Source organism: Novosphingobium sp. ZW T3_23 (assembly GCF_044987305.1).
GTDB lineage: Bacteria > Pseudomonadota > Alphaproteobacteria > Sphingomonadales > Sphingomonadaceae > Novosphingobium.
In genome coordinates this window covers 55,439-167,944 of record NZ_JBJDRF010000004.1, presented here as the reverse complement: position 1 = coordinate 167,944, position 112,506 = coordinate 55,439, and the positions used below count along the sequence as shown (strand labels likewise).

General features: G+C 64.4%; 103 protein-coding genes and 1 tRNA gene (2 of these 104 only partly in view). 57 read left to right on the top strand and 47 right to left on the bottom strand.

Features of this window, described 5'->3' with window-relative positions; translation table 11 throughout:
* A protein-coding gene (locus ACI3K3_RS04195; RefSeq protein WP_404912289.1) for a transporter crosses the window boundary here: on the top strand, positions 1-692 show its 3' portion. 319 nt of this gene lie to the left of the window's left edge; the window shows 692 of its 1,011 coding nt (coding positions 320-1,011); the start codon falls outside the window, past its left edge; it ends in the stop codon at positions 690-692.
* A 24-nt stretch (positions 693-716) separates the two neighbouring features.
* Here ACI3K3_RS04195 and ACI3K3_RS04190 read toward each other — a convergent pair.
* Positions 717-806: transfer RNA gene (locus tag ACI3K3_RS04190), tRNA-Ser, on the bottom strand.
* 183 nt (positions 807-989) lie between these two features.
* On the opposite strand from ACI3K3_RS04190, the gene ACI3K3_RS04185 reads away from it, so the two are divergent.
* The 10 genes from ACI3K3_RS04185 (at position 990) to mazG (ending at position 9,958) form a co-directional block, all read left to right on the top strand.
* Positions 990-2,066, top strand: coding sequence for a lytic transglycosylase domain-containing protein (locus tag ACI3K3_RS04185; protein WP_404912287.1), 1,077 nt, complete (start codon positions 990-992; stop codon positions 2,064-2,066).
* A complete protein-coding gene (locus ACI3K3_RS04180; RefSeq protein WP_404912285.1) occupies positions 2,050-2,931 on the top strand; it encodes an SPOR domain-containing protein in 882 nt (293 codons plus the stop codon). Before ACI3K3_RS04185 ends, ACI3K3_RS04180 begins: the two co-directional genes overlap by 17 nt.
* Before the next feature lie 61 nt (positions 2,932-2,992).
* The gene (locus ACI3K3_RS04175; protein ID WP_404912283.1) at positions 2,993-4,165 is read left to right on the top strand and encodes a D-alanyl-D-alanine carboxypeptidase family protein; all 1,173 of its coding nucleotides are present in this window, start codon (positions 2,993-2,995) and stop codon (positions 4,163-4,165) included.
* Complete coding sequence (tmk, locus tag ACI3K3_RS04170; RefSeq protein WP_404912282.1) at positions 4,162-4,809, top strand: dTMP kinase; 648 nt, start codon at positions 4,162-4,164, stop codon at positions 4,807-4,809. The genes ACI3K3_RS04175 and tmk overlap by 4 nt, the downstream gene beginning before the upstream one ends.
* The gene (locus tag ACI3K3_RS04165; protein ID WP_404912281.1) at positions 4,806-5,780 is read left to right on the top strand and encodes an AAA family ATPase; all 975 of its coding nucleotides are present in this window, start codon (positions 4,806-4,808) and stop codon (positions 5,778-5,780) included. Before tmk ends, ACI3K3_RS04165 begins: the two co-directional genes overlap by 4 nt.
* 29 nt (positions 5,781-5,809) lie before the next feature.
* On the top strand, positions 5,810-7,369 hold the full coding sequence (gene metG, locus ACI3K3_RS04160; RefSeq protein ID WP_404912279.1) for a methionine--tRNA ligase: 1,560 nt from the start codon (positions 5,810-5,812) through the stop codon (positions 7,367-7,369).
* Positions 7,369-8,145 carry a TatD family hydrolase gene (locus ACI3K3_RS04155; protein WP_404912277.1) on the top strand — a complete coding sequence of 259 codons (777 nt, stop codon included), beginning with the start codon at positions 7,369-7,371 and terminating at the stop codon, positions 8,143-8,145. Before metG ends, ACI3K3_RS04155 begins: the two co-directional genes overlap by 1 nt.
* Complete coding sequence (locus tag ACI3K3_RS04150; protein WP_404912275.1) at positions 8,142-8,921, top strand: MBL fold metallo-hydrolase; 780 nt, start codon at positions 8,142-8,144, stop codon at positions 8,919-8,921. The genes ACI3K3_RS04155 and ACI3K3_RS04150 overlap by 4 nt, the downstream gene beginning before the upstream one ends.
* Positions 8,918-9,103, top strand: coding sequence for a hypothetical protein (locus ACI3K3_RS04145; RefSeq protein ID WP_404912274.1), 186 nt, complete (start codon positions 8,918-8,920; stop codon positions 9,101-9,103). Before ACI3K3_RS04150 ends, ACI3K3_RS04145 begins: the two co-directional genes overlap by 4 nt.
* A 66-nt stretch (positions 9,104-9,169) precedes the next feature.
* On the top strand, positions 9,170-9,958 hold the full coding sequence (mazG, locus tag ACI3K3_RS04140) for a nucleoside triphosphate pyrophosphohydrolase (protein ID WP_404912273.1): 789 nt from the start codon (positions 9,170-9,172) through the stop codon (positions 9,956-9,958).
* Here mazG and hflX read toward each other — a convergent pair.
* The 7 genes from hflX to dusB all read right to left on the bottom strand — a co-directional run bounded on the left by hflX (position 9,935) and on the right by dusB (position 19,533).
* Positions 9,935-11,302 carry a GTPase HflX gene (gene hflX / locus ACI3K3_RS04135; protein ID WP_404912271.1) on the bottom strand — a complete coding sequence of 456 codons (1,368 nt, stop codon included), beginning with the start codon at positions 11,300-11,302 and terminating at the stop codon, positions 9,935-9,937. The genes mazG and hflX overlap by 24 nt on opposite strands.
* A gap of 22 nt (positions 11,303-11,324) precedes the next feature.
* Positions 11,325-11,924: an RNA chaperone Hfq gene (hfq, locus tag ACI3K3_RS04130; protein ID WP_404912269.1), complete on the bottom strand. Its 600-nt coding sequence runs from the start codon at positions 11,922-11,924 to the stop codon at positions 11,325-11,327.
* 218 nt (positions 11,925-12,142) lie between these two features.
* Positions 12,143-13,540, bottom strand: a complete 1,398-nt coding sequence (locus ACI3K3_RS04125) for a sigma-54-dependent transcriptional regulator (protein WP_404912267.1) — start codon at positions 13,538-13,540, stop codon at positions 12,143-12,145.
* A 58-nt stretch (positions 13,541-13,598) separates the two neighbouring features.
* Positions 13,599-15,803, bottom strand: coding sequence for an ATP-binding protein (locus tag ACI3K3_RS04120; RefSeq protein WP_404912374.1), 2,205 nt, complete (start codon positions 15,801-15,803; stop codon positions 13,599-13,601).
* A 114-nt stretch (positions 15,804-15,917) separates the two neighbouring features.
* A complete protein-coding gene (locus ACI3K3_RS04115; RefSeq protein ID WP_404912266.1) occupies positions 15,918-17,336 on the bottom strand; it encodes a sigma-54-dependent transcriptional regulator in 1,419 nt (472 codons plus the stop codon).
* The gene (locus ACI3K3_RS04110) at positions 17,333-18,493 is read right to left on the bottom strand and encodes a nitrogen regulation protein NR(II) (RefSeq protein ID WP_404912264.1); all 1,161 of its coding nucleotides are present in this window, start codon (positions 18,491-18,493) and stop codon (positions 17,333-17,335) included. The genes ACI3K3_RS04115 and ACI3K3_RS04110 overlap by 4 nt, the downstream gene beginning before the upstream one ends.
* Complete coding sequence (gene dusB, locus ACI3K3_RS04105; RefSeq protein WP_404912262.1) at positions 18,490-19,533, bottom strand: tRNA dihydrouridine synthase DusB; 1,044 nt, start codon at positions 19,531-19,533, stop codon at positions 18,490-18,492. The genes ACI3K3_RS04110 and dusB overlap by 4 nt, the downstream gene beginning before the upstream one ends.
* A gap of 101 nt (positions 19,534-19,634) precedes the next feature.
* On the opposite strand from dusB, the gene ACI3K3_RS04100 reads away from it, so the two are divergent.
* From ACI3K3_RS04100 to ACI3K3_RS04090, 3 genes are read left to right on the top strand one after another with little or no spacing between them, the layout of a single operon-like run.
* Positions 19,635-20,831: a bifunctional 2-C-methyl-D-erythritol 4-phosphate cytidylyltransferase/2-C-methyl-D-erythritol 2,4-cyclodiphosphate synthase gene (locus ACI3K3_RS04100; protein ID WP_404912261.1), complete on the top strand. Its 1,197-nt coding sequence runs from the start codon at positions 19,635-19,637 to the stop codon at positions 20,829-20,831.
* A gap of 10 nt (positions 20,832-20,841) precedes the next feature.
* Positions 20,842-21,387, top strand: coding sequence for a hypothetical protein (locus tag ACI3K3_RS04095; RefSeq protein WP_404912260.1), 546 nt, complete (start codon positions 20,842-20,844; stop codon positions 21,385-21,387).
* Between the two features lie 2 nt (positions 21,388-21,389).
* Positions 21,390-21,917 (top strand): CinA family protein, encoded by a 528-nt coding sequence (locus ACI3K3_RS04090; RefSeq protein WP_404912258.1) that lies wholly within the window; start codon positions 21,390-21,392, stop codon positions 21,915-21,917.
* Positions 21,918-22,054: 137 nt separating this feature from the next.
* On the opposite strand, the gene ACI3K3_RS04085 is transcribed toward ACI3K3_RS04090, so the two are convergent.
* Both ACI3K3_RS04085 and lipA read right to left on the bottom strand, forming a co-directional pair.
* Positions 22,055-22,495: a type II toxin-antitoxin system RatA family toxin gene (locus tag ACI3K3_RS04085; protein WP_313440225.1), complete on the bottom strand. Its 441-nt coding sequence runs from the start codon at positions 22,493-22,495 to the stop codon at positions 22,055-22,057.
* A gap of 3 nt (positions 22,496-22,498) precedes the next feature.
* Positions 22,499-23,455, bottom strand: coding sequence for a lipoyl synthase (lipA, locus tag ACI3K3_RS04080; RefSeq protein WP_404912256.1), 957 nt, complete (start codon positions 23,453-23,455; stop codon positions 22,499-22,501).
* Positions 23,456-23,540: 85 nt separating this feature from the next.
* Here lipA and ACI3K3_RS04075 point away from each other — a divergent pair, with 85 nt between their 5' ends.
* Positions 23,541-24,209, top strand: coding sequence for a carbonic anhydrase (locus ACI3K3_RS04075; RefSeq protein WP_404912254.1), 669 nt, complete (start codon positions 23,541-23,543; stop codon positions 24,207-24,209).
* Positions 24,210-24,294: 85 nt separating this feature from the next.
* Here the strand turns inward: ACI3K3_RS04075 and ACI3K3_RS04070 are convergent, their stop codons facing one another.
* The gene (locus ACI3K3_RS04070; RefSeq protein WP_404912253.1) at positions 24,295-25,647 is read right to left on the bottom strand and encodes a hypothetical protein; all 1,353 of its coding nucleotides are present in this window, start codon (positions 25,645-25,647) and stop codon (positions 24,295-24,297) included.
* A 346-nt stretch (positions 25,648-25,993) separates the two neighbouring features.
* Between ACI3K3_RS04070 and gyrA the strand changes: the two genes are divergently transcribed.
* The 3 genes from gyrA to trmFO are packed head-to-tail and all read left to right on the top strand — an operon-like array spanning position 25,994 to position 30,498.
* Entirely contained in the window at positions 25,994-28,756 is a 2,763-nt protein-coding gene (gene gyrA / locus ACI3K3_RS04065) for a DNA gyrase subunit A (RefSeq protein WP_404912372.1), read from the top strand.
* Complete coding sequence (locus tag ACI3K3_RS04060; RefSeq protein ID WP_404912252.1) at positions 28,753-29,097, top strand: DUF952 domain-containing protein; 345 nt, start codon at positions 28,753-28,755, stop codon at positions 29,095-29,097. Before gyrA ends, ACI3K3_RS04060 begins: the two co-directional genes overlap by 4 nt.
* Positions 29,098-29,148: 51 nt before the next feature.
* On the top strand, positions 29,149-30,498 hold the full coding sequence (gene trmFO / locus ACI3K3_RS04055; RefSeq protein ID WP_404912250.1) for a methylenetetrahydrofolate--tRNA-(uracil(54)-C(5))-methyltransferase (FADH(2)-oxidizing) TrmFO: 1,350 nt from the start codon (positions 29,149-29,151) through the stop codon (positions 30,496-30,498).
* Positions 30,499-30,666: 168 nt separating this feature from the next.
* Here trmFO and ACI3K3_RS04050 read toward each other — a convergent pair whose 3' ends face one another.
* The 5 genes from ACI3K3_RS04050 to ACI3K3_RS04030 form a co-directional block, all read right to left on the bottom strand.
* Positions 30,667-31,140, bottom strand: coding sequence for a hypothetical protein (locus ACI3K3_RS04050; protein WP_404912249.1), 474 nt, complete (start codon positions 31,138-31,140; stop codon positions 30,667-30,669).
* A gap of 81 nt (positions 31,141-31,221) precedes the next feature.
* Positions 31,222-31,914 (bottom strand): hypothetical protein, encoded by a 693-nt coding sequence (locus tag ACI3K3_RS04045; protein ID WP_404912248.1) that lies wholly within the window; start codon positions 31,912-31,914, stop codon positions 31,222-31,224.
* Positions 31,915-32,029: 115 nt separating this feature from the next.
* The gene (locus tag ACI3K3_RS04040; protein WP_404912247.1) at positions 32,030-33,409 is read right to left on the bottom strand and encodes a pyruvate dehydrogenase complex E1 component subunit beta; all 1,380 of its coding nucleotides are present in this window, start codon (positions 33,407-33,409) and stop codon (positions 32,030-32,032) included.
* Positions 33,409-34,494: a pyruvate dehydrogenase (acetyl-transferring) E1 component subunit alpha gene (gene pdhA, locus ACI3K3_RS04035; RefSeq protein ID WP_313440242.1), complete on the bottom strand. Its 1,086-nt coding sequence runs from the start codon at positions 34,492-34,494 to the stop codon at positions 33,409-33,411. Before pdhA ends, ACI3K3_RS04040 begins: the two co-directional genes overlap by 1 nt.
* Positions 34,495-34,678: 184 nt before the next feature.
* The gene (locus tag ACI3K3_RS04030; RefSeq protein ID WP_404912246.1) at positions 34,679-35,005 is read right to left on the bottom strand and encodes a septum formation initiator family protein; all 327 of its coding nucleotides are present in this window, start codon (positions 35,003-35,005) and stop codon (positions 34,679-34,681) included.
* 241 nt (positions 35,006-35,246) lie between these two features.
* Here ACI3K3_RS04030 and ACI3K3_RS04025 point away from each other — a divergent pair, with 241 nt between their 5' ends.
* Entirely contained in the window at positions 35,247-37,124 is a 1,878-nt protein-coding gene (locus ACI3K3_RS04025; protein WP_404912244.1) for an ABC-F family ATP-binding cassette domain-containing protein, read from the top strand.
* Positions 37,121-37,579 carry a GreA/GreB family elongation factor gene (locus ACI3K3_RS04020; protein WP_404912242.1) on the top strand — a complete coding sequence of 153 codons (459 nt, stop codon included), beginning with the start codon at positions 37,121-37,123 and terminating at the stop codon, positions 37,577-37,579. The genes ACI3K3_RS04025 and ACI3K3_RS04020 overlap by 4 nt, the downstream gene beginning before the upstream one ends.
* A gap of 104 nt (positions 37,580-37,683) precedes the next feature.
* On the opposite strand, the gene ACI3K3_RS04015 is transcribed toward ACI3K3_RS04020, so the two are convergent.
* A complete protein-coding gene (locus tag ACI3K3_RS04015) occupies positions 37,684-39,465 on the bottom strand; it encodes a DEAD/DEAH box helicase (RefSeq protein ID WP_404912240.1) in 1,782 nt (593 codons plus the stop codon).
* Positions 39,466-39,721: 256 nt separating this feature from the next.
* Between ACI3K3_RS04015 and ACI3K3_RS04010 the strand changes: the two genes are divergently transcribed.
* From ACI3K3_RS04010 to ACI3K3_RS03990, 5 genes are all read left to right on the top strand, one after another.
* Positions 39,722-40,501, top strand: coding sequence for a DUF2334 domain-containing protein (locus ACI3K3_RS04010; RefSeq protein WP_404912239.1), 780 nt, complete (start codon positions 39,722-39,724; stop codon positions 40,499-40,501).
* A 128-nt stretch (positions 40,502-40,629) separates the two neighbouring features.
* The gene (locus ACI3K3_RS04005; RefSeq protein ID WP_404912237.1) at positions 40,630-41,820 is read left to right on the top strand and encodes a glycosyltransferase; all 1,191 of its coding nucleotides are present in this window, start codon (positions 40,630-40,632) and stop codon (positions 41,818-41,820) included.
* A 23-nt stretch (positions 41,821-41,843) separates the two neighbouring features.
* Positions 41,844-42,785 (top strand): hypothetical protein, encoded by a 942-nt coding sequence (locus ACI3K3_RS04000; protein WP_404912235.1) that lies wholly within the window; start codon positions 41,844-41,846, stop codon positions 42,783-42,785.
* On the top strand, positions 42,782-43,297 hold the full coding sequence (locus ACI3K3_RS03995) for a DUF2141 domain-containing protein (RefSeq protein WP_404912234.1): 516 nt from the start codon (positions 42,782-42,784) through the stop codon (positions 43,295-43,297). The genes ACI3K3_RS04000 and ACI3K3_RS03995 overlap by 4 nt, the downstream gene beginning before the upstream one ends.
* A 5-nt stretch (positions 43,298-43,302) precedes the next feature.
* A complete protein-coding gene (locus tag ACI3K3_RS03990) occupies positions 43,303-44,454 on the top strand; it encodes a glycosyltransferase (RefSeq protein ID WP_404912232.1) in 1,152 nt (383 codons plus the stop codon).
* A 3-nt stretch (positions 44,455-44,457) separates the two neighbouring features.
* Here the strand turns inward: ACI3K3_RS03990 and ACI3K3_RS03985 are convergent, their stop codons facing one another.
* The 5 genes from ACI3K3_RS03985 to ACI3K3_RS03965 are packed head-to-tail and all read right to left on the bottom strand — an operon-like array spanning position 44,458 to position 49,562.
* Positions 44,458-45,873: an efflux transporter outer membrane subunit gene (locus ACI3K3_RS03985; protein WP_404912370.1), complete on the bottom strand. Its 1,416-nt coding sequence runs from the start codon at positions 45,871-45,873 to the stop codon at positions 44,458-44,460.
* 23 nt (positions 45,874-45,896) lie between these two features.
* Positions 45,897-46,841, bottom strand: a complete 945-nt coding sequence (locus tag ACI3K3_RS03980) for an efflux RND transporter periplasmic adaptor subunit (RefSeq protein ID WP_404912231.1) — start codon at positions 46,839-46,841, stop codon at positions 45,897-45,899.
* Positions 46,838-47,053: a DUF1656 domain-containing protein gene (locus ACI3K3_RS03975; RefSeq protein ID WP_404912230.1), complete on the bottom strand. Its 216-nt coding sequence runs from the start codon at positions 47,051-47,053 to the stop codon at positions 46,838-46,840. The genes ACI3K3_RS03980 and ACI3K3_RS03975 overlap by 4 nt, the downstream gene beginning before the upstream one ends.
* Positions 47,050-49,113: an FUSC family protein gene (locus tag ACI3K3_RS03970; RefSeq protein ID WP_404912229.1), complete on the bottom strand. Its 2,064-nt coding sequence runs from the start codon at positions 49,111-49,113 to the stop codon at positions 47,050-47,052. Before ACI3K3_RS03970 ends, ACI3K3_RS03975 begins: the two co-directional genes overlap by 4 nt.
* Positions 49,110-49,562 carry a MarR family winged helix-turn-helix transcriptional regulator gene (locus ACI3K3_RS03965; protein ID WP_404912228.1) on the bottom strand — a complete coding sequence of 151 codons (453 nt, stop codon included), beginning with the start codon at positions 49,560-49,562 and terminating at the stop codon, positions 49,110-49,112. Before ACI3K3_RS03965 ends, ACI3K3_RS03970 begins: the two co-directional genes overlap by 4 nt.
* A 162-nt stretch (positions 49,563-49,724) precedes the next feature.
* Between ACI3K3_RS03965 and ACI3K3_RS03960 the strand changes: the two genes are divergently transcribed.
* The 4 genes from ACI3K3_RS03960 to ACI3K3_RS03945 all read left to right on the top strand — a co-directional run bounded on the left by ACI3K3_RS03960 (position 49,725) and on the right by ACI3K3_RS03945 (position 55,782).
* Positions 49,725-51,458: a gamma-glutamyltransferase family protein gene (locus ACI3K3_RS03960; protein ID WP_404912227.1), complete on the top strand. Its 1,734-nt coding sequence runs from the start codon at positions 49,725-49,727 to the stop codon at positions 51,456-51,458.
* Positions 51,459-51,552: 94 nt separating this feature from the next.
* Positions 51,553-52,863, top strand: a complete 1,311-nt coding sequence (locus ACI3K3_RS03955) for an amino acid permease (RefSeq protein WP_404912226.1) — start codon at positions 51,553-51,555, stop codon at positions 52,861-52,863.
* Positions 52,864-52,886: 23 nt separating this feature from the next.
* Complete coding sequence (locus ACI3K3_RS03950) at positions 52,887-54,512, top strand: phytoene desaturase family protein (protein WP_404912225.1); 1,626 nt, start codon at positions 52,887-52,889, stop codon at positions 54,510-54,512.
* Positions 54,513-54,645: 133 nt separating this feature from the next.
* A complete protein-coding gene (locus ACI3K3_RS03945) occupies positions 54,646-55,782 on the top strand; it encodes an acyltransferase (protein ID WP_404912223.1) in 1,137 nt (378 codons plus the stop codon).
* Between the two features lie 24 nt (positions 55,783-55,806).
* Here ACI3K3_RS03945 and ACI3K3_RS03940 read toward each other — a convergent pair whose 3' ends face one another.
* From ACI3K3_RS03940 to ACI3K3_RS03905, 8 genes are all read right to left on the bottom strand, one after another.
* Complete coding sequence (locus tag ACI3K3_RS03940; protein ID WP_404912222.1) at positions 55,807-57,216, bottom strand: M20/M25/M40 family metallo-hydrolase; 1,410 nt, start codon at positions 57,214-57,216, stop codon at positions 55,807-55,809.
* Positions 57,217-57,334: 118 nt separating this feature from the next.
* Positions 57,335-59,017 carry an acid phosphatase gene (acpA, locus tag ACI3K3_RS03935; RefSeq protein WP_404912221.1) on the bottom strand — a complete coding sequence of 561 codons (1,683 nt, stop codon included), beginning with the start codon at positions 59,015-59,017 and terminating at the stop codon, positions 57,335-57,337.
* Positions 59,018-59,181: 164 nt separating this feature from the next.
* On the bottom strand, positions 59,182-60,816 hold the full coding sequence (locus ACI3K3_RS03930) for an alkaline phosphatase D family protein (RefSeq protein ID WP_404912220.1): 1,635 nt from the start codon (positions 60,814-60,816) through the stop codon (positions 59,182-59,184).
* Positions 60,817-60,839: 23 nt separating this feature from the next.
* Positions 60,840-63,059 carry a TonB-dependent receptor gene (locus ACI3K3_RS03925; protein ID WP_404912218.1) on the bottom strand — a complete coding sequence of 740 codons (2,220 nt, stop codon included), beginning with the start codon at positions 63,057-63,059 and terminating at the stop codon, positions 60,840-60,842.
* Between the two features lie 147 nt (positions 63,060-63,206).
* Entirely contained in the window at positions 63,207-64,313 is a 1,107-nt protein-coding gene (locus ACI3K3_RS03920) for an ABC transporter permease (RefSeq protein ID WP_404912217.1), read from the bottom strand.
* Positions 64,310-65,455 carry an ABC transporter permease gene (locus ACI3K3_RS03915; RefSeq protein WP_404912215.1) on the bottom strand — a complete coding sequence of 382 codons (1,146 nt, stop codon included), beginning with the start codon at positions 65,453-65,455 and terminating at the stop codon, positions 64,310-64,312. Before ACI3K3_RS03915 ends, ACI3K3_RS03920 begins: the two co-directional genes overlap by 4 nt.
* A gap of 275 nt (positions 65,456-65,730) precedes the next feature.
* Positions 65,731-66,777: an HlyD family secretion protein gene (locus tag ACI3K3_RS03910; RefSeq protein ID WP_404912213.1), complete on the bottom strand. Its 1,047-nt coding sequence runs from the start codon at positions 66,775-66,777 to the stop codon at positions 65,731-65,733.
* On the bottom strand, positions 66,774-68,276 hold the full coding sequence (locus ACI3K3_RS03905) for a TolC family protein (RefSeq protein ID WP_404912211.1): 1,503 nt from the start codon (positions 68,274-68,276) through the stop codon (positions 66,774-66,776). Before ACI3K3_RS03905 ends, ACI3K3_RS03910 begins: the two co-directional genes overlap by 4 nt.
* A 200-nt stretch (positions 68,277-68,476) precedes the next feature.
* Here ACI3K3_RS03905 and ACI3K3_RS03900 point away from each other — a divergent pair, with 200 nt between their 5' ends.
* The 3 genes from ACI3K3_RS03900 to ACI3K3_RS03890 all read left to right on the top strand — a co-directional run bounded on the left by ACI3K3_RS03900 (position 68,477) and on the right by ACI3K3_RS03890 (position 70,321).
* Entirely contained in the window at positions 68,477-68,950 is a 474-nt protein-coding gene (locus ACI3K3_RS03900) for a GNAT family N-acetyltransferase (protein ID WP_404912210.1), read from the top strand.
* A 452-nt stretch (positions 68,951-69,402) separates the two neighbouring features.
* Positions 69,403-69,549, top strand: a complete 147-nt coding sequence (locus ACI3K3_RS03895) for a hypothetical protein (RefSeq protein ID WP_313439282.1) — start codon at positions 69,403-69,405, stop codon at positions 69,547-69,549.
* 205 nt (positions 69,550-69,754) lie between these two features.
* On the top strand, positions 69,755-70,321 hold the full coding sequence (locus ACI3K3_RS03890) for a MarR family transcriptional regulator (RefSeq protein ID WP_404912209.1): 567 nt from the start codon (positions 69,755-69,757) through the stop codon (positions 70,319-70,321).
* Between the two features lie 269 nt (positions 70,322-70,590).
* Here the strand turns inward: ACI3K3_RS03890 and eno are convergent, their stop codons facing one another.
* On the bottom strand, positions 70,591-71,877 hold the full coding sequence (eno, locus tag ACI3K3_RS03885; RefSeq protein WP_404912208.1) for a phosphopyruvate hydratase: 1,287 nt from the start codon (positions 71,875-71,877) through the stop codon (positions 70,591-70,593).
* Between the two features lie 184 nt (positions 71,878-72,061).
* On the opposite strand from eno, the gene ACI3K3_RS03880 reads away from it, so the two are divergent.
* The 5 genes from ACI3K3_RS03880 (at position 72,062) to ACI3K3_RS03860 (ending at position 74,216) form a co-directional block, all read left to right on the top strand.
* Positions 72,062-72,574 (top strand): hypothetical protein, encoded by a 513-nt coding sequence (locus tag ACI3K3_RS03880; RefSeq protein WP_404912206.1) that lies wholly within the window; start codon positions 72,062-72,064, stop codon positions 72,572-72,574.
* Between the two features lie 19 nt (positions 72,575-72,593).
* Positions 72,594-72,980 carry a phage holin family protein gene (locus ACI3K3_RS03875; RefSeq protein WP_404912205.1) on the top strand — a complete coding sequence of 129 codons (387 nt, stop codon included), beginning with the start codon at positions 72,594-72,596 and terminating at the stop codon, positions 72,978-72,980.
* Positions 72,977-73,270: a hypothetical protein gene (locus ACI3K3_RS03870; RefSeq protein ID WP_404912203.1), complete on the top strand. Its 294-nt coding sequence runs from the start codon at positions 72,977-72,979 to the stop codon at positions 73,268-73,270. The genes ACI3K3_RS03875 and ACI3K3_RS03870 overlap by 4 nt, the downstream gene beginning before the upstream one ends.
* Positions 73,271-73,282: 12 nt before the next feature.
* Positions 73,283-73,864 carry a hypothetical protein gene (locus ACI3K3_RS03865; protein ID WP_404912202.1) on the top strand — a complete coding sequence of 194 codons (582 nt, stop codon included), beginning with the start codon at positions 73,283-73,285 and terminating at the stop codon, positions 73,862-73,864.
* Between the two features lie 130 nt (positions 73,865-73,994).
* Positions 73,995-74,216 (top strand): DUF4170 domain-containing protein, encoded by a 222-nt coding sequence (locus tag ACI3K3_RS03860; RefSeq protein WP_313439302.1) that lies wholly within the window; start codon positions 73,995-73,997, stop codon positions 74,214-74,216.
* Positions 74,217-74,300: 84 nt separating this feature from the next.
* On the opposite strand, the gene greA is transcribed toward ACI3K3_RS03860, so the two are convergent.
* From greA to carA, 4 genes are all read right to left on the bottom strand, one after another.
* A complete protein-coding gene (greA, locus tag ACI3K3_RS03855) occupies positions 74,301-74,777 on the bottom strand; it encodes a transcription elongation factor GreA (protein ID WP_404912200.1) in 477 nt (158 codons plus the stop codon).
* 129 nt (positions 74,778-74,906) lie between these two features.
* Positions 74,907-78,230, bottom strand: a complete 3,324-nt coding sequence (gene carB, locus ACI3K3_RS03850) for a carbamoyl-phosphate synthase large subunit (protein WP_404912198.1) — start codon at positions 78,228-78,230, stop codon at positions 74,907-74,909.
* A 47-nt stretch (positions 78,231-78,277) separates the two neighbouring features.
* The gene (locus tag ACI3K3_RS03845; protein ID WP_404912197.1) at positions 78,278-78,655 is read right to left on the bottom strand and encodes a hypothetical protein; all 378 of its coding nucleotides are present in this window, start codon (positions 78,653-78,655) and stop codon (positions 78,278-78,280) included.
* A 166-nt stretch (positions 78,656-78,821) separates the two neighbouring features.
* Positions 78,822-79,988, bottom strand: a complete 1,167-nt coding sequence (carA, locus tag ACI3K3_RS03840; RefSeq protein WP_404912195.1) for a glutamine-hydrolyzing carbamoyl-phosphate synthase small subunit — start codon at positions 79,986-79,988, stop codon at positions 78,822-78,824.
* Between the two features lie 163 nt (positions 79,989-80,151).
* Here carA and ACI3K3_RS03835 point away from each other — a divergent pair, with 163 nt between their 5' ends.
* Genes ACI3K3_RS03835 through rpoD form a run of 3 tightly spaced genes read left to right on the top strand, consistent with a single transcriptional unit; the run spans position 80,152 to position 84,583 of the window.
* Positions 80,152-80,604 carry a GatB/YqeY domain-containing protein gene (locus ACI3K3_RS03835; RefSeq protein ID WP_404912193.1) on the top strand — a complete coding sequence of 151 codons (453 nt, stop codon included), beginning with the start codon at positions 80,152-80,154 and terminating at the stop codon, positions 80,602-80,604.
* A 27-nt stretch (positions 80,605-80,631) separates the two neighbouring features.
* Positions 80,632-82,518, top strand: coding sequence for a DNA primase (gene dnaG, locus ACI3K3_RS03830; RefSeq protein WP_404912191.1), 1,887 nt, complete (start codon positions 80,632-80,634; stop codon positions 82,516-82,518).
* Between the two features lie 40 nt (positions 82,519-82,558).
* Positions 82,559-84,583, top strand: coding sequence for an RNA polymerase sigma factor RpoD (rpoD, locus tag ACI3K3_RS03825; protein ID WP_404912189.1), 2,025 nt, complete (start codon positions 82,559-82,561; stop codon positions 84,581-84,583).
* Between the two features lie 372 nt (positions 84,584-84,955).
* Here rpoD and ACI3K3_RS03820 read toward each other — a convergent pair whose 3' ends face one another.
* Positions 84,956-86,659, bottom strand: a complete 1,704-nt coding sequence (locus tag ACI3K3_RS03820; RefSeq protein ID WP_404912187.1) for a M20/M25/M40 family metallo-hydrolase — start codon at positions 86,657-86,659, stop codon at positions 84,956-84,958.
* Positions 86,660-86,936: 277 nt separating this feature from the next.
* Here ACI3K3_RS03820 and rpiB point away from each other — a divergent pair, with 277 nt between their 5' ends.
* The 7 genes from rpiB (at position 86,937) to ACI3K3_RS03785 (ending at position 91,469) form a co-directional block, all read left to right on the top strand.
* Positions 86,937-87,374 carry a ribose 5-phosphate isomerase B gene (gene rpiB, locus ACI3K3_RS03815; protein ID WP_404912186.1) on the top strand — a complete coding sequence of 146 codons (438 nt, stop codon included), beginning with the start codon at positions 86,937-86,939 and terminating at the stop codon, positions 87,372-87,374.
* 17 nt (positions 87,375-87,391) lie between these two features.
* Entirely contained in the window at positions 87,392-88,690 is a 1,299-nt protein-coding gene (glyA, locus tag ACI3K3_RS03810; protein WP_404912184.1) for a serine hydroxymethyltransferase, read from the top strand.
* Positions 88,691-88,709: 19 nt separating this feature from the next.
* Positions 88,710-88,934, top strand: coding sequence for a hypothetical protein (locus tag ACI3K3_RS03805; RefSeq protein ID WP_404912183.1), 225 nt, complete (start codon positions 88,710-88,712; stop codon positions 88,932-88,934).
* 132 nt (positions 88,935-89,066) lie between these two features.
* Positions 89,067-89,555: a transcriptional regulator NrdR gene (gene nrdR / locus ACI3K3_RS03800; protein WP_313443136.1), complete on the top strand. Its 489-nt coding sequence runs from the start codon at positions 89,067-89,069 to the stop codon at positions 89,553-89,555.
* A complete protein-coding gene (locus ACI3K3_RS03795; protein ID WP_404912181.1) occupies positions 89,548-90,300 on the top strand; it encodes an RNA methyltransferase in 753 nt (250 codons plus the stop codon). The genes nrdR and ACI3K3_RS03795 overlap by 8 nt, the downstream gene beginning before the upstream one ends.
* A 211-nt stretch (positions 90,301-90,511) precedes the next feature.
* A complete protein-coding gene (gene rpsD, locus ACI3K3_RS03790; RefSeq protein WP_313443140.1) occupies positions 90,512-91,126 on the top strand; it encodes a 30S ribosomal protein S4 in 615 nt (204 codons plus the stop codon).
* Between the two features lie 145 nt (positions 91,127-91,271).
* Positions 91,272-91,469 (top strand): hypothetical protein, encoded by a 198-nt coding sequence (locus ACI3K3_RS03785; protein WP_134092953.1) that lies wholly within the window; start codon positions 91,272-91,274, stop codon positions 91,467-91,469.
* An 87-nt stretch (positions 91,470-91,556) separates the two neighbouring features.
* On the opposite strand, the gene tgt is transcribed toward ACI3K3_RS03785, so the two are convergent.
* The 9 genes from tgt to ACI3K3_RS03740 form a co-directional block, all read right to left on the bottom strand.
* Positions 91,557-92,693, bottom strand: a complete 1,137-nt coding sequence (tgt, locus tag ACI3K3_RS03780) for a tRNA guanosine(34) transglycosylase Tgt (RefSeq protein WP_404912179.1) — start codon at positions 92,691-92,693, stop codon at positions 91,557-91,559.
* Between the two features lie 19 nt (positions 92,694-92,712).
* Entirely contained in the window at positions 92,713-93,756 is a 1,044-nt protein-coding gene (locus ACI3K3_RS03775) for a YdiY family protein (RefSeq protein WP_404912177.1), read from the bottom strand.
* Between the two features lie 47 nt (positions 93,757-93,803).
* Entirely contained in the window at positions 93,804-94,577 is a 774-nt protein-coding gene (locus ACI3K3_RS03770) for an ABC transporter permease (protein ID WP_313441200.1), read from the bottom strand.
* Positions 94,574-95,509 (bottom strand): ABC transporter ATP-binding protein, encoded by a 936-nt coding sequence (locus ACI3K3_RS03765; protein ID WP_404912176.1) that lies wholly within the window; start codon positions 95,507-95,509, stop codon positions 94,574-94,576. The genes ACI3K3_RS03770 and ACI3K3_RS03765 overlap by 4 nt, the downstream gene beginning before the upstream one ends.
* Positions 95,510-95,551: 42 nt before the next feature.
* The gene (gene queA, locus ACI3K3_RS03760) at positions 95,552-96,586 is read right to left on the bottom strand and encodes a tRNA preQ1(34) S-adenosylmethionine ribosyltransferase-isomerase QueA (RefSeq protein WP_404912174.1); all 1,035 of its coding nucleotides are present in this window, start codon (positions 96,584-96,586) and stop codon (positions 95,552-95,554) included.
* Between the two features lie 52 nt (positions 96,587-96,638).
* The gene (locus ACI3K3_RS03755) at positions 96,639-97,325 is read right to left on the bottom strand and encodes a peptidylprolyl isomerase (protein ID WP_404912172.1); all 687 of its coding nucleotides are present in this window, start codon (positions 97,323-97,325) and stop codon (positions 96,639-96,641) included.
* A gap of 100 nt (positions 97,326-97,425) precedes the next feature.
* Positions 97,426-97,938: a pantetheine-phosphate adenylyltransferase gene (gene coaD / locus ACI3K3_RS03750; RefSeq protein WP_404912170.1), complete on the bottom strand. Its 513-nt coding sequence runs from the start codon at positions 97,936-97,938 to the stop codon at positions 97,426-97,428.
* 100 nt (positions 97,939-98,038) lie between these two features.
* The gene (locus ACI3K3_RS03745; protein WP_404912168.1) at positions 98,039-98,947 is read right to left on the bottom strand and encodes a polyprenyl synthetase family protein; all 909 of its coding nucleotides are present in this window, start codon (positions 98,945-98,947) and stop codon (positions 98,039-98,041) included.
* Positions 98,948-98,950: 3 nt separating this feature from the next.
* The gene (locus tag ACI3K3_RS03740) at positions 98,951-99,220 is read right to left on the bottom strand and encodes an exodeoxyribonuclease VII small subunit (protein WP_313441188.1); all 270 of its coding nucleotides are present in this window, start codon (positions 99,218-99,220) and stop codon (positions 98,951-98,953) included.
* 138 nt (positions 99,221-99,358) lie between these two features.
* On the opposite strand from ACI3K3_RS03740, the gene purL reads away from it, so the two are divergent.
* A complete protein-coding gene (gene purL / locus ACI3K3_RS03735; RefSeq protein ID WP_404912167.1) occupies positions 99,359-101,518 on the top strand; it encodes a phosphoribosylformylglycinamidine synthase subunit PurL in 2,160 nt (719 codons plus the stop codon).
* 79 nt (positions 101,519-101,597) lie between these two features.
* Here purL and ACI3K3_RS03730 read toward each other — a convergent pair whose 3' ends face one another.
* Both ACI3K3_RS03730 and serB read right to left on the bottom strand, forming a co-directional pair.
* A complete protein-coding gene (locus tag ACI3K3_RS03730; protein ID WP_404912166.1) occupies positions 101,598-102,257 on the bottom strand; it encodes a DUF1345 domain-containing protein in 660 nt (219 codons plus the stop codon).
* 15 nt (positions 102,258-102,272) lie between these two features.
* A complete protein-coding gene (gene serB, locus ACI3K3_RS03725; protein WP_404912165.1) occupies positions 102,273-103,169 on the bottom strand; it encodes a phosphoserine phosphatase SerB in 897 nt (298 codons plus the stop codon).
* Here serB and miaA point away from each other — a divergent pair.
* From miaA to ACI3K3_RS03680, 9 genes are all read left to right on the top strand, one after another.
* Entirely contained in the window at positions 103,162-104,154 is a 993-nt protein-coding gene (gene miaA, locus ACI3K3_RS03720; RefSeq protein WP_404912164.1) for a tRNA (adenosine(37)-N6)-dimethylallyltransferase MiaA, read from the top strand. The two genes, serB and miaA, sit on opposite strands and share 8 nt — an antisense overlap.
* A gap of 218 nt (positions 104,155-104,372) precedes the next feature.
* Positions 104,373-106,115, top strand: coding sequence for a biosynthetic-type acetolactate synthase large subunit (gene ilvB / locus ACI3K3_RS03715; protein ID WP_404912162.1), 1,743 nt, complete (start codon positions 104,373-104,375; stop codon positions 106,113-106,115).
* Between the two features lie 29 nt (positions 106,116-106,144).
* A complete protein-coding gene (gene ilvN / locus ACI3K3_RS03710; protein ID WP_054441698.1) occupies positions 106,145-106,663 on the top strand; it encodes an acetolactate synthase small subunit in 519 nt (172 codons plus the stop codon).
* A 129-nt stretch (positions 106,664-106,792) separates the two neighbouring features.
* A complete protein-coding gene (gene ilvC, locus ACI3K3_RS03705; RefSeq protein WP_404912161.1) occupies positions 106,793-107,812 on the top strand; it encodes a ketol-acid reductoisomerase in 1,020 nt (339 codons plus the stop codon).
* 94 nt (positions 107,813-107,906) lie between these two features.
* On the top strand, positions 107,907-108,566 hold the full coding sequence (locus tag ACI3K3_RS03700; protein WP_404912159.1) for a YceI family protein: 660 nt from the start codon (positions 107,907-107,909) through the stop codon (positions 108,564-108,566).
* Between the two features lie 69 nt (positions 108,567-108,635).
* Entirely contained in the window at positions 108,636-108,968 is a 333-nt protein-coding gene (locus ACI3K3_RS03695) for an I78 family peptidase inhibitor (RefSeq protein ID WP_404912158.1), read from the top strand.
* 76 nt (positions 108,969-109,044) lie between these two features.
* Positions 109,045-109,674: a TMEM175 family protein gene (locus tag ACI3K3_RS03690; RefSeq protein WP_404912157.1), complete on the top strand. Its 630-nt coding sequence runs from the start codon at positions 109,045-109,047 to the stop codon at positions 109,672-109,674.
* A 259-nt stretch (positions 109,675-109,933) separates the two neighbouring features.
* Positions 109,934-111,610, top strand: coding sequence for a 2-isopropylmalate synthase (leuA, locus tag ACI3K3_RS03685; RefSeq protein WP_404912156.1), 1,677 nt, complete (start codon positions 109,934-109,936; stop codon positions 111,608-111,610).
* Positions 111,611-111,825: 215 nt separating this feature from the next.
* On the top strand, positions 111,826-112,506 hold the 5' portion of the coding sequence (locus tag ACI3K3_RS03680) for a GGDEF domain-containing protein (protein WP_404912368.1). It continues 183 nt past the right edge of the window; only the first 681 of its 864 coding nucleotides appear in the window; the start codon lies at positions 111,826-111,828; its stop codon lies off the right edge, out of view.

The following is a 112,506-nucleotide window of genomic DNA, read 5'->3' as shown; positions in this document are numbered from 1 at the left end:
CCGACACCGCGCGCATCGGCGGCCTGCGCATGGCTCTCATGCCCGGACTGATGATCACCGCGCGGCTTCACCCCGTCCGCTCCGCCGACATAGTTCGCAATCGCCTGTCTCGCTGGACGGGCGCATTTGCCGCGGCTCAGGCGCTGGAATTGCTGGTTGGCGCAATCAACGAGAACATGGCCGATATCTGCCGATCGCTGAGCGCCGAGGTGCAGCATGTCGAGGATGCCTTCCTGGATGCGCGCAACCCTCCCAAGGCGCGCGATCTCATCGGCATCCGCCGCCGCCTGGCCCAGATCCAACGCATCATTTCCGGAATGCGCGGCGTTTTTCAGCGCCTGGAAAAGGACGAGGATCTTCCCGAACCCCTGCTTCCCAGCGTCGAGAAGATCGCCCAGCGCATACAGTCGCTGGACGGCGACGTGGCGGGCGTGCAATCGCAACTCCGGCTTCTGCGCGAAGAACTGGACATTCAGGAATCGCAGCGGACCAACCAGAACCTCTACATCCTGTCCATCGTCACCGCCCTGATGCTCCCCGCGACCCTTGTCACCGGCATCTTCGGCATGAATACGGGCGGGCTGCCGTTCGCCCAGGGGCCCTTCGGCACGATCCACGCCACCCTCATGGCCGGCGGGGCCGCTATCGCGACTTACCTGCTGCTGCGCTGGATGGGGTTCATGCGCCGCTGATCGAGCGACGCCCACGAAAGCGGGTGGCGGACAGGGTGGGATTCGAACCCACGGTGAGCTTCCACCCACGGCGGTTTTCAAGACCGCTGCCTTAAACCACTCGGCCACCTGTCCGTTCGAGAGAGCGAATAGAGAAATCGGAGCCGCTTGCAAGCCTCCACTGCAAGCGGTTGTGCATGGAATACTGTCGCAAGCGCGTGTCGAACGGGACGGAAGGTCGTTGGCTTGCGGCAACTGTCCCCGTCAGATGTGGATCGGGCATTTGCAAGACCGCCGCATTGTGCAAGGTTTGCAGGGATGACTCTATCCTCGAAGCTCCGTTCCCTGCGCCGTCCCCTCCTTGCAGCTGCTCTCACCCTCGTGCCTACCGCGTCGATCGATGCGCAGCCGGTCGTGCAAAGCATCGCGCAAAGCTCAGCCCCACAGACCGTCGCGGGGCAGACTTTCGAAGGCTATCTGCAAACCGTGGGAGCAAGGGCCCGCCGCGAGGGTGTCAGCAGCGCCACGATATCGCGCGTGTTGACGGGGCTCGTGCCGAACCAGCGGGTTGTCGAACTCGACTCCGCGCAGCCGAGCCGCTCCACTACGCCGCCGCCGGTGGCGCCCTATATCGCCCAGCACGTCGGCCCCAGCATCATTGCGCGGGGGCGGTCCCGCTATTCCGAGCTTTCCGGCATCCTGCCCTCGATCGAACGACGCTATGGCGTTCCGGCACCGATGCTTTTCGCCATCTGGGGCCATGAGACGAACTACGGCAGCTACCTGGGAGACTTCGACCTGGCCCGCTCGCTCGCGACGCTGGCCTGGGAGGGGCGCCGTCGCGCCCTGTTCGAGGGCGAGTTGATCGCCTTGCTCAAGATGGTGGACCAGGGCGTTCCCACCTATCGCCTCAAGGGCAGTTGGGCGGGGGCCTTCGGCTATCCGCAGTTCCTGCCGAGCGTCTACCTGAAGCTGGCCGTAGATGGCGACGGCAACGGCACGCGGGACATCTTCACGAGCCCGGCGGATACGATTGCATCCATCGCCAACTACTTCCGCGATGCCGGATGGCGTCCCGGCCAACCCTGGGGCGTTCCTGTCTCGCTGCCCCCCGGCTTCAGCGCGAATGCCTATTCGAGCAAGCTTTCCGCGCCCAGTTGCGACCGCGTCCATGCGCGCCACGGCCAGTGGAAGACCGTATCCGAATGGCGCGCGCTGGGTCTATCCCCGCAGCGGGCTCTTGCCGGGGACGTGCTCACATCGCTGTTTCAGCCGGATGGGCCCGGCACGCCCGCCTATCTGTTAACCGGTAATTATCGCGTCATCCTTCAGTACAACTGCTCCAATTATTATGCGTTGTCCGTAGGATTGCTTGCAGATGAGATTGCCCGCTAACCGTTCCTGGCTGCTCGCCGTATCGGTTCTGACAATGGCAGCGTCAGGCCCGGCAGGGGACTATCCGATAGTGGTGGGCGAGCCCTTCGTCATCGGCACCACGACCTGGACGCCGACCGACAAGCTCAACTACGATGCCGTGGGCTATGGCGCGGTCGGTGCCGGACCCGGCTTGAGCGCCGCGCACAAGACGCTCCCTCTGCCCAGCTACGTGGAAGTGACCGCACTCGATAGTGGCCGTACCATTCTCGTCCGCCTCGAAAGACGCGGGCCCATGGCCAATGACACTTTGCTGGAACTCTCGCCCGACGCGGCTTCGCAGCTTGGCTTCGCGCCGGGCGTTCGCGCGCCGATCCGGGTGCGGCGCGTCAATCCGCCGGAAGTCGAGCGTGCCGCGCTCCGAAGCGGCGGCACGGTTCCCGAGCGCATGGAAACGCCGGAAGGGCTCCTGAAGGTTCTGCGCCGGAAACTGGCGGAGCAGGCGCCGCTCAAGCAACCTCCATCCACACCGCCGATGATGCCGAAGGAGCCTTTCGCAAACGTGCGTCTTTCCGCCCCGAAGCCAGTTCCGGTCGCGCCGGTCCTGAGCGCTCTGCCAGCTCCCGCCAGCGCAACGGCAGTCCGCGCACCTTCGGCCCGCATGGCCGAAACGACGAAAGACCCGCATATCGTGCAAGTCGGCGCCTTTGCAGTGGAGGAAAATGCGCGCAGGACCGCCGCGAAGCTGAAGGCCACGACAACCCTAAGCGGCAAATTCTGGCGCGTGAGCATGGGCCCCTTCGCAAATCGTGCACAAGCTGCCGCAGCGCTGGAGAAGGCCAGGGCGGCAGGGTATAGCGACGCACGAATCCAGCGCGCGGATTGATAAAGGGTCGTTTCGCGCGCCGCCACCGCGCCTGTCCTGGGCGTGCGGGAGAAGTTGCGTCTTGAAATCCTTCCTGAAGTCCGCCCTCCTGTTCGCCGCCCCGGCAAGCCTTGTCGTCGCGGGCATCTCCGGCCCGGCAGGCGCAGCGATCCCCACGCCGCCGCCAGAACTGGCACCGATCCCGGTGAGCATCCTCGTCGATATCGGCTCGGGTCAGGTGCTCGTGCAGAGGCGGCCGGACGTGCCGTTTCTTCCCGCGTCGGTCACCAAGGTGATGACGGCCTTCGTCGCCTTCGAAGAGATCGACGCAGGCCGTCTCAGCCTGGACAGGCAGTTTTCCGTCCGGCCCGAAACGGCAAAGGAATGGTTCGCAAAAGGTACTTCCATGTACCTGACGGAAAAAGATAAACCCACCGCCCGCGATTTGCTTCATGGCGTCATGACGGCCTCGTCCAACGACGGGGCCGTAGTCCTGGCGGAAGGTTACGCGGGTAGCGTCGGGGCATGGACGGACATGATGAACGCCGCCGCCCGCCGTATCGGCATGACGGGCAGCCATTATCACACGCCGAACGGCTGGATGGACGACGGCCATACCTACATCACCGCCAGCGACATGGTGAAACTGGCCGACGCCATGATCACGCGGCATCCGCAGCTTTATCACGAGTTCTCGGGCGTAAAGCGCTACCTTTGGCGCGACGTCGCCATGCGCAGCCACGACCCCACCGTTGGCGTCGTTCCCGGCGCGGACGGCATCAAGACCGGCTACACGCGCGAGGCAGGCTACAATTTCCTCGGCACGGCAGAGCGCGGCGGCCGCCGTCTCGTCATGATGCTGGCCGCCTCGCCGTTGCCGAAGGTGAGGGACGATGCTGCCAAGGCCTTGCTGGAATGGGGCTTCTCCGCCTGGGACGCGCGCCACCTCTTCGACCAGGGGCAGCCGGTCGGCCAGGCCAAAGTGCAGGGCGGCGATGCGCGATCGGTCCCGCTCGTCGCCAACCGCGAAGTCCACGCGACCTTGCCGAAGGGCGGTCACGAGAAGATTTCGGTGGCGATACATTACAAGGGGCCGCTGGTGGCCCCGATCCGCAAGGGCGATCAGGTCGGCGAGCTCGAAATCAAGGTCGAAGGCCTCGCTCCCGGTCACGTCCCGCTCTACGCCGGCAAGGACGTGGGCGTCGCCGGACCGCTGGACAGAATGATGAACGGGCTTATCAGCTTCTTCTCATGATCCGAGGACGATTCATTGCGCTGGAAGGCGGGGAAGGGGCGGGCAAGTCCACCCAGTCGCGCCTCTTGGCAGAGGCCTTGCGCGCGAAGGGCATCGAAGTCGTAACGACCCGCGAACCGGGCGGCACGGCCGGAGCCGAAGCGATCCGCTCGCTGCTTCTCCATGGCGTCGGCGGCGACGATGCGGACGAGCAGGACGGCTGGGGCCCGCGCGCGGAGGCGCTGTTGTTCGCCGCCGCTCGTTCGGACCATGTCGAAAAGCTGATTCGGCCGGCCATCGATCGCGGCGCCTGGGTGATCTGCGACCGGTTCCTCGATTCGAGCCGGGCATACCAGGGCGGCGGCGGCGGCCTGTCGGACGCCGATATCCGCACCCTGCACGGGATCGGCAGCGAAGGCCTCCTGCCGGATGTCACGGTGCTCATAGAAGTCTCGCCTGAAGTCGCGGCCGCGCGGCTGGCCTTGCGCGACGTCGACGGCACCGACCGTATCGGCGGCCGCGAAGCCGCCTATCACAGCCGCGTTGCGCAGGCCTTCTCCGGCTTTGCGAATGCAGAACCGGCGCGTTTCGCCCGCATCGACGGCGACGGTACGCCCGAAGAGACCTGCGCCCGCATTCTCGCGGCTCTGGACCTGCACCCATGAGCGCGGACCTGCCGTTCATCGGGCAGCGGGCGGCGTGGCAGGAGTGGCTCGCGGCCCTGGCTTCCGAACGCATGCATCATGCCTGGCTGTTCTCGGGAGGCAAAGGGCTCGGCAAGGCAGCCTTCGCCCGCACCGCTGCGGCGGAGCTGGTTCGAACGCCCTGCGATGCCCGTCCGGATCCTGAAAAGCACCCGGACATCCATGTTCTGGAACATCTGCCCGCCAACGACGACGAGGCCAAGAAAAAGGCCGAAGGAAAGCCCTACCAGACCAAGCGCAACATCTCGGTCGATCAGGTTCGCGAGATGATCCGACGCCTGGCCACGAAACCGACCATGGGCGATCGCCGCGCGATCATCATCGATCCCGCCGACGACATGGAGAAAAGCGCCGTCAACGCCTTGCTCAAGGCCCTGGAGGAGCCTCCCGCCGGAACGTACTTCCTCCTGCTGGCGCATCAACCTGGCCGATTGCTGCCGACGATACGTTCGCGCTGCCGCGTCCTGCGCTTTGCCGCGCTCGACGAGCACGAACTCGACGAGGCGATCCGCCGCGACCTGCCGCACGCCGATGGCGAGACCAGACGGGCAGCGATCGCGGCATCGCATGGCGCCCCCGGCGTGGCCCTGAGCTTTGTGGAGCACGATCTCGGCCAGATCCACGACTTGATGATGCGAATTCTCGATCAAGGCGATGCCGAGTACCACTTGCGCGGCCGCCTGGCCGAGGAAATGGGCACGCGACCGGCGCGGGAGCGGCAACTGGCAACCCTGGAACTTGCGCGGACCGCTCTTGCCAATGCGCTGGCCGCTGCATCGCCCGCGCGCCAGAAACGCCTCATTGAGGCGCACGGCACTTTGACGCGGCTTTCCACCCAGGCGCCTACGTATAATTTCGAGGCAGGCCTGCTCATTATGGAAATTGGCGGGTTGCTGGCTTCGACAGCGATGCCTAGAGAGGCGGTTCGCTAGAAACTCCTGCAAAGAAAGCGCGACGCCGCATGGGCGAGCCCTATTACATCACGACCGCGATCAGCTATCCCAACGGCAAGCCGCATATCGGCCATGCTTATGAAGCCATCGCCGCTGACGTCATCTCCCGCTTCAAGAAAGCGGAAGGCTTCGATGTCCGGTTCCAGACCGGCACCGACGAGCATGGCCTGAAGATGGCGCAGAAAGCGCGCGACCTGGGAATTACGCCTGCGGAACTGGCTACCGAAATGTCCGGTCATTTCAGGGATATGTGCGATGCTTTGAACATCGATTACGATGTATTCATCCGCACGACCGAACCGCGTCACCATGCGGCGACCCAGGAACTGTGGCGCCGCATGGAAGCCAACGGCGACTTGTACCTGGACCGCTACGAGGGCTGGTACTCGGTACGCGACGAAGCCTACTACGACGAAAGCGAACTTGTCCTCGGCGAGAGCGGCGCGAAGCTTTCCCCACAAGGCACGCCGGTCGAATGGACCGTCGAAGAGTCGTGGTTTTTCCGGCTTTCCCGCTATCAGGACAAACTGATCGAGCTTTATACCTCGACCGACTTCATTCGTCCCGAAACGCGCAAAAACGAGATCCTGCGTTTCGTCGAAGGCGGCCTGCGCGATCTTTCGGTATCGCGCACAAGCTTCGACTGGGGGATCAAGGTTCCGGGCAGCGAAAACCATGTGATGTACGTCTGGGTCGATGCCCTGACCAATTACCTCACCGGCCTTGGCTTCCCTGAGGAAGGCGGCGATTTCGCCAAGTTCTGGCCGGCCGACGTCCACCTCATCGGCAAGGACATCGTTCGCTTCCACACCGTCTATTGGCCCGCGTTCCTGATGAGCGCCGGCCTGGCCCTGCCGAAGCAGGTGTTCGGCCATGGCTTCCTGCTCAATCGCGGGCAGAAGGAATCGAAGTCACTCGGCAATGTAACCGATCCCATCGGCCTTGCAGAAACCTTCGGCGTCGACACCTTGCGCTATTTCTTCCTGCGCGAAGTCGCGTTCGGGCAGGATGGCTCCTGGTCCGCCGAAGCGATCGTGACCCGTGCCAATGCAGAATTGGCAAACAGTTTCGGCAACCTCGCGCAGCGAAGCCTTTCCATGATTTTCAAGAACATGGACGGCGATGTTAAGGCTGGTCTTCCCGAAACGGATGCCGACGTCGCACTGCTCGCCGCCGTCGCTGAAGGCATCGCTGGCCTGCGCAAGAGCTTCGAGGAATTCGCGTTCAGTGAAGGCCTGGAAGCCTGGATGCGCGCCGTTTTTGCCTGCAACCAGTACGTTGATGAGCAGGCCCCCTGGGCGCTGCGGAAATCCGATCCCGAGCGCATGGAAGCCGTGCTGATGATGCTGTTCCGCGTCGTCCGGGATCTGGCTCTTGCCGTTCGCCCCGTCGTGCCGACCTCCATCGACAAGCTGCTGGACCAGATGGGCATCGCCTCGGATGCAAGGGATTATGCCGCCCTTGCTGATGGAGACTGGTTCGCGACGCTCGTCGCTTCGGGCTTCAAGGTAGACAAGCCGGTCGGCGTATTTCCCCGCCTTGAGCTGCCGGAGGAAACAGACGCGTGATGCTCATCGATTCGCATTGCCATCTCGAATACGAAGGGCTCGTCGAGGATCAGGAGGGGGTTCTCGACCGTGCGCGCTCGGCCGGCATTCGCGGATTTCTGAACATCTCGACCCGGCGCAGCGAGTGGGAGAGGGTGGTCGCCACGGCCGCCCGGCATCCCGATGTCTGGGCCTCGGTCGGCATTCACCCGCATGAAGCGGACCAGCACGCGGATCTGGGTGAGGGGGCGCTTCTCGAAGCCACCCGTCACCCCAAGGTTATCGGCATCGGGGAAACCGGGCTGGACTACTACTACGACAAGTCCGACCGCGATGTTCAGCAAGCGCTGTTCCGCACGCATATCGTGGTTGCTCGGGAGACAGGACTTCCGGTGATCATCCACACCCGCGATGCCGAGGCGGACACGCTTCGGATCCTGGAAGAGGAAATGGAGAAGGGGGCTTTTCCGGCCCTGATCCACTGTTTCACCGCCAGCGCGGAATTCGGCCGCAATGTTCTGGATCTGGGACTGTCGATCTCGATATCGGGCATAGTCACCTTCAAGAATGCCAAAGACTTGCAGGACGTTGTTGCGACGATTCCTGAAGATCGCATCCTGGTGGAAACGGATTCGCCGTTCCTCGCTCCGGTGCCGCATCGCGGGAAGCCTTGTCAGCCTGCCTACACTGCCGACACCGCGAGGTTCGTTGCCAATCTGCGCGGCATCCCCGTAGAGCAGTTGAGCGAGGCGACCACCCGAAACTTCTTCAATCTGTTCACGAAAGCGGCCGCGTGAAAGTCACGATCCTTGGGAGCGGGACGTCTACCGGGGTTCCACGCCTCGGCGGCGAATTCGGTGCAGATTGGGGACTCTGCGACCCCAACGAACCGAAAAACCGCCGCACACGCGTCGCCATCCTGCTGGAAAGCGATGCGGGAAGCCGCATCCTCGTAGACACGCCGACCGACTTGCGCGCCCAACTGCTAGCGAACGATATCCATCGGATCGACGCGGTTTTCTGGACCCACGATCATGCCGATCATTGCCATGGCATCGATGACCTTCGTCCGCTCCGTTACGGCCGCGCCGGACCTATTCCGGGCTTTTCCAATTCCGAAACGGTCCGCCGCCTTCGCCAGCGCTTTGGATATGTTTTCGCGGGTCAATTCGGTTATCCAACTTTGATTTCCCTGGATAATCTCGACACCATGCGACTTTGCGAGGGTTTCCGGGTAGACCACGTCCAGATGCCTCATGGACCGGCGGAATCCACTGGTTTCCGGTTCGACTGCGATGGCAAGTCGATCTGCTACATGACGGACTTCAGCGAGATCACGCGAGGCATGATCGACTTGTGCTACGGCGCGGATCTGTTGATAGTGGATTGCCTGCGCCGCGAACCGCATCCGACGCATGCGCATCTGGGCATGGCACTGGAAGTGGCAGAGGTCTGCCGCGTAGGTCAGGCTGTGCTGACGCATCTCGACAAGAGCATGGATTATGCCACACTCTGCGCCGAAGTACCCGAAAACGTTCGGGTGGCATTCGATGGGATGGTTATCGAACCATGAGCCAGGCAGGACTGATCGTCGGCATCATATCCGTGATCGGCGCGCTCGTCCTTGTCACAAGCCATTCGCGATTCCGCTCCATGCCCAGAGCAACCACGATCAAGCTGGCGCTGATCTGGGCAGCGATCATCATCGGCGTCGTGCTCATCATCCAGGTCAGCGGTTTCCAGATCCGACAATAGCCGTCGGATCACCAGATCATCAGCCTTTCCGCCCATGATTTAACATAAGATGTATTATCGATCCTCATGACCGAACCTCGCCATCAACAGCTCGATCGCCTCTTGTCCATTATGGCGCGTCTGCGCGATCCGGTGTCTGGTTGCGAATGGGATCTTGCGCAGAATTTCGCGACGATCGCCCCCTATACGATCGAGGAAGCCTACGAGGTCGCCGATGCCATTGCGCGCGAGGATCTTGCCGGCTTGCGCGACGAGCTTGGCGACCTGCTGCTCCAGGTCGTGTTTCATGCTCGCATGGCCGAGGAAGACGGCCATTTCGCGTTCGGCGATGTCGCGGACGCCATCTCGACCAAACTGGAAGTACGCCACCCTCACATATTCGGTGATGACGCCAGCGGAGATGCCCAGACGGAGCGTTGGGAAAAGGTCAAGGCCAAGGAACGCCACGCCAAAGGCGAAACAAGTGCGGTCGATGGCGTAGCGATCTCCCTGCCCGCTCTCATGCGCGCGGAAAAGCTCCAGAAACGAGCGGCGCGCGTTGGTTTCGATTGGCCCGACCCAAGCGGTGCGGCCGAGAAAGTGCACGAGGAAATGGCGGAACTCGCCGAAGCTTCCGAAGCCGAAAAGCTGGAAGAAGCTGGTGACCTGTTGTTTGCAGCCGTCAACCTTGTGCGGTTGAACGGCATCGCACCGGAAGACGCCTTGCGCGCCGCCAATGCCAAGTTCGAACGCCGTTTTCGAGCCATGGAAGCCTTCGCCAACCGCGATGGCAAGTCGTTCGAAGGCCTCCCACTGGATGAGCAGGAGGCCTACTGGCAGGCGGTGAAGACGTCAGAGCGCGCTGAAACGCCCTAGTTCTCGCTCGGCCAGACGAACCTGCAGGCGCAGCATCGGCCCCTCCTCACTCTCGCCCGCGTCCTCTTCCGACAGGACTTCGCCGCGCGCATGCAGGAAAGCGATGCGCTGGCCGTCGCTGGCAGGAAGCACGAAGGTGTAGACCTTGGCTCCCGATGTCAGCGTGGCGCCTACCGTTTCCAGCAGGAATTCGCACCCCATGCCCGTGCGCGCGGAGGCGGGCACGATGATCTCATCAGGCCGCTGCGCCATGGCTTCGCGCATGTCGGCAGCTTGGGTGGGGGTGAGCAGATCCCACTTGTTCCAGACTTCGATGATCGGGATCGATGCAGCGACCTCTTCATCGCCCGCATCCTCGCCCTGCCCGTCCGCCACGCCAAGGTCCGCCAGCACTTCCAGAACCTGGCGCTTTTGCGATTCGGTATCGGGGTTGGCGATGTCGCGAACGTGGAGAATGACGTCTGCGGCGTTCACTTCCTCCAGAGTGGCGCGGAAGGCCGCGACAAGCTGGGTCGGAAGGTCGGAAATGAACCCAACGGTGTCCGAAAGAATCGCCTTTTCGACCGCCGGAAGACGGATTGCGCGCATCGTGGGGTCGAGCGTGGCGAAGAGCAAGTCTTCCGCCATGACATCGGCCCCAGTCAAGCGATTGAACAGCGTGGATTTTCCAGCGTTGGTATAGCCCACCAGCGCAACGATCGGCCAAGGCGCCTTTTCACGGCGATCACGGTGCAGGCCGCGCGTCCGGCGGACTTGCTCCAGTTCGCGCCGGATCTTCGCCATGCGGTCGCGGATCATGCGGCGATCGGCCTCGATCTGCGTTTCGCCCGGACCACCCAGGAAGCCGAAACCACCGCGCTGGCGTTCCAGGTGCGTCCAGCTACGAACAAGGCGGCCAGCCTGGTAGTCCAGATGCGCAAGCTCGACCTGGAGCCGACCTTCGGCGGTTGCCGCGCGCTCGCCAAAGATTTCGAGGATCAGCCCGGTGCGATCGATGACCTTGCGCTTGAGCTTTTCCTCAAGGTTGCGTTGCTGGATCGCGGACAGCGAGCCATCGACAATGATCAGCTCCGCCTCGTTGAGTTCGCAGGCGACCGAGATGTTCTGTATCTGGCCCTCGCCGAAAAGCGTGCCGGCGCGCGGTTCGCGAATGGGGATCGCCATGGCTTCCACCACGACCAGGCCGATTGCCGCGGCAAGGCCCTTGGCCTCTTCGAGACGCGCCTCGGGATCGAGATCCCAGCCTGACCGAGAGCCCGATCGAGACTGGGGACCACGCATCTGCGGATAGACGACGAGGGCACGCGCACCGCGCGTGACCTCGCCCTTGAGTTCGTCGTTCAAATCAGTTCAGCTTCCGGTGTTGTCAGTCTTCGGCTTCTTCATTCGCCTGAAGATCGACCGGAGTCACGGGCTGAATCGTCGAAACGGCATGCTTGTAGGCAAGCTGCACGTAGCCTTCGCGCTCCAGCAGCATGCAGAACAGGTCATAGGCGGCGACACGGCCCTGCAGCATCACGCCATTGATCAAAAACATGGTGACCTGAACGCCGGCATTGCGAATGCTGGAAAGGAACACGTCCTGAAGGACGCGCGTCTTCTTGCCATTGTCGGCGCCGCTGGAAAACTGGCGCGCATCGACCGGGGTCGAGGGCATGATCGTCGAGATCGCGTGCTTGTAGACAAGCTGCGACTGGCCATCGCGGCGCAGAAGAATGGAGAAATTGTCGAACCAGGTGACGATGCCCTGCAACTTCACACCCTTGACCAGGAACATGGTCACCGGCGTCTTGTTCTTGCGCAGGAGGTTGAGGAACTGGTCCTGAAGGTTCTGCCCCTTCCCTGCCGATGTACCGGCCGAGATCGGCGGAGGAGCCACTGCCGCACCGGATTCGGCGGTTTCAGCTTCGGTTTCGGCCTCGGAGGACGAGGTTCGCGGACGAGCGGTCAGCGTACGGCCGGCCATATCATTTCTCCTTCTTTTTGGCGGCCGCTTTGCGGTCCGCGATCTGGTCATCGGAAATTCCCGGGACCGTTCTCGAATCGGAATCTACTCAGTTGCTGCAGTGCAGTAAACGCAGAAAATGTAGCATTCTTGTGACACGTTCGCAAAAAGCGCCCGCGACGGGTTCCGGATCATCGGAAATCCAGCCCCGAAAAGCCTGGATTTCCGATGATGTAAGGTTAGATCGGCTCCTCGCCGTCCAGTTCGCCCTCGCGCCGGTCAGCCATGCCGAGCAGCTTGAGCTTGCGATGGAGTGCAGAGCGCTCCATCCCGATGAATGAGGCCGTCTTCGAGATATTTCCAGAGAAACGACGTATCTGCACCCGCAGATATTCACGCTCGAAGCTCTCCCTCGCCTCGCGAAGGGGCGCGCTCATCATCACGGAAACGCCTGCATCCCCATTGCCACGACTGTTGAAGATTTCCGGCGGCAGCATGTCCGCCTCGATCCTCGACAGCTTCTCGCGCGGGGCCATGATCACCGTGCGCTCCACCACGTTGCGAAGCTGGCGCACGTTGCCCGGCCATTCGTAGGCCTGGAGAGCGGTCATGGCCTCTGGGCTTACCTGCGGCGGGGAAACGCCCTGTTCGTTGGCATAGCGCGCGAAAAAGTGGTCGATCAGGGCTGGAATGTCGTCCCGGCGCTCGCGCAGAGCGGGGATCGTCACCGGGACCACGTTGAGACGGTAGAACAGGTCTTCACGGAAGCGGCGCTCGGCGATTTCCTTTTCAAGATCGCGCGAAGTGGACGAAACCACCCGCACGTCGACGCGGATCTGGCGCGTACCGCCTACGCGAACGAAAGCCTGGTCCGTCAGCACCCGCAAGATGCGCGCCTGGGTCGAGAGCGGCATGTCCGCCACTTCATCGAAGTAAAGCGTCCCGCTGTCGGCGGTTTCCAGCAGGCCTGGACGGATCAAGGCGCCATCGGCCTCCTCGCCGAACAGCTCCTGTTCGAAGCGTTCCGGGGTGATGCGGGCGGAATTGACGCTGACGAAGGCGTTGCCAGCGCGCGGGCTCCAGGCATGGAGCAGGCGCGCGGCCACTTCCTTGCCGGAGCCGGCGGGGCCGGTGATCAGCAGGCGGCTGCCGGTGTTGGCCACGCGCTTCAGCGTGGCGCGGACCTGATTGATGGCCCCGCTCGATCCGGTGAACTCCTCTCCGGTGGAGAAGTCGTGGCGAAGCTGCGCGTTTTCGCGGCGCAGGCGCTCCGTCTCGGTGGCACGACCGACGAGATGAAGCAGCTTTTCCGCTTCGAACGGCTTTTCGATGAAGTCCACCGCGCCCCGGCTGATCGCGGCGACGGCCGTATCGATATTGCCGTGACCCGAAAAGATGATCACCGGCAGTTCCGGTTCGCGGGCCTTGATGGCATCCAGGACTTCGAGCCCGTCCATCGGACTGCCGTGAAGCCATACGTCCAGCAGCACCAGCGAAGGACGGCGGGCGTCGATCGCGGCCAACGCCGCTTCGCTGTCTCCAGCGGTGCGGCATTCGTAGCCTTCATCGCTCAGGACACCGGCGACCAGTTCACGGATGTCGCGCTCGTCGTCGACGATCAGGATTTCGAGAGCCATGACTTTGTCTTCTTGGTGAGGGTGATGGATGGGGAAAGCAGGTTGCGACAGGCCGACATCATTCGGCGGCTTCCTGCTTGCGGGCACCGGTTGCGGAAGCACCCGTTGCGGACGTCTGCGCAACCGGATCGGCGGCGAAGCGCATCGTCACCGTGGTACCGCCGCCGGGAGTGGGCATGAACAGCATTTCGCCGCCGTGCTCTTCGATGATCTTGTTGACGATGGCGAGGCCCAGCCCCGTGCCCTTTTCGCGGGTGGTCACGTAAGGCTCGATGATCCGCTCGCGATCCTGCGAGAGACCGATGCCGTTGTCCGCAATGCGCACGAGAATGGCTTCGGGCAGCGCCTCGACGGACACTGCGATGGCGCCGCGATAGTCCGCATCGGCGTCCTTGGCTTTCGCCTCGATGGCCTCGACGGCGTTCTTGAGAACGTTGGTCATCGCCTGGCCGTATTGATGCCGGTCGCAATCGATGGTGCCGACGGCGGCGTCGCTCCTGAAGCGGAAATCGACGTCCGGCCGCGCTACTTCCTGGAGGAACATCGCCTGACGGGTAAGCGCCACCGGATCTTCCGAGCGGAACACCGGCTTGGGCAGGCGCGCGAAGGACGAGAACTCGTCGACCATCTTCCGCAATTCGCCCACCTGGCGGATGATCGTGCGGGTGAGGTCTTCGAAGAGTTCGGGATTGTCGACGATCTGCTTGCGATAGCGACGGCTGAGACGTTCGGTGGCAAGCTGGATCGGCGTGAGCGGGTTCTTGATCTCGTGCGCGATGCGGCGGGCCACGTCCGACCAGGCCGCGGTGCGCTGGTCGAGAAGCTGGCGGGTGATGTCCTCGAAAGTGATGACATGGCCGGTCGCGTCGCGGCTGACCTTGACCGCGAACGTCAGTAGATCGCCGTTGCGGTTGTACTGGACGAGCCCGCCCGAGCTGCCCTGCTCGATCAGGGCAGCCATCTGCGGCGCCAGATCGGCAAGCGGCATGTCCTCGGGAATTTCCGACCGCATCGTCAGCAGCTTCTGCGCCGTGCTGTTCAGCAGCAGGATACGGCCCTCGGTATCGAGCGAGATGATCCCCGAGGTAACCGATTCCAGCACGGCCTCGATGAAGACGCGGCGTTCGTGCAACTGGCGATTGGCGCCGAGCAACGCCTGGGTCTGCTTTTCGATCTGCGCGGTCATGCGGTTGAACGCGCGGTTGAGCAGGCCGATCTCGTCGGCGCCGGTCCGCCCTTCGATCCGCAGCGCGAAGTTGCCGCTGCCCACCCGGCGCGCGGCGTCCACCAGCTCGTAGAGCGGCTTGACCTGCCTGTCCGCAAAGCGCAGCGCGAACCAGACCGCCAGCCCGACGAGGGCCAGCGAGGCGATGAACAGCGCGACGTTGAATCGCAACTGATAGACGCGGGCCCGGTTCGTCACCACTTCGTAGGCTTGAACGATGTTCTCGGCGTTTTCCGCCCGCTGCCCCTGGCTGAGAGCGAGCAGGTCCGAACTTCGCGCGGCATAGAGGTAGACGCCGGCATCCCTGTCGATCGGGGCGATGGCCACGACGCGATCGTTGTTGGAGGTGACCACCCACAGTTCGCCCTTTGCCAGGCGCTCCTGTGCTTCCGTAGTGATCCTCTTGTCGTCGGTCTTTCCTTCGGGATCGACGATGATTGCGGTCCGTTGGGTGCCGTCGCCGGCGACCTGGATGATCGCCGCTACCGACAGGTTTCGCCGGTAGACCTGGCCTCCGAAGAAGCGCTGGAACTTTTCGCTGATGACGGGCGATTCCGAAAGCTGCTTCCGCGTATCGACGGCCATCGCGACGGATTCGTACCCGACGTCGCGCTGGGTCTGTTCGTAGTATCCGCGCGCCAGCTTGTTCGCGTTTTCGATCAGGCCGCGCGAAGAGTCCGAGAACCAGAACTCCACGCCGGACTGGAACAGCCAGGATGCGAAGACCACCACGAGCAGGGTCGGTACGGCGGAAATCAGCGAGAAGATGAACACCAGCCTGACGTGCATCTGGCCCGTGCCGCCGATGTTCTCGGCGGCACGGCGCAGCGCCATGCGCCGGCCAAGCAGCACCAGGATCGCCATGGCCGGCACCAGGGTGCCGATCAGCAGCGTAGCGGTGAGGTTCGAGGGCAGCAGTTTCCCCTCGTTCCGGAAGTTGACCGCGATCCACGTAATCCCGGTCATGATCAGGAATGCCGCGATCGAAAGCACTTCCATGATGGCAAAGAAGTTCGCGCGCCGCGCAGCAACCTGCATACGCCGCCACCATCGCGGCCAGGCGCGTTTGTGGACCATCAACTCGCTCATCGTTGCACCGTTACAACGCCAGTGTTGCCACTTTGCAAGAGCAAATCCATCAATGCCGCATCATCATCGACGAGCGAATTCCTCAGGGTCTAGCGCCAGTTCGCTTAGGCGTTTGCGCAGGGTGTTGCGATTTATGCCGAGCGCTTGGGCCGCGCGGAGCTGATTTCCGCCGGTTTCCTTGAGCACCTCGGCAAAGAGAGGCCTCTCGAACGCCGCCGCAGCGGCCTGATAGATGGTGCCGTTGGCCGGGCGTTCCTCGGCCAGCCAACGCGTCACGGCCTGTGCGAGATCGCCTCCGGCCTCGCCCAACCCATCGGACGGCAGGGGCGCCGTCTCCACCGCGAGCAAGGGCAGGATGCTGTCCGGATCGATCGCATCCTCGCGGGCCAGGAGGGCCAGTCGATAGATGAAGTTCTTCAGTTCCCGGACGTTGCCTCGCCAGGGCTGGCGCCGCAGCAGGTCTACCGCCTCGACCGTGAGCTGGCGGCGCGGAAGCCCCTCGTTCGCCGCGTGCTGAAGGAAGTGCCGGGCAAGCACCTCGATATCGTCGCGCCGGTCGCGAAGCGGGGGCATGTGGATCGGCACGACGTTGAGCCGGTAGTAGAGATCCTCACGGAACCGACCGGAGGCGATCTCGGGTTCGAGATCCTTGTTGGTCGCGGCGATGATCCGCACGTCGAGCTGGATTTCCTCGCGGCCACCGACACGCCGCACCGTGCCGGACTGCAGCGCGCGCAACAGGCGGGTCTGCGCCTGCATCGGCATGTCGCCGATCTCGTCCAGGAACAGCGTTCCCCCGGCGGCCTGCTCGAACTTGCCGACATGGCGCGCCACCGCCCCCGTGAAGGCGCCTTTCTCGTGACCGAAAAGTTCGCTCTCGATCAGGTCGGCCGGAATGGCCGCCGTATTGACCGCGACGAAAGGCCCCGCGCGGCGATGACCCAGATTGTGCACGGCTTCGGCGACCAGTTCCTTGCCGGTTCCGGATTCGCCCAGGATCAGCACCGTCAGATCGTTGCGGAGTACGCGCGTGATCATGCGGAAGACCGTCTGCATCGCCGTGCTTCTGCCGACCAGGGGCAGGCCGTCGCCCAGCGGTTCCTCTCCCTCGGCAGGCGTGCCCTGCCCCGCGCCCGCCGCCTGCCGGACCGTCCGCGCCAGTTCGTCGATATCGAAGGGCTTCGGGAAATACTCGAAGGCTCCGGTGTCCGTCGCGCGCACGGCAGTGTCGAGCGTGTTCTGCGCGGAGAGGATGACGATGGGCAACGTGGGATGAAGCGTGCGAACACGATCGATCGTCTCGATGCCGTCACCGTCCGGCAACATGACGTCGGTGACGAGCGCCTGGTACGATCCTTCGCCCAGGAGGCGGTCGCGTTCCGCGATCGACTGGCAATGCACCACGCCGAAGCCTTCCGCCTCAAGCGCGGCAGTGATGACGATGGCGATCGAAAGATCGTCCTCGACGAGCAGCACGCTCATGCCGCCGGTTTCCTTCTCGAATAACGGCCCCGGGTTTCGTCGGCCAGTGGCAGGTGGACGCGGAAGTGCGTCAGCCCCCCCTCCTCGTCTCGTTCATGGGTGATGCGTCCGTTCATGTCGCGCACCAGCTTGCGGACCAGTGGCAGGCCGAGCCCCTGTCCGGATTTTTTGGTGGTGACGAACGGCTCGAAGATGTGATCGCGCATGGCCTGATCGACGCCGGAGCCATTGTCAGTCACGCGCAGCTCGATGGGAAGCCGTACCGGCTCACCCGAATCGCTGGTATGAAGCTGAAGCCCGCTGGCGAAGCGGGTCCGGATCGACACCCGCGGAGACGGCTCGCCGCCGCAGGCTTCCAGCGCGTTCGCGATCAGGTTGATGATCACCTGAACCAGCGCGTCCGGACTGCCCAGGACAGAGGGCAAGGAAGGGTCGAACTCCTCGATCACCTTCATCCGCTGCGGCCGCCCCTCATTGGCGGCGGTGAGCACGTCGAGTGCGCGACGCGCCGCCTGATGGAGGTTGCAGGGCTCCACCGGCGCGGTGGTACGGCGGCTCAGCTTCTGCATCTGGTCGATCAGGCTGGCGATCCGGTCGACCTCCAGCGTGATCAGTTCGGTCAGGGCACGATCCTTGTCCGCGACCTTGCGGCCGAGAAGCTGGGCGGCGCCGCGAATGCCCGCCAGCGGGTTCTTGATCTCATGCGCCATGATCTCCGGCCCCCGCAGCACGGCATTGTCGGGGCCGCCGGAATCGTCTCCCAGCGCTTCGGTGGCGGTGTTGTCGTGGATCGTCAGAAGCTGCCAGCCCGGCGTGTCCGCCACGGGCGCGACATTGATGTCGATCCGCCGAACCCCGCGGCCCTTGACCGTGACAACGACCTCGCGCGCCGAGACCGGCGTTTCATAGTCCGCCAGACGGTCACGCAGGCGCTGGTCGGAAAAACTCAGCACGTCCCCCAGGGGCGTGCCGACAAGCAACCGCAGGGACTGGCCGAAGAACTGCTCGGCAGCAGGATTGAGCGAGGCGATCCGCAACCCCGGCTCCAACAGCACGACGGCCTGCGGCAGGCTCGCGAGCAGGCGCGACGCGGCAGGCAATGTCCTTTGCGAGGCCGCAGGCGGTGCCTTTTGCGGAGCCGCAGGCGGGCGGCTCATGCAGCCTGGAGACGAGTGGACGGGGTTTCGCTGCCCTGGTCGCGATAGGGCGCATAGAATTCGGCAAGCGAGCGCAGGACTTCATCGGGCTCGTTGACGAAGTTGATGCGATTGCGGAATTCGGCCGAGCCCTTGATGCCCTTGATGTACCAACCCAGGTGCTTGCGTGCCATCTTCACCCCGGTATCGCTGCCGTAGTGCGAGAGCATGTCTTCGTAATGACGACGGATGATCTCGTACTGCTGACCGAAATCCGGTTCTTCCATCAGTCCGTTGCCGCGCCACCACTGCATGACCTTGGCGAGGATCCACGGCTTTCCGTAAGCGCCACGCCCGATCATCAGGCCATCGGCGCCGGACTGTTCCAGAGCGGCGGCAGCATCTTCGATATCCAGGATATCGCCATTGACGATGACGGGGATCGAAACCGCTTCCTTCACGCCGCGCACAAAGCCCCAGTCGGCCGAGCCCTTGTACATCTGGTTGCGGGTGCGGCCGTGGACCGTGATCATCTGCGCCCCCAGGTCCTCCGCGATGCGGGCAAGTTCGGGCGCGTTGAGGCTGTCATGGCACCAGCCCATGCGCATCTTCACCGTCACCGGCACCTTCACGGCCTTGACCGTCGCCTCGATCAGGCGCGTGGCGAGCGGCACGTCGCGCATCAGCGCGGACCCGGCATCGCCATTGACGACCTTGCGGACGGGGCAGCCCATGTTGATGTCGATGATCGCCGCGCCGCGATCCTCGACCAGCTTGGCGGCCTCCGCCATCTGCTCGGGATCGCAGCCCACCAGTTGCATCGACACCGGATCCTCGGCCTGGTCCCACATCGCCTTCTGGAGCGATACCCGCGTTTCACGGATCGCGGCCGGGCTGGCGATCATCTCGGTGACGTTCAAACCGGACCCGAATTCGCGCACCATGCGGCGGAACGGCAGGTCCGAAACGCCTGTCATCGGTGCGAGCACGACCGGACAGTCGATCGTCACGGGACCGACCTTGATCGGCTTGAGAGCCGGGGGAGTGGGCAGAGTCTTCATTGCGCGAACCGGATATTGCCTGAGAAACGAACGTGTGCCTAAAAAACAGGCAGCGCATAGTGGATTGCCCTCGGCTCGGCAAGCGATTACCGGCAACGACAATGTCGCAAGACCAGTCAGAAACGCCCCAGCGCACCCTCTCCCACCCTTCGACCGCCGCTATCGTCGTGGCCGCCGGCAAGGGCGTGCGCGCGGGCCAGCCCGTGCCCAAGCAGTTCGCGCCCTGGCGCGGCAAGCCGGTCGTCCGCCATTCGGTGGAAGCCCTTGCCCGCGCAGGCGTGGCGCCGATACTCGTCGTCATTCCCGAGGGCGCGGAGGATATGGCTGCACACACTCTCGACGGGATACCCGGCGTCATCTTCACCAACGGCGGCGAGACGCGGCAGGAATCGGTCCGGCTTGGCCTGGAGGTACTGGTCGGCAGCGCGCCCGAACTGGTACTGATCCACGATGCCGCCCGCCCCGTGCTCCCCCCGGCCGTGATCGATCGGCTCGTGGACGCGCTGGCCAGTAGATCCGGCGCGATCCCGGTGCTGCCCGTCGTCGACAGTCTCGCCCATGCCGAGTGCGAGCATGCCACCGAACTGATGGGAGCGCCCGCCCGCCGCGAGGATCTCCGCCGGGTGCAGACCCCCCAGGCCTTCCGCTTCGAGGACATCCTCGCCGCCCATCGCGCCTGGGAAGGTCCGACCACGGCTGGAGACGACGCCCAGGTGGCGCAGGCCTCCGGCATTCAGATCGCGCTCGTCGAAGGAGACGAAGCCTTGCACAAGCTCACTTTCGCCGCCGATTTCGCGACCCATAACGCGACCGGTGCCCCGCCGATCCGCGTCGGCACCGGCTACGATGTCCACCGCCTCGAAGAGGGCGAGGAACTCTGGCTTTGCGGCGTCAGGATCGAGCACACGCACGGCCTCTCCGGCCACAGCGATGCCGATGTCGCCATCCATGCCCTCGTCGATGCCATGCTCGGCGCGGTCGGCCGGGGCGATATCGGCCAGCACTTTCCGCCCAGCGACCCGCAATGGAAAGGCGCCGCATCAGATCGTTTTCTCGCGCATGCCGGGAAGCTCGTCGCCGAGGCCGGGTACGCATTGGGCAACGCCGATGTCACCATCATCTGCGAGGCGCCCAAGATCGGCCCGCACCGCGACGCCATGCGCACGCGTCTTGCGGAAATCCTCGCCGTGGACCCGTCGCTGATCAGCGTGAAGGCAACCACCACCGAAAAGCTGGGTTTTACCGGCAGGTCGGAAGGAATCGCCTGCCAGGCCGCCGTCAGCCTGGTAAGGCTGTAAGGAGATGACGATGCGCAAGACCATCACCCTCGCCCTGGCCTCCGCCCTGGCGATCCTGCCCGGCGTGGCCAGTGCCCAGCAATCATGCCTGACCAAGGCCGAGGCCCGCTCGCTGTTCGGCTATGCCCTCCCGCAGGTCATTTCCGGCACCAGCAAGCGCTGCGCCCAAGTGCTGCCGAGCGATTCGTTCCTGCGCAACCACGGCGCCGAACTGGTCACCCGCTATTCCACGCAGAAGGCCCGCTACTGGCCCGAAGCCAAGGCCGCGTTCCTCAAGCTCGGCTCCGCCAAGGACGCTCAGATGGGCGAGTTCACCCGCAACCTGCCGGACGAATCGCTTCGTCCGCTGGTGGACATAACGGTCGAAGGACTTATTTCTCAGGAGCTTCCGCTCAAGTCTTGCGACAAGGTCGATCTTGCGCTCGACCTGCTTTCCCCGCTTCCGCCCGAAAATACCGCCGGCCTGATCGCGCTGCTTCTCGAAGTCACCTCAAAGGCCGACGAAGTGGCGCCCGGCAAGGCGAAACTTGGCGGCTTCTCGCTCTGCAAGGACTGACCATGCCCGGCGACATTCTCTTTCCTCAGGATCTCTACGACCTCGCCGCACGCGTGATTGCGGAGAACAAGGCGCTGGGGCGCAAAGTCGCGCTGGCCGAGAGCTGCACCGGCGGCCTCGTCTGCGCGGCATTGACCGAAGTGCCAGGCTCCTCGGCCGTGCTCGACCGCGGCTTCGTGACCTATTCGAACGAATCGAAGCAGGAAATGCTGGGCGTTCCTTCCGACATCATCGACACGCTCGGCGCCGTCTCGCCCGCCACGGCCTGGGCCATGGCGCAAGGCGCGATCGCGCATAGCCATGCCGATGTCGCCGTGGCCATCAGCGGCATCGCCGGACCGGACGGTGGCAGCGACCTCAAGCCGGTCGGCACGGTGGTATTCGCCCGTGCCCATCGCGGCGAGGAAGAGGTCCATGCCGAGCAGAAGCTGATCGCTGGCGCGAGCCGGGCGGAAATCCGCCATCATGCGGCCGTGGTGGCACTGGAACTGCTGTTGCCGGGAACCGAGCTGCCGGCTTACGCCGATTGAGCAGACGCTAATAGATCAAACGTCGTCCCGGACTTGATCCGGGACCGCTGGCCGAGCCGCGCCTTGCTCGCAGCCGAGCGCCTAAAGACTGCCAGCGGTCCCGGATCAAGTCCGGGACGACGGGGTTCAAGCCTTAATCAAACCGGCTCGCCATAAAGCTCGTGCGCGCGGGTTTCGAATGCCGCGACCATCTTGCGAAAAGCCTTGTCGAAATACTGGCCGGCCAGTTTCTCGAACAGGGCGTTGCGAAAACTGAAGCGCACGTCGAACTCGATGTCGCAGCTATGGGCATCCACGGGGTGGAATATCCAGTGGTTGTGGAGATCCTTCATCGGACCATCCACGTAATGCACCTTAATCTCTCGCGGGTGCACCTTCTCCACGCGCGAGGTGAACTTTTCCCGCAAAGCCTTGAAGCCGACGAGCATGTCCGCAACCATCTCGGTTTCGGTGTCCGACTTCACGCGGGTGGCTACCACCCAGGGAAGGAATTCCTGATAGCGGCCCACGTCCGCGACCAGGTCGAACATCTGCTGGGCGCTGTAAGGCAGCCGCTGGGTTTCGTGAATTCCAGGCATGCGTCAGGCTTTCTGCGCGACCTTGGGTGCCTTTGCCGCCAGCTTCGCTTCACGCGAAGCGCGCATCTCGGCGAAGTCCTTGCCGGCATGGTAGCTCGAACGCGTCAGCGGCGAGGAAGCAACCTGAAGAAAGCCCTTGGCGCGGGCGATGGCGCCATAGGCATCGAAAGCCTTGGGCGTGACGAATTCCTTGACCTCGGCATGCTTCGGAGTCGGGCGCAGATATTGGCCCATGGTCAGGAAGTCGATGTCCGCGCAGCGCATGTCGTCCATCACCTGATGCACTTCGAGGCGCTCTTCGCCCAGACCCAGCATGACGCCGGACTTGGTGAAGATCAGCGGATTGTGGGCCTTTACCTCTTCCAGCAGGCGCAGCGACGCATAGTAGCGCGCGCCGGGGCGGATCGTGGGGTAAAGCCGGGGAACGGTTTCCAGGTTGTGGTTGTAGACGTCCGGCCCCGCCTCGACGATCGCCTCGACGGCACGGCGCATCTTTCCGCGGAAGTCCGGGGTCAGGATCTCGATGGTGGTGTTCGGCGTCGCCGCGCGCAGGGCCTGGATCACCTTCACGAACTGGTTCGCGCCGCCGTCCGGCAGATCGTCGCGGTCGACCGAGGTGATGACGATATGCTCAAGCCCGGTCTTGAGTGCCAGTTCGGCCACGTGCTCCGGCTCGGAAGGATCGACTCGGCCGGGCATGCCCGTCTTCACGTTGCAGAAAGCGCAGGCGCGGGTGCAGGTGTCGCCCAGGATCATCACCGTGGCGTGCTTCTTGGTCCAGCATTCGCCGATGTTCGGGCAGGCCGCCTCTTCGCAGACCGTGTTGAGCTTCAGGTCGCGCATCAGCTGGCGGGTCTCGCCATAACCCTTGCTGGTCGGCGCTTTCACGCGGATCCAGTCGGGCTTGCGCTGACGTTCGGGCTTCTGCTCGGGACTTGGCACGGAAGAAAGATCGTTCATGCCGTCCAGATAGTCGCAAGCTTGCCCGCTTGCCAGTGCGAATATCCGGACTAAGGGTTGCGTGCGTTTCAATTGGAGGCAAGCCATGACCGATTCCAGCGCCCCGCAGCCCGAACAACGCGTCCTCGATAACCTGCTTCAGGGATATCGCCGTTTTCGCAGCAGCGGCTGGAGCCCCCATCGCGAACGTTGGGAGCGCCTTAGCGAAGGCCAGCAGCCCGAAGTGATGATCGTGGCCTGCTCCGACAGCCGCGTGGACCCCGCGCAGATCTTCGACGTGGACCCCGGTGAAATCTTCGTGGTTCGCAACGTCGCCGCATTGGTCCCGCCCTTCGAGACCACGCCCGGCCACCATGGTGTGTCCGCCGCGCTGGAATTTGCGGTCCAGGTGTTGAAGGTCAAGGAAATCGTGGTCATGGGCCACGGCATGTGCGGCGGCTGCAAAGCTGCCCTCACCCAGGAACTTCACGGGGCGGAACCCGGTCAGGGCGGCTTCATCGCCGACTGGATATCGATGCTGGACGATGCCCGCGCGCCGGTTGCCGCCGAGTTTGGAACGACGGGACGATCGGCCGAACGCCAGATGGAGCAGGCAGCCGTGCGTGTCAGCCTCGACAACCTGATGACCTTCCCCTGCGTGCGCCACAAGGTAGGCAAAGGCGATCTCAAGCTGCGCGGCGCCTTCTTCGCCATCTCCGACGGGCAACTGCACCTGATGGACGAAGCCACGGGAGCGTTCGCTCCCGCTTCGTAACGGCCTGAAACCGGTCCAGGAAAAAGAAAGGGGCGGCGGGGATAATCCCCCGCCGCCCCTTTGCTTTCAGGTCCAAAGAGTCGGCTCAGGAAGCCGGAGTACCCTTCGAAGCGGCATAAGCGGCCCAGAGCTTGGCCACGGGCGCGCGCGTGCCGGTAACCTTGGCTAGAGTGCCCTGCGCATCGGCGCTCTTGCCCTGCATGGCCTGCGCCATGCCGAGGCGCAGATTCGCCTTGTTAGCATCGACGCCCGGCTTGCCGAGGGCAGCCTTGTAGAGCGCTTCCGCCTTGGCATAGTCCTCGTAGCTGAGGAACACGTCGCCCGCACCCGTGACCTGCGCGGCTGTCGCGGCGGGCTTCAGGGCATCGCGCTCGCTCGCCGGCAGCGAGGCCTTATCGGCGGCGACACGGCCGGCCGTGTTGGCGCGATCGGGAACGTCAGCCTGGGTCAGCAGGTTCTTCGAAAGCCCCTGGTCCATGACCTTCACGGCCTCACCCGGGAATGCGCGGGGATCGACGTTCTGGAGATATTCCAGATAGTCGCGCTTGTCCTTCATCGCGCCGGTGGCGTACATTAGGCGCATGAGGTCGAGGTTCTCGGCGTTCTGCAGCGAGGCAAGCTGACGCACGATCGAGGTCGAGATATTCCACGAGGCAGGGCTCGGGTAATACTGCGCCAGCATCGCGGCATATTCGGTCGACGGCGCAAGCTGCTTGGCATCGTAGGACGCCTGGAGCGCGCTGCGGATCGAGGTCTCGCTCGGCTTCGCGCCGCTGGCCTTGGCCGCTTCGAGTTCCTGCTTCACCATATCCAGGGCCGCCTGCGGGTTGTTCGACCGCTTGTAGGAATCGGCCAGCAGCGGCTGGATCATGTTCTGCGTATCGCGATAGCCGCCATCGAAGGACTGCTTGAGATAGCGCGCGGCGACATCGTAGGAACCGCTCTGGTAGGCGGTCACGCCGGCGAGATACTGGACCTGGCCCAGCGATTCGGGGCTGGTCTGGCCGCTGTCGAGCATCATGACGAGGCCCTTATGCTGCATCGCCGGGTCGTTCATAAGAACGCCCACGTTGCGGGTCATCTCACCCTGCTTCAGCTTGTCGAACGGCTGGGTGGCCTGAGCCTCGGCCGTCTGGAGCTGCGCAAGCACGCCGCCCATCGCAGCGTCCACTTCCGCGCGCGCCGCAGCCTTTTCGGCATCGGTCTTGGCGGCCTGGGCCTTCTGCGAAGCGGCCTGAACGGCGGCATTCGCCTTGGATTCGGCGATCGCCTTGTCTACCGGGGCAGCGACAGCGGAATATTCCTTAGAGAACGCCGCCTTGGCAGGCGCCTTCTCCTTCTCCTTGGCAACAACCATGGTCGGCGCAGCCGCTGCGGCGATACCGCCGGTCATGGCCACGGCCAGCGCGATACGGGAAATCAGGAACTTGCGAGCCATTCAGGCCAACTCCTCATCAAGACACGGTGAAGACGCGCCAGAAAGCGCGGCTCCCAAAACTGGTGCTGCCGGTGTGGCGGCGAAACCGCCCTTTGGCAACCTGAAGGCGGTATTAGATATCCGCCACTGAACGCTGTTTGAATGCAATTCATCGCAGGCCAAGCGGTTCCCACCCCCGGTAGAGCCGCTGCCCTACTCCCTTCACCCCTAAGGTGTGGACAAATGTGCGCAGGGCAGCCCTCCCTGCCCTGTCCTTGTGGCTTTCCCCCCGCGCATGTCCTAGGGCGATCCATCACCCTTTGTCCCGCAGCAACGAACGATCCAGCGCGTGAGCGACGACACCGACATGAACGGCCCCGAGCACATCGGTCCCGAAGGCGAATACACCCGCATCGACATCGTCGATGAGATGAAGACGAGCTATCTCGATTACGCGATGAGCGTGATCGTGAGCCGCGCCCTGCCCGACGTGCGCGACGGCCTGAAGCCGGTCCACCGCCGCATCCTCTATGCCTGCCAGGAAGCGGGCTACGTCGCCGGTCGTCCCTACCGCAAGTCGAGCCGCATCGTCGGCGACGTCATGGGTAAGTATCACCCCCATGGCGACAGCGCGATCTACGACGCCCTGGCGCGCCTGACGCAGCCGTGGTCGATGCGACTTCCGCTGATCGACGGTCAGGGCAACTTCGGTTCGATGGACCCCGATCCGCCGGCCGCCATGCGTTACACGGAAGCCCGCCTCGACAAGGTGGCGAACGAGCTTCTGTCGGACATCGACAAGAACACCGTCGATTTCGCCGACAACTACGACGGCTCCGAAAGCGAGCCGACCGTGCTTCCCGCGCGCTTCCCGAACCTGCTGGTCAACGGCGCGGGTGGCATCGCGGTCGGCATGGCCACGAACATTCCGCCGCACAACCTGGGCGAAGTGATCGACGGCTGCCTGGCCATGATCGACAATCCGGCGACCACGGTCGAAGATCTGATCCAGATCATTCCGGGCCCCGACTTCCCCACCGGCCCGCTGATCCTGGGCCAGGGCGGCGCCCGCAACGCCTACCTGACCGGCCGCGGCTCGATCATCATGCGTTGCCGCCACGAGATCGAGGAAGGCCGGGGAGACCGTCGCTCGATCGTCCTCACCTCGATTCCCTATCAGGTCGGCAAGTCGAACCTCGTCGAGAAGATCGCCGAGGCCGCCAAGGAAAAGCGGATCGAGGGCATCTCGGACATCCGTGACGAATCCAACCGCGAGGGCGTTCGCGTCGTCGTCGATCTCAAGCGCGACGCGACCCCCGAAGTCGTGCTCAACCAGATCTGGCGCAATACGCCTGCCCAGTCGAATTTCGCCGCGAACATGCTGGCGATCCACGGCGGCCGTCCGGAAGTGTTCAACCTTCGCGGCTTCCTCCAGGCCTTCATCCAGTTCCGCGAAGAAGTCATCACCCGTCGCACCAAGTTCGAACTGAACAAGGCGCGCGACCGGGCGCACATCTTGCTGGGCCTGGTCGTGGCGGTGTCGAACCTCGACGAAGTCGTGGTGATGATCCGCAGCGCGCCGAACCCCGCAACGGCACGCGTGCGCCTGATGGCCAAGGAATGGCCGATCGGTGACATCGCGCCCTATATCAGGCTGGTCGAGGCGATCGAGCCCAGCGCCGAGCAGGACGGCGGATCGTACCGGCTCTCCGAGATCCAGGTGAAGGCGATCCTCGACTTGCGCCTGCATCGTCTTACGGCCCTGGGCCGCGACGAGATCGGCGACGAACTCAAGGAACTGGCGACCGCGATCGAGGAATATCTCTCGATCCTGGCAGATCGCGTGAAGCTCTACGGCGTCATGCGCGGCGAACTCGTCGCCGTGCGCGAACTCTATGCCACGCCGCGTGTCTCGCAGCTCACCGGCGCCGCCGAAGGCATCGAGGACGAAGACCTCATCGAGCGTGAGGACATGGTCGTCACCGTGACCATGGACGGCTACATCAAGCGTACGCCGCTCTCGACGTTCCGCGCCCAGGCGCGCGGCGGCAAGGGCCGCGCCGGCATGGCAACGAAGGACGAGGACGTCGTCACGACGATGTTCGTCACTTCGACGCACAATCCGGTGCTGTTCTTCTCGACGGCGGGCAAAGTCTACCGCCTCAAGGTCTACAAGCTGCCCGAAGGCGGCCCGACCACGCGCGGCCGTCCGATCGTCAATCTCCTGCCTTCGCTGGACAAGGACGAGACGATCCAGACCGTTCTCGCCTTGCCGGAGGACGAGAAGGAATGGAGCAAGCTCTCGGTCGTCTTCGCAACCGCCAAGGGCAATGTCCGCCGCAACTCCATGGACGCCTTCGCGAACATCCCGTCAAACGGCAAGTTTGCGATGAAGTTCGACGACGACAGCGAGGATCGCCTGATCGGCGTGGCGCTGCTCGACCAGTCGGACGACGTCCTGCTGGCTAGCCGCCAGGGCAAGGCGATCCGCTTCGCCGGCGACCTGGTCCGCGAATTCGCGAGCCGCACGTCGACCGGCGTGAAGGCGATGACGCTGAAGGAAGGGGACGAGGTCATCTCGCTTTCAATCCTCCACCGCGTCGGCGTGAAGGACCAGGACGAACGTGAGGCCTATCTCCGCTTCGCCCCCTGGAAGGGCGAACGCGACGGCGAAAGCACGCTCGAACCCGAACGGCTCGCCTATCTGGTCGAGAAGGAGCAGTTCATCCTCACGGTCTGCGCCAACGGCTACGGCAAGCTGTCCTCGGCCTACGAGTACCGCCGCACCGGCCGTGGCGGTCAGGGCATCACCAATATCGACAACATCGACCGCAACGGTCCGGTCGTCGCCAGCTTCCCGGCTAGCCGCGCCCACCAGCTGATGCTGGTGACCGACCAGGCCAAGCTGATCCGCCTGCCGCTCGAATCGCTTCGCGTGATCGGCCGCGGTTCGGCGGGCGTGCGTCTGTTCAACGTGTCCAACAACGAACACGTCGTCAGCGCCGTGCGCCTGGATGAGCCGGTCGAGGAAGAAGTGGCAGAGCTGGCAGCCGAAGGCGAAGCGTCTGCCACCGAACAGGCTCCGGAAGCCGCTCCGCCGGCAGATCAAGCGCCGGACACCGAGGCGTGACCGATCGCGTCGCCTACAAGATTCTGACCGGAGAGCAGCTTGAAACGCTGCTCTCCAACGGGATCTTCACCGGAGCGCCGATCGACCACGCCGACGGCTATATCCATATGTCGACCGCCACGCAGGCGCAGGAGACGCTGGATAAGCACTTCGCCGGGCAGACCGGGCTCGGTATAGCTGCCGTGGACCTGACCGCACTCGGCGATGCCGTGAAGTGGGAAGTCTCGCGCGGCGGCGCACTGTTCCCGCATATCTATGCCGACCTGCCGCTCTCGGCCGTGATCGCCCACGGCCCGGTCGAACGGGACGCAGCCGGAAAGCTCATCCTGCCCGCCTCCTGAAATTCTGCGCGCCCTTCCCTGACGGCGCGCAAAGGTCTAGGCGCTGCCGCCATGACACATGACGTCCATATCATCGGCGGCGGCCTCGCCGGCAGCGAAGCGGCCTGGCAACTCGGGCGGCGCGGTTTCCGCGTGCGCCTTTCGGAAATGCGCGGAACCGGAGAGCGCAGCCCCGCGCACCAGGGCGACGGACTTGCCGAACTGGTCTGCTCCAATTCCTTCCGCTCCGACGACCACGAGAAGAACGCAGTCGGCCTGCTGCACGAGGAAATGCGCCGCTGCGATTCGCTGATCATGTCGGCGGCGGCCAAGGCGCAAGTGCCCGCAGGATCAGCCCTCGCCGTAGACCGCGACGTGTTCTCGGCCGAAGTCGAAGCGCGCCTTTCGGCGCTTCCCAACGTGGAGATCGTGCGGGAGCGGGTCGATGCCGTTCCCGAGAACGGCACCACCATCGTCGCGACCGGGCCGCTGACGGCGGATTCGCTCGCCGGCAGCATCGGACGGGCAACGGGCGCGGACAGCCTGGCCTTCTTCGATGCCATCGCCCCCATCGTCTACCGTGACAGCATCGACATGGACGTGTGCTGGATGGCCTCGCGGTGGGACAAGGGAGAGACCAAGGACTACATCAACTGTCCGATGGACAAGGAGCAGTACCTGGCCTTCCATCAGGCCCTGCTCGACGGCGAGAAGACCGCGTTCAAGGAATGGGAGGCGGACACGCCCTATTTCGACGGCTGCATGCCGATCGAGGTCATGGCCGAACGCGGCGTCGAGACGCTGCGGTTCGGGCCCATGAAGCCGGTAGGCCTCGACAATCCGCATTGGGCGACCGAGGAGCATCCCAAGGGCCGCTGGGCCTATGCGGTCGTCCAGCTGCGGCAGGACAACAAGCTCGGCACGATCTGGAACATGGTCGGCTTCCAGACCAAGCTGAAGCATGCCGAACAGGTCCGCCTGTTCCGCACCATTCCCGGCCTGCAAAACGCAGAGTTCGCGCGCCTCGGCGGGCTCCACCGCAATACCTTCATCAACTCGCCGGTCCTGCTGGACCGCCAGCTTCGCCTGAAGACCGCGCCGCATGTCCGCTTCGCCGGGCAGATCACCGGCTGCGAGGGCTATGTCGAAAGCGCGGCGGTGGGCATGATGGCGGGCCTGATGACGGCAACCGAGCTTGCAGGCCGCGATTGGCAGGCCCCGCCCCGCACCACCGCGCTGGGCGCGCTTCTCTCTCACATCACCGGAGATGCGGAAGCCGAAAGCTATCAGCCGATGAACGTCAACTTCGGCCTGTTCCCGCCGCTTCATGATGTGAAGAAGAAGCAGCGCAAGGAAGCCTACACGGAGCGTGCCAAGCTGGAAATCGCCCCTTGGCTGGATGGCCTGACACCTGCTGATTGAGCTATCGTTTGCGGGGTCGTCCCGGACTTGATCCGGGACCGCTGGCAAAACTTTAGGCGCAAGCTTTCCGTCAGGCAGGGTCGCGTCCTGCCGAGCGGTCGCGCCTAAAGACCCACACCGGTCCCGGATCAAGTCCGGGACGACGCCGCAGCGCAAGCCTATCTCACCCTAGGACTTGCAAACGCACTTCGGCCGAGGCTTGGCCTTGACCGGCGGCGGCGCGGTCTTGCGGAATTCGGCCGCCGAAAGCCATTGGTCCTGGTTGGCATCGGCCCCGTCGAACTTCGTGGCGGTGGCGACCGCCCATTCCTCGAAAGTGAGCAGGTTGTTGCCGTCCCGATCGAGCTTGCGGAAACCGTCGACCCGGGTGGACAGCATCTCGTTGCGGGTGATCCGGCCGTCGCGATCGCGGTCGTAGCGGCCGAAACGCCGCTGCTCGCGGGTCTGCTCGGTAGCTTCGGGCAGATCCGGTCCGGCGATGTCCGAGAGATCGGCGCTCGGCACTTCCTGCGGACTCGGCGCCTCGATGGCGACCTGCGGCGGCGGTGCCGCCCGCTCCACTTCGGCGCGTCCCTGCCACCAGAACAGGCCGATAGACAGCATCACGAAGGCCGTCACCCCGCCCAGAATGAAGCGCTGCATCGCGAAACTCCCTGAAATCGCGCGCGGCTTATCTCCTCGCCCGGGCTCTCCAGGAAATTACATGTCTGTTATCCGGGGAAATCAGCGACCGAGCAGGCCGATCCGCATGGCCATGAGCACCGTCCGGGCCGAGCCCTGTCGGTTTCCGGGCCCGTTTTCGGCCAGCGTGTTCCGTGCGAGCCCTTCGAGAACCGCAAGTGGCCGCAGCGCCCGCGAAACGCGCGGCGAACGCCCCTGTTCGGCCCCGGCCAGACGGCGCACGACCACACTCTCACCGGGATGATTCAGCTTGGTGGCAAGGTCTGCCAGTGCCCAGCGGCGTCCCAGGCCACGCGCGGCCTCCGCCTCACCATCACGGCCCAATACAGCCGCCAGCCCCGCGAAGGCGGCAGCGCGACCGTCCACCATTTCCTCCAGAGCTTCGGGAGCAAGCGGCGCTTCTCCCGTCAGCGATTCCCAGCCATTCACCAGCGGCACGAGCGCGCGATGCGCCCCGTTCCAGCTCCGCAGCGCCGCCAGCAGAGGCTCTCCTTCCGGCCATTCCGCGGCGTCGCGATCGAGCGTCTCGCGCCACCAGGCCAGACGGATCTGCGCCATCATCGGCTCTCGCGAGTGGCGAAGCAGCCCGGCAAGACGCTGGTCCAGAGCCAGCAGAGAGAGCGTAGGCAGCCGCGCGGGCGCGGGCGCATAAGCCAGGGCAAGCCGCATGGTCTGCGGCAAGGCGGGCAGGAGCAGGTCTTCGGGACGGCTTGTGGGGACGAATGGCTCTGACACCCGGCCTCTCTAGTTCACAGGCCCGATCGCGCAACCCCGTAACGCAAGACGGCGGCGAAGCGCCTGCTTCGCCGCCGTCCCGTTTATCGAGGCTCTCGCCCGATCGATGCAAGAATCAGCGGTAGCAGACCTTGCGGACCGCCTCGACGATGCGGGGCGTGTCGATCAACGCGAGCTTTTCGAGGTTGGCCGCGTAAGGCAGCGGCACGTCTTCGTTGCAGACGCGAACGACCGGGGCGTCGAGGTCGTCGAAGCCTTCTTCCATGCAGATCGCGATGATCTCGGAAGCGATCGAGCAGACCGGGAAGCCTTCTTCGGCCACGACCATGCGGTTGGTCTTGGCGAGGCTGGCCAGGACGGTTGCCTTGTCCAGCGGGCGCAGGGTGCGAAGGTCGATCACTTCGGCATCGATGCCTTCACCGGCCAGTTGCTCGGCGGCTTCGAGGGCGAGGCCGACGCCGATCGAATAGGACACGATCGTCACGTCCTTGCCTTCGCGCATGATGCGCGCCTTGCCGATCGGCAGGACGTGATCGTCGAGTTCGGGCAGTTCGAACGAACGACCGTAGACCAGTTCGTTCTCGAGGAACACGACCGGGTCGTCGCTGCGGATGGCGGCCTTGAGCAGACCCTTGGCATCCGAGGCATCGAACGGCGCGATCACGACCAGACCCGGTACGTTGGCGTACCACGGACCGTAGTTCTGCGAGTGCTGTGCACCGACGCGGGCAGCGGCGCCGTTCGGACCGCGGAACACGATCGGGCAGCGCATCTGGCCACCCGACATGTAGTTGGTCTTGGCGGCCGAGTTGATGATGTGGTCGATCGCCTGCATGGCGAAGTTGAACGTCATGAACTCGATGACCGGACGCAGGCCGCCCATGGCGGCGCCGGTGCCGATACCTGCAAAGCCGTATTCGGTGATCGGGGTATCGATCACGCGCTGCGGACCGAATTCCTCGAGCAGGCCCTGGGTGACCTTGTAGGCGCCCTGGTACTCGGCCACTTCCTCGCCCATCACGAAGACGCGATCGTCACGGCGCATTTCCTCGGCCATGGCGTCGCGCAGAGCTTCGCGCACGGTGGAGGTCTTCATGTTGGTGCCGTGAGGGACTTCGGGGTCCTTCTTCGTCTGGACATCCACCACCAGCTGCGCAGTACCGCTGTCGGCAGGCTTGTTCTGCGTCGCACCGGACTGGGCTTCGGCAGCCTCCGACTTGGGGGCCGGCGCCGAGATCGCCGAAGCGTCTTCGCCTTCACCGGCGATCACGGCGATGACCGTGCCGACCTTCACGCCCTCGGTGCCTTCGGCCACGAGGATCTTGCCAACGGTGCCCTCGTCGACGGCTTCGAATTCCATCGTCGCCTTGTCGGTCTCGATTTCGGCGAGGATATCGCCGGAAGCGACTTCGTCGCCTTCCTTGACCAGCCAGCGGGCAAGCTTGCCCTCTTCCATCGTCGGAGAGAGCGCCGGCATCTTAAGTTCGATCGCCATCAGTAGCGCTCCACCAGGACGTCAGTATAGAGTTCAGAGGGTTCCGGCTCGGGCGAGTTTTCCGCGAAGTCGGCCGATTCCGCGACTTGCGCGCGCACGCGCTTGTCGATTTCCTTCAGCGCGGCCTCGTCCACGCCAAGCGCGGCCAGATCCTGCTTCACGTGCTCGATCGGATCGCGCTTCTCGCGAACGTCCTGCACTTCCTCGCGGCTCCGGTACTTCGCGGGGTCGGACATCGAGTGGCCGCGATAACGGTAGGTGTTCAGTTCCATGAGAACCGGACCGTTGCCCGCGCGGACATATTCCAGCGCCACTTCGGCGGCCTTGCGGACTTCGAGCACGTCCATGCCGTCCACCTGCATGCCGGGGATGCGGAACGCGGTGCCGCGGCGATAGAAGTGCGTTTCGGCCGAGCCGCGCTTCACGGCGGTGCCCATGGCGTAGCCGTTGTTCTCGATCACGAAGATGATCGGCAGCTTCCAGAGAGCAGCCATGTTGAAGCTCTCGTAGACCTGGCCCTGGTTGGCCGCGCCGTCGCCGAAGTAGGCCATCGCGACGCCGCCGTCTTCACGGTACTTGTGCGCAAAGGCCAGGCCCGCGCCGAGCGACACTTGCGCGCCGACGATGCCGTGTCCGCCGTAGAACTTATGCTCCACGCTGAACATATGCATGGAACCGCCCTTGCCGCGCGAGATACCGGCTTCGCGGCCGGTAAGCTCGGCCATGATCACCTTCGGGTCGATACCGTAGGCAAGCATGTGGCCGTGGTCGCGATAGCCGGTGATCACCGAATCGCGGTTGGAATCGAGCGCGGACTGAAGGCCCACGGCAACGGCTTCCTGGCCGATGTAAAGGTGACAGAAGCCGCCGATCAGGCCCAGGCCGTAAAGCTGGCCTGCGCGTTCTTCGAAACGGCGGATGAGAACCATCTGCTCGTAAAGGTTGAGAAGCTCTTCCTTGTTCGGCGTGTAGCGCCGATCGGCCGCGAGTGCCTCCTGGAGGCTGTGCAGCGCGAAGTCTTCGTCCAGTGCCGGTGTTACGGCTTGCTCGACGCCGGACCCGGCGTCAGTCTTGGCTTTGGGCAACGGGACTCCCCATCGTTGGTGCGATTGATTTCGGGCCGCTTATAGGACGCCCAGCGGAAATCGAAAGCGCGATGAAGGAAATTTGCCGCAGGTGGCACAAAAATTATGGCCGCCCGCAACAGAGTGGCCACATTTGCCCTGGATTTGACCTGAAGCGGCAGGTGTTTTCACCTGCGGCCAGCCCCTACTTGTCGAGGAGCATCACCATTTCGTCGGGGCGCGCCACGTTCAGATTGCTGCGCAGCAACTCGCCGGCCAGATCGGGATCGACGTGGTTCTGATCGAGCAGGCCTACCCGGTTCTTCAGGTGATCGCGGGTAAGGCGAAGTTCGGCCAGCTTTTCGCGGCGCTCTTCCAACATGTGCTGATTCTCGGTCCAGGCGATCAGCCCGCTCGGGCCGGCGATCACGAACGTGCCCATCAGCAGGAGCAGCGCAAGCGCGATGCCCTGGACCAGGCGTTCCTTGGCAAGGCTGGCGTCCTGACGCATGACGGAAGAGTTGGCCCTCATGAAAAGCGATAGAATCATAAGTGATTCTGCGTTGCAAGCTAAATTGATAACCGATTCGCCCAGTTCGCGAACAGGCCGTAACAGAACCTGTCATCGCAAGGCGGGGCATAGAGGTGTTGATAACTTCGGCACAGGTCTTGGGACGGGTCTTCGGCACGTTCACGGGTGAACATAGCGCCTTATAGCGAACAAGTTCGGAAGATGTTTCCAACTGCGCGCAAAATCCTCTAGGCGCTCCCCCATGCTGACTATCCGCGACATTACCGTCCGCCTTGGCGGGCGCACTATCCTCGACCAGGCCGCTGCCACCATCCCCAAGGATGGCAAGGTCGGCCTGATCGGCCGCAACGGCGCAGGCAAATCCACCTTGGTGAAAGCGATCATCGGGGAACTGGAACCCGACGAAGGCTCGGTCGACATGCCGCGCCGCGCGCGCCTGGGCTACATCGCGCAGGAAGCCCCCGCAGGCGACGTAACCGCGCTTCAGGCCGTCCTCGATGCCGATGCCGGACGCATGTCCCTCCTCGCGGAGGCCGAAACCTGCGTCGATCCGAACCGCCTGGGGGACCTCCACGATCGGCTGATCGCCATCGACGCCTATACCGGCGAAGCCCGTGCCGCCCGCATTCTCGTAGGCCTCGGCTTCGACGAGGACATGCAGAACCGCCCGCTCGACAGCTTTTCCGGCGGCTGGAAGATGCGCGTGGCGCTGGCCGGCCTGCTGTTCTCGCAGCCCGACGTGCTGCTGCTCGACGAACCCTCGAACCACCTCGACCTCGAAGCCACGCTCTGGCTGGAGAACTTCCTCCAGACCTATCCCAAGACGCTGGTCGTCATCAGCCACGAGCGCGACTTGCTCAACAACGTGGTCGATCACATCCTGCATCTCCAGCAGGGCAAGCTGACTCTCTATCCCGGCACTTACGACAGTTTCGAGCGCATCCGTGCCGAACGCGCCGCGCAGGCGGTCGCCGCGCGGGCGAATCAGGATGCCCAGCGCAAGAAGCTGGCCGATTATGTCGCCCGCAATTCGGCCCGCGCCTCCACCGCGAAGCAGGCGCAGTCGCGCGCCAAGATGCTGGCAAGGATGCAGCCGATCGCCGCCATGGCCGAGGATTCCTCGCTGAGCTTCGATTTCCCCAGCCCCGACGAACTGCGTCCGCCGCTGGTGACGCTCGACCTCGCCTCCGTGGGCTACGAAGCGGATAACCCGATCCTGCGCCGCCTGAACCTGCGCATCGATCCCGAGGACCGCATCGCGCTGCTCGGCCGCAACGGCAACGGCAAGACGACCCTGGCGCGCCTGCTCGCCCGCCAGCTGGAGCCGATGGAAGGTTCGCTGACCTTCTCGCCCAAGATCCGAATCGGCTACTTCACGCAGTACCAGGTGGAGGAACTGCCTTCCGATTCGACCCCGCTCGAACTGATGACCCGTGCGATGGTGGACAAGCCGCCTGTCGCGGTGCGCGGACAGCTTGGCCGCTTCGGCTTCTCCGGCCCCCGCGCGACAGCCGGGATCGGCACGCTTTCAGGCGGAGAGCGCGCGCGCCTCGCGCTGGCGCTGGTCACGCGCGACGCGCCGCACATGCTGATCCTCGACGAACCGACCAACCACCTCGACGTCGATGCGCGCGAGGCGCTGGTGCAGGCGCTCAACGATTTCGCCGGCGCCGTGATCCTGGTGAGCCACGACCGCCACATGGTCGAACTGGCAGCCGACCGCCTGGTGCTCGTCGATCAGGGCACGGCCGAGAACTACGACGGTTCGATGGAAGATTACATCGACTTCGTACTGGGCCGGAACCAGCCCAAGGCTGCCGACAAGCAGGCCGAGAGCAAGCCCGCCCGCAAGAACGGCGCGGTCGCCCGCGAGGAACTCAAGGCCCTGCGCAAGAAGGTCTCCGAAACCGAGACGCGCATGAAGCGTATCCAGCAGAACCTCGAAACGCTCGACGCCGTGCTGGCGGACCCGTCCTCGGCCAAGGGCGACCTTGCGAAGTTGGGGCTGGGTGAGATCGGCAAGCGCCGTACCCTCGCCGCCGAGGAACTGGAAACGGCCGAACTGGGCTGGTTCGAAGCCAGCGCGGCCATGGAGGAATACATGGGCGGCGGCGCATGAGCGTCGCCTTTCGGCGAGACGGCGACGAGGAGCACCTCGAACCCAAGTTCGAGGTGCCGATACCGCCCGGCCCGAACCTTGTAACGGTTGAGGGTCGCGCGCTGATCGACGAACGGATAGCAGCACTCGAAGCCCTGATTACGGATCTCTCCGAGGAAACCCCGATCAATGCCGCGAAGCGCGACTTGCGCTACTGGCGCAAGCGTCTGGCCACGGCGGAAGTCCAGCCCGCACCCTCAGGCGACAGGGCGATGTTTGGACACCGGGTGCGCTTTGCCTTGAACGGCAAGGAGCGCGAGGTGCACATCGTCGGCCATGACGAGGCCGATCCGGCGCGGGGAGCCCTCGCCTTCACCGCTCCGCTCGCGCGTGCATTGCTTGGAGCGGAGGTCGGCGATTTCGTCGACTTCAACGGACGGGAAGAAGCCATAGAGGTGCTTGGCCTCGACGTTTGAGGCGTCGGGCTGATGCAGCGCTTCCCCCACGAAATACATCGCCACCAAAAAGAAAAGGCGGGGTCCAAGCCCCGCCTTTTCCTTATCGATCGTCCGCGAAGAGCTTACCAGTTGCCCTTCTTCGGCTTCTTGTGGAACGGCTTGCCGCCGCCGCTGCGTTCCGGGCGGGCACCACCGGTCGGACGCGGCTGGTAGCTGCCGCGAGGTCCATCCTCACGACCGCCGTGCGGCTTGCGGCCACGACCCTGCGGCCCTTCGCGGCGACGTTCGCGACCGACTTCGCGCGGGGTATCCTGCGCCTGTTCGATGCGGATGGTGTTTTCCACGTCGCCGCTGTCGTCGTTCGCGGTGCGTTCGACGGCACGCACGAACTGCTCCGCCTGCGCGCGCGGGATCTGGAAGTAGGTCTGGTTTGCCATGATACGGATCTGGCCAACCGCATTGCGGGTGACGTGACCGCGACGGCACAGCAGCGGCAGGATCCAGCGCGGATCGGCATTCTGCTGGCGGCCGATATCCATGGTGAACCACACCACGTCGTCGAAACCGGGACGCTGGCGCGCTTCGCGGGCTTCGGGGCTGTTGCCGATAAGTTCCTCGGGCTGCGGCATGGCGGCGCGGTGCGCGCGAACCAGGGCGGCAGCGAGATCCTCGGCGCTGACCTTGTCCAGGATTTCGCGGGCGATCTCGCGATCTTCCTCGTCGGCCTCGACCGGCGCCAGCAGCTTTTCCATCAGGCGGCCACGGTCGGCGGCGCGGATGACTTCCGGCGTCGGTGCGGCAATCCACTCGGCTTCGATGCGCGCGCCGCGCAGCATGCCTTCGACGCGGCGACGGCGCGGGAACGGCACGATGAGCACAGCGGTGCCCTTCTTGCCGGCGCGGCCGGTACGGCCCGAACGGTGCTGGAGCGTTTCCGCATCGCGGGGGATCTCGACGTGGACGACGAGCGTCAACGAAGGAAGGTCGATGCCGCGCGCTGCCACGTCGGTGGCGACGCAAACGCGGGCGCGCTTGTCGCGCAGCGCCTGCAACGCGTTGTTGCGCTCATTCTGCGAATGCTCGCCCGAAAGTGCCACGGCGGAGAAGCCGCGCTCGGTCAGCGTCGAATGCAGGTGCTTCACATTGTCGCGTGTGGCGCAGAACAGGATCGCGGTTTCTGCGTCATGCAGGCGGAGCAGGTTGACCACCGCGTTCTCGACGTCGGCCGGAGCGACGGTTACCGCCTGGTACGTGATGTCGCCGTGACCGCGGTTTTCACTGACGGTCGAAATGCGCAGCGCGTCTTTCTGGTACCGACGGGCAAGTGCTTCGATCGGGCGGGGCATGGTGGCCGAGAACAGCAGCGTGCGGCGGCTTTCCGGCATCGCATCGAGCATCTCTTCCAGGTCTTCGCGGAAGCCCATGTCGAGCATCTCGTCCGCTTCGTCGAGCACGACGACGCGCAAGGACGAGAGGTCGAGCTTGCCGCGTTCGAGATGGTCGCGAAGGCGTCCCGGCGTTCCGACCACGATCGTGGCGCCGCGCTCCAGCGCCTTGCGCTCACGCACCGGGTCCATGCCGCCGACGCAGGTGACGATGCGCGCGCCGGTGGAGGCGTAGAGCCATTCCAGCTCGCGGCTCACCTGCTGCGCCAGTTCACGGGTCGGTGCGATCGCCAGCGCCAGCGGCGCCTCGGCGTAGGGGATGGAGCCGTCTGCCAGAAGTTCGTCGCTCATGGCGATGCCGAAGGCGACGGTCTTGCCCGAGCCGGTCTGTGCCGACACCACCAGGTCGCGCCCACGCGCCTCGGCTTCGGCGACGGCGGCCTGCACCGGGGTCAGGTTCTCATAACCATGCGCCGTAAGCGCGTCGGCAAGAGGTTGGGGGAGCTGGGAAAAAGTCATGCGTTTCGAATCTGTCCTATGCCGCCGTCGCGGTCTGTAAGGGCGGGCCTGTGCGAAGTGTGCGACCCAACGGGCCCTGGTTGAGGCGCTCCATAGACAAAAAAGTCCGGTTTGGCGCGCACCAATTTCATAAAAGGCAACAATGGCCTTGCGCGACAGACAAATATTCGGTCGCAGACGCGCAATTCCGTCTGTTTGTCACACGATTTTCATGAGCGAAGCCCAGGCGCGCTCGTGTGGATGGCTGTGACATATCATGACGGGAATAGCGAGTCCCAAGCGCCTGCTTGCCTCCATTCATGACGTGGGATCGGGATCCGAAGCGGCGGTGCTGCGATTGGCCGAACTGCTGGAACGGCGGCTTGGCGGGCCGCACTTCGCCATGCTGGTGGTGCCCGACCATTGGGGTCGGCATCCCCTGTCACAGGACAGGCGTTTCCAGGCGCGCCTCAGAAACTGGGCCGATTCCGGCATCGAAATGTTCGTCCACGGCTGGTTCCACAAGGACGATGCCGAGAACGGCGGCGGGCAGCACCGGGGCACGGCACGGTTCAAGGCCCGGCACATGACCGCTGGAGAAGGCGAGTTCCTCGGCCTCGACGAAGCGACCGCGCTATCGCGCATGCTGGACGGCAAGGCGCTGGTGGAAGACGTAACCGGCCGCCCCGCTGCCGGTTTCGTGGCGCCTGCCTGGCTCTATGGCGACGGTGCGCGCGCTGCCCTGCGCAAGGCCGGCTTGCCGATCGTCGAGGATCACTGGCGTGTGTGGTCGGCCGAAAGCGACACCACTCTCGCAAAGGGACCGGTGATCACCTGGGCGAGTCGCTCCACCGCCCGTACCGCATCCTCGCTTGCTTTCGCCGCCCTCGCCCGCCGTGCCCTGCCCATGATGGAGACGGTGCGCGTCGCGGTGCATCCCGGCGATGTCACCAAGGCATCGCTCATGGCCAGCATCGATAAGACACTCAAGCGCTTCGCCGCCACGCATACTCCGTCGAAGTACCAGGATTTATGCGATTCCATGGCGGAACGGTGACTCTTTTCTAGAGCTTTCGCGTCCGCTCCATGACGAGGCCCCGCAGCGTCACAGACCCGACATCTAGCCCCCATACGAGCCCTTTCCAACAACGAGATCATGTCGCGCAAGGTCATAAGAGGGGTCGTATGACGGACAAGCTCAGGATCGTGGTGCCGATCCACAGCCTCGATCCGGGCGGTGTCGAGCGTGTCGCCCTGGGCCTCGCCTCGCGCTGGGTCGGTGCAGGCCACGAGGTGACGACCGTGCTGGGCCGTTCGGGCTGCAACCATCTCGCCAGCGCGCCGCCATTGAATTACTGGCAGGTGCCATCGCGCATTCCCACGGCATCCTGGGAAACGCCGTGGATGATCTACTGCCTCTACAGCTACCTGGTGGAGCATAGCGCCGACGTGGTGTTCCTCCCCGGAAACACATATGCCGTTGTGGGCGCCGCGATGAAGCTGCTGCTGGGCGATCATGCTCCTTCGATGGCGCTGAAAGTCAGCAACGCCCTGCACCGCCCGGACATGCCCGCGCCGATGCGCGCCGCGTATGGGCTCTGGCTGCGCGCCCAAGGCCGGCTGTTCGATCGGATGGTCGCTCTCTCCGAGCCGATGAGCCGGGAAATCCGCGACACCACGCGCGTGGAGGCCTGCCGGGTCGAGGTGATCTCCAATCCGATCCTCTCGCGCGCACGGCTGCGCACACTGGCGAAGCACAAGCCTAGAACAGCATCGGTATGGGGAACGCGCTATCTCACGGCCGGTCGTCTCGTCCCCCAGAAGAACCATGCCCTGCTGCTGCGTGCTTTCGCCCGATCTGCGCGGCCTTCGGACACCCTGACGATCGCGGGTGAGGGCCAGCAACGCGCGGCCATCGTCCAATGGGCCGGTGAACTCGGCATATCCGATCGCGTGCGCCTCGTCGGGCATGTCGCCAGCATCGATCCCTTGATGGCCGAGGCCGACGTTTTCGTGCTGAGCTCCAACTACGAGGGCCTCCCCGGCGTCGTCGTCGAGGCACTCGCGGCCGGCCTTCCCGTCCTCTCGACCGACTGCTGCGTAAGCATGAACTGCCTGGTCGAGAACGACCGCACCGGCCTGCTCGTGCCGACGGGCGACGAACGGGCCTTCGCGGAAGGTCTGGAGCGTATTCGCGATCTTGCCGGAGACGCGCAGCGGGCTCGCGCGGTCGCGTCTCGCTACGAAGTCGAAGGCGCGGCGCACCGCTACCTCGATATGATGGCGCAACTGCGCCGCGAGCGGGAGAGCCTGCGCCGCCGGCGGCTGGGCCTGAGTGCATGGGCGACCCACTCGCCCTGGCAGCGATCGCTTTGAGACATCCCCAAGCGGAGACCTTCGTGACAGAAACCGCTGCCGCCCTGGCGCCCGAAAGCCGGACGATCCAGTTGACGCCCCAGGATCGCAATCCGCGCCTGGGCCGCAATGCGCTGTTCTCTATCGCCCTCTCCCTCGGGGTGATCGCGGTCGTGTTCCATGAGATGGACGGGCTCGACATGCGGCACCTGTCCGCCATGATCCCCGCCAGCCCGGCGTTCTGGGCCGTCTTCGCGGCGAGCTACCTGATCACCCCTGCCAGCGAGTGGCTGATATTCCGCCGCCTCTGGGGCGTTCCGGCCTCGGGCCTGATCGCGCTGCTGCGCAAGAAGGTCTACAACGAACTCCTCCTCGGCTATCTTGGCGAGGCCTATTTCTACACTTGGGCCCGCCGCCGCGTCTCGCTCGATGCCGCACCCTTCGGCGCGGTGAAGGACGTGGCGATCCTTTCCGCGATGACCGGCAACGGCGTAACGATCGCCCTGCTCGCGATCATGGTGCCTTTCGTCGGCACCGCGCGGCTCGGCTTCGACCAGGGCGGCCTCGATACGCGCATGATCACGCTCTCGCTGGGCGTGATGGTGCTGCTATCCGCCGTGGCCATGCTTTTCCGCCGCCGGGTCTTCACTCTGCCGCGTGCGGAGTTGTCGATGATCGCTCAGGTGCATCTCGGCCGCATCGCGCTGACCACGCTGTTCAACGCCCTGCTCTGGCATCTCGCCCTGCCCGAGGTGCAATTGTCCTTATGGCTGTTCATGGCGACGCTGCGCCTGCTGGTTTCGCGCCTACCGCTGATCCCTAACAAGGACCTGCTCTTCGCCGGCGTCGCCGTGCTGGCCCTGGGCCTCGAACAGGACATCGGCGCGCTCATGACGCTGATGGCCGGACTGATCCTGGCGGCGCATCTGCTGCTCGGCGGCCTGCTGGCCATCCGCGATCTCACCGTTCCGGAGCAACCGGCATGAGCATCTCCTCGATCCTCCGGCTGCTGGCGGCCGCGCTGATCCCCTCCACTCCCGATCTCGGCAAGGCGCCCGGTCAATGCCGCGTGGACGAGGCCGGTCCCGCTTTCATGGTCGAGCCGGTGGGCCTGAAGGATCGCACCGGCAAGCTGAAGCTGGAGGTCTATCCCGCCAACCAGGCGGATTTCCTGGCCGACGACAATGCGCTGGTCAGTGCCGGCAAGACCTTTCGCCGCGTCGAGGTTCCCATACCCGCCAGCGGCACACCCCGCCTCTGTGTCCGGCTGCCCGCCCCCGGCGTCTATGCAGTCAGCCTGCTCCACGATCGCGATGGAGACCGCAGGTTCAACTGGACGATCGACGGCATCGGCTTCTCCGGCAATCCCCGGCTGGGGCTGGGCAAGCCCCCGGTGCGCAAGGCCAGCGCCACGGCCGGAGACGGCCTGACGCCCCTGCGCATCGTCCTCAATTATCGCAGCGGCCTTGGCGTGGCGCCGCTGAAGCAAGGTTCCTGACCCGCATGAAGATCGTCGACGTCTGCGCCTTTTACTCGCCCCACGGCGGCGGGGTGCGTACTTATGTGGAGCAGAAGCTGCGCATCGGCCCCATGCTGGGGCACGAGATCGTCGTTCTGGCCCCCGGAGACAGCGACGCCGTCATCGAGCGCGGCCCCGGCGCAAGGATCGTCACGATAAAGAGCCCGCGCTTCCCTCTGGACCGAAAGTACGGCTACTTCGCGGAAAGCCGGCAACTCCATGCGGCGCTCGATGCCGAAGCGCCGGATTTCGTGGAGGCGACCTCGCCCTGGCGTAGCGCCGGGTTGGTGGCGGACTGGGCGGGAACCGCGCCGCGCAGTCTGGTCATGCATGCCGATCCGCTCTCCGCCTATGCCTACCGCTGGTTGGGCAATATCTTCTCGCGCCAGACGATCGACCGGCAATTCTCGATATTCTGGGAACACCTGCGGCGCCACAGCCGCAAGTTCGATCATGTCGTCTGCGCCAACCGCGACCTTTCTCGGCGCCTGACCGAGGGCGGCGTCTCGCATGTCGTGACGATCCCGATGGGGGTCGAGCGGGGCTGCTTCTCGCCCGCACATCGCGATCCGGCGCTGCGGGCGCGCCTGCTGGCGGACTGCGGGTTGCCGGAAAGCGCCGCCCTGCTGCTGGGCGTAGGCCGTCTCGCGCCCGAGAAGCGCTGGCCGCTGGTGATCGACGCGGTGAGCCTGGCCAGCCAACAGAGCCCGATCGGGCTTGTCATGCTGGGCGAAGGACGGGAACGGCGCACAATCCTGCGCCATATCGCCGGCAATCCGCATGTCCGCCTGTTCGCGCCGGAACGCGATCGCGCCCACTTCGCCCGGATCATGGCGAGCGCCGATGCGCTGGTTCACGGCTGCGAGGCCGAGACCTTCTGCATGACTGCCGCCGAAGCGCGGGCAAGCGGCATCCCCGTCGTGGTCCCGGACGCAGGCGGCGCGGCGGACCATGCCGCAGGCGGCGCGGGAAGAACCTATGCGGCGGCCGACAGCAATGCGGCGGCGCAGGCGATACTAAACGTCGTGCGCGAGCGCCCTCGCCCGCGCGCAACGGCCCGCACGATGGACGAGCACTTCCACGAACTCTTTGCAGCCTACGCCGCCTGCCTCGACAGGCGGCGGCAGGCGGCCTGAGCCCTACTCGGCCTTCTGCCAGCCGCCTCCAAGCGCCAGGAACACCGCGATCTGGTCATCCACAAGCGCTGTCTGGGCCGCGGCATGGTTCACTTGCGCGGTTGCCAGCGCGCCCTGTGCGCTCAGCAGGTTCAGGAAGTCGCTGCGTCCGAAGCGGAACAGCTTGCCCGCCTGCTGCGCCGAGAGCCCGGCGCTGTCGCTTGCGCTTTCGAGCGCGACCGCCCGGTCGGTATCGCGCGCATAAGTCTCCAGCGCCGTTTCCGTGCCGCGCAAGGCGTCCAGCACGGTCTGGTCGAACCGCGCGAGGTCGGCTTCCACTTGCGCGTTCGCGGCATCGATCCGTGCCCGCACGATGGGTCGGTTGGGGAACGACCAGCTCAACAGCGGTCCCAGGCTGAACCCGAAGCTATGCGTCTTGCCGAAGTTCTCCAGCTTGCCGTCGGTGATGATGCCGCCGCCGATGCTGACCGTGGGGTAGAGGTCGGCGGTTGCGACACCGATGCGCGCCGTATCGCCGGCGATCAGGCGCTCGGCCTGGCGAATGTCCGGACGACGGCGGATCAGCGCGGCGCCGTCCCCGATCGGCATGGGCTGCGACAGGCGCGGAAGCGTTGCGCATGTCTCGACTTCCCGGGGGTATTCCGCAGGCGCCTTGCCGAGCAGGGTGGCCAGCAAATAGAGCGCAGTCTGCCGCTTGGCATGGAAGGCCGGAAGATTGGCCTTGCTGCTTTCCACGGCGGTACGCGCCCGGCTCACGTCGAAAGCCGTGCCGCGACCGCCGCGTTGCAGGCGAACCGTCGCATCGAGGGTCTGCTGTTGCAGCGTGACGACCCGCTGCACCGTGGCGATCTGGTAGTTCGCGGCGCAGACGTCGGCATAGGCCTTGGTCGTTGCGGCCGCGACGCTGATCCGCACCGCGTCACGCGCGGCTTCCACCGCTTCGCGGTCGGCCAAGCTGCTCTCGATGGCGCGCTTGATCTTGCCGTTGAGATCTAGCGGATAGGATAGCGTCAGGCCAAGATTGTACGTCAGCACGCCGGGCAGATCGGTCCCGGCCGAGGGCACGGAATAGTCCCGCTCGAGATTGCCCTTACCCCCGATCGTGGTGTTGAGGGCCCTCTGTCCGGTCGTCTCGCGAAGCACGGCATCGGCCTTGCGCAAGTTGGCATCGGCGGCGCGGATGTTCGCGTTCGCTGCCAGCGCCTGTTCGACCAGCCCGTCCAACTGCGGATCGTCGTAGAGCCGCCACCAGCGATCCGGCAGTTCGGCCTGAGAGAACGCAGGCCCCTGCCCGGAGAGGAACGCGCCATTGGCTCCGGGGGTCGTCGCCACGGAGTGCTCCGGCGGCGCGTAGTCGGGGCCGGCCGTGGCGCAACCGGCCAGCAGCGCGAGTGCAACGAGGGAAGCTCCGTGACGGATCGCTGGCCCAGTCACTGGCCAAGTCACTGGACTGCCTCCGCCGAAGCAGCCGGCTGGGGCTGAGCGCGCCGGACCTGCCGCGCACTTTTGCGCCCCGCTTCGCCCGGTTGTTCAATGGTCACGGTCGCGGTGCGGCCGGAGATCAGGCTCACGTCGTCGGGCACTTCGGTCAGGCGCACCCGCACCGGGATGCGCTGGGCGAGGCGGACCCAGGTGAAGGTCGCGTCCACGCTCGGCAGGAGGTTGCGCGAATCGCTCCGGGTAGTGTCGTTGATGCCTGCCGCGATGCTTTCCACCACGCCCTTGAGCGGACGGTCCTCGCCCATGAGCACGACCGTGACCGGCGAGCCGACATGGATGTTGGCCAGCTTGGTTTCCTCGAAGTAGCCTTCGATACGGATGGAATCGCTGTCGATCAGGGCCATGGCCTGGTTGCCCGGCGCCACGTAGTCGCCCGGATGCAGGTCGAGGTTGGTGACCGTGCCGTTGACCGAGGCGTGGACGTTGGTGCGCGCAAGGTCGAGCTTGGCCTTGTCCAGCGCGCTGCGCGCCTGGTCGAGCGCGGCGCGCGCGGTGGCGACGGCGGCCACGTTCTGCTCGTGGGTTTCGGTGGCCACCAGGTCTCCCAGCGCCAGGTCGCGCTTGGCCTCCCGCTGGGCCTGCCCCAGTCGCGCCTGCGCGCTGGCGACGGCGGCCTGCGCCTGCTCCACCGCCAGCGAATAGCGCGGACGGTCGATCACGAAGAGCAGGTCGCCAGCCTTGACCACCTGGTTGTCCTTCACCTCCACCGAAGTGACCAGGCCGCCGATGTCCGGCGTGACGCGCACGACATCGGCGCGGACGCGGCCGTCTCGGGTCCAGGGGCTGTCCTCGTAGTGACGCCATAGCCAGATCGCGATGATGGCGGCGATGATGACCAGCACGGTAGTGGCAAGGCTCGGGGCGACGCGGGCAAGAAAGCGCTTCATTGGCGGAAACCGATCAAGGGAGAGGCCCAGACGAGAAGCCCGAGCACGAGGATGTAGAGGCAGAGGTCCACCATCGCCCGATAGGCGAAGAGGCGGTAGAAACCGATGACGTTGGCAATGCGCATCAGCACCAGGGTGATGACCGAGGCGATGATGGCCAGGACCAGCAGCGTGGGGAGGAACACCCCGTCGAAAGAGACTTCCCCCCTCATGCCGGCACCTCGATCGTCATCGCCTGCCGGGCGGGGCTGGCGGCGGGAAAGAGGTTGCGGCGCAGGCTGACCAGCCCCAGCGCCCCCGCACGGCTGAGTTGCGGGTTTTCGTCATTCAGGACGGCGGTCATGGCAATGTCGATATCCTCAAGCAGGATGGGATCTGCGGGCGCGGGCCGGTCGGGATCGAGGCTCCGGTAATAGTCGCCCACTTTCTGGAGAACTTCGGTCAACGGCCCACGCCTGGAAGGCGGCATGGCGAGGCGTAGCTCGCGCAGTTCGCCGATGGCGATGCCGGTGCGCAAGTCGCGCAGCGCATCGTAGAGCGGCGCGCCCGGCGAACGGCCCGCCATCGCGAGGCGGGGCGCCAGCAGCGCGATGCGGTCCAGCATGCGGTTGATCCAGGCGCGCACGTCGGGCGGGCTCATGAGGTTGGCGCGTTCGGCAATGTCGGCCCAGCCGGCACGGACGGTGCGGCGGATCGCGGCATGCGTTCCGGTGGAATTGAGCAGGCGGATGACGATGATCGCGAAAAGAATGCCGACAAGCTGCGCGAATGCTCCGTTCACGAAGCCGGCGAAGCCCCCGATGTAGCGATCGGATACAAGCACCGGCGAGCCCAGTCCCAACAGCATCGGCAAAGCAATTCCGCTCCAGCGCGGGGACTGCATCAGCGCGCCCAGCATGAGCAGCATCGGCGCCATGGCGGCGGCGTACTGACCGAAACCGTCGAGCCGGGGCATGAGCACGAAGCCATAGAGCAACCCGATCAGGGTGGCGAGAAGCGTGCCTGCGAAGAACGAGCGCAACGGTGCCAACGGGTCGGGCGCGGCCGCGAAAAGCGCGGTGAAGACGCCTGCCAGCATGATCGCCGTCGCGCCCTCGTGCCAGCCGGACCCGATCCATAGGGCACAGCCGAGAACGATGGTGAGGAAGGCCCCGATCGCGCCCCGCGTGGCGCCGCCGACATCGACGTGCAGTTCCCTGCCGCGCCGTCCTTCGACCAACTTGGCGGCGCGTGGGCTGACGGGCTTCGTGCTGGGCGTGGCGAGCTGCTCGGCCAGTATCCGGCAATCGCGGTGGGCATCCACCAGGGCGGAAAGACGCGACAGCAGGCTGAGAAGGATCAGGTCGTTCCAGGAGACCTCCGGCCCGACCTGCGGCTCCAGCGCGCGGCTGCGCTCCTGCAGGGCAATGGCGGCCTCCTCGCGCTCCGCGAGCGAAAGCTTGTCCAATTGGCCGAACCAGGCGCGGGTATCCGCAAGCAGCGTCTCGACATCTTGCGAGATGGCACCGGCGGCGTGAAGCTGCGCTATGCGGTCGGTCACCGCGGCGCCCAGCGGCATGATCAGCGAGAGCTGATCCTGCAAGGCGCGCACGGTGCGGATGCGCGGTGCGATCCTGGTGCTCTCGTAAGGAAGGTGGATCGACAGCTGATGCAACTCGGTAACGTCGAGCGCCAGACGCTGGCGTTCCTTCTCGATGGCCGGAACCGCTTCGAGCTGAAGCGAATCGCGCGACCAGCGCTCGGCATCGGCAAGGATGTTGGAGACGCGTTGCAGCATGAAGGCCGAGACGGACTGCGGCAGCACCAGCGCATGAACGAAGCTGCCGCAAAGAATGCCGATCGTGATCTCCTGCACGCGCAGGGCGGCTACGGTGAAGATCGTGTCGGGCACATCGACGGTGGGAAGCACGATGAGCACCGCCGTATAGCCCGCCAATACGAAGGTATAGGAACGCGGCGTGCGATCCAGCAACGAAACGAAGACGCAAAGCGCAAGCCAGGCGCCGATGCCAAGAACCAGCAGTTCCGGCTTCTGCACGAGGTTCGGCACCAGGACCACCGCCATGGCCGCGCCGACCAGAGTGCCCACCACGCGGAACATCGCCTTGGACACGACCGTGGCCGCCAGCGGCTGAGCAACGATGTAGGACGTCAGGAAAGCCCAGTAAGGCCGCTCCAGGCCGATCGAGAGGGCGATGTAGATGGCCAGCATCGAGGCCAGATAGGCCTTCACGGAGAACAGCGCGGCGTCCAGTCCGAAACGCTTCGTCATTGCCGGGCGGCGCTTTCCGCAATGCGTGCCGCGATGCGATCGAGCACCCGCACGACAGTCTCGACATCTTCAGTGGGAATGCCATCGAGCAGGCTCGCGCGCAACTCGATCAATCGCTTGTCGATGCGCCGCGCGGCAGTGACGCCTTCTGCCGTGAGCCGCAGGTTCTTGGCCCGCCGATCGCTATCGTCGGCCACGCGTTCCACAAGGCCGGCGTCTTCCAGCAGATGAAGCGTGCGCACCAGCGAGGGTTCGGTGACGTTGATCACGCGTGCAAGATCGCCCTGCCGAACATCGTCGCCCAGCCGAAGCAGGTGCACCAGCGCCCATCCCGAGGAATTGGAAACCCCGAGCGAGGAAAGCGCCGAATCGGCCAGCTGTTGCCATGAACGCGAAACCGGCCCCAACCTTGCGGCCAGAGCCTTCTCGCTCGATTGTCGATCTTGCATGTCACAGTAATTAGCGTGCTAACTAATCCGCGCAAGATCGGCTCGCTTGGATATTATCGCATTGCCCTTGCACTTATTGCAACGCAGCACCCTGCGATACGATGGTAGCGCGACGCGATGGAGGTCGCTAAGCCCCCGCAAATGCCTGTCGTTTTCCGGAGAATGCCCTTGCGCCGATCGATCCTCGCTCTCGGCCTGTCTGCCGTTGCGCTGGCTGCCAGTCCGGTCATGGCCAAGCAAACGGCCGAAACGACAGCGCCGACGAAGCCGGAGCGGGTCGAGCAGTCGGCATCCGCCCGTCACGCCATGGTCGCAGCGGCCAATCCACTGGCGGTGAAAGCCGGTGTGGACGTGCTGAAAGCCGGAGGCTCCGCCGTGGACGCGGCCGTGGCCATCCAGGCCGTGCTGGGGCTTGTGGAGCCCCAAAGCTCGGGCATCGGCGGCGGTGCCTTCATGGTCTACTACGACGCTGCCAGCCGTAAGACGACCGCCTATGACGGTCGCGAAGTCGCTCCGTCCGGCGCCTCCGGAAACCTGTTCCTGGATGACGGCGGCAAGCGACTGCCTTTCGCCGAAGCCGTGCTCGGGGGTATCTCGACCGGCGTGCCCGGTGCGATCGCCATGCTCGACATGGCGCACCGCGATCACGGCAAGCTGCCCTGGGCAGGCCTGTTCGACGAAGCGCATCTGCTGGCGAAGGACGGGTTCATCGTCAGCCCGCGCCTGGCCGGCATGATCGCAAGCAAGGCGCCCCAGGCCGCCGCACCCGACGCGCGACGCTATTTCACCAAGGCCGACGGGACTCGCTACGTCGCCGGCGATCGACTGAAGAACGCTGACTATGCCCAGTCACTGGAGCGGATCGCCCGCTATGGCGCTTCGGGACTGCTTACCGGCCCACTCGCCCAGCAGATCGTCGACCGCGTCCACGAAGGCCCGCGCCCCAGCACCCTGACGCTGGCCGACATGGCTAACTACCGACCGCATTCCGGCCCGGCGCTTTGCCAGCCCTATCGCCTTTACCTCGTCTGCACGCCGCAGGCGCCGTCAGGCGGCCCCGGCCTCCAGATCGCGCTCGGCGTGCTCGAACATACCGATATCGGCAAGCGTGACGCCTCGGATGAGAAAGCCTGGTTCACTTTCGCACAGGCAAGCCGCCTCGCTTACGCCGATCGCGACCGGTACGTGGGCGATCCCGCCTTCGTGCAAGTGCCCCTCGCAGGGTTGCTCGATCCGGCTTACCTGAAAGGCCGGGCCGCCGAGATCGGGGAAAAGGCGGGGCCGGTGACGTTCGGAATGCCCAGCGGCGGGCCGAAAGTCGGGCCGGACGCAACGGAAGAGCCCGGCGGCACCAGCCACGTCGTCATCGTCGATGCGCAGGGCAATGTCGTCTCCATGACCACCACCGTCGAGAGCATCTTCGGCTCCGGCCGCATGGTGGGCGGCTTCTTCCTCAACAACCAACTTACCGACTTCTCGTTTACCCCCAAGGACGAGGATGGGGCGAAGGCCGCCAATGCCGTGGGGCCCGGCAAGCGCCCGCGCTCCAGCATGGCCCCCGCCGTCGTGCTGACGCCGCAGCGCAAGTTCGTGGCGGCCGCCGGTTCGCCGGGAGGCTCGGCCATCCAGGCTTACAACCTCAAGGTGCTGGTCGCGCTGCTCGACTGGAAGATGACGCCGCAACAGGCCGTCTCTCTGCCCAATCTGGTCGCCAGGGGAGACAGCTACAGCGCCGACAAGTTCCCCCAGCCGATCATGGACGGGCTTGCAGCACGGAACATGCGGCTCTCCACCGCCAGAGGCGAGGAATCCGGTCTTCAGGCGATCGTCGCCACACCCAAGGGCTATGTCGGCGGTGCCGATCCAAGGCGCGAAGGGGTCGCGCGCGGGTTCTGAACCGAGAACCGTGCTTCCCTCGCATTGAAAATAGCATAATCATCGCCTAGGGGCCGCTGCCTTCAATCCCACTGCCCTCACCTAGGGAGACGACATGGCAGGCGATCAGCACCGGCAAGACGATGATCCCGGCATCAGGACGGCGACAGGCAGCCTCGGCCTCATGGCCGCGATCGCGCTGGTGATGGGCAACATGATCGGTTCCGGCGTGTTCCTGCTGCCGGCCAGCCTGGCGCCGTTCGGCTGGAACGGAGTGATCGGGTGGGTCGCCACCATCGCCGGTGCCCTGGTCCTCGCCTACGTCCTGAGCCGGCTGACTCACGAACGGCCCGCGGACGGCGGCCCTGCCGGCTTCGTCACCGATGCCTTCGGAAGGCGCGTCGGCTTCTTCATCAGCTGGATCTATCTCGTCTCGCTCTGGACATCGGTGGTCACCATCGCTGTCGCCGCCGTCAGTTACCTGTCGAGCATGGTGCCGTTCCTGGGGCGCGGCGAACATGTGCCCGCCCTTGCCGCGATCGTATTGCTGTGGCTGATGACGCTGGTGAACTTGCGCGGCACCCGCGCCGCCGGACGGTTCCAGATCGTCACCCTGGCCCTGAAGGTCATCCCGCTGGTGGTGGTGATCGTGCTGGCCGCCTATGTCCTGTCGAGCGGGCAGGCAACGCTCCCGGCCTTCGATCCTGCGCAAGTGCATACCGGTGCCGTCAACGGTGCGGCAACGATGACGCTGTGGGCTCTGCTGGGCTTCGAATCCGCCAGCGTCGCCGCAGCGAGGGTCCGCAACCCGACCGTGAACGTCGCCCGAGCGACCCTGTGGGGTACTGCACTGACGGGCGGGCTCTACCTTCTGGTGTGCTCCGCCATCGCCCTTCTCCTGCCAAGCGACGTGACCGCGCATTCCGCCGCGCCCTTCGCCACTTTCGTCGCCCACTTCCTGGATGGAGACGTGGCCACCCTCGTCGCCATCTTCGCCGTGATAAGCTGTATCGGCGCACTCAACGGCTGGACCTTGCTCGAAGCCGAGATGGTCCGCGACATGGCGGCGCGACGCCTGCTGCCGCACTGGTTCGCGCAGACCGACGCGCGCGGGACGGCCCGGCGGGCCTTGCTGATCTCGGCCGTGGTCGCCAGCTTCTTCGCGGCGATGAACGCCAGCCGGACCATGCAGGCCCTGTTCGAATACCTGCTCCTGCTCTCCACCTCCTCCACGCTCTGGCTCTACCTTGCCTGCTCTCTGGCCGCGCTCAAGCTTGGCGTAGCGCGGGTTCCGGCAGCGATCGGCGCGGTCTACGCCGTGTGGACATTGTGGGGCGCAGGCATCGGCGCCAGCGGGATGAGCTTCGTGCTGATGGCGCTGGGCCTGCCGATCTGGCTCTGGCTGCGGCGCAACGAGATCGACTGACCACGAAAAAGGACGCCGCCCGCATGACCAAGCACTACGATGCCCTGATCGTCGGCGGCGGCCACAACGGCCTGGTCTGCGCCTTCTATCTTGCCCGCGCGGGGATGAAGGTCCGCATTCTGGAACGGCGGAACGTGGTGGGCGGCGCAGCCGTGACCGAGGAGTTCCATCCCGGTTTCCGCAACTCGGTCGCCAGCTATACCGTCAGCCTGCTCCAGCCCAAGGTCATCGCCGACATGCGGCTGGCCGAACATGGCTACCGCGTGATCGAGCGGCCGATCTCGAACATGCTGCCCCAGGAAGACGGCGGCTATCTTAAACTCGGCGGCGGGCTGGAGCGCACCCAGGCCGAGTTCCGGCGCTTTTCCGCGCACGATGCCGAAGTGCTTCCTGCTTATTACGCATCGCTGGAGGCGGTGGCCGATGTGCTGCGCGACCTGGCGCTGAAATCGCCGCCCAATGCCAGCGACGGCTGGCGGGGGTTGATCGAGGCTGCCCTTCAGGGCCGCAAGCTGGCGGGCCTGTCGCTGGAGGCGCAGCGCGACGCGCTCGACCTCTTCACCAAGTCCGCCCGCGCGCTGCTGGACGGCTGGTTCGAGAGCGAGGCGGTGAAAGCCGCCTTCGGCTTCGACGCGGTCGTCGGCAACTACGCCTCTCCCGATACGCCGGGCAGCGCCTATGTGCTGCTTCACCACGTCTTCGGCGAAGTTAACGGCAAGAAGGGCGCCTGGGGTCACTCGGTAGGCGGCATGGGCAATATCACCCGCATCATGGGCGATGTCTGCCGCAACCTCGGCGTGGAGATCAGCCTGGAGAGCGCCGTGGAGCAAGTGCTTGTCGATGGCGGCAAGGTCGCGGGCGTGCGGCTGGAAAGCGGCGAGGAAATCGCCGCCAGGCGGGTGATCGCCAATGTCGGGCCCAAGCTGCTCTACGGCAGGATGATCGCGCAGAGCGACCTCACCCCCGATTTTCGGCGGCGCATGAAAGGCTTCAAGGCGGGCAGCGGCACTTTCCGGATGAACGTGGCGCTTTCGGAACTGCCCCGCTTCACCTGCCTGCCCAAACCGGGTGAGCACCATAAGTCCGGCATCATCATCGCGCCGACGCTCGACTACATGGACCGCGCCTTCCTGGACGCGAAGGTCCATGGCTGGTCGAAGAAACCGATCGTCGAGATGCTGATCCCCTCGACCGTGGACGACAGCCTCGCGCCGGAAGGCGGTCATGTCGCCAGCCTGTTCTGCCAACAGTTCGCGCCGGAACTGCCGGATGGGCGTGACTGGGATGTGGAGGAGGACAAGGCGGCCGATACGGTGATCGACACCGTAGAGGACCATGCACCAGGGTTCCGCGCCTCGATCCTCGGGCGGCAGGTGCTCAGCCCCAAGGGGTTGGAGCGGAAGTTCGGGCTGGTCGGCGGAGACATCATGCACGGCAATCTCACGCTCGACCAGATGTGGTCGGCGCGGCCGGTGCTGGGCCATGGCGCCTATCGGGGGCCGATCGCGGGGCTCTACATGTGCGGCTCGGGCACGCATCCCGGCGGCGGCGTAACCGGCGCGCCGGGCCACAACTGCGCGCATGAAGTCATCGCCGACAACAAGCGCTTCGGAAATCCTCACCGCCGCTTTATTTCACGAAGTTCGTAACGGAACGCCCGCTCATCCCTTTTGCGGCTCATCCTGCCGAATAAGAACAGACCTCTTTCCATCCTGTTGGTTTGACGCCTCAGACGAGCAGCCTCTTCTCCCCGGATCGTTATCCGGCAGGCGAGGCAGTTCGATGGGTCGCCAAAAACTGGCCAAGAACTGGGACAGCGGATTGTCTGAAGCTTTAAATATCGACGCGCGGCGCCGGTCCGATGCCATTTCGGTGGCTCGCGTGGTCTGTATCCTTGGCGTCGTCTACGTTCACGCCTGGACCGGCTTGACCGGATACGATCTCCAGCTTGCCCACGGCACCCCGCAGGAGAACTTGCGTTGGGTGCTGATGGACGTGTTCGGTCGCAGCGCCGTCCCGCTGCTCGGGCTAATTTCCGGCTGGCTGGTGGCCGGATCCAGCCGCACCTTCGACTGGGCGAGTCACGTGGGGCGCAAGGCCAAGACCATCCTGCTGCCGATGGTGCTGTGGAACGCGCTTGCCATCCTGCTCGTCTCCGGCGCAGCGGTCGTCACGCGGCTGGCCGCGCCGACCCCGCAGTCGCTGGACTGGATCTTCCAGGAAGTGTTCATCGCCAGCCGTAACCCGGACATCAACGTCCAGATGCCGTTCCTGCGCGATCTGTTTCTCTGCATGTTGCTGGCGCCGCTGCTGGTGCGCTGCGGCAAGCGGACCCTGCTGGCGATAGCGCTGGTGGCGGCAGTCTGCCAGATCGCCGGTTGGGGGCCGCCCATCTTCATGCGTGCGTCGATACCGTTCTTCTTCACTCTCGGCATCATCGCCCGGCGCGAGAATTTGTCGGACCGGATCGCCACCTGGCCCCTGGCCGCCGCGCTGGCGCCATTCGCGGTGCTGACCGCCGTGCAGCTTTACTTCACGCTCGTGGTCGACTGGTCTCCGATCAGCCTCCCTGCCGCGACGCTCGACCTGGCCGTGCGCATATCGGCGGCGCTGGCCTACTGGCGCATCTCCTGGGGTCTGGCCGGAACGGTCGTGCGGCGCCCGCTGCTGAAGATCGAGCCTTTCGCGTTCTTCCTGTTCTGCTCGCACCTGATCCTGATCTGGCTGGGCGGTCCGCTGCTGGGCAGGCTGTTCGGCACGCTCGGCTCGCCGCTCTATCCGGTCTATCTCGTTGCCCAGCCGCTGATCGTGCTGCTGGCCGTGGTCCTGCTGGGCACCCTGCTCAGCCGCGCCGCGCCCGGTCCCGCGCGCATTCTCAGCGGCGGGCGACTTGCGGGGAGGAAACCGGCGGTCGCCTGAACCGCCAGTTTCCATTTCACCAACTCAATTGCCGGCAAGATCCTTGTAGAGGCTGATGTAGTAGGTGATCCCCGGCCGGACGTTCAACAACGGCAGACGCTCGTTGAGACCGTGGGCGAACTCGTCGGAGTCCTTCATCATAGAGGCGCTCGCACTGTAGCTCGGCACGCCGAGTGCGCGGTACCACATCGAATCCGAGGCACCGGACGCTTGCGAGGGGATGATCGGGATCGGCCCCCAGGCTGCGGTCACCGCCTTGCGGGTGGCGGCCACGAAGTCCGCGCGCATCGGCGAGGCAGGCGACATCGTCGAGGCGTCTCCGGTCACGTCTGAGAACCTGGCGGCGGGCATTGCCGCAACCTTTGCCAGCTCGGCCATGATCTCCTCCCGCGTGTGGCCGGGGAAGATGCGGCAATTGATATTGGCGGTCGCTCGTTGCGGCAAGGCGTTCTGGGCATGACCGCCCGAGATCATCGTGGGAACGCACGTCGTGCCGGTGCGGCCCACCATGGAGGGATTGGCGCGCAGCACCTTGAGCGCCGCCTCGTCGTTGGGATTGGCCGCAAATGCGCGCATGGCGCCGGCCACGGTGGCATCGGGTTCCAGCTTGGCGGCCTCGACCCAGTAGGCGCGGGTGATGTCGTTCAGCTCAGGCTTGAAGTGATAGTGACCGATCCGCTCCAGCACCTCGGAAAGCTGGACGATCGCATTCTCCGTGCGCGGCGCGGAGCTGTGGCCGCCGGGGTTCGTCACCTCGATCCGGTAATCGACGTAGGTCTTCTCGGCGCCGCCCCAGGACCAGAACGCGGGCTTGCCTGTCTTTTCGGAAAGCGTTCCGGACGATCCATCGACATTGAGCACGAGTTCCGCGTTCTTCAGCCGCTCGGCAATCAGCTTGGAGGTTGCCATCGAGGTTTCCTCGTCGCCGGAATAGGCGATCACCAACGTGCGCTTCGGCTTGAAGCCCTGCTTGCGCAGTTCGATCATCGATTCCATCGCCAGCACTGCCTCGAACTTGGTGTCGCTGGCGCCCCGTCCGTAGAGATAGCCGTTCTCGACCACCGGCGTGAACGGATCGCGTTCCCAGTCGGCAGCCTTGGCCTCCACCACGTCCATGTGCGCGGAAACGACGACCGGCTTGAGCGCAGGGTCGCTGCCCGGCCAGGTGGCGATCAGGTAGGCCGTGTCCTTGTGCGGAACGATCTCGATGTCCCTGGCGTCCCAGCCGTTGGCGAGCAGTTCCTTGCGGAAGAGTTCCGCAACCTGCTGCGTCTGGTTGCCTTCGCCTTCCACCGAGCGCAGCGCAATCGCCTGCTTCGAGATTTCGAGAACCTGCTTCTCAGCCTGCGGATAGGGTTTCGGTGCCGCCTGGGCCGTGGTGGACGCAGCGATGATGGCGCCGAGCGTGAAGACGGTGGATGCAATGATCCGCATGAATTTGGTGCCCCTGAGATGCGATCCGAAGTGGTGATTGGCCGGAACCGATGGAGAATCGGTCCCGGCGCGGATACCTTGTCGCATTCGCTACGCAGGCGCACCTGTTTTGCGGGGATCAGGTTAGATCGAGCGCGCCCGTCAGATCGCCCGGCGCCACGCCGCCCGCCGCCACCATCGCCTCTTCGCGCATCCTGAGACCTTCCAGCTTTTCCAGGCCGAAGCGGCGGGTGAGGAAGCGGGCGATGGATCCGGTGTCGTAGATCGTGTGATCCACCGCACCCTTCTTCGCATGGGGAGAGACGATCACGGCCGGAATGCGCGTACCCGGTCCCCAGCGATCGCCCTTCGGCGGTGCAACGTGATCCCACCAGCCGCCGTTTTCATCGAAGGTGATGACGACCAGCATCTTCTCCCACTGTGGGCTCTCGCGCAGGCCGTCGATGACAGCGGCGATGTGACGGTCACCCGCATCGATGTCCGAATAGCCGGCATGCATGTTGAGATTGCCCTGCGGCTTGTAATAGCTGACCGCCGGGAGCTTGCCCGCAGCGGCGTCGGCCAGGAACTTGTTGGTACGGGCAGTGCCGCCCTCTCCGCCGTCACGCAGGAACTTCGCGCGGTCGGCCGTGCCGGGGGCGAAACGGTCGTAGTAGTTGAACGGCTGGTGATGTGGCTGGAAGTTCGGACGCGAGGGGAAAGAGGCGTCGTTCATGTTCCCCGCCAGCGCGGCGTTCCAGCCACCCGCATACCAGGCCCATTCCACGCCCTTGGCCGAGAGCATGTCGCCGATGGTTCGGTGCTGCTGGGGCACCAGCGTATGGGCGCTTTCGGCATTGGCATAACCCGGCTTCGTCGCATCGAGTTCGTAAGTCGGCGCATAGGGCGGCAGCATCGTGTTGACCGCCCAGAAGTCGGGCGAAAGCGTGTTGGGGCCGAAAATCGCCGGGCCGTCGAGAGCGCTCGCGGGTGTCTTGGGATCGACTTTGAGCCGCGTCCCCTTGGGATCGTCCCCTTCCAGCCTGGCGATGCGCTTGGCGGCCGGGCTCTTGTCCGCCTCGGGATAGAACGGCGGCTGCGCGGCGATCAGGTACTGGTGGTTGAGGAAGGAGCCGCCGAACGCCCCCATGAAGAAGTTGTCGCAGAGCGTGAACTCGCGGGCGATCTGCCACAGGCGAAGCTGCGCGCGCATGTCGCCGTAATGGCCCATGACCAATGCGCCGCTGTCTCCCCAGGCCACGAACTGGTCGTTGGCGCCGCCGTTGATCTGCATCTGGTTGTGATAGAACGCATGCACCAGGTCGCGCGTGACAAGGCCATGCGGCAGCGGATCGCCTTCGGGCGTCTGGAGCGCAAACGGCGCATTCGGCAGCGGCGCAAGATCGTCCGGACCGATCAGGTACTCGGTGTGCTCGACGACCTGCTTGCTGGGCACCAGCCCTTCCCAGATCTTGGGCAGGCGCTCCATGACCTTGCCGTCACGATCGCGCTGGCGGGTGCGCTCCGCCGGAACTTCGGACAGCGGCTGCTCCAGCCCCGGATAGTCCGCGAAGAGGTTGTTGAAGCTGCGGTTCTCCGCGAAGATCACGACGACCGTTTCGATCGCCTCGCGCAGGCGGGCATCGCTGACGGGAGCGCTGCTGCGGGACCGCCCCTTATTTGCCGCCGCGGCGGCCTCACCCGGTACTCCCGCGACCGCAGCGGCCCCGAAAGCAGCGGCAAGCCCGCCCAGAAAATCGCGCCGATCGGGGCGCATTCCCGAAGAATCGGCCTGAGGCTCGGGAAGATCGGAGTCGGTCATGGGATTTCCTTGGGGAGACGATTTTCCGGCTGTTTGCGATCCCGATGACGGCACGTCAACCGTTTGTGATATTTTGTATCATCGCACTGCGCAGCGCCTTGAAAAGCGAAAGGGCGACCCGGCAGAAACCGGGCCGCCCATTCGCGAACATTATCCGAACCGGTTCACGCCTTGGCGAAACGGCGCTCGTTCCACTTCACGGACAGGCCCTCGCTGGTCGTTCCGGCAGTCGTGCGCTGGGCGATCGTGCCCACGAAGTGCCATTCGCCGCGCACCTGCTCGGGCGTCATCTGCAACGACACGTAGCCGCGACGGCTGGTGTCAGCATAGGCGAGCCCCGGATTGGCGCCGCGCAGCGCTTTGGCAAGATCGGTCGGCGGGACAGAGGGAAGGTATGCCTCGTACCCCGGCGAAGTGACCGAGTGCCCGGCATATTCGACGCCGGCCGCCGTACCGTCCACGGACAGTTCGCTGCCCCAGGCGTTGTGGCTGTCTCCGGCCAGCACCACGAGGTTGCAGTCCGCCTGCCGCGCCGCCCGCAGCAGCCTTTCACGCGCGGCGGGATAGCCGTCCCAGGAATCCATGTTGAACGGCAGCCCGACCTGCGAAGCTGCGGCGATCGCCATGAGCGCCTGGCGAACCTTGGGGTCGCCGCCGCTGGGAACCAGGTCCGCCATCTGCGGCGGCGCCTTGAGCGAGCCCATCACGATCTGTTGCGCCAGGATCTGCCAGCGGGTGCCGGACTTCGCGGAATCCGCCAGTCCCTTGTAGAGCCAGTTTTCCTGTTGCGTGCCCATCAGGGTGCGGTCCGAAGACATCCACGGCCCGTCGCGGAACTGCGTGAGCGCGCGGGCGATCTCCGCCGGCCCGCCCTTTGCCGCCCCGGCTATCACCGCGCCGAAATCGAGCTGCTCCACGCGGCCGGTCACGCGCGTTTCCGGACGGAACAGCGTGGCCAGCGAGCCGATCTGGAAGCTGTCGTAGAGCGCGTCCGAAACCGGCATCCATTCGCGGTAGGCTTTCTCCGCCGCTGCCCGGCGAACCGACCATTCCCCTTCCTTTTCGGGCTGGTGGTTCTCGGCACCGCCCTTCCAGGTGTCGTTGGCGAACTCGTGATCGTCCCACTGCGCGATCATCGGGAAGCGCTGGTGGACGCGGCGCAGGTCCGGATCGAGGCGATAGCTGGCGAACCGCAGGCGATAGTCGGCCAGCGACACCGTCTCGTTCTTCGGCTCGATCGGACGGCCCGCCATCGGGTTCTCGGGATAGTGGCCGTATTCGTACTCGTAGTAATAGTCCCCGACATGGATGATCAGGTCCAGGTCGTCGCGCGCGGCGGCGTGGGCATAGGCGTTGAACCAGCCGAACGGCATGTTCGAGCACGAGAACAGGCCGATGCCGAAGCGATCGACATCGCCCACCGGCAGAGTGCGGGTGCGGCCGACTTCGCTCTTCGAGCCGTCCGGCGCGATGAAACGATAGTAGTACCACTTACCGGGCGCGAGGCCGGAAACCACCAGCTTGGCGCAACTGTCATGGGCGGGCGACGCGATAACCTCGCCGCCCCCCGCCACCTTGCGGAAGCTCTCGTCGGCAGAGACTTCGCAGCGCAGCCTGGTGTCGCCGCTGCCGACGTAGCGGGTCCACAGCAGCACCGAGTTCGCCGTCGGCTCGCCGCTTGCCACGCCATGGGTGAAGCCCCGCGCGGTAAGGATCTGGGCGACGCCCGGCGTCGAAAGGGCGGCAAGCCCGAAGGCGCCTGCCTGAAGCAGCAGGCGACGGTCGAGTTGGAGTGTCATGGGTATTCCTTCAGGCCAGTCGTTCAATAGCGCGCGGTGATCTCGATGCCGTAGGTGCGCGGCTCGGCGGGGATGAAGGTGGGATAGCCGAACGATCCGCCGGTATTGCCCGCGTCGAGCAGATACTTCTTGTTCGTGAGGTTTCGGGCATAGCCGGCGACCTGGAACTTGCCGCCCATCAGCGACACGCCGCCCCGCAGATTGACCTGAGTGACCGCGTCCTGGCTGATCGCCTCGCTGTTGGGCACTTCGAAGTAGATCTTGCTGCGGTAGGTCACGCTGGGCGTCAGGAACAGGCTGGTGTTCTCGCTGAGCGGGGCATTGAGGTTGAACCCGGCGGCCCACTGCCATTTGGGCTGGAGGCGGAACTGGTTGCCGGCGAAGACGCCGTTGGACGCCTTGTCGTCGATCCCGCCATCGATGTAGCCGACATTGCCGAAGGCGCTCAGCCAGTCGGTGAAGCGCGCCTCAAGCTCCGCCTCGACACCGAGGTTGGACGCCGTACCGGCGCTGCGGGTAACCGCCCGGCCGTTCTCGATCACCGAGACCTGGAAGTTGTCGTACTTGTTGTAGTAGACGCCCAGCGAGCCGGAGAACATGCCGACAGTGCCCTTGATGCCCGCTTCGTAGTTCCACACCGTTTCCGAAGCGATCTCGTCCGCATAGGCCACGGTGTTGACCGCGTTGGGAAGCTGCACGACCGGCGAACGACGGCCCTTGGAGATCGTGGCGTAGAGATTGAGGTTCGGCGTCAGGCGATAGAGCGCGTTGATACGCGGCAGAACCGCCGCATAGGAACGGCGCGCGTAGACGGTCTGCCCAGCCGTATCCGGGAAGGGCAGCAGGATGGCGCCGTAGATGGGAGCGATCGGCTGATTGGATGCGTAGCCCGAGCGCCGCTTTTCGATCAGCACGCGCGCGCCGGCGGTCAGGTCCAGCGCCGGAGCCGGAGTCCAGGTGACGTCGCCGAACATCGACCAGGTCTGGTTGCGGCCGTAGTTCTTCGTCCAGCTATTATAGGGTACCGAGGTCAGCAGGCCGCCGCTGACCAGACCGGCGGTCGCTGCGGCGGGAACGCTGTTGTCCGGAGCGACGCAGCCAAGGCCGGGAATGACATTGGCATAGCATTGCAAGAAGGTGCCGAGTTCGGTCGAGAACGGCACGTACTGCGAGGAGTCCTCGTGGAAGTAGTTCCAGCCGAACGAGGCGCGCCACTGCGGGTCGCTGTAGGTGAAGCGGCCCTCGTGGCTGGCTTGCCAACCCTTGGCATGTTCCGCGAATTCGAGGAACCAGGCGGCGGAACCGTCGGCATCGAACACTTCCAGCGCGTCGAAATTGCGATAGCCGTTGACGGTGGTGAAGTTCCAGCCGTCCGTGAAATCCCAGCTCAGCGTCAGGTTCGCATCGTAGACGTCGCGGTTCAGGCCCAGCTTGTCCGAGCCGAGAAGCTGGCCGGAAAGCGGCGAGCCGCCCAGATAGGCCTTGTCATAGACGCCTTCGACGGACGTGGAACCGAGGTTCTTCGAAAGGAACGGCGTGCCCGAATTGCGCTGGCGGTCATAGGTGAAGACGAGGTCCGCCGTGAAGTCAGTGGTCGGCGTGTAGCGCAGCGAGCCGCGCAGGCCCAGTTGGTCCTGCGCGTAGAGATCGTCCTGCCCCGGCGCCAGGTTCTCGATGTAGCCGTCCCGCTTCTTCCACTGACCCGCGATGCGCGCGGCGATCACGTCGTTGCCGGCGTTCACGAAGCCCTCGACGCGGTAGGCATCGAGATTGCCGTAGGATGCGGTCAAGGCTGCCGAAGTGCCGGGCTGGGGCTTCGCCGAAACGAAGCTGATCGCGCCGATCGTGGCCGCCGTGCCGAACAGGGTTGCCTGCGGGCCCTTTACCACTTCCACGCGGTCGAGATCGTAGATGCCTTGATAGGCGCCGCGCGAGCGCGAGATGTCGATGCCGTTGTAGTACAGCGTAACGCGCGGCCCCTGCTGGGCGGAGCCGCTGTCCGAGGTGATGCCGCGAATGACGAAGCCGGGATTGTTGGCGCTCTGCACCTGGACGTTGAGGCCGGGAACGTAGTTCGACAGCTCGCCGATATCGGTGACGCCCAGTTCGCGCATCCGCTCGCCGGTCTGCACCGAGAGCGTCATCGGCACATCGACGGCGCGCTGCTCGATCTTCTGGGAGGTGACAATGATGGCATTGGAGTCGGTGCTTTCCGCCGTCTCCGCCTCGGCCGCGTGAGCCATTGCCGGAAGCCCTGCAAGAGCGGTTCCTGCGAGAAGAGTTGCTACGCAAGTGCCGAATTTCATTACCGTTTCCCCTACGCGAATACGCTTACGGGTCGGCGGGGTACGCCCGGCAGATGAAGGTTGGATGGCGTTCCTGTGACGGATTTATGCCTCTTTGCGTGTCAGCCGCCATGCCGCCGCAGTGCCGTAAACAAGGCAGAGCATGCCGAGACCAGCGAGTTGCGGCAGGACCGCGCCGAGGCTTGCTCCCATCTCGTTCAGGCGCAGAAAGGCCTGCGCACCGTAAGTCGCCGGCGAAAGATGGGCGAGGCCCGCCACCCAAACGGGCATGGAAGAGAGCGGCCAGGCCGCTCCGGCAAGGAAGAACAGGATGATCGACGTGGGGATCAGCACCTGCAAGGCCCGGTCGGCACTGTCGAACAAGCTGCCGAGCAGCAGACCGAGACCTGACACGGCGGCGGCGAATAGCGGCACCGCAAACAGCAGGCCGCCCGGATTTCCCGCTCGGGGGACGTCCTGATACCAGAATATCCAGCCGAAATAGAATGCCGCCGTCAGGCACCCGATCGAGGCAAGCGCAGACCAGATGCCGAAGAAGGCCGGTAGTGTCAGCGCCTCCCTTGAGGCGCGGCGGCTCGCGGCCAGCATCGCGGTGCCGAACAGCAGCGTCTGCTGGAGGATGATCGCGGAGACCGCCGGAAACACATAGTCGGCATAGCCTTCGCGCGTGTTGAACAAAGGGCGTTCGACCACCGCGATCGGCGCCTGCAAGTGCAATTCCTGTGCCAGCGGGCCAAGGCGCTCCACGGCGGCGGCGATGACGGCCTGCTGGACCGCCCCGCCGATATCCCGCGCGCGGATGAGGTATGTGCCGTTGACCCAGATGCCGATGCCACCGCTTCCTGCGCGGCCCGGCGCGCCGGTGAGCACGGTCCGCGTGAGCCCCTTTGGCAGAAGAAGCACGCCGTCCGCCTGGCGATTCCTCACAAGGTTCTCGGCCTCCAGCGGAGACGTGGCTTCCGCCACGACGTGCACCTCGCGCATGTCGGAGAGCTTGCGGACCAGCGCGCGTGTCAGAACGCTGCGCTCCTCGTCCACGACCACCAGCGGAAGCGCATAAGCCGTCTGATGGGCATAAGGCGCGGGATAGTAGAAACCGTATAGCACGACCGCCAACACGACGATCGAGGCCAGCGCCAAATTGGAAAGCACCGAGCGGAAGACCGATGCAAAGCCTTGCGCGAAAGTCATGCCGTCGCCTCGCGTCGATGAAGCAGGAGCAGCGCCAGCCACAATGGAACCGCCAGGTAGAGCAAAAGCGCCGCGATCTGAGGCAAGGCGACAGCCACCGGCGCGCCGAGGAACTGGTCCATTTGCAGGCGCAGGTAATGGGTGAAAGGCAGGGCCTCACTCCAGCCGCGCGCAAAGCCCGACCCTCCCGCCAGCGGCAATGTGCCACCGGAGTAGGCCAGTGCCGAACCGGCATAGAGCGCGGTTGCCGAAAAGGCGAAGCTGGGCTTGCGCACCGCGACAACCAGAAGCGTCGAAATCGTGGCGGTCCCGGCGAACAGCAGGGCCTGCGCCACCACCGTCAGCAGGAGACTGCCGTTCATGGTCCAGCCGCGGACGCCCGTCAGCCAGATCAACCAGACGAGCCCCCAGATCGAGATCGCGCCCACATAAGGCAGCAGCTTCCCGGCAATCGCCGCCAGTCCGCCGCCCGTCTCTGCCCTCCAATGCCCGAGCGATCGCCCCTGCAACTCCCGCCCCATCGCCATCACGGCCACGCAGCCAATCAGCAGATGCAGCACGGCCGGCTGGATCAGGGCCTGGAGATACCACTCGAAGCTCGTCTGCGGGTTGAACAGGACCGTGGCCTGCACCACCGGAGGGTGGATGCGAATGGCCGGAAGCCCCCTCGCCCGCGCGGCATCGAGCCCGCGTTCGGCCAGCACGGCGACCACGGCGGAACGAATGCCGGAAGCCGCACTGCTGCCAATCGTGAGAAAGGAGGCATTGTAGAAGATCTGGATGGTGGGTGTCGTGCTACGCGCCAGTCCTTCGCCGACGCCCTTGGGTACAAGCAGGATCGCCCACACCCGCCCTGCCCGCGCCAGCCGCTCGGCCTCGACCATGTCCTGCGGCCTTTCCACGATCGATACAGCGGGACTGGCTTCCACCGCCCGCAGGATCTCGCGGCTGAGCGTGCCGTTGTCCTGGTCCACCACTGCAATCGGCAGGGCGCGGGGGACCGCCGCGATCAGCATGGCCGCAACGATCAGGATCGCAATCGCCGGGAACAGCGTGAGCATCGCCAGATCCCAGCGACACTGCCGCAGATGCACCATCTCGCGGCGAAGAGCAGCGCGGAAACCATGGCGAGGCAGTGTCATCGCCCTAGGCCGTAAACTCATAAATGGCACCATCGAGGTTTGAGGCAAAATGGCTCAGCGCAAGAAAGCAGGGCGCTGGAATATGTCGATATTTCAAGTCCTGTCGACGCAGCGATGGGCCATTTTGCGTCAAATCCGAAGGACGTCCAAATGGCTTCCATCTCGGACCAAAGCGACCTTGGACGGGCAACCAGCCCGCCCGGCGGTCGCTTCGGCCCGAGCTGTTCGCCATTTGGACGCCTCGATGGTGCCATTTATGAGTTTACGGCCTGAAGTCATTGCGGCCAGTCGAACAGCACGCTCATGCCCGGCCTCAACCCTTTCACCGGCTCGGCCGGATGCAGTCTGACCTCGAAGCTGCGAACATCGAAGCCCGAGGACTGCCGCGTCGCGCGCCAGGTGGCGAAATCGCCCTGAGGGCTGATGTAAGTTACGCGGAACCGCGCCTTTCGCCCCTCCAGCGCGGGAATGCGCCCGGTCAGTTCCGTGCCCTTCTGCAACGCATTGAACTGATCCTCGCGCAGGTTCAGCGAGACCCAGGGATGCGCGGTATCGACGATCTGGAACACCGGTACCGCCGGTCCGACGATCTCGCCCGGTTCCGCCAGCCGCCGCGTCACTTCGCCGCCGATCGGCGATACCAGAGTCTTCTCCGCGCCCAGGGCATCGGCGATGGAAACGCCGGCCTGCGCCACTTTCACTTGCGCCTGGGCCGCCGCCTTCTCCTCTGCCCGCGCCCCGGACAGGGCCTTCTGGTACTGGAGCCTTGCCGCTTCCGCCTGACGCGCGCTCGCTTCTCGCGCCGCGCGGGCCTCATCGCGGCGCTGGGCGGCTATCACGCCCTCGGCATAGAGGTTGTCCGCCCGGCGCGCCGTTACAGCCGCAAGGTCCGCGCCTGCCTGGGCGGCCTGCCAGATCGAGCGCAGCGACTCCACGTCTTCCGGCCGCGCGCCGTTGTCGGCAAGATCGCGCATGGCTTCGGCGCCCGCCAGCACCCCTTGCGCCTGCTGGCGGCCCGCGTCGATCTCCGGGCTGGAGAGCACGGCCAGCACCGTTCCCGCCGTCACCGTGGCGCCTTCTTCCGCAAGAAGGCGATCGACGCGTGCGAGCGCCTTGGTCGCCACGTTCACCTCGTCAGCATCGACCATGCCCTGAAGTTGCAGAGGCGCCGGCCGCGCCGCGATCCAGAGCCCCACGAGCAGGACCACGGCAAGCAGCGCCAGTCCTGCAACAAGCAGCCGGGAGGTGCCCCTGCTCCTGCCTTCACCAGCGTCGGCATCTTCCCGTCCGGCTTGAGCGAAGCCTTCGTTCCCTTCACTCATGGTGCGGTGATCCTGTCGGCCCTCAGAAGATAATCGCGAAAGTTGTCCCCGCGGTTGCTGGCGACCAGCAAGGCCGAAAGCGCCACGACATATTCGTAAGCCGATGCGATCCGCTGGGTCTGTGCGAGCGAGAGCGCATTGCGAGCGTCGATCAGCTGGCTGGCGGTGTCTTCGCCTTCGCGGAACCCGATTTCATGGACCCGCAGGTTCTCCTCGGCCGCCTTGATGTTGCTGTCGAGCAGGAGAAACGACCGGCGGGCGGTTTCCGTGAGGTTGTAGGCGCGGCTCGTCTCGATCTCGATCGTCTTGCGGGCATCGCGCGCGGCATTGTCCGCCGCGCTCTGCCGGGAGCGAGCCGCAGCGAGGGTGTCGCGCCTGTCGATATTGGAGAGCAGCGTGAACCGAACGCCCATGCCGACGATCCAGTCCGGATCGACCGGGATCGCATCGCTTCGGTTGAAATTGTAGGATCCGAAAGCGAAGGCCTGAGGCCTCATACGCGACTTGGCCAAGTCCACGCCGGAGTCGGCCAGATGACGCGCGGCCTCCGCCACTCTCATCTGCGGCTGTCCCGGCGAAGCGGCCGTGGCGAGAAAATCGTCGAGCGGTTCCAGCGCCTGTCCATTGACGAACAACGGCGTGGTGGGCGCCACGCCTCCGGCTGCATCGAGCAGGCGGGCGAGCGAGTCGGAAGCGCTGCGTTCTTCCATGGTCGCCCGTTCTACGGCACGCTGGGCGGCGTCGCGCGCCACTTGCACTTCCAGCACACGCGATCGGGGAATGACGCCTTCGCGGAACAGGGCCTGGGCATTGCCGAGATGCCTGTCGAAGGCATCGCGCGTACCGGTCGCGGATGTCAGCAGTGCCTGCGCCAGCTGCTGGCCGAAATAGCTCTGGACCAGGCGCACTTGCGAGAGATCCTGGGCCCCGGCCTGTTTCGCCCGCGCCAGTTCCGCACCGGCTTCCGCGCCGCGCTGGATGGCCGGGATGGCACCTCCCGAATAGAGCGGCATCACCGCCGTGACATTGGGACGGATCACCGTTTGCCGCGCGCGGAAATCAAGTTCGTCCGGAAGCTGCGAGAGCAGTCCCGGAAGCGCTTCGGCTACGCGTCCGCTCACCTGCTGGACGATGGCCGAAAACTCGGGGGGGAATTCTCCGGGCAGCCCTTCCAGGAACTGTCCCGCCGCGTTGCTGAAGCTGTCTTTCTGTCCCGTCAGATCGACCGAAAGCGATTTCTGGTAGGCGATGACCGAAACCGAACTCGACACCACCGGCCGATTGAGCGCCTTGAGCGCGTGAGCGGTGTATTCCGCCGCGCTGAGTTCATCCGCCGCCGCACCCAAAGCTGAAGAGACACGATCGAGACGCTGACGCGCCGCTTCGAAAGACAGGGCAGCGGGCTCCGCGCTTTCCTGAACAGAGCTTCCTGGGCCAACTTGTCCGAAAGCAACCGTGGGAATAACGGCCAGCATCGCGAAGATACCGGCCCGGCCCATTACACATCGATTCCGAAAACCGCTGCAAGAAATCATGGTTCACCCGAAGTGGAACATGCGAGAGTTTGCATATTTCATCTTGAGCGGAAAGCATTTTCGCTCAGGAATATGGTCGGCACCGCCTCACGCCCTCATATCATGCTACGATGTGGCATCATGGCACGAGACAACGGAGCAAGGCAGCTATGTATTGGCGACCAATGCGCGAGGAAGATATCGGCTCGGTGGCCGAAGTGGCCGAAGTCGTGCACCTCGATTATCCCGAGAATCCTGGGGTCTTCGCAGCCTGCTTCCGGCATTACCCCAAGGGTTGCCATGTACTGGAAGGCGGCGACGGGAAGATCGCCGGGTACCTTGTCTCGCACCCCGGTCGGCAGGACCGACCACCCATCATCGACGTGCCGTTGACGGGGCTTGCGGAACCGTTCGATTGCTATTTCCTGCACGACCTTGCCTTAAGCAGCGCCACACGCGGACGGGGCTTTGCAGCGGAAGCGGTGCGGATCGTGCTGGATGAGGCGAAACGGCTGAGGCTCGGCCGCGTCGTTCTGATCGCAGTGGGAGACGCTCACGAATTCTGGAGCAAACAAGGCTTTCAGTCGCTGGGCGATGGGCTGCTCGATCCTGCCAAGGGCTACGGCCCCGAAGCGAGAATGCTCGTGCGAGCAGTATGAAGGCCCCTGCCGGGATTCTACCTAGTGTCCCGGCTGGCGATGGTGACGGAATAGGGCGCTCCCGATGGCGAAACCGCGTGCTCGCCCGTCGCGGCCTTGCTCGAATCGCGCTTAATTATCGCTATCGTTGGAGATATGTAGAAATACTCAATTCACGACGTAAGGCGATGGAGAGACTAAAATTTCCATTCCGCAATAAATTTTCAGCGCGTTAACCGATTTTCATGACGTGTTCCCAAGATGGACAGTCCCATCATGGCTGTTCCAATTCGATGAAAATTCTGTAATTGCACGGTCAATCTCTCCGATATTGCTCGTTTTCGGAGGGATTATTGGTCGAAAATTCCGCTCCCTACAGGCGCGGGTCGCAAACCCAGGTTCGGGGGAAGCCGAACTCAGGCGCGAAGCATTCCCGCCTGCCGGAGAACCGTACTGTGAACAGGGAGACGAACATGATTCAATTGATCTGCGAACTCGGCTCAAAGCTGGAAGAACTGGAAGAAATCGGCGCCCTCGTCGCCGCTGCCCACCTTCAGGCCGCCATCGACTCCTTGCGGGACGTTCGCGAACCAGACCAGAATCGATCCAAACCGGAGTAGCCTGCGCAAGACGTGTCGATCAGACTGTGGTTATCCTTAGGTCAGTTCGCGAATAATTCCACCGTTTCAGCCGATCTTCATGAAGCCGAAAGATCACTGGACGGCGGATGCGCGAACTTGGGGGTAATCGCTGCGAACAACGCTTTGTCCAGACGAATTCGATGGACGAACTTTATTCGTGGCAAGGCGCTGGTGACATGAACTTATGGAGAAGACCGATCAGTTGATGCGAAATCGCGCGAAGGCCATTCGCCTGATTGGCATCGCCAATGAACTTCTTGCCATGGCGCGTGAACTCGAAATTGGAACAAGCGCTTCCGCTGACCTCCTGGATATCGGCATTCCGATGGAAAGCCGGGAAACCCCTAAAACGGCGACAAGCCAGGACCATCCCGTCTGGGTGGAACTGGCACGCCAGACTTATGAGGACCGCCGCCGCCGCACGAAGATCTTCCAGTCGGAAGATCTTTTCGGCGAGCCTGCCTGGGATATCCTGTTGGACCTGTTCATCGCCGCCAAGGAGCGGCGCCGGGTGTCCGTGACAAGCGCATGCATCGGTTCGGCAGTTCCTTCCACTACCGCGCTGCGCTGGATTACCATCCTTGAGAAAAACGGCCTGCTCGTCCGGGAGGCCGATCCTGGCGATGCCCGGCGCGTCTACGTCAAACTGAGCGCGAAGGGCTATGCCGCGATGCTCGAATACTTCGCCTCCGCATCCCGATCCGTGGTGCTGCTCGACGATCCCCGCCCCGGGATCCTGGCAGCGCGATAAGGACGCCTGAAACCGACCCGTTCCGCCCCACAGGGGGGTAATCAGGCATATGGGATGTGGTGGCGACCGGGTGGCCGGTTCTCCCTGACGGGAACCGGCCACCCGGTTTCACCCAAAAGAAAACCCGACCTCCACGCGGAAGTCGGGTCTTCGATATTAGCGAAGGCTAAGCCGCGCGAACGATGCCGCGCGGCTTCGTCCATTTCTTAGAGCATTTTCTAATCAGGTGGAATCACCTGATGACTCGGAAAATGCGGCAAACCAAAAACTTAGCGCGAAAGGCGCCCGAACGCCGAAGCGCCGGCGTAACGCGCTGCCTTGCCCAGTTCTTCCTCGATGCGGATGAGCTGGTTGTACTTGGCAAGCCGGTCCGAACGCGCGAGCGAACCGGTCTTGATCTGTCCGCAGTTCGTGGCGACGGCAAGGTCCGCGATCGTCGCGTCCTCGGTCTCGCCCGAACGGTGCGACATGACGGCGGTGTAGCCACTCCGCTGGGCGATCGAAACGGCTTCCAGCGTCTCGGTAAGCGTACCGATCTGGTTGACCTTCACCAGCAGCGAGTTGGCCAGGCCCTTGTCGATGCCCATGGACAGCCGCTTGGGATTGGTGACGAACAGATCGTCGCCTACCAGCTGGACCTTGTGGCCGATCTTGTCCGTGAGCGCCTTCCAGCCCTCGAAGTCGTCTTCGCCCATGCCGTCCTCGATAGAGATGATCGGATAGGCTTCGGTCAGGTCGGCAAGGTAGTCTGCGAAGGCCACCGGAGACAGGCTCAGGCCTTCGCCGCTGATCTCGTACTTGCCGTTCTTGAAGAATTCGGTCGAAGCGCAGTCCAGTGCGAGCTGGATTTCCGAACCGGCCTTGAAGCCCGCCTTTTCGATCGAGGCCATGATGAAGTCCAGGGCGTCGCGCGTGCTGGCGAGGTTGGGCGCGAAACCGCCCTCGTCACCTACTGCGGTGGCCAGGCCCTTTTCGTGCAAGCCCTTCTTCAGGGTGTGGAAGATTTCCGCCCCCCAGCGCACGGCTTCGGCGATCGAATCGGCGCCGACCGGCATGATCATGAATTCCTGGAAATCGATCGGGTTATCGGCATGTTCGCCGCCGTTGATGATGTTCATCATCGGTACCGGCAGGACATGAGCCGAAACGCCGCCAACATAGGAATAGAGCGGCAGGCCGCGCGCATTGGCCGCAGCTTTCGCTGCCGCCAGGCTGACGCCAAGGATGGCATTCGCGCCCAGGCGGCTCTTGTTTTCCGTGCCGTCGAGTTCGATCATGCAGAGATCGAGATCACGCTGGTCTTCGGCGTCCATGCCGACCAGCGCTTCGGCGATCTCGTCATTGACCGCGTCCACGGCCTTCAACACGCCCTTGCCCATATAGCGGGCCTTGTCCCCGTCTCGCAGCTCCACAGCCTCATGCGCGCCGGTGGAGGCACCCGAGGGAACTGCAGCGCGACCGAAGCTGCCGTCTTCAAGAAGAACGTCGACTTCGACAGTAGGATTGCCGCGGCTGTCGAGAATTTCGCGGCCGTGGATATCGATAATCGCGGTCATAACGGGTTTTTCCTCCAGCAAGGCGCCCCCTGAGACGCTTGGGCGCACTCTCGACGGGCGTCTTAGCAGGGGAACTACGCCTGACAAGTTGCGTTGCCATTTCGACGACAAGTTGTGTTACGCTTGATGCATATCGCCTACCAAGCGAACGATACGCAACGGGATGCAAGGAAGGGAATTCGCAATGCCTGAGACCACCAGCACTGGAAACGGCACCGAAAACGCCAAGAGCCACTTCACCAAGGCCGTCGAGGAAGCGAAGGCCGGCGTCCACGCAATGGCCGACGGCTGCCACGAAAAGTTGAATCAGACCAAGGGTGAATGGTCGAGCGAAGCAAAAGTGCGCTCGGATGACGCCATGGCCAAGGCCAGCGCTTTTGCCGACGATGCCAAAGTGAAGGCGGCGGACCTTGCCAACCAGGGCAAGACGAAAGCCAGCCAGGCGATCGTCGGTATTTCGAAGCTGATCGACGACAATGCCGCCCTGATCGACGAGAAGGCCGGCGCCAAGTACGGAGACTACGCCCGCACCGCCTCGAAGTCGCTGGCGGACACCGCGACCAAGCTCGACGAGAAGTCGCTCGACGAACTTGGTGAGGAAGCCAAGGAATTCGTGCGTCGCAGCCCCGTGGCGGCGGTAGGCATGGCGGTGGCCGCAGGCTATCTCTTCGCCCGCCTGTTCAAGAGCGGCAAGTAAGCCGATCGTTCGCACGACGATGCTGGACACCCAAGCCAACCTCGCCCCTCCGACCACGGAGGGCGAGGATCTTTCCCTGATCGAGGACGTACGCCTGCTTGCGGGAGAAGCGCGTACATACGCCCAGGCTGAGCTGGCCTATCAGAAGGCACGCGCCGCTTATGCCGGGGCCGAAACCCGGAATATCGCCATTCTGGGCGTCGGTGCGGCGGTCCTCGTGTTCTTCGCGGTCATGGCTCTCGTTCTGGGTGCGGTGATCGCGGTCGGGACCATCATCGGTCCATGGCTCTCGATGATCGCGGTGCCCGTTGCCATCCTTGTCGCTGCGGCGATCATGGGGCTGTCTGCGCGGGGAAAAGTCCGGCGCATGATGTCTCTTCTTCGTGAAAAGGAACCGGCCGAATGAGCGCCCTCGTTCGCCAGCTGGAAGCGGACCGATCGGTCCGCGACGCCGCCAAGGCAGCCTTCGACATGCGTTACGGCGCGTTGAAAGCCGATTTCGAGATACGCGGCCTGACGGGGCGTATTTTCGACGAAGCCGTAGAGGGTGCCGCAGACATGCTGGACGAGGCGGTAGCCGTGGTTGAGGAGCATCCCGTCGCGATCGGCGGAACCTTCGCTGCGCTGGTGCTTTGGCTTTTGCGTAACCCGATCCTGGCCGCCGCCGAACGCCTGTTCGGCAAGGCCGACACCTGAAGGAGACCGATGGTGAGCAAGACTGAACCGACCAACCCCAACCTGCCCGCAACTTCCGCCAGCGACAGCAATCCTGGCAAGGTCGTCGCGCTGAAGACGCCGGTGGCCGAGCAACGCCCTTCCGAAAAGGTCGTGGCTTTCGTGAAGGCGCATCCGGTGCTCGTAGTGGCAGGCGGCCTGGCGGCCGGTGTGGTGGTCAGCGCCCTGCTGCCCCGCCGCATGACTCGCGGTGTGCTCTCACGCGGGGCACACCTTGCCGAAGCAGCCGGCGCCGCAACCGCTCTGCTTGGCAAGGAGGCTGCCGAGAAGGCGCATGAGCTTGGCACGAGCGCTCGCAAGAATGCGTCGAAGGTCGCCGACCGCGCCGAGAAGAGCGGCGAACTGGCTGCCGAGAGACTTGAAAAATACGGCATGGCAGCGCTGGCCGCTGCAAGTGCCCTGGGTCGTGCATCGGCACAGCGCGCTGGCGAAGCGGGCGAAGTGGCTGCCCGTCAGGCGCGGAAAATCGGTCATTCCGCCAGCGAAACCGCCAGTTCCGGCTCCCACCGGATTTCGGAAATCTTCAGCGGGCTGGCACAACGCCTTCCCCACTGACACGCCGCTAAGGCTAATGAGAACCGGAAGCAATTGAAGGAGCGGATCGCCGACGCGATCCGCTCTTGCCCTGTCAACGTCCTAAACGTATGGGGTCCGCATCTCTCTCCCCACTCACGAAAGCGGTCCCATGCAGAAGCTTCACCTTGTGATGGGCGGCCGGGTCAAAGATCCCCGCAGCCTTGAATTCGCCGACCTCGATGCCCTCGATCTCGTAGGGGTCTACCCGGATTATGCCTCGGCCGAAGACGCATGGCGTTCGTCCGCGCAGCGCACGGTCGACGATGCCGAAATGAAGTACGTGATCGTGCACCTGCACCGCTTGCTTCAGCCGGACCAGCCGGAAGCCTGATCGGCTTCTGCCGAAAGGCATTAGAAACGAAAAAGGCCGGCAGAAATGCCGGCCTTTTCTGTTTCATCCGAGTGGAAATTCAACTCAGATGAATTCAATCTTCTGGACGAGGTAGAACTTGTCGCCCGCCGGAACGGTGACTTCGATCTCTTCCTCTACCTTACGGCCGATCAGTGCCTTGCCGAGCGGCGAATTGTAGCTGATGCGGCCGACCCGGGCATCCGCTTCGTAAGGCCCGACGATCTGGTACTTCACCGGCTTATCGTCATCATCGAGCAGCGTAACCGTTGCACCGAAGATGATCTTGTCGCTCGAAAGCGTGGCAGGATCGACGATCTGGGCCCGCGTGATCTTGTCTTCCAGATCCGCAATCGTCGCTTCGACCTGGCCCTGACGCTCCTTGGCGGCATGATACTCGGCATTTTCCGAGAGATCGCCGTGAGCGCGCGCTTCTTCGATCGCATCGACGATCCGGGGGCGCTCTTCGCGCAGCGCCCTGATCTCTGCGGTAAGCTTCTCATACCCTTCCGCGAGCATGGGGAGCTTTTCGATACTGGCCATCAAACACTTCCTTCCTGCTGCCTCCCCGCACGCGAAACCAGTCGGAGGAGACTAGTTTCCTGTCCCGTCCCTCAGGTCTTTCCCGGGGACTGGTCCGATCCGCAACGATGTGGGGAGGCTAGATCGATTTCAGCTATAATAATCCTGCAACGAACGCACTTCAAGCTGGCTCCCGCGTTGTGCAGAAATTGCCTGTGCAGCAGCGACACTTGCGGCTGCCGTCGTGAAGTAGGGCACCTTGCCCGTCAGCGCCGAAGCACGGATCGACTGCGAGTCCTTGAGGCTCTGCCAACCTTCGGTGGTGTTGAAGATCAGCGCGATGTCGCCATCGACGATCTTGTCGACGATGTGCGGACGGCCTTCCGCCACCTTGTTCACCAGTTCGACCGGAAGCCCCGCCTCGGTCAGGTACTTGTGGGTACCGGAAGTGGCGACGATGCGGAAACCTTCCTTCACCAGGATCTGCACCGCAGGCAAGATTACCGCCTTGTCGCTGTCCTTCACCGAGACGAAGACCAGGCCGCTGTCGGGCAGGCGCATGCTGGCGCCGAGCTGGGCCTTGAGGAAGGCGCGCGGGAAGTCGGCATCGATGCCCATGACTTCGCCGGTGGACTTCATTTCGGGGCTCAGCACCGGATCGACGCCGGGGAAGCGCGCGAACGGGAAGACCGCTTCCTTGACCGCCATGTACGGCAGGTCGCGCTTGAACGGCGGGAAATCGGCCAGCTTTTCGCCCGCCATCACGCGGCTGGCGATCTTGGCGACCGGCTGACCGAGTGCCTTGGCAACGAAGGGCACCGTGCGCGAGGCGCGCGGGTTCACTTCGATAAGGTAGACCTCGCCATCCTTCACCGCGAACTGGATGTTCATCAGGCCACGCACGCTGAGGCCGAAGGCCAGTGCTTCGGCCTGGCGCTCCATCTCGGCGATGATCTCAGCGGGGAGGCTGTAAGGCGGCAGCGAGCACGCGCTGTCGCCCGAGTGGATGCCCGCTTCCTCGATGTGCTGCATGACGCCGGCCACGACGACCTGTTCACCATCGCAAAGCGCGTCGACGTCACATTCGATGGCATCGCGCAGGTACTGGTCGATCAGCACCGGGCTGTCGCCCGAAACCTGCACGGCAGTGGTGATGTAGTCGTCGAGCTGCTGCTCGCTGTCGACGATCTCCATGGCGCGGCCGCCGAGCACGTAGCTGGGGCGCATCAGCACAGGGTAGCCGATGCGGTTGGCGACGTTCACCGCCTCGTCGCGGCTACGGGCGATGCCGTTGGCCGGCTGCTTCAGGCCCAGCTTGTCGACCAGCGCCGAGAAACGCTCGCGGTCTTCGGCAAGGTCGATCGCGTCGGGCGAAGTGCCGAGGATCGGGATACCCTCGTCTTCCAGCGCTTGCGCCAGCTTGAGCGGGGTCTGGCCGCCGAACTGCACCAGCACGCCGACCAGTTCGCCGTTCTGCTGTTCGACGCGCAGGATTTCCAGCACGTCTTCCGCAGTCAGCGGCTCGAAGTAGAGGCGGTCGGAGGTGTCGTAGTCGGTCGATACGGTTTCCGGGTTGCAGTTGACCATGATCGTCTCGTAGCCGACTTCGGCAAGCGCGAAGCAGGCGTGGACGCAGCAGTAGTCGAACTCGATGCCCTGACCGATACGGTTGGGACCGCCGCCGAGGATCACGATCTTCCTGCGATCGGACGGGTTCGCCTCATTCTCAGGCTCCCCGAAGATCGGCGCTTCGTAGGTCGAGTACATATAGGGCGTGACCGCCTCGAACTCGGCCGCGCAGGAGTCGATGCGCTTGAATACCGGGTGGACGCCCAGCTTCTCGCGCAGCTTGCGCACTTCGTCCTCGCTGGTGGCGCCGGCCATGGCGCGCAGCGCGTCATGCACGAGGCCCGAGCTCTTGGCCTGGGTTTCGCCCATGCCGCCCGCGACGCCCACCGAACGCACGGCAAGCGTGGCCAGGCGCTTGTCCGAGAAGCCCATCGCCTTGACGCGGCGCAGGCCCTGCGCATCGATCGGCAGGCCATGCTTCATGATCTGCGCTTCTTCGGCGACGATCTCTTCGATGTGGCGCAGGAACCACTTGTCGTAGTGGGCGATGGCGTGGATCTCGTCGACCGAGAAGCCCTCGCGGAAGGCCTGGGCGGCCACCAGCAGACGGTCCGGCGTCGCCTTGGAGAGCGCAGCGGTGATCACGTCACGCCCGGCGCCTTCCAGTTCGACCACGCGGTTGAACCCGTCGAGGCCGGTTTCCAGGCCGCGAAGGGCCTTCTGCATCGATTCCTTGATGTTGCGGCCGATCGCCATGACTTCGCCCACCGACTTCATCGCGGTGGTGAGGTCGTTCTTGGCCCCCTTGAACTTCTCGAAGGCGAAGCGCGGGATCTTGGTGACGACGTAGTCGATGGTCGGTTCGAACGCGGCCGGCGTGGCGCCGGTGATCTCGTTCATGATCTCGTCGAGCGTGAAGCCCACGGCCAGCTTCGCCGCGACGCGCGCGATCGGGAAGCCGGTGGCCTTCGACGCCAGCGCCGACGAGCGCGAGACGCGCGGGTTCATCTCGATGACGATCAGGCGGCCGTCCTTCGGATTGACCGCGAATTGCACGTTGGAACCGCCGGTCTCGACGCCGATCTCACGCAGCACCTCGATCGAGGCGTTGCGCATGATCTGGTATTCCTTGTCGGTCAGCGTCAGCGCCGGGGCGACGGTGATCGAGTCGCCGGTGTGGACGCCCATCGGATCGACGTTCTCGATCGAGCAGATGATGATGCAATTGTCGTGCTTGTCACGCACGACCTCCATCTCATACTCCTTCCAGCCGAGCAGCGATTCCTCGATCAGCACTTCGGTGGTGGGAGAGGCGTCAAGGCCCGAGCGGACGATGGCCTCGAACTCGGCCTTGTTGTAGGCGATGCCGCCACCGGTGCCGCCCATCGTGAAGCTGGGACGGATGATCGAAGGCAGGCCGGTGGTTTCCAGCACCTTGAACGCCTCGTCCAGAGTGTGCGCCACGCCCGAGCGCGCCGAGTTGAGGCCGATCTTGTCCATCGCGTCGCGGAAACGCTGGCGATCCTCGGCCTTGTCGATGGCGTCGGCGTCGGCACCGATCATCTGCACGCCGAACTTCTCCAGCGTGCCGTCGTTGAACAGCGCCAGCGCGCAGTTCAGCGCGGTCTGGCCGCCCATCGTCGGGAGCACCGCATCCGGGCGCTCCTTCTCGATGATCTTGGCGACCACTTCCGGGGTGATCGGCTCGACATAAGTGGCGTCGGCCATGTCCGGATCGGTCATGATCGTCGCCGGGTTGGAGTTCACCAGGATGACCCGGTAGCCCTCTTCCTTGAGCGCCTTGATCGCCTGGGTCCCCGAATAGTCGAATTCGCAGGCCTGGCCGATGATGATCGGGCCGGCGCCGATGACGAGGATCGAGGAGATGTCTGTGCGCTTGGGCATGGGCTGTCCTGGGGTGTCCTGTGTGTCTTGTAGGTCGGACTGGCGGCCTAGGCCACCAGTTCGCCAAACGCCTTGTCCCAGTAATCCGGGCCTTCGGCTTTGGCTTTGAGAATGATCGGGTTGCTGTCCTGCTCCTCGCGGATCACCGCGCGGTACCGGTCAGCCTGGAACTGGTGCATCGAACCGCCATATTCGCCCTCCGTCGTCGACCAGGCGCCCGTTTCGAGCATCCGGTCGATGAAGGTCTTGCCGGCTTCCTTGGCGTGCTTGCGCACCTTGGGGCCGAACTTGCGAACGGCCACCGAGACCTTATCCTCGAAGATGAGCTGCAATTCACCGTAAGGGTAGAACCGCGGCGCAACCGTGAGTTCGGCAGCCTGTCCGGCAATATAGTAAGCGATCATGTGGTCGATAAGGTCGGTCATCATATGGCACCTTGCGTTGCACGGGTTCCCGGCGCGGAGGCCGGAATTCCGATTGCATAGGCAAAGTGCGATACCGGGTCGAAATCTCGCTGGTCCGCACCGGCAATGATCGCCGATGCGGGGTGCGGCATTGCCGCCCCGGCCAGAAATCGACCCGCAAGGCCCATCAGGCCAGCATCCCCACGAACTTTTCGAAGAGGTAGAAGCTGTCCTGCGGGCCGGGGCTGGCTTCAGGGTGATACTGCACGCCGAAGGCCTTCTTGCCCTTGATCGAGATGCCGCAGTTCGAACCGTCGAACAAGGAGACGTGGGTCTCCTCCACGTTCTCCGGAAGGGTCTGGTTGTCGACCGCGAAGCCGTGGTTCATCGAGGTGATCTCGACGACGGCGTCGTCCAGGCGCTTCACCGGGTGGTTGGCGCCGCGATGGCCCTGATGCATCTTCGAGGTCTTGGCGCCGGCCGCAAGGCCAAGCATCTGGTGACCGAGGCAGATGCCGAAGATCGGCACGTCACGCTCCAGCAGCGAACGGATCACGGGAACGGCATATTCGCCGGTCGCCGCCGGATCGCCCGGACCGTTCGAGAGGAACACGCCCGCCGGCTCCAGCGCGAGGATCGCGTCGAGCGAGGTCTCGGCAGGCACCACGGTGACGCGGGCGCCGGCTCTCACCAGGTTGCGGAAGATGTTGTCCTTTGCGCCGTAATCGATGGCGACGACATGCGGAGGCGCTTCGCCTGCACCGTTACCGAAGCCCAGGCCGAGTTCCCAGGTCGAGCCTTCCCAGCCCTCCTGGATTTCGCGGCTGACGATCTTGGCAAGGTCCATGCCCTCAAGGCCGGGCCATTCCTGCGCGCGCTGGATCAGCGCGGGAATGTCGAACTCTCCTTCCGGGTTATGGGCGATCACCGCGTTGGGCGCGCCCTGAAGCCGGATGCGGCGCGTAAGCGCGCGGGTATCGACGCCGGAAAGGCCGACTTTGCCCTTGGCGGCAAGCCAGTCCCCGAACTCACCGGCCGAGCGGAAGTTCGAAGGCAGCGTCACGTCCTCGCGGACGACGCAGCCGACGGCGCCATCGACCCTGGATTCGAGATCCTCGTCGTTGACACCGACGTTGCCGATGTGGGGGAAAGTGAAAGTGACGATCTGGCCCGCGTAGGAAGGATCGGTCATCACTTCCTGATATCCGGTCATCGCGGTGTTGAAGCAGACTTCGCCGACTGCTTCGCCGACGGCTCCAAAGCCGCGGCCCCAGACCACGTGTCCATCGCTCAGGACGAGAACGCCTGTCGCCCCTTCAGGTTTGGGCGCAAGCGTATATGCGGCGTCGGCCATGGTGGGTCGCTCCGTTTACGGCGTTTCTGACTATGTGTGCTAAGGGCGTCCCGCTAGAGAGGGTTGTGCACCGCGTCAAGGCGCGAGAGGTGCAATTTGGCGCGCGGCTTGCTAGTTTTACGCCACGACACTTCCCAAAACCCATCAGAACAGCAGGAAACCAATGCTTCGTGATTCGATCAAGGCCGCCCAGATCACTGCGATGAAAGCGGGCGACAAGCCGCGCCTCGCCGCGGTTCGCCTCATCCTTGCCAAGATCAAGGACCGCGACATCGAGCTGCGCACCGCCGATTCCCTGCCGGACGACGATGCCATGGTGATCGACGTCCTCCAGAAGATGGTGAAGCAGCGCCGCGAATCGATCCAGCTGTTCGAGGAAGGCGGCCGTCCCGAGAAGGCCGCTGACGAGAAGGCCGAGCTGGAGGTGATCGAAACCTTCCTGCCCGCGCAGCTCTCCGAAGACGAAACCAAGGCCCTGATCGAAGCCATCAAGGCCGAAGTCGGCGCGGAGAGCATGAAGGACATGGGCAAAGTCGTCGCCGCGCTGAAGGCGCGTCACGGCACCCAGCTCGACATGGGCAAGGCTTCGGGCTGGGTGAAGGCGGCGCTGGCCTGACCTGACACGCAATCGGGCGGCAGGACCGTGCTTACTCCCCAATGGCTCGACCAGCTTCGCACGCGGGTAACGCTTTCGGCGCTGATCGGTCGCTCGACCCGCCTCACCAAGGCGGGGCGCGAGTTCAAGGCCTGCTGCCCGTTTCATAACGAGAAGTCTCCCAGCTTCACCGTCAACGACGAGAAGGGCTTCTATCACTGCTTCGGCTGCGGCGCACATGGAGATGCGATCCGCTGGATGACCGACCACCAGGGCCTGTCGTTCATGGACGCGGTCAAGGAACTGGCGGCAGAGGCGGGGATGGACGTTCCTGCCCCCGATCCGCGCGCGGCCAAGGCGGCGGAGAAGCGCGATACGCTGCATGACGTGATGGCCGCCGCGCAAGGCTGGTTCGTGCAGAACCTGTCCGCACCTGGCGGCGAATCGGCGCGCGCCTATCTGGCGACGCGCGGGTTCGACGCCCATACCCTCCAGCGCTTCGGCTTCGGCTATGCGCCGGAGGGGCGTCAGGCGATGAAGGACGCGCTCGGCAAATTCCCGGAGGCCATGCTGATCGAGGCAGGTCTGCGGATCGAGGTGGAGAACCGCGACCCTTACGACCGTTTTCGCGGCCGCCTCATGCTGCCGATCGAAGATGCGCGCGGACGTGTGATCGCTTTCGGCGGACGTATTCTCACCAAGGAGAAAACAGATGCGCCCAAGTATCTGAATTCTCCCGATACCCCCCTCTTCGACAAGGGCCGTACGCTCTACAACCTGCACCGCGCCGCGCCCGCAGCGCGCCAGTCCGGCAGGATGGTGGTGGTCGAAGGCTATATGGACGTGGTCGCCATGGCAGCGGCGGGAATCGGCGAATGCGTCGCCCCGCTCGGCACGGCGCTGACCGAGCAGCAGATCGAGATGCTCTGGCGTCACGTCGAGATGCCCATCCTGTGCTTTGACGGCGATGCCGCCGGCCAGCGCGCCGCTATGCGTGCCATAACCCGCGCCCTGCCCCTGCTCCGCCCTGCGCACTCGCTGCGAATCGTGCGGCTGCCGGAAGGCCTCGACCCCGACGACCTCATCAAGCAGCGCGGCGCACGCGCCATGGAAGAGGTGCTGGACGCCGCGAAAAGCCTGATCGAGGTGCTCTGGGAAGTGGAGCGCGATGCCCAGCCGCTGCATACTCCGGAGGACAAGGCTGGCCTCAAGGCGCGGCTCATGGCGCATGTCGATGCGATCCAGAATTCCGATATCGCCAGCCTCTACCGCCGCGAATTGCAGGATCGCTATTCGGAGTTCGCCTTCCCGAAGCGCGAGAGCCGCTGGCAGCAAGGCGGTGGCGGAGGCAATGGATTTCGCCACAATCAGCAAAGAGGGGAGCAACAGCGCGGGAACGGTCGCTGGCAGCCCCAGCCTGAATCGACGCCCGAATCACTGGAACGCCTGCGCCGCGCAGCAGCGGGCGGAGCACGCGATGCGCTTTCGGCGGCGGTGCTGGCCGGGCTAATCCACTGGCCTGCCCAGATCCGGCGTCACGCCGAGGCGCTCGCCCGCACGCCCGGGCTCGATCCGCGCTTCGGATTGCTACTCCATTGCTGCCAGGGCAATGAAGCGGTTGAAACAGGCCGTCTTGCCACCATATTGGTCGAGAATGGCCTGGAGATCCCCGGCACCGCAGAATACTCAGGATTGCGCTTCGGGTTCCTGAACACCGAAACAGGCGCGGACCAGGCGGCAGAGGATTTGGCGCAGGCAGTCGATCTCTTGGTGGAGCGTCCGATCCTGGATGCGGCATTGGCGCAGGCGACGGCTCGGTTCGAGAGCGAGCTATCGGAAGAAGCATTTGCCGATCAACAGCGTCTGCTCAAGAGAAAGCTGGAATTTGATAGTCGTCTCAGGCAAATGGCGACAAGACAGGCGGCTTCTTCCTGATGGTATAATCCGGTCGAATGCACGGGGACAACGGCGCAGAATGAGCAAGAACGACAACACCGGTGGCGACAACGACGGCACCGATGCACCGCTGATCGACCTCAACGAAGGTGCGATCAAAAAGTTGATCTCCCGTGCCAAGCGTAGGGGCGTCATTACCTATGACGAACTGAACGAAGCTCTACCGCAGGATCAGATGTCTTCCGAGCAGATAGAAGACATCATGGCCGCCATTTCCGAAATGGGCATCAACATCGTCGAGAGCGACGAGGATGCCGACGGCCAGCAGGAAGACGACGACCGCGACAACGAAGAGGTCGATTCGGACGATGTCTCGCCGCGCATGGTGGTGGACGCCAAGAAGAAGGAAACCGTCGAGCGCACCGATGACCCCGTGCGCATGTACCTTCGTGAGATGGGCGCGGTCGAACTGCTGAGCCGCGAAGGCGAAATCGCCATCGCCAAGCGGATCGAAGCCGGCCGCGACATGATGATCCTGGGCCTCTGCGAGAGCCCGATCACCTTCCACGCCATCATCCAGTGGTCCGAAGCTCTCAACAACGGCGAGATGCAGCTGCGCGAGATCCTCGATCTCGACGCCATGCTCTCGAAGGAGCCCGCTCCCGAAAGCCTCAGCGAAGACGGCGAGAGCGACGACGACGGCGAGATCAGCGAGAAGACTGCCGGCCCCTCGTTCAAGGACGAGGACGACACCGATGAGGACAACTCGGAAGAGGTCGACGAGGACGGCAACCCGATCCCCAAGCGCGAAGCCGAGGAAGAGGAAGAGGAGGACAACACCCTCAGCCTCGCCCAGATGGAAGCGGCGCTCAAGCCCGAAGCGCTTGAAAAGTTCATGCTCATCACCGAGCTGTTCCAGGCCTTCGAGCGTCTCCAGTCGGAACGCCTCGACGCGCTGGCGCTCGGCATCGACTTCCCCGCCGCCAAGGAAGACCAGTACCAGCAGCTTCGCGAAGACCTCACTGCGCAGGTGGAATCGGTGAAGTTCCACGCGACGAAGATCGAATATCTCGTCGACAACCTCTACGCCTTCAACCGCCGCCTCACCACGCTGGGCGGCCAGATGCTGCGTCTGGCTGAGCGTCACAAGGTCAAGCGCGCCGACTTCCTCGAGACCTACGTGGGTCGCGAATTGGACGACACCTGGCTCACGGATATGTCCAAGAAGGACAAGAAGTGGGCGGCCTTCGCTGAGGCGGAAGCCGATCCGGTCGAGCGCATCCGTTCGGAAGTCTCGGACATCGCCGCCGCCACCGGCATGGCGCTTCCCGAGTTCCGCCGCATCGTCAACATGGTCCAGAAGGGTGAGCGCGAAGCGCGCATCGCCAAGAAGGAAATGGTCGAGGCGAACCTGCGCCTGGTGATCTCGATCGCCAAGAAGTACACGAACCGCGGCCTGCAGTTCCTGGACCTCATCCAGGAAGGCAACATCGGCCTGATGAAGGCGGTCGACAAGTTCGAGTACCGCCGCGGCTACAAGTTCTCGACCTACGCCACCTGGTGGATCCGTCAGGCGATCACCCGCTCGATCGCGGATCAGGCCCGCACGATCCGTATCCCGGTGCACATGATCGAGACGATCAACAAGCTGGTCCGCACCAGCCGCCAGTTCCTCCACGAGCAGGGCCGCGAGCCCACGCCCGAGGAAATGGCCGAGCGCCTGTCGATGCCGCTCGAAAAGGTGCGCAAGGTGATGAAGATCGCCAAGGAGCCGATCTCCCTCGAAACGCCGATCGGCGACGAGGAAGATTCGCACCTGGGTGACTTCATCGAGGACAAGAACGCGATCATCCCGGTCGACGCCGCGATCCAGGCGAACCTCAAGGAAACGGTCACCCGAGTCCTTGCCTCGCTCACCCCGCGTGAGGAACGCGTGCTGCGCATGCGTTTCGGCATCGGGATGAACACTGATCACACGCTTGAGGAAGTGGGCCAGCAGTTCTCGGTCACCCGTGAACGTATCCGCCAGATCGAGGCCAAGGCGCTGCGCAAGCTCAAGCACCCGAGCCGCAGCCGCAAGATGCGCTCGTTCCTCGATCAGTGAGCCGCTGATCCGTTATGAAAAAGCCCCGCTTCGGCGGGGCTTTTTTGTGCTCTATCGTCCGCAGGGCCTTTGATCGACCACGTCGTATCCCTTCGCCCGCGCCATGCAGGCATTGCTGAACGTCTGCCGCTTCCCTCGCTTCATCGCGCAGACCGGCGCATATTCCTTGGTACACATGGCCGGCTTCTCAGGCCGGGGCCGATGCGGGCGATCCGGTCCCGGCATCGTTTCCATGCATCCCGCCAGGACAAGAAAGCCTGCGATACCGAACGACGACACCCAGATACGCTTCATAGATACTTTCCCTGACAGGGTTATCCCGAATTGCGCACGGTGCGCCCAGCCCGCGCCACTGGCAAGTCCCGCCCCGGACTATCCCTTGACGCCCAGCGAACGCACCTGTTCGTAAGTGGGAATGCTGGCCGCCGGTGCATCCCAACGCACCCAGAGAGCCACACCCAGTGCCAGGATCAGCAGCACGCCCGCCGTCGCGCGCACGGTTCCCGGCGCCAGAGGCTGCCGCAGCGGTACCAGAACCGGCACCGCCATCAGCAGCGGGAGGACGCAGACCATGGGCAAGGCCGGTCCCACGGCCTGCATTAGCGCAAAGCCGAGTAGCAATGCATATCCGGTCACCAGCGCCGCGACGATAGCCGCAGCCAGGCGCGCCGCGTTTTCCGGCAATAGAATGCGCATCAGCGCGACACCGCCCCCGAGCAGCAGCGGCACCGTGAGCACATAAGCCGCCGTCGGAGCGAACGCCTGAAATAAGGCAGCGGCAATCCACACCGGCACCACCATGCCCACCTCGCCCGAGATCGAAGTGGGCCGTCTCCCCGCCACCATCACCGCCATCGCGACCGACGCACAGAAAGCAACGAACTGAAGCCGGGGGATCGCCGCCAGCCGGTCGTAGTAGTTCACGGGGCCAGCCGCCCCGGAGATCATGTTCAGCCCCCAGAGCAGCCCGCCTGCCAGCACCGCAAGCGCCAGAATCCCCGCCACGCCCCGGGCCATGTCCGGCAGGTCCAGCCGCCTGGTCGCCAGCGCCCCATAGCCGACGAACGCCACCGCCAGCATCGCCCAGCCCCAACCCGGTGCATAATGAACGACGAACAGCCCGAAGACGTCGAAAAACACGATGTCGGGCGCGCGACGCGGCAGGTCCGGGGCCTTCACCAGAGCCCGCGCCAGACCCAGCGTCTGCTCGCCCATCTGCTGGAGCGAGCCGCGATCGAGATTGGCCGCCGTCGCCATCGGTGAGTGATAGAGCCCCGGCCGACCGATGAAGGCGAAGTTCCATGCCGAATAACCCTGCGGCAGTGCCACGGTGAGATCGGTATCGTTGGGCAACACGCTGTAGATGAAGGTTGCCAGTGAAGTTCCCGCAGGATGCGGCGCCGTGCGCGCCCACAACCGCGCCACATCTCCGTTCGATGCGGAAGTCTGGAACAGGTTTGCCTTGCCACCGCCTCCGCGCGCTTCAAGATTGACGATAGCCCCGATCCGCCGCGCTTCCTGCGCCTCTGCGAAGAACATCCGGGCTCCGTTGAGCCCGGCTTCCTCGCCATCGGTGAAGATGACCAGCACGTCGCGCCGGCGATCCCGGTCCAGCGAAAGGGCGCGCAAGGTTTCAAGGATGGAAGCCACACCCGCCCCATCGTCGGCCGCCGCCGGGGAGCCCCAGACGCTGTCGTAGTGCGCCATGAGCGCGACGGCCGGCAGGTTCGGCTCCGTACCCCGCAGCAGCCCCAACACGTTGGTGAGCGGGATCTGCTCGGCCTTTGTTCCTCCGTGCCGGTTCAGCGCCGCGCGGGCGTCGTCCGGGAACTGTCGTTCCTGCGTACGCACCGTAAGCCCCAGCGCGCCCAGCCGCTGCATCAGATAGCCGCGCAAGGCGGCGTGTTCGGCCGATCCGCTGGGATGCGGCGCGCGTGAGATGCGCTCCACATCCGTCATCGCCCGGGCCGCCGAGAACTCCCCTTCAGGCGCACTGGCGGGCGCAGAACGCGGCGGGGTGGTGCCCAGCACCGCTAGCGCGATGGCCGACAACAGCGAAACAACCAGCCATTTCATAGAGTTCACGGCCCCTTCGGCGATTCCGGAAGCATCCGCCGCCCGGCCGGACGAGTCAATCGTGCCGAAGAGCCAAAACCTTCCCTCCAGGCGAAGGTTGAAAATGCAGAGCAATGGCTGCTCCGGACGCGCGGCTCCGCGAAGATTGCTTCATAAAAGCCATGAATTCCGAACGGTTCCAGCAATTGCATGCCTGGATCGCCAACAATGGTGGCAATACGACGAAGTCGCGACTAAGGGGAGGCGCAACGAATCCCCGCATCAGGACAGGCTTCCCATGCGCATTGCGATTGCTTCAGACCACGCCGCCGTCGATCTCAAGACGGCCTTGCGTGAATACCTTATTGAGCAAGGCCACGAAGTTGCCGATCTCGGCCCGGAAACCGCCGATCGCGTCGACTATCCGGACTATGGCTACAAGCTGGCCTCGGTCGTGGCCGATGGTACCGCGCAGTTCGGCGTCGCACTCTGCGGCTCGGGAATCGGCATCTCGATCGCGGTGAATCGCGATCCCGCCTGCCGCTGCGCGCTGGTGTCCGAGCCGCTGTCGGCGGCCCTCGCCCGCGAACACAACGACGCCAATGTCATCGCCATGGGCGCGCGCCTTACTGGCGAGGACATGGCCAAAGCCTGCCTCGATGCCTTCTTCTCGGCCGAATTCGGTGGCGGACGCCACGCCGGCCGCGTCGAAAAGCTTTCCAACCCCGTCTTCTGACACGGAGAAGCCCGAACATGACTGTTGAAACCGCCATCCGTTCCGCCGGCTTCTTCTCTGACGGCGTCGCCGCCAGCGATCCCGCCGTCGCCAAGGCCATCGGCCACGAACTCGGCCGCGAGCGCAAGCAGATCGAACTGATCGCTTCGGAGAACATCGTCTCCAAGGCCGTGCTCGAAGCCCAGGGCTCGGTGCTGACCAACAAGTACGCTGAAGGTTACCCCGGCAAGCGCTACTATCAGGGCTGCGAGCCTTCGGACGAAGTCGAGACGCTGGCCATCGAACGCGCCAAGCAGCTGTTCGATTGCGGCTTCGCCAATGTTCAGCCCCACTCGGGCGCGCAGGCCAACGGCGCCGTGCTGCTGGCGACCGTGAAGCCCGGTGACACCATCCTGGGCATGAGCCTCGACGCCGGCGGCCACCTCACCCACGGTGCGCGTGCCGCGCTTTCGGGCAAGTGGTTCAACGCCGTGCAGTATGGCGTTACCAAGGACACCCACCTCATCGACTACGATGAGGTCCAGGCGCTGGCCACGGAGCATCAGCCCAAGCTCATCATCGCCGGCGGGTCGGCCTATCCGCGCGTGATCGATTTCAAGCGCATGCGCGAAATCGCCGACAGCGTGGGCGCCATCTTCCAGGTCGACATGGCGCACTTCGCTGGCCTCGTCGCGGCAGGGCTCCACCCCTCGCCCTTCCCGCACGCGCACATCGCCACCACCACCACGCACAAGACGCTGCGCGGTCCCCGTGGCGGCATGATCCTCACGAATGACGAGGCGCTGGCCAAGAAAATCAACTCGGCGGTGTTCCCCGGCCTTCAGGGCGGTCCGCTGATGCACGTCGTCGCCGCCAAGGCCGTCGCCTTCGGTGAAGCCCTGCGCCCCGAGTTCAAGGACTACGCCGCGCGCGTGATCGAGAACGCCAAGGTTCTGGCCGACACGCTCAAGGCGCGCGGCGCCGCGATCGTCTCGGGCGGCACCGACACCCACCTCGCGCTGATCGACCTTTCCCCGCTGGGCGTGACCGGCAAGGACGCGGACGAGGCGCTGGAGCGTGCGGGCATCACCTGCAACAAGAACGGCATCCCCTTCGATCCGCTGCCGCCGATGAAGACCAGCGGCATCCGCGTGGGTTCGCCCGCCGGCACCACCCGCGGCTTCGGCCCGGAAGAGTTCCGCGAAATCGGCAACATGGTTGCCGACGTGCTCGACGGCCTTGCCAAGTGCGGCGAAGCGGGCGACGCTCAGGTGGAGCAGAACGTGCGCGCGCGCGTTGAGGCTCTGTGCGATCGATTCCCGATCTACGAGGACTGATTTCAGGAGCCTTGCTGCCATGACCGACCCGAACCGCCCCAACGACAACGGTGATTTCATTTCCGACGCCCGTCACGAACTGGCCGGAATGCTTCAGGATGGCCTCGACCATCCCTCGACCAAGCCCGTTCTCGTCTGGGGCGCGGCCGGGGCGGTCGCGGCTGCGGTACTGCCGTTCGTGTCCATCCCGCTGGGTCTTGCGGTCGGTGCGGGGTACCAGTTCTACAAGCGCGTGCGCCCCTGAAACCGCGTTGGAGCATTTTCTAATCAGGTGGAATCACCTGATGACTCGGAAAATGCGGCACAACAGAAACTTAGAGCGGTTGATCCGGTACAACCGGATCAACCGCTCTAGATTTTGAAAGTAACTAGCTGAATGCGCTGTCCTTTCTGCGCCCACGACGATTCCCAGGTCAAGGACAGCCGCCCGACCGAGGACAACACCGCGATCCGCCGCCGCCGCCAATGTTCCAGCTGCGGCGCGCGGTTCACAACGTTCGAGCGGGTCCAGCTTCGCGAAATCACCGTCGTCAAAAGCGACGATGCCCGTGAACCATTCGACCGCGCCAAGATCGAGCAATCGGTTACGCTCGCCTGCCGCAAACGCGGTATCGAGCGGGAGAAGATCGACCAGCTCGTCTCGGGCGTGCAGCGCCAGGTCGAGACTCTGGGCGAAACCGAAGTCCCCTCTCGCGAAATCGGCGAAATGGTGATGGAAGGACTGCGTCAGCTCGATTCAGTTGCCTATATCCGCTTCGCCTCCGTTTACCGCGCCTTCAACGAAGCCCGCGATTTTGAAGCTTTTGCAGGCACCGTCCGCGATGTGGCCGGCCAGGGCGTTACCAAGGATGCCGATAATGGCTGATACGAAAAAGCCGGTCATCGTGCTGGTCCGCCCGCAACTCGGCGAGAACATCGGCAAGGCGGCACGCGCCATGCTCAACTTCGGCCTGGCCGAAATGCGCCTCGTCGCCCCGCGCGATGGCTGGCCCAATCCTTCGGCCGGTCCCGCCGCCGCGGGCGCCGACGTGGTGCTTGAACACGCGGAAGTCTTCGAAACACTGGCCGAGGCCGTGGCGGACTGCGCCAACGTCTACGCCACGACCGTGCGCAAGCGCGGCGTCACCAAGCCGGTCGTCACACCCGAGCAGGCCGCGCGTGAAGTTCATGAAGCGGCAAAATCCACGGGAGCTCGCTCGGCCTATGTGTTCGGCCCTGAGCGTTCGGGCCTGGAGACCGAAGACGTCGCCCTCGCCCGCGCGATCCTGACGGTACCGATCAATCCCGAGTTCGCTTCCCTCAATCTGGCGCAGGCCGTGATCCTCTGCGCCTACGAGTGGTCCAAGGGTGCCGCCGAAAGCGGCGAACTCGCACAGCCCACGCAGGAGGACTTGCTTCCCCCTGCCCCTCAAGACGAATTGGAAGGCCTCATCGGCCACTTCGAGCAATTGCTCGAACCCAAGAACTATTTCTGGCCCGAAACGCGTGCGGCAGCCAACCGGCTAACCTTGCGCAACTTGCTGACGAAGCCGGGCTGGAATCACCTCGAAGTGCGCACCCTTCGCGGTGTGCTCTCTGCCCTCGGAAACGAGCGTCGCCCGCGTAGCTGAGCCGTTCTTCGGCTTATACGCTTGACTTTCACCCCCGAGCCCGTATGGGGCACCCCTTCACATGGCGCCTGCCTTCTTGACAGGTCCGTCCATTCGGCCCCGCACCCCGGTGAAGCGGCGGCCGCATTCCGCGAAATAGGCGGAATGGTGCGCCCCGGGAAAACATGGACCGCTTCCACAGTGGAGGCGGCAGCAGAAAAGGAGACGACTTATGTCGAAGCGTAAAAGCGCCAAGTACAAACTCGACCGCCGCATGGGCGAGAACATCTGGGGTCGCCCCAAGAGCTCGGTCAACCGCCGCAGCTACGGCCCCGGCCAGCACGGCCAGCGCCGCAAGGGCAAGCTGTCGGACTACGGTCTGCAGCTGCGCGCCAAGCAGAAGCTCAAGGGCTACTACGGCGACGTGACCGAGAAGCAGTTCAAGGCTACCTACCAGGAAGCCTCGCGCATGAAGGGCGACACCGGCCAGAACCTGATCGGCCTGCTCGAGCAGCGCCTGGACATGGTCGTGTACCGCTCGAAGTTCGCGCCCACCATCTTCGCGGCTCGCCAGATCGTTTCGCACGGCCACATCCGCGTGAACGGCGTGAAGTGCAACATCGCTTCGCGTCGCGTGAAGGTCGGTGACATCATCAGCCTCGGCAACAAGGCCAAGGAAATGGCCCTGATCGTCGAAGCTCAGGCTCTTCCCGAGCGTGAAGTTCCCGACTACGTCGCTCAGGACGGCGCCGACAAGGTGACCTTCGTTCGCGTCCCGACGCTCGACGAAGTGCCCTATCCGGTGAAGATGGAACCGAACCTGGTCGTCGAGTTCTACTCGCGCTAAGGATCGGGTCTTCGGACCAGAAAAACGGAAAGGGCGGCTCCTCGCGGAGCCGCCCTTTTTGTTATGCGCCAAAACGACAGAAAACGCGGCGAATCGAGCGACTTGTCAGGGAACGGACATGGAACTTGTGCATTAGGCTTGCACCATGTCCCGATATCGTTTCATCACTCCCAATCGCACTGGCAAATGGTACCCCGACCTCGAAACCGCGAAGCAGTTCGCGGCGGAGATCGGTGCCGGATTCCTTGATTCCAGAACAGGCCGCTTCGTGACTTACGTCGGCACCAAGCTTGAGATCGGCGCTCTGCACGAGGATCTCGAGGAAGGTCTGGAACCAGCCTGACATCGCTGGATACAATTGCACCCGAAAGGCATGTCCTGCCTCTCGGGTGCCTGACCGTCTTTGACGGATTACTGCGGCAGACAGGCCCTATCCACCCCGAGGCTGGAAATAATCCCTGCGAAAATCGGCAGCGAACTGCGCGAAAGTGCCTGCCGCGATAGCGTCGCGCATTCCCTGCATGAGTTGCTGGTAGAACGAAATATTGTGCTCGGTCATCAGCATCGAGCCGAGTATTTCCCCCGAGCGCACGAGGTGATGCAGATAGGCCCGGCTATAGGTGCCGCAAGTGGGGCATTTGCAGCGCTCGTCCAGCGGATTGTTGTCCTCCGCGTGGCGGGCGTTGCGCAAGTTCAACGGGCCGTTCCAGGTGAATGCCTGACCGTTGCGGCCCGAGCGACTGGGCAAAACGCAGTCGAACATATCCACCCCGCGCTCAACCGCCCCCACCAGGTCGTCGGGCTTGCCCACGCCCATGAGGTAGCGCGGCCGATCCGCAGGAAGCTGTCCGGGCGCGAATTCCAGGGTCGAGAACATCGCCTCCTGCCCCTCGCCCACGGCAAGGCCACCGATGGCGTAGCCGTCGAAGCCGATGTCGACCAGCGCATCGGCCGAAGCCTTGCGCAGGCCTTCATCGAGCGCGCCTTGCTGGATGCCGAACAGCGCTGAATTCGCCGCGTGTTCGCCGCCGCTGTCGAAACCGTCGCGGCTGCGCTTGGCCCAGCGCATCGACATTTCCATCGAACGGGCGATCACGTCGCGGGGCTGGTCGATCTTCGGGCATTCGTCGAAGCACATGACGATGTCGGAGCCGAGCAACCGCTGGATTTCCATCGAGCGCTCCGGCGTCAGCAGGTGGCGCGAACCGTCGAGGTGGCTGGCGAAAGTCACGCCGTTCTCGGTGATCTTGCGCAAGTCCGACAGGCTCATGACCTGATAGCCGCCGCTGTCCGTCAGGATCGGGCGGTCCCAGTTCATGAACTTGTGCAACCCGCCCAGCCGCGCGACACGCTCGGCACCGGGGCGTAGCATGAGGTGATAGGTATTGCCCAGGATGATGTCGGCGCCGGTGGCGCGCACGTCCTGCGGCTTCATCGCCTTCACGGTGGCGGCGGTGCCGACAGGCATGAAAGCGGGCGTGCGGATTTCGCCGCGGCGCATCTTGATGACGCCGGTGCGGGCCTTGCCGTCGGTGGCGTGGATGGAGAATTCGAAACGGGGGTTCATGCCCCGCCCGTTACAGCCTTCAGAAGCCGTAGACCAGCGAGAAGCGCGAGATCGTGTCCGTCTTCAGCGAGCCATCCGGCGGCGAGGTTTCGTGTTCTATGGAGTAGGACAGCCGCGTCTTGAGGCCTCTGGCCATGCCCACTTCAAAGCCCGTGGCCGATGTGAAGGTACTGTTCCCCGTCTCGATGTAGGACGACGCGTCCTGGGTCAACTTCATCGTCGGCATGATCTGCCAGTCGAAATCGATCGAGGTGAGCGCCGACCATGTGGTTTCCTGGGGCACGGACACGTAGCGCGTGCGACGAAGCGCCGGGCCGACTTCCATCGACAGCGAAACTGTGTCGCGCTTCAGGATGCGATAGCCCAGTCCGCCGGAGAGCGAATAGCGATCGAGATAGCCCTGTATCCGGTCTTTCTCGTACTGCACGCGCCCGTAAGTGAAGAGCCCGTCGTTCAGCGTATACCTCGGCTGATAGCTCGCCCCATACTGCTCGCGCGAGACGTTGCCGCGATCCTTCTGATAATCGGCATTGAGCTGCACCGTGTGCTGCCAGTTCAACCCCTTGCGGTCCAGCTTCACCGCGCCGGTGTAGCCGAAGTTGCTGGTGTTGCCCGTCGCCCGGAAGGCGCCCAGCTCCACTTTGCCGGTCCAAAGTTCAAGCAAGGCGGCGCGGCGAATGCGCTCTCTTTCGGCGTTGGCCCTGTCCGCGATCTCTCGCGCGTTCGCATCCAGAAACGCCTGGTGCATCGAGCGGATCTCTTCCTTGTCGTAAGGCTGCGTGGAAAGCGCGGCCTTGACGACGGCGGAAACGACGGCGGAATCTTTCGTCTTGGAAGCCGCCTCGATCATCGACTTCACATCGTCGGGCAAATGGGGCGCCTCCACCGCGATATAGGGCGGAGGCGCGACGTAATCGGGCAGGTCGAGCCGCAGCGGCAGTTCCTCCACGGGATCCACCGGCAGCACTTCGATTTCCCGGAAGGCGTCGAAATCATAGGGCTGGAACTGTGACGAAAAGGGCGCCTGAGCCTGGGCCGGAACGGTAGTCAGAAGAACAGGCACACCGATAGAAACAGCCAAACGCATTGTCATGTCACGATATTACCGACTCAGGCGCGCAGGCGCCAGCCCGTGCGGAAGATCCAGGCGATGACCGCCACGCAGAGCACGAGGAAGCCCAGCGTCATGCCCAGCGACAGGCCGATCGAGAAATCGGAACTGCCGTAGAAGCACCAGCGAAGACCGTTCACCAGATAGACCACCGGGTTCGCCATGGCGACCGAACGCCAGGGCTCGGGCAGAAGGTCTATCGAATAGAACGTACCGCCGAGGAATGTGAGCGGCACCATGAACAGCACCGGAACGACTCCCAGCTTTTCGAAACTGTCCGCCCAAATGCCCAGGATGAAGCCGAAGAGCGAGAAGCTGGCCGAGACCAGCAGGATGAACCCCAGCGCGTAGAACGGATGGGCAATCGTGTAATCGACGAAAAACGTCGCGGTAAGGAGAATTATAGCGGCGAGAATCAGGGACTTGGTGGCCGCCGCTCCCACGAATCCCGCCAGCGTCTCGGCCACGCCCACCGGCGCCGACAGCAGTTCGTAGATCGCGCCGGTGAAGCGCGGCATGTAGATGCCGAAACTTCCGTTCGAGGTACTTTCGCTGAGCAGGGTCAGCAACAGCAGGCCCGGCACGATGAAGGCGCCATAGTTCACCCCGGCCATGCCCGAATCCATCTTGCTCCCGATCGCGGCGCCGAACACGATGAAATAGAGCGTCGTCGTCAGGACCGGTGCGAGGATCGATTGCATGGCGGTACGCAAGGCGCGCATGACCTCGCGCTTGTAGATCGTCCAGGCACTGCGCGCGTTGAAGGCGATCATGCCGCCGCTCCTTCCAGAAGGTCGACGAAGATGTCTTCGAGGCTAGATTCACGAATGTCGATGGCAGTGTAGTCGATGCCCTGCGCAACAAGATCCTTGGTGAGTTGCGCAACCTTGGCCTTGCCGCCGCCAGAACCATCTCCGCCGCGATAGAGGAGTTCCTGTCCGTCATCGGCGAGCGTGAGGTGGTAGTCGGCCAGCGCTTCCGGCACCGCCGCAAGCGGCGTGGCAAGGGTGATATGCGCCTCGGTGCGCCCCAGCCGCTTCATCAGCGAGCGTGTTTCCTCGACCATGCGGATGCGGCCGCCCTGGATGATCCCGACGCGGTCGGCCATCTCTTCGGCTTCCTCGATGTAGTGCGTGGTCAGGATGATCGTCGTTCCACCATCGCGAAGCTTGGCGATCTGCGCCCACATGTCACGGCGAAGCTCTACATCGACACCGGCGGTCGGCTCGTCGAGGAACAGCAGGTCGGGCTCGTGGGCCAGAGCCTTGGCGATCAGCACGCGGCGCTTCATGCCGCCCGAGAGCGCGCGGATCTGCGCCTTGCGCTTGTCCCAGAGGCTCAGCGCGCGCAGGATCTCCTCGATCCGTGCAGGATCGGGCGCCAGCCCGAACAGGCCGCGCGAATAGTTCACGGTGTGGAGGACCGTCTCGAACATGTCGGTCGCCAGTTCCTGCGGGACGAGGCCTATGCGCGCGCGCAGGGAACGCCATTTGCGGCTCATGTCCTCACCGAAGGTCCGGATGGTTCCGCTCGTGGGCCGCACCTGCCCGCAGACGGCGCCGATCAGCGTGGTCTTGCCGGCCCCGTTCGGCCCGAGCAGCGCGAAGATCTCGCCCTTGTTGATGGTAAGGTCCACGCCCTGGAGCGCGGTGAAGCCGCCGGCGTAAGTCTTGGTCAGACCACTGATTTCAAGAATGGGTTCCATGCTCCGCGTGATGCGCGAAACCGGTGACAGTTCCAAGTCCCCTCAGGGTAAAAGAAGGCTGGAATCTCCGTAGGAATAGAAGCGGTAGCCCTCAGCGACGGCATGGGCATAGACTTCCTGCATCCGCTCCAGTCCCATCAGCGCCGAAACCAGCATGAACAGCGTGGATTTGGGCAGGTGGAAGTTGGTCATCAACCCGTCGATCGCCTTGAAGCGGTAGCCCGGGGTGATGAAGATCGACGTATCGCCTTCGAAGGGGCGAATCACGTCGTCCTCGCCGGTCGCGCTTTCCAGCAGCCGCAGGCTGGTGGTGCCGACCGCGATGATGCGCCCACCCGCCGCGCGAGCCGCGTTGAGGCGCTCCGCAGTCTCGGCATCGATGCGGCCCCATTCGGCGTGCATCTTGTGGTCCTGCGTCTCGTCCGCCTTGACCGGCAGGAAGGTGCCCGCGCCGACATGCAGCGTCAGCGTTTCCCGCTTCACGCCCGCCGCATCGAGCCCTTCGATCAGTTCCGGCGTGAAGTGCAGCGCCGCGGTAGGCGCTGCGACGGCGCCCTTCTCGCGCGCGAACATCGTCTGGTAGTCGCTGGCGTCCTGTTCGTCGGTGTCGCGCTTGCCGGCGATGTAGGGCGGCAGCGGCATGCGCCCTGCCCGCTCCAGCAGGACTTCGACGGGCTCGTCACCCTCGAAGAACAGGGTCCAGCTGCCGTCCTCGTGCCGCTCTTCGGCAAGCGCGGTTACCTCAGCGGGGAATTCGACGCGGTCGCCCGCCTTCAGGCGCTTGGCATTGCGGACGAAGGCCTGCCAGCGGCGCAGGTCGATGCGCTTGTGGAGCGTCGCGCCGATCCTGGCCTCACCGCGTCGTCCTTCCAATTGGGCGGGAATGACGCGGGTATCGTTGAAGACGAGAACGTCCCCGGCACGCAGTTCGCCGGGAAGATCGCGCACGACGCGCTCGGCCATCGGGCCTTCGTCCCGCCCATGGACCACCAGCATCCGCGCCGAATCGCGCGGACGCGCGGGGCGAAGGGCAATGTTCTCGGGCGGGAGGTCGAAGTCGAAAAGGTCAACGCGCATGGGGCGCCTCTAAGGGCGCCGACACGCGGCGTCATCCATTTTTCGCTTCAGCTCAGTTCGACTTCGACTTGCTGAGCTGGTCGGCAGTGATCGACTGCGGCGCCGGGGCGACCGGAGCAGGCGGCGGCGGAGCCTTGTTCTCGGAAGCCAGCGAGGCCTGGACGATCCTGGTCGGGTTCTGCGGCGGCTCGCCGCGCTGGATCGCATCGACGTATTGCATGCCCGAGATCACGCGGCCGAAGTTGGTGTACTTACGGTCGAGCGAGAAGCGCGGGTAGAACACGATGAAGAACTGGCTGTTGGCGCTGTTCGGCTCGTTGGTACGGGCCATCGACACCGTGCCGCGAACGTGCGGCATCGCGTTGAATTCGGCGGTAAGGTCGGGAAGCTGCGAGCCGCCCTGCCCGGTGCCCGTGGGGTCGCCGGTCTGCGCCATGAAGCCGTCGATCACGCGGTGGAATATCTGGCCATTGTAGAAGCCCTGCGAGGCCAGCGTCTTGATCCGCTCGATATGATGAGGTGCCCATTCCGGCATCAGGCGGATGGCCACGCGGCCGCCGTCCGAAAGATCGAGCAGCAGCACATTCTCGGGCTGGTGCGTCACGTCGGGATCGACGAACGTCGGCAGCGCCGCAACCGGGGGAGTTGGGGCCGGATCTTCCTTCTTCTTGGCCAGAGCAGGCGTAGCCGCCAGCGCCAGGCCGATCATCGTCGCGGTAAGGGTCAGGCGAAACGTCATCGAATACTCACAGGAAGGAAGCCGTTCAGGCCAGGGGCGATAGTGCCCCGCTGCTGACGTGACAATGAATGAATTTGTCGCAAGGGTTTCAGAAGCGCCCTCAGTAGTCGCCCAGGAGCCCGGTTTCGGCAATGCGGCTCATCACGTCCTCGCGCACGGCGGGACTGACGAACCGGGAAATGTCTCCGCCGAACAGCGCGATTTCCTTCACCAGCTTGGAGGCGATCGGCTGAAGACTGACATCCGCCATCAGGAACACCGTTTCGATGTTCGGGTTGAGCTGCTGGTTCATGCCAGCCATCTGGTACTCGTACTCGAAGTCGGCCACCGCACGAAGCCCGCGTATGATGACGCTGGCGCCCTGCTTCTGCGCGAACTTCATCAGCAGCGCGTTGAAGCCGACGACGGTGACGTTCTCGATCCCCATCGCCGCCACTTCGCGTTCCACCATCGCCATGCGCTCGTCAGGCGTGAACAGCGGGTTCTTGGACGGGTTCGTCGTCACGCCGATAATCAGGCGATCGACCAGCTTGGCGCCGCGCCGGATTATATCGGCATGGCCCAGCGTGATCGGATCGAAAGTGCCGGGATAGACCCCGATGCGTTCAGTCATGTCTTCTCGCTCCGTGCCCTGTCGGGCGATCAGGAATTCGCGTCAGGACGTTCTTTGAAATCCGGCCAAGATCACGCCGCCACCGGCAGCCAGGCTCCGATCAATGATCCCGCTCGATGATGTAGCGCGCCACGGCCCGCAGCAGGTCGGCTTCCTTGCCGTGCTGTGCGAGATGGCCGATCGCCTGCTCCACCAGCATGCGGGCCTGATCGCGGGCACGGTCGGGGCCGAGCAGCGAGACGAAGGTCTCCTTGCCGGCCTGAGCGTCCTTGCCCACGGCCTTGCCCGCCACGGAGGCGTCGCCTTCGTGGTCGATGAGGTCGTCTGCGATCTGGAAGGCCAGGCCGATATCGCGGGCGTAGCCGCGCAGATGCGCGCGCCCCTCGGGCGGCACGCGGCCGAGGATCGCACCCATCTCGACCGCCGCGCCCAGCAGAGCGCCGGTCTTGAGCTGCTGGAGCCGGGTGACGGTCTGGAGGTCGAACTCGCTGGTTTCGGCCACGAGGTCCATCATCTGGCCGCCGGCCATGCCCTGCGCGCCGCTGGCATGGCCAAGTGCCTGGACCAGTTCGATGCGCGTGAAGGGATCGGCGCTGGTGGCGGGGTCCGCCAGCACTTCGAAAGCGAAGGCATGGAGCGAATCGCCCGCCAGAACCGCCGTCGCCTCGTCGAAAGCGAGGTGGAGCGTCGGCTTGCCATGGCGCAGCGCGTCATTGTCCATGCAGGGCAGGTCGTCGTGAATCAGCGAGTAGACGTGGATCGATTCGATGGCGATCGACGCCCGGATCGCGGCCTCTCGAACGACGCCGTACATTTCCGCCACCGAAGCCAGCAGCAGCGGCCGCAGCCGCTTGCCGCCGCCGATCGCGGCATAGCGCATGGCCTCCAGCAGGCGGGCACGCGCATCGTCGGGGACCGGAAGCAGCGCATCGAAGGCGCCGTCGATCTCCTCGGCGATGCGGGCGAGACCTTCTGAGAGGATCGGATCGGTCACCACGACCTCACCCACGAATCAGCGATCCGCCGCATCGAACGGCTGCGTTGCCGAAGGCGCGCCGTCCGGCCCCGCAACGATGCGTTCGATCCGTGCCTGGGCGGCATCGAGCCGCTTCTGGCAATGCTGGCGCAGCGCTTCTCCACGTTCGTAGAGCGTGATCGAATCGTCCAGCGGCACGTCTCCGCTTTCGAGACGGCGCACCACGTCTTCGAGCGCGCGCAGCGCATCTTCGAAGCTCATCCCATCGATTTCAGGGCGGGCGATTTCGGCACTGTTCTCAGTCATGATCACCGCAATGGAGCCGCCGCGTTCACCGGTCAAGGCGGGACTGGACCGCTCTCCATAAAGCGCCCGGGCCGTCGTGACGAAATCCGCTCGTTTTCGCTCTAGCGAAGCGCCCCGCTCAGCGCTAAGGCGCGTCGCATGTCCGAAATCACTCCCGATGTCGTCGAGGCCCACGGCCTCAATTCCGAGGAATACGAGCGGGTCCTGAACGCGCTCGGCCGAGAGCCCAACCTGGTTGAGCTCGGCATCTTCTCGGTCATGTGGTCCGAGCACTGCTCGTACAAGTCGAGCCGCTTCCACCTGAAGAAGCTGCCCACGAAGGCCCCCTGGGTCATCTGCGGACCCGGCGAGAACGCCGGCGTGATCGACATCGGTGATGGACAGGCCGCCATCTTCAAGATGGAAAGCCATAACCACCCCAGCTACATCGAGCCGTTCCAGGGCGCCGCTACCGGCGTCGGCGGCATCCTGCGCGACGTCTTCACCATGGGCGCCCGCCCGGTCGCCAACATGAACGCGCTGCGCTTCGGCCGCCCCGATCACCCGAAGATGAAGCATCTGGTGCAGGGCGTGGTCGAGGGCATCGGCTCCTACGGCAACTGCGTGGGCGTGCCCACCATCGGCGGCGAGACGAACTTCCACAAGGCCTACGACGGCAACATCCTGGTCAACGCCATGACCGTGGGCGTGGCCGAGACGGACAAGATCTTCTACTCGGCCGCCACGGGCCTTGGTAACCCCATCGTCTACGTCGGCTCGAAGACCGGCCGCGACGGCATCCACGGCGCCACCATGGCCTCGGCCGACTTCGACGAGAAGTCCGAGGAAAAGCGCCCGACCGTGCAGGTCGGCGATCCCTTCACCGAGAAGCTGCTGATCGAAGCCTGCCTCGAACTCATGGCCACCGACGCCATCGTCGCGATCCAGGACATGGGCGCGGCCGGCCTCACTTCCTCGTCGGTCGAAATGGCCAGCAAGGGCGGTGCCGGCATTCGCCTGAACATGAACAAGGTGCCCTGCCGCGAAGCGGCGATGACGCCTTACGAGATGATGCTCTCGGAAAGCCAGGAGCGCATGCTCATGGTGCTCCAGCCCGGCAAGGAGCCGATGGCCGAGGCGATCTTCAAGAAGTGGGAACTGGACTTCGCCGTGATCGGCGAAGTGACCGACACCGGCCACATGGTTCTCGAATTCGACGGCGAAGTGGTCTGCGACATTCCGCTCGGCCCGCTGGCCGACGACGCACCGGAATACGAGCGTCCCTACGTTTCGCCTGAGGAATACAAGGCCTGGGCCAAGGTTCCGGCCCTCGGCAACGTGGCGGAAAGCGCCGACGTGGGTGCCGACCTGCTCAAGCTGATGGGCACCGTCGACCTCGCCTCGCGCAAGTGGATCTGGGAACAGTACGACAGCCAGGTCGGCGGCGACACGATGCAGAAGTCCGGCGGCGACGCGGCCGTGGTGCGCATCCACAATACGCCCAAGGCGCTGGCGATCAGCACCGACTGCTCGCCCCGCTACTGCTATGCAGACCCCTACGAGGGCGGAAAGCAGGCCGTGGCCGAGACTTATCGCAATATCAGCGCAGTGGGCGGCCTTCCGCTCGCCATCACCAACTGCCTGAACTTCGCGAACCCGCAGCGTCCCGAAATCATGGCGCAGATCGTCGGCTGCCTGAACGGCATGGGCGACGCCTGCCGCGCGCTCGACTATCCGATCGTTTCGGGCAACGTCTCGCTCTACAACGAATCGAAGGCCACCGGCGGCGGCTCGGCCATCCTGCCGACCCCGGCCATCGGCGGCGTCGGCATCCTTGCCGACCACGAGAAGATGGCGACCGTGGCCTTCAAGAACGCCGGAGACGAGATCTTCGTGCTCGGTGGAAGCGGTTCCCACCTCGGCCAGTCGCTCTGGCTGCGTGAAATCGCCGGCCAGGAAGCGGGCGACGCGCCCAAGGTCGATCTCAAGCTGGAGGCCGAGAACGGCGCCCTCATCCGCGACTGGATCAATGCCGGCAAGGTCACCGCCGTTCATGACGTGAGCGATGGCGGCCTGCTTGTCGCCCTTGCCGAGATGGCCCTTGCCAGCGGCATCGGCTGCAATCTCGAAGTGGAACTGAACACCGCCGAAGCCTTTGGCGAAGACCAGAGCCGCTACGTCGTCACCGCGCCCGCCGGCACGGAACTTCCCGGCGCGGTTCGCATCGGCACGGTCGCTGGCACCAAGGTTGCGGGCAACGAAGTCTCCGCCCTGAGGGAAGCCAACGAAGCGTTCTTCAAGGACTGGATGGAAGCCTGACGCGCTTCCCGCCTGACGCGAATTCGAAAGGGCGCCCCCAGCGGGCGCCCTTTTTCGTTGGCGCCTTCTTCTCGTCTGTTCAGCTTCCGCCCGTAGACGACGCCAGCACATTCACGGTCAGCGCCAGGATCCCGAGGTTGAAAGCGAAGGCGAAAAGACCGTGGAAGGTCGAGATACGCCGCATGGCGGAATCGGTGATCTCGATATCGGCCGTCTGGCAGGTCATGCCGATCACGAAGGCAAAGTTCACGAAGTCCGCGAAGTCGGGCACGCAGCCGCCAGGGAAGTCGAGGCCCTTGTAATCGCCGCTTTCATGCGACGTGTAATAGAGTCGCGCATAGTGGAAGGCGTAGATCAGGTTAGCAAAGGTCCAGCAGGCCAGCAGCGTGACCACCAGCAGCGCAATCTCGCCCACGCGAAGGTTCTTGTTGTCGAGCACCAGAGTGCCCAGCGCCGCAAGGATAACGGACGTGATCAGCGCAGTCAGTAGCAGCAGTACCACTTGCCCCACGTCGTCGCGCTTGGCCTGCCGGCGCATGACGTCGGGATTGCCGTCCAGCCAGAGCGGGAGACACGATGCGACGATGGCGATGACGGCGAGATCGAACGCGGTCACGACGGCTTCGACCGGCCTCAGCCAAGACAGCAGTGGCCAGGGGGCCAGCAGGAATATCGCCAGAAACAGCAGATAGCGGGGGTGCGACAGCCGGTTCAGGAAAGCAGTTTCTCGTCCGGCCATCGCTATCGCCTTCCCCTATGCGCGGACCCATTCCTGCTCGTCGATGCCGAGCAGCCTCAGGACGCTGGTGAGATCGCCCCGATCAATCCAGCCATTGGCCGCCGCGCGCGCCTTCGGCTTGGCATGGTAGGCGATACCGTAAGTCGCCGCTTCCAGCATGGGAATATCGTTGGCCCCGTCGCCCGTGGCAAGGCTGGTGGCGTCTTCGCCCAGCGCCGCCACTTCGGCGAGCAGGGTCGCTTTCTTGACCGAGCTATCGACGATGGGGCCGGCAAGGCCACCGGTCAGCTTGCCGTCCTCTACCTCCAGCCGGTTGCCGACGACGAATTCGAAGCCGAGCTGCGCCGCTACCGGATCTGCGAAGTGATGGAAGCCGCCCGTCACCAGCACGGTACGGCACCCGAACTTCTTGAGCGTCTCCACCAGCGTGCGCGCGCCAGGCATCGGCCGGATGCGGCTGGCAAGGCATTCCTCTATGGCATCTACCGAGAGCCCCTTGAGCAGGCCCACGCGCTCGCGAAGGGCTTCCTCGAAATCGAGTTCACCCTGCATGGCGCGCTCGGTGATTTCCGCAATGCGCTCCTTGAGGCCCGCGAAATCACCCAGTTCGTCGATGCATTCCTGGCCGATCATGGTCGAATCCATGTCGGAGATGAAAAGCTTGGGAATCGTCGGCTCATGATCGCAAACGAGGCCGTCTGTCGGCGCGAAATGGTCGTCCAACGCCTTGCGCAGCGCGGCGGCATCCCCCGTCCCATCCCCATCCGGAGAGGCGATCTGCATGGTGGTTTCGCAGAAATCGAGCATCGCCGCCGATGCAAGACGCACGCCGGCCTCATGCATTTCGGCCCTGGCCGCATCGATTCTTGCCGAGAGGTGGTCCGGTTCTGCTATCAGCCGCGCAATGAGCACTGCGAATTCCCTTGAAGCTGCGTATGAAAATTCCACTAGTGGCCGCGAAAAGCCACCGCTCGCGCTCATCGCAGGGCCGACCGCCAGCGGCAAGAGCGATTGTGCCGTGGCCCTGGCGCAGGAACTGGAACGGCGCGGCCGCCGGGCCGTGATCGTCAATGCCGACAGCTCGCAGGTCTACGCCGACCTCACCGTGCTGAGCGCCCGCCCCACCGCCGAAGAGATGGGGGGTATCGACCACCGCCTGTTCGGCGCCTGGGACGGGGCACAGACCTGCTCCGCCGCCGAATGGGCGCGTGCCGCCCGCGAAACCATCAGCGCGATCCATGCAGAGGGCGCCGTGCCGGTGCTGGTCGGCGGCACCGGCCTCTATATACGCACCTTGCTGGATGGCATCGCCCCCGTCCCTGAAATCGCCCCTGAAGTGCGTGAGGCGGTGCGCGCCCTGCCCGTCGCCCAGGCCTACGCGGCGCTACAAGCGGAAGATCCCGCGCGCGCTGCGCGGCTCGCCCCGGCGGACAGCACGCGCATCGCCCGCGCGCTGGAAGTCGTGCGCTCCACCGGGCAGTCGATCGGCCATTGGCAGGCGCTGACCAGCGGCGGCATCGGCGCCGACGTCACGGTTCGAGCCGCCATCCTGCTTCCGGAACGCCAGGGCCTCTATCGTCGCTGCGACCTGCGGTTCCAGCGCATGATGGAACGCGGCGCCCTGTCCGAAGTGGAAAATCTTCTTGCCCGCGGCCTCGATCCCGACCTGCCCGTCATGCGCGCCATCGGCGTTCCGGAACTGGCCGGGGTGCTGCGCGGCGAAACCCCTCTGGAGGACGCTATTGCCCGTGGATCGCAGGCGACCCGCAACTACGCCAAGCGCCAGTTCACTTGGTTGCGCCACCAGCCTCCGCAAGATTGGGCAAGGATTGAGTTCGAATATTTCGACGAAAAAACACTGAGAGATAGATTATTTCATATTATGGGGTTGACGTAATATTTTCGTCCCCTTAGAGCCCCCTCACCCGCTGATGAAAGTATGCGGGTAGGAGAGGGAGGACCCGGCATGGCACCTGCTGTGTCGGGTCGGTTTCATTATAGTTCGCCGCAAGGCGGATTATGGTTTTTTGGTAATGCGCACTGCAAACAGCGCGCAATATTCGAAGGGCAGCCCTTCTCTCGGGAAACGCCCACGAATCGGTAAAGGAATGTGTTGTGACTGAAGAGCGCAGCGGCGCGAACATCCTGGTCGAAAGCCTGGTCAAGCAGGGGGTCGAATTCGTATTCGGCTATCCCGGCGGTGCCGTGCTACCGATCTACGATGCTCTATTCGGCGACGAGCGACTTCGGCACATCCTGGTCCGTCACGAAGCCGGCGCTGCCCATGCCGCCGAAGGTTATGCGCGGTCCACCGGCAAGCCCGGCGTGGTGCTCGTCACCTCCGGTCCCGGGGCGACCAATGCCATCACCGGCATTGCCGACGCCTTCATGGATTCGATTCCGCTGGTCGTCATCACCGGACAGGTTCCCACGGCACTGATCGGCTCCGACGCTTTCCAGGAAGCGGACACGGTCGGCATCTCGCGCCATTGCACCAAGCATAACTACTTGGTGAAAGACCCGGCCGAACTGGCGGGGATCATCGACGAGGCCTTCCAGATCGCCACCTCCGGCCGTCCCGGCCCGGTGCTGATCGACATCCCCAAGGACGTCCAGATCGCCAGCGCCGCCTGGAACGATGCGCCGGCGCAGCGCCGCCAGCGCTATTCGCCGCGCACGGAAGGCACGGCGGACGAAATCGCGCAAGCGGTCGAGATGATCGCTCGTGCCAAGGCACCGGTGTTCTACACCGGCGGCGGCGTCATCAATTCGGGCCCCCGCGCCACCGCCCTGCTGCGCGAGCTTCAGGAAAAGACCGGTGCGCCCGTCACCTCGACGCTGATGGGCCTCGGCGCCTTCCCGGCCGATCATCCGGACTGGTTGGGCATGCTGGGCATGCACGGCACGTACGAGGCCAACTTCGCGATGAACCAGGCCGACCTGATCGTCTGCGTCGGTGCCCGCTTCGACGACCGCGTGACCGGCCGCCTCGACGCTTTCGCGCCGAACTCGAAGAAGATCCACATCGACATCGACCGCGCCTCGATCAACAAGACGGTTCGCGTCGACCTGCCGATCATCGGCGACTGCGCCACCGTGCTCGACCAGATCCTGACGCTCTGGGGCAATCGCAAGGGCCAGGACATTTCCGCGTGGAAGACTCGCGTCGAGGGCTGGCGCGAGAAGAAGAGCCTCTCGTTCCCGCTCTCGGACAAGGCCATCATGCCGCAGCTCGCGGTGCAGCGCCTGTTCGAACTGACCAAGGACAAGGATCCGGTCATCTCGACCGAAGTCGGCCAGCACCAGATGTGGGCGGCACAGTATTTCCACTTCTTCGGTCCGAACAAGTGGCTGACGTCGGGCGGTCTCGGCACTATGGGCTACGGCCTGCCCGCCGCGATCGGCGCGCAGCTCGGCAACCCGGACAGCCTGGTCATCGACATTGCGGGCGACGCCTCGATCCAGATGAACATCCAGGAACTGGGCACCGCCACCCAATACCGCCTGCCGGTGAAAATCTTCATCCTCAACAACGAGTGGATGGGCATGGTTCGCCAGTGGCAGGAACTCACGTACGAAAGCCGCTTCTCGCAGTCCTATTCGGAAAGTCTGCCGGACTTCGTGAAGCTGGCTGAAGCTTACGGGTGGAAGGGCATCCGCATCGAGAACGAAAGCCAGCTCGATGCCGGCATCCAGGAAATGATCGACTACGACGGCCCCGTCATCGTCGACTGCCTGGTCGCCAAAGAATCGAACTGCTTCCCGATGATCCCGTCGGGCGCGGCACATACCGAAATGATCCTCTACGGCGACACCGTGGCCGGCACCATGGACGACGAAGCCAAGGCTCTGGTCTGAGAACGCGCGCAGGATCCGAAAGACATATCATGATGCACATCAAGCAAGAGGCCGAGGAACGCCACGTCCTCACCATCACCGTCGATAACGAGGCGGGCATTCTCGCCAAGATCGCCGGCCTGTTCACCGCGCGCGGTTACAATATCGACAGCCTTACCGTGGCCGACATCACCGAGAACCATGCGGTGAGCCGGATCACCATCGTCACCCACGGCCCGCCGAGCCAGATCGACCAGATCCACGCCCAGCTCGAACGCCTGGTGCCGGTGCACAAGGTGGTGGACCTGACCGAGGTGGGCCCCCACGTCGCGCGCGAACTGGCGCTCATCAAGGTGGCGGGCCTGGGCGAAAAGCGCGTCGAGGCGCTGCGCCTGGCGGACATCTTCCGCGCCAAGGCGGTGGACACCACCACCGGCAGCTTCATCTTCGAACTGACCGGCGCGCCGGACAAGATCGATACTTTCGTGCAGCTGATGCGCGACCTCGGCCTTGTGGAAGTGGGCCGCACCGGCATCGTCGCGATGATCCGCGGGCCGCACGAAGCTTAATAACGAATCCGTCGTCCCGGACCCGATCCGGGACCACTGGCCGGGCCCACCCACTTCTCGAAAGAAGCCCAGCCTAAAGACAGACACCGATCCCGGATCAAGCCCGGGATGACGAATAAGGAAAGACAAATGAAGGTCTATTACGACGCCGATTGCGACATCAACCTGATCACCGAGAAGAAGGTCGCGATCCTCGGCTACGGCAGCCAGGGCCACGCTCACGCGCAGAACCTGCGCGACTCGGGCGTCAAGGAAGTGGCGATCGCGCTGCGTCCGGGTTCGCCTTCCGCCAAGAAGGCCGAAGGTGCCGGCTTCAAGGTGCTCGCCAACGCCGAAGCGGCCGCATGGGCCGACGTGCTCATGATCCTCGCGCCGGACGAGCACCAGGCCGCGATCTACGCCGCCGACATCCATGAGAACCTGAAGCCCGGCGCGGCGCTGGCCTTCGCCCACGGCCTCAACGTCCACTTCGGCCTGATCGAGCCCCGCGCCGACATCGACGTGATCATGATCGCGCCCAAGGGCCCGGGCCACACCGTTCGCGGCGAATACGTGAAGGGCGGCGGCGTGCCCTGCCTCGTCGCGATCCACCAGGACGTGACCGGCAATGCGCAGGACGTGGCTCTCGCCTACGCCTCGGGCGTTGGCGGCGGCCGTTCGGGCATCATCGAGACCAACTTCCGCGAGGAATGCGAAACCGACCTATTCGGCGAGCAGGCCGTGCTCTGCGGCGGCACCACCGCGCTGGTCCAGGCCGGCTTCGAAACGCTGGTGGAAGCCGGCTACGCCCCGGAAATGGCCTACTTCGAATGCCTCCACGAGCTGAAGCTGATCGTCGACCTGATGTATGAAGGCGGTATCGCCAACATGCGCTACTCGATCTCGAACACCGCCGAATACGGCGACATCAAGACCGGCCCGCGCATCATCACCGAAGAGACCAAGAAGGAAATGAAGCGCGTGCTGGAAGACATCCAGTCGGGCCGTTTCGTGAAGGACTTCGTGCTCGACAACCGCGCCGGCCAGCCGGAACTGAAGGCTTCACGCATCGCCGCCAAGCGTCACCCGATCGAGGAAACCGGCTCGCAGCTGCGCGCCATGATGCCCTGGATCGGCGCCAACGCCCTGGTGGACAAGGCGAAGAACTGAACAAGAAACTGATTTCCCTTACGCATTTTCGCGTTTGACGGAATTGGAGGGGCGGCGCAGAAATGCGCCGCCTCTTTTCTTTTGGAGCAGACCCATGCGCGTCACGCCTATCGCTCTCATCCTTGCCGCCGCCGCTGCCCTGGCCGCTCCCGTCATCGCCCAGCCCGGCCCTGGTAGTGGTGGGGGCGGTGGCCGTGAGCGCATGGAAATGCTGCGCGGCTCGGGAACCCCGGCCGACGTCAAGGCCGGCACTTACGCCATCGAGCCTGGCCACACCCAGGTCACCTTCAGCGTCTCGCACATGGGCATCTCGCCTTTCGCCGGCACATTCTCGGGCGGTAGCGGCTCGCTGACGCTGGACCCCGGCAAGCTGTCCGCGACCAAGCTCAGCGTCACCGTTCCGGTCACTTCGGTCCAGACCACCAGCGACAAGCTCACCGAGGAACTGCGCAGCGCCGACTGGCTCGACGCAGCCAAGTTCCCCACCGCGACCTTCGTCGCCTCCTCGGTCACGCCGCGCGGACCGGATTCCGCCTCGATCGACGGCACGCTCACGCTGCACGGCGTCAGCAAGCCGGTCACGATCATGGCCCGATTCTTCGGCGCCGCGCAGAACCCGATGAGCAAGAAGGATTCGATCGGCTTCATCGGCCGCGCGCTCATCAAGCGCTCGGAATTCGGCGTGACGAAATACGTCCCGATGGTGTCCGACGAGACCGTGCTGGTCATCAACGCCGCCTTCGAAAAGCAGTAAGGCTCTCTCAGGCGCCGTTCAGGGTTCCGGCCCAAGAACGGCGCAACGACATCACGACAGGAGATCGGCATGACCAACAGATTGACCGCGCGCCTCGCGCCTGCCCTCACGCTGGTGGCGGCGATCGTCGCCCTTTCGGCCTGCTCCAGCACCGGGAACGACAACGTCGCTGAAACGCCTCCCCCGCCTTCGATGGAGCCCAGCTGCGGCGCCGAACAGCTGGCTTCCTATGTAGGCCAGCCCGCCAGCGACGAAGTGATCGCCAGGATCACCGCGTGGCGCGGTGACAAGCCGATGCGGGTGATCAAGCCTGGCATGGCCGTGACGATGGACTACCGGCCCGATCGCCTGAACGTCCAGGTCGACGATAACGGCAAGATCAAGGGCTTCAACTGCACCTGATCGCTTGATCCGGGCGCCCCTCTCCGCCAAGCGTCGTTGCTGGATCGTAACAGCTGGATCGTAGCAGGGGCCCCGGATGACAGAACAAGGCGACATCGCGCGCGAGGACAGCCTTACCCGCGTAGAGGCGTTCTCGGACGGCGTCCTGGCGATCATCATCACCATCATGGTGCTGGAACTGAAGACGCCCGTAGCCGAAGGGTTGACGGCGCTCTGGCCACTTTGGCCGATCTTCATCGCCTATGTGCTCAGCTATGCCTATGTCGCGATCTACTGGGTGAACCATCACCGCCTGCTCGGCCATGCGCGTGTGGTGACAAGCGGCTTGCTGTGGTCGAACATGCTGCTTCTGTTCACCCTGTCGCTGATCCCCTTCTCCACCGCCTACCTCGGTGAGCATCACTTCAGCCGGGAGGCGACGCTGCTCTATCTGGTGACGATGCTGACGCCCGCGCTCGCCTACGTCCTGCTGCAAGGGCGGGTGGCGGCTACGGGCACGCAGACGGTAGCCAGCCGCCGCTACCACAAGGCCTCGCACCGCAAGGGGCTTGCGGCCTCGGCCGTATATGCCCTGGGCATTCCGCTGACTTTCGCGTCGCCCTGGCTGGGGATCGCCTGCGCCGCGATTGTCGCGGTGTTCTGGATGCTGCCGTGGAGCGTGCTTGACCGGCTGTTCCTCGATCGGGTTCCCCCTGCCGGCAGCTGATCGGCAATATCCTTGCGCGCGTCGCCGCATGCCACGCAAGAACGGGGGCCCTTTTCGCTTTACATCGCAGTTCCGAATGCGCATAGGCTGCCGCAATGAACCTTCTTCTAGGCCTTACCCTGCGACTTACCCGCCCTTGGGCGTGAGGTGACGCGTCGGTCCTGCGGCGCGCTCGGCGCTCAAGGGGACCCGGAAAGACCGGCCTAAACTGGACCGGCAAGCCTTTACATCGAAGAAGTTTTTCCGAGCGAGATTACCCATGACCATGCTGCAAGACCCCTCGGTCAAGTACCGTCCCTTCCCGCAGATCGACCTGCCGAATCGCCAGTGGCCCTCGCAGGTCATCACCAAGGCGCCGCGCTGGCTCTCCACCGACTTGCGGGACGGCAACCAGGCGCTGATCGACCCGATGGGCGCGGAAAAGAAGAACCGCTTCTTCGACCTGCTGGTCAAGGTCGGCCTCAAGGAAATCGAAGTCGGTTTCCCCAGCGCGGGTGCGACCGAGTTCGACTTCATCAACGGCCTGGTCAAGGATGGCCGTATTCCGGAAGACGTGCTGGTCCAGGTGCTGACCCAGTCGCGCGAAGACCTGATCACCCGCTCTTTCGAGAGCCTGGAAGGCGTTCACGCCGCGATCGTCCACCTCTACAACGCGGTGTCACCGCTGTGGCGCAATGTCGTGTTCGGCATGGAAAAGCACGAGATCAAGGCGATCGCGACGCAAGGCGTCAAGGTCATGCGCGACCAGGCGGCGAAGTATCCGGGCACCAGGTGGCAGTTCGAATATTCGCCCGAGACGTTCTCGACCGCCGAACTCGATTTCTCGATCGAGGTCTGCGAGGCGGTGATGGACATTCTCCAGCCGACCCCGGAAAACCCGATCATCCTCAACCTGCCCGCCACGGTCGAAGCGGCGACGCCCAACGTCTATGCCGACCAGATCGAGTATTTCTGCCGCAACCTGCCGAACCGCGAATCGGCGGTGATCTCGCTGCACACCCATAACGACCGCGGCACCGGCGTCGCCGCCGCCGAGCTTGGCCTGATGGCCGGCGCCGATCGCGTCGAGGGTTGCCTGTTCGGCAATGGCGAGCGCACCGGCAACTGCTGCCTCGTTACCGTGGCGATGAACATGTACACACAGGGCGTCTCGCCCGGCCTCGACTTCTCGGACATCGACGAGGTGATCCAGACCGTCGAATACTGCAACCAGCTCAAGGTCGCGGAACGCCACCCCTACGGCGGCGAACTGGTGTTCACCGCATTTTCGGGCAGCCATCAGGACGCGATCAAGAAGGGCTTCGCGGCGCAGGAACAGCGCAACGACGAGATCTGGGCCGTGCCCTATCTGCCGATCGATCCGGCCGACCTGGGCCGCGATTACGAGGCGGTGATCCGCGTCAACTCGCAGTCCGGCAAGGGTGGGTTCGCCTGGGTGATCGAGCAGGACCAGGGCCTGAAGCTGCCCAAGCGCATGCAAGCGCATTTCTCGAAGCACGTTCAGGAACTGGCGGACGAGCTGGGCCGCGAACTCCAGGCGGCGGATATCTGGGACGTGTTCCGCAAGGCCTACCGCATCGACGATCCGCAGCATTTCCAGCTCATCGACTGGGAAGAAGCCAAGGCCGCCGACGGCACCCGCGTCTTCGCCGGCAAGATCGGCGTGGACGGCAAGGAGCAGTCGGTTTCCGGCCGGGGCAACGGGTTGATATCCTCGGTCGCCGCCACGCTGGCGGAAAGCTTCGGCGTCACCCTCGACGTGCGCGACTATGCCGAGCACTCGATGGGCAAGCACACCGATGCCCGCGCCGCTGCCTACGTGGAATGCGTGACGCCGGACGGCCGCGTGGTTTGGGGCGTCGGCATCGACGAGGACGTGGCCACGGCCAGTGTCCGCGCCGTGCTCAGCGCAGGCAATGCAGTGCGCGCCTCCTGAGAATCGTCCCAAGGCGACAAGCCCGATGAAATCGATTGAGGCGAGGGTCATTTCGGCCCTCGCCTTTTTCATGTGTGCACTGCGAACACTATGACACGACCGATCATGACGCGGGCACGGCTCATCTTGCGTACGCAAATTAACGAGGATTTTTAAGGAACCGTTTACGGACGCCGCCAATTTTCCCGGCAAATCCAATAGGAACGGGGATGCCTATGCAGTTCTACCTTGCGACGTCCTTTATCTTTCCGCGTTCTCTGCGACTGAGGTTGTTCGCCCTCTGCTTTGTCGCAACGCACCTTCCCTTGCTCGGCTATTGCGCCTGGGGGTTGTCCACCGAACGGATAGCGCTTTTCGAATTCGTGCTTTTGACGCTGGCGACCGTGATCGGCACGGCACTCGCCCTGTTCGGCATCGGCGCCTTGCTGGACCCGATCCATGCCCTCGCCGATGCTCTCAACCGCAGCGAGGAAGACGGAACCGCTCTTCCCGAGGTCGGCGACGTGATCCAGACACTCTACGCCGGCGTTCACCGCGCCGCCACGGTTACCCGCGCGCAGATGGAAGACCTCACCATCGCGGCGCTCGAAGACCCGCTGACCGGAATTCCCAACCGCCGTGGCTTTCTGGAAAAGCTGGACGCCTTGCCGAGCGACCAGCGCCGGGGTTGCGTCGCCATCGTCGACATCGACTTCTTCAAGCAGGTCAACGACAAGCTCGGCCATGACGAAGGCGACCATGTGCTCTGCGCCTTCGCGGACCGGCTCTCCTCGCAGATCCGCCGCGCCGACATGGTTGCCCGCTGGGGCGGCGAGGAGTTCGCGATCCTTTTCCATGAATGCATAGAAGACGAAGCGGACTGGACGCTTGCCCGCATCGCCGCACGTATGCGCGAA

What these genes read in the sequence shown, in the direction of transcription:
- ACI3K3_RS04185 (WP_404912287.1), top strand. Translation starts at nt 990, where the DNA reads ATGACTCTATCCTCGAAGCTCCGTTCCCTGCGCCGTCCCCTCCTTGCA.
- ACI3K3_RS04180 (WP_404912285.1), top strand. Translation starts at nt 2,050, where the DNA reads ATGAGATTGCCCGCTAACCGTTCCTGGCTGCTCGCCGTATCGGTTCTG.
- tmk (WP_404912282.1), top strand. Translation starts at nt 4,162, where the DNA reads ATGATCCGAGGACGATTCATTGCGCTGGAAGGCGGGGAAGGGGCGGGC.
- ACI3K3_RS04165 (WP_404912281.1), top strand. Translation starts at nt 4,806, where the DNA reads ATGAGCGCGGACCTGCCGTTCATCGGGCAGCGGGCGGCGTGGCAGGAG.
- metG (WP_404912279.1), top strand. Translation starts at nt 5,810, where the DNA reads ATGGGCGAGCCCTATTACATCACGACCGCGATCAGCTATCCCAACGGC.
- ACI3K3_RS04155 (WP_404912277.1), top strand. Translation starts at nt 7,369, where the DNA reads ATGCTCATCGATTCGCATTGCCATCTCGAATACGAAGGGCTCGTCGAG.
- ACI3K3_RS04145 (WP_404912274.1), top strand. Translation starts at nt 8,918, where the DNA reads ATGAGCCAGGCAGGACTGATCGTCGGCATCATATCCGTGATCGGCGCG.
- mazG (WP_404912273.1), top strand. Translation starts at nt 9,170, where the DNA reads ATGACCGAACCTCGCCATCAACAGCTCGATCGCCTCTTGTCCATTATG.
- hfq (WP_404912269.1), bottom strand. Translation starts at nt 11,924, where the DNA reads ATGGCCGGCCGTACGCTGACCGCTCGTCCGCGAACCTCGTCCTCCGAG.
- ACI3K3_RS04125 (WP_404912267.1), bottom strand. Translation starts at nt 13,540, where the DNA reads ATGGCTCTCGAAATCCTGATCGTCGACGACGAGCGCGACATCCGTGAA.
- ACI3K3_RS04120 (WP_404912374.1), bottom strand. Translation starts at nt 15,803, where the DNA reads ATGCAGGTTGCTGCGCGGCGCGCGAACTTCTTTGCCATCATGGAAGTG.
- ACI3K3_RS04115 (WP_404912266.1), bottom strand. Translation starts at nt 17,336, where the DNA reads ATGAGCGTGCTGCTCGTCGAGGACGATCTTTCGATCGCCATCGTCATC.
- ACI3K3_RS04110 (WP_404912264.1), bottom strand. Translation starts at nt 18,493, where the DNA reads ATGAGCCGCCCGCCTGCGGCTCCGCAAAAGGCACCGCCTGCGGCCTCG.
- dusB (WP_404912262.1), bottom strand. Translation starts at nt 19,533, where the DNA reads ATGAAGACTCTGCCCACTCCCCCGGCTCTCAAGCCGATCAAGGTCGGT.
- ACI3K3_RS04100 (WP_404912261.1), top strand. Translation starts at nt 19,635, where the DNA reads ATGTCGCAAGACCAGTCAGAAACGCCCCAGCGCACCCTCTCCCACCCT.
- ACI3K3_RS04095 (WP_404912260.1), top strand. Translation starts at nt 20,842, where the DNA reads ATGCGCAAGACCATCACCCTCGCCCTGGCCTCCGCCCTGGCGATCCTG.
- ACI3K3_RS04090 (WP_404912258.1), top strand. Translation starts at nt 21,390, where the DNA reads ATGCCCGGCGACATTCTCTTTCCTCAGGATCTCTACGACCTCGCCGCA.
- ACI3K3_RS04085 (WP_313440225.1), bottom strand. Translation starts at nt 22,495, where the DNA reads ATGCCTGGAATTCACGAAACCCAGCGGCTGCCTTACAGCGCCCAGCAG.
- lipA (WP_404912256.1), bottom strand. Translation starts at nt 23,455, where the DNA reads ATGAACGATCTTTCTTCCGTGCCAAGTCCCGAGCAGAAGCCCGAACGT.
- ACI3K3_RS04075 (WP_404912254.1), top strand. Translation starts at nt 23,541, where the DNA reads ATGACCGATTCCAGCGCCCCGCAGCCCGAACAACGCGTCCTCGATAAC.
- ACI3K3_RS04070 (WP_404912253.1), bottom strand. Translation starts at nt 25,647, where the DNA reads ATGGCTCGCAAGTTCCTGATTTCCCGTATCGCGCTGGCCGTGGCCATG.
- gyrA (WP_404912372.1), top strand. Translation starts at nt 25,994, where the DNA reads ATGAACGGCCCCGAGCACATCGGTCCCGAAGGCGAATACACCCGCATC.
- trmFO (WP_404912250.1), top strand. Translation starts at nt 29,149, where the DNA reads ATGACACATGACGTCCATATCATCGGCGGCGGCCTCGCCGGCAGCGAA.
- ACI3K3_RS04050 (WP_404912249.1), bottom strand. Translation starts at nt 31,140, where the DNA reads ATGCAGCGCTTCATTCTGGGCGGGGTGACGGCCTTCGTGATGCTGTCT.
- ACI3K3_RS04040 (WP_404912247.1), bottom strand. Translation starts at nt 33,409, where the DNA reads ATGGCGATCGAACTTAAGATGCCGGCGCTCTCTCCGACGATGGAAGAG.
- ACI3K3_RS04030 (WP_404912246.1), bottom strand. Translation starts at nt 35,005, where the DNA reads ATGAGGGCCAACTCTTCCGTCATGCGTCAGGACGCCAGCCTTGCCAAG.
- ACI3K3_RS04025 (WP_404912244.1), top strand. Translation starts at nt 35,247, where the DNA reads ATGCTGACTATCCGCGACATTACCGTCCGCCTTGGCGGGCGCACTATC.
- ACI3K3_RS04020 (WP_404912242.1), top strand. Translation starts at nt 37,121, where the DNA reads ATGAGCGTCGCCTTTCGGCGAGACGGCGACGAGGAGCACCTCGAACCC.
- ACI3K3_RS04015 (WP_404912240.1), bottom strand. Translation starts at nt 39,465, where the DNA reads ATGACTTTTTCCCAGCTCCCCCAACCTCTTGCCGACGCGCTTACGGCG.
- ACI3K3_RS04010 (WP_404912239.1), top strand. Translation starts at nt 39,722, where the DNA reads ATGACGGGAATAGCGAGTCCCAAGCGCCTGCTTGCCTCCATTCATGAC.
- ACI3K3_RS04005 (WP_404912237.1), top strand. Translation starts at nt 40,630, where the DNA reads ATGACGGACAAGCTCAGGATCGTGGTGCCGATCCACAGCCTCGATCCG.
- ACI3K3_RS03995 (WP_404912234.1), top strand. Translation starts at nt 42,782, where the DNA reads ATGAGCATCTCCTCGATCCTCCGGCTGCTGGCGGCCGCGCTGATCCCC.
- ACI3K3_RS03990 (WP_404912232.1), top strand. Translation starts at nt 43,303, where the DNA reads ATGAAGATCGTCGACGTCTGCGCCTTTTACTCGCCCCACGGCGGCGGG.
- ACI3K3_RS03980 (WP_404912231.1), bottom strand. Translation starts at nt 46,841, where the DNA reads ATGAAGCGCTTTCTTGCCCGCGTCGCCCCGAGCCTTGCCACTACCGTG.
- ACI3K3_RS03975 (WP_404912230.1), bottom strand. Translation starts at nt 47,053, where the DNA reads ATGAGGGGGGAAGTCTCTTTCGACGGGGTGTTCCTCCCCACGCTGCTG.
- ACI3K3_RS03970 (WP_404912229.1), bottom strand. Translation starts at nt 49,113, where the DNA reads ATGACGAAGCGTTTCGGACTGGACGCCGCGCTGTTCTCCGTGAAGGCC.
- ACI3K3_RS03965 (WP_404912228.1), bottom strand. Translation starts at nt 49,562, where the DNA reads ATGCAAGATCGACAATCGAGCGAGAAGGCTCTGGCCGCAAGGTTGGGG.
- ACI3K3_RS03960 (WP_404912227.1), top strand. Translation starts at nt 49,725, where the DNA reads ATGCCCTTGCGCCGATCGATCCTCGCTCTCGGCCTGTCTGCCGTTGCG.
- ACI3K3_RS03955 (WP_404912226.1), top strand. Translation starts at nt 51,553, where the DNA reads ATGGCAGGCGATCAGCACCGGCAAGACGATGATCCCGGCATCAGGACG.
- ACI3K3_RS03950 (WP_404912225.1), top strand. Translation starts at nt 52,887, where the DNA reads ATGACCAAGCACTACGATGCCCTGATCGTCGGCGGCGGCCACAACGGC.
- ACI3K3_RS03945 (WP_404912223.1), top strand. Translation starts at nt 54,646, where the DNA reads ATGGGTCGCCAAAAACTGGCCAAGAACTGGGACAGCGGATTGTCTGAA.
- ACI3K3_RS03940 (WP_404912222.1), bottom strand. Translation starts at nt 57,216, where the DNA reads ATGCGGATCATTGCATCCACCGTCTTCACGCTCGGCGCCATCATCGCT.
- acpA (WP_404912221.1), bottom strand. Translation starts at nt 59,017, where the DNA reads ATGACCGACTCCGATCTTCCCGAGCCTCAGGCCGATTCTTCGGGAATG.
- ACI3K3_RS03930 (WP_404912220.1), bottom strand. Translation starts at nt 60,816, where the DNA reads ATGACACTCCAACTCGACCGTCGCCTGCTGCTTCAGGCAGGCGCCTTC.
- ACI3K3_RS03925 (WP_404912218.1), bottom strand. Translation starts at nt 63,059, where the DNA reads ATGGCTCACGCGGCCGAGGCGGAGACGGCGGAAAGCACCGACTCCAAT.
- ACI3K3_RS03920 (WP_404912217.1), bottom strand. Translation starts at nt 64,313, where the DNA reads ATGACTTTCGCGCAAGGCTTTGCATCGGTCTTCCGCTCGGTGCTTTCC.
- ACI3K3_RS03915 (WP_404912215.1), bottom strand. Translation starts at nt 65,455, where the DNA reads ATGACACTGCCTCGCCATGGTTTCCGCGCTGCTCTTCGCCGCGAGATG.
- ACI3K3_RS03910 (WP_404912213.1), bottom strand. Translation starts at nt 66,777, where the DNA reads ATGAGTGAAGGGAACGAAGGCTTCGCTCAAGCCGGACGGGAAGATGCC.
- ACI3K3_RS03905 (WP_404912211.1), bottom strand. Translation starts at nt 68,276, where the DNA reads ATGGGCCGGGCCGGTATCTTCGCGATGCTGGCCGTTATTCCCACGGTT.
- ACI3K3_RS03900 (WP_404912210.1), top strand. Translation starts at nt 68,477, where the DNA reads ATGCGCGAGGAAGATATCGGCTCGGTGGCCGAAGTGGCCGAAGTCGTG.
- ACI3K3_RS03895 (WP_313439282.1), top strand. Translation starts at nt 69,403, where the DNA reads ATGATTCAATTGATCTGCGAACTCGGCTCAAAGCTGGAAGAACTGGAA.
- ACI3K3_RS03890 (WP_404912209.1), top strand. Translation starts at nt 69,755, where the DNA reads ATGGAGAAGACCGATCAGTTGATGCGAAATCGCGCGAAGGCCATTCGC.
- eno (WP_404912208.1), bottom strand. Translation starts at nt 71,877, where the DNA reads ATGACCGCGATTATCGATATCCACGGCCGCGAAATTCTCGACAGCCGC.
- ACI3K3_RS03880 (WP_404912206.1), top strand. Translation starts at nt 72,062, where the DNA reads ATGCCTGAGACCACCAGCACTGGAAACGGCACCGAAAACGCCAAGAGC.
- ACI3K3_RS03875 (WP_404912205.1), top strand. Translation starts at nt 72,594, where the DNA reads ATGCTGGACACCCAAGCCAACCTCGCCCCTCCGACCACGGAGGGCGAG.
- ACI3K3_RS03870 (WP_404912203.1), top strand. Translation starts at nt 72,977, where the DNA reads ATGAGCGCCCTCGTTCGCCAGCTGGAAGCGGACCGATCGGTCCGCGAC.
- ACI3K3_RS03860 (WP_313439302.1), top strand. Translation starts at nt 73,995, where the DNA reads ATGCAGAAGCTTCACCTTGTGATGGGCGGCCGGGTCAAAGATCCCCGC.
- greA (WP_404912200.1), bottom strand. Translation starts at nt 74,777, where the DNA reads ATGGCCAGTATCGAAAAGCTCCCCATGCTCGCGGAAGGGTATGAGAAG.
- carB (WP_404912198.1), bottom strand. Translation starts at nt 78,230, where the DNA reads ATGCCCAAGCGCACAGACATCTCCTCGATCCTCGTCATCGGCGCCGGC.
- ACI3K3_RS03845 (WP_404912197.1), bottom strand. Translation starts at nt 78,655, where the DNA reads ATGACCGACCTTATCGACCACATGATCGCTTACTATATTGCCGGACAG.
- carA (WP_404912195.1), bottom strand. Translation starts at nt 79,988, where the DNA reads ATGGCCGACGCCGCATATACGCTTGCGCCCAAACCTGAAGGGGCGACA.
- ACI3K3_RS03835 (WP_404912193.1), top strand. Translation starts at nt 80,152, where the DNA reads ATGCTTCGTGATTCGATCAAGGCCGCCCAGATCACTGCGATGAAAGCG.
- rpoD (WP_404912189.1), top strand. Translation starts at nt 82,559, where the DNA reads ATGAGCAAGAACGACAACACCGGTGGCGACAACGACGGCACCGATGCA.
- ACI3K3_RS03820 (WP_404912187.1), bottom strand. Translation starts at nt 86,659, where the DNA reads ATGAAATGGCTGGTTGTTTCGCTGTTGTCGGCCATCGCGCTAGCGGTG.
- rpiB (WP_404912186.1), top strand. Translation starts at nt 86,937, where the DNA reads ATGCGCATTGCGATTGCTTCAGACCACGCCGCCGTCGATCTCAAGACG.
- glyA (WP_404912184.1), top strand. Translation starts at nt 87,392, where the DNA reads ATGACTGTTGAAACCGCCATCCGTTCCGCCGGCTTCTTCTCTGACGGC.
- ACI3K3_RS03805 (WP_404912183.1), top strand. Translation starts at nt 88,710, where the DNA reads ATGACCGACCCGAACCGCCCCAACGACAACGGTGATTTCATTTCCGAC.
- nrdR (WP_313443136.1), top strand. Translation starts at nt 89,067, where the DNA reads ATGCGCTGTCCTTTCTGCGCCCACGACGATTCCCAGGTCAAGGACAGC.
- ACI3K3_RS03795 (WP_404912181.1), top strand. Translation starts at nt 89,548, where the DNA reads ATGGCTGATACGAAAAAGCCGGTCATCGTGCTGGTCCGCCCGCAACTC.
- rpsD (WP_313443140.1), top strand. Translation starts at nt 90,512, where the DNA reads ATGTCGAAGCGTAAAAGCGCCAAGTACAAACTCGACCGCCGCATGGGC.
- ACI3K3_RS03785 (WP_134092953.1), top strand. Translation starts at nt 91,272, where the DNA reads ATGTCCCGATATCGTTTCATCACTCCCAATCGCACTGGCAAATGGTAC.
- tgt (WP_404912179.1), bottom strand. Translation starts at nt 92,693, where the DNA reads ATGAACCCCCGTTTCGAATTCTCCATCCACGCCACCGACGGCAAGGCC.
- ACI3K3_RS03770 (WP_313441200.1), bottom strand. Translation starts at nt 94,577, where the DNA reads ATGATCGCCTTCAACGCGCGCAGTGCCTGGACGATCTACAAGCGCGAG.
- ACI3K3_RS03765 (WP_404912176.1), bottom strand. Translation starts at nt 95,509, where the DNA reads ATGGAACCCATTCTTGAAATCAGTGGTCTGACCAAGACTTACGCCGGC.
- queA (WP_404912174.1), bottom strand. Translation starts at nt 96,586, where the DNA reads ATGCGCGTTGACCTTTTCGACTTCGACCTCCCGCCCGAGAACATTGCC.
- ACI3K3_RS03755 (WP_404912172.1), bottom strand. Translation starts at nt 97,325, where the DNA reads ATGACGTTTCGCCTGACCCTTACCGCGACGATGATCGGCCTGGCGCTG.
- coaD (WP_404912170.1), bottom strand. Translation starts at nt 97,938, where the DNA reads ATGACTGAACGCATCGGGGTCTATCCCGGCACTTTCGATCCGATCACG.
- ACI3K3_RS03740 (WP_313441188.1), bottom strand. Translation starts at nt 99,220, where the DNA reads ATGACTGAGAACAGTGCCGAAATCGCCCGCCCTGAAATCGATGGGATG.
- purL (WP_404912167.1), top strand. Translation starts at nt 99,359, where the DNA reads ATGTCCGAAATCACTCCCGATGTCGTCGAGGCCCACGGCCTCAATTCC.
- ACI3K3_RS03730 (WP_404912166.1), bottom strand. Translation starts at nt 102,257, where the DNA reads ATGGCCGGACGAGAAACTGCTTTCCTGAACCGGCTGTCGCACCCCCGC.
- miaA (WP_404912164.1), top strand. Translation starts at nt 103,162, where the DNA reads ATGAGCACTGCGAATTCCCTTGAAGCTGCGTATGAAAATTCCACTAGT.
- ilvN (WP_054441698.1), top strand. Translation starts at nt 106,145, where the DNA reads ATGATGCACATCAAGCAAGAGGCCGAGGAACGCCACGTCCTCACCATC.
- ilvC (WP_404912161.1), top strand. Translation starts at nt 106,793, where the DNA reads ATGAAGGTCTATTACGACGCCGATTGCGACATCAACCTGATCACCGAG.
- ACI3K3_RS03700 (WP_404912159.1), top strand. Translation starts at nt 107,907, where the DNA reads ATGCGCGTCACGCCTATCGCTCTCATCCTTGCCGCCGCCGCTGCCCTG.
- ACI3K3_RS03695 (WP_404912158.1), top strand. Translation starts at nt 108,636, where the DNA reads ATGACCAACAGATTGACCGCGCGCCTCGCGCCTGCCCTCACGCTGGTG.
- ACI3K3_RS03690 (WP_404912157.1), top strand. Translation starts at nt 109,045, where the DNA reads ATGACAGAACAAGGCGACATCGCGCGCGAGGACAGCCTTACCCGCGTA.
- leuA (WP_404912156.1), top strand. Translation starts at nt 109,934, where the DNA reads ATGACCATGCTGCAAGACCCCTCGGTCAAGTACCGTCCCTTCCCGCAG.